General features: G+C 62.4%; 113 protein-coding genes, 1 tRNA gene and 1 pseudogene (2 of these 115 running past the window's edge). 58 read left to right on the top strand and 57 right to left on the bottom strand.

Going from position 1 to position 111,858, the window contains the following annotated elements; translation table 11 throughout:
* The 3 genes from NKH59_RS08655 to NKH59_RS08645 form a co-directional block, all read left to right on the top strand.
* A protein-coding gene (locus tag NKH59_RS08655) for a sensor histidine kinase (protein WP_352501788.1) crosses the window boundary here: on the top strand, positions 1-1,257 show its 3' portion. Its footprint begins 213 nt before the window's first position; the window shows 1,257 of its 1,470 coding nt (coding positions 214-1,470); its start codon lies off the left edge, out of view; the stop codon is at positions 1,255-1,257.
* Positions 1,257-4,223 (top strand): bifunctional [glutamine synthetase] adenylyltransferase/[glutamine synthetase]-adenylyl-L-tyrosine phosphorylase, encoded by a 2,967-nt coding sequence (locus tag NKH59_RS08650; RefSeq protein ID WP_352501789.1) that lies wholly within the window; start codon positions 1,257-1,259, stop codon positions 4,221-4,223. Before NKH59_RS08655 ends, NKH59_RS08650 begins: the two co-directional genes overlap by 1 nt.
* Before the next feature lie 145 nt (positions 4,224-4,368).
* Positions 4,369-4,848, top strand: coding sequence for an EF-hand domain-containing protein (locus tag NKH59_RS08645; protein ID WP_352501790.1), 480 nt, complete (start codon positions 4,369-4,371; stop codon positions 4,846-4,848).
* Between the two features lie 50 nt (positions 4,849-4,898).
* On the opposite strand, the gene NKH59_RS08640 is transcribed toward NKH59_RS08645, so the two are convergent.
* Together NKH59_RS08640 and pepN are read right to left on the bottom strand one after the other, a co-directional pair.
* Positions 4,899-7,226, bottom strand: coding sequence for a PAS domain-containing sensor histidine kinase (locus NKH59_RS08640; protein WP_352471019.1), 2,328 nt, complete (start codon positions 7,224-7,226; stop codon positions 4,899-4,901).
* Positions 7,227-7,414: 188 nt separating this feature from the next.
* Positions 7,415-10,060, bottom strand: a complete 2,646-nt coding sequence (gene pepN, locus NKH59_RS08635; protein ID WP_353021541.1) for an aminopeptidase N — start codon at positions 10,058-10,060, stop codon at positions 7,415-7,417.
* Between the two features lie 154 nt (positions 10,061-10,214).
* On the opposite strand from pepN, the gene NKH59_RS08630 reads away from it, so the two are divergent.
* Both NKH59_RS08630 and NKH59_RS08625 read left to right on the top strand, forming a co-directional pair.
* A complete protein-coding gene (locus NKH59_RS08630; protein WP_352616908.1) occupies positions 10,215-10,439 on the top strand; it encodes a hypothetical protein in 225 nt (74 codons plus the stop codon).
* A 20-nt stretch (positions 10,440-10,459) separates the two neighbouring features.
* Positions 10,460-11,413 (top strand): DMT family transporter, encoded by a 954-nt coding sequence (locus NKH59_RS08625; RefSeq protein ID WP_353021538.1) that lies wholly within the window; start codon positions 10,460-10,462, stop codon positions 11,411-11,413.
* On the opposite strand, the gene NKH59_RS08620 is transcribed toward NKH59_RS08625, so the two are convergent.
* From NKH59_RS08620 to NKH59_RS08610, 3 genes are all read right to left on the bottom strand, one after another.
* Positions 11,414-12,229 carry a helix-turn-helix domain-containing protein gene (locus NKH59_RS08620; RefSeq protein ID WP_352471021.1) on the bottom strand — a complete coding sequence of 272 codons (816 nt, stop codon included), beginning with the start codon at positions 12,227-12,229 and terminating at the stop codon, positions 11,414-11,416.
* 105 nt (positions 12,230-12,334) lie between these two features.
* Positions 12,335-13,216: a uracil-DNA glycosylase gene (locus tag NKH59_RS08615; RefSeq protein ID WP_352501793.1), complete on the bottom strand. Its 882-nt coding sequence runs from the start codon at positions 13,214-13,216 to the stop codon at positions 12,335-12,337.
* Positions 13,217-13,253: 37 nt separating this feature from the next.
* Entirely contained in the window at positions 13,254-13,898 is a 645-nt protein-coding gene (locus NKH59_RS08610; protein WP_023677808.1) for a hypothetical protein, read from the bottom strand.
* Between NKH59_RS08610 and NKH59_RS08605 the strand changes: the two genes are divergently transcribed.
* From NKH59_RS08605 to NKH59_RS08595, 3 genes are all read left to right on the top strand, one after another.
* Entirely contained in the window at positions 13,849-14,031 is a 183-nt protein-coding gene (locus tag NKH59_RS08605; protein WP_198023574.1) for a hypothetical protein, read from the top strand. The two genes, NKH59_RS08610 and NKH59_RS08605, sit on opposite strands and share 50 nt — an antisense overlap.
* 106 nt (positions 14,032-14,137) lie before the next feature.
* Positions 14,138-15,817 (top strand): electron transfer flavoprotein-ubiquinone oxidoreductase, encoded by a 1,680-nt coding sequence (locus NKH59_RS08600; protein ID WP_352471023.1) that lies wholly within the window; start codon positions 14,138-14,140, stop codon positions 15,815-15,817.
* A gap of 111 nt (positions 15,818-15,928) precedes the next feature.
* Positions 15,929-16,525, top strand: coding sequence for a DUF922 domain-containing protein (locus tag NKH59_RS08595; protein ID WP_352743249.1), 597 nt, complete (start codon positions 15,929-15,931; stop codon positions 16,523-16,525).
* Positions 16,526-16,555: 30 nt separating this feature from the next.
* Here the strand turns inward: NKH59_RS08595 and NKH59_RS08590 are convergent, their stop codons facing one another.
* The 5 genes from NKH59_RS08590 to NKH59_RS08570 form a co-directional block, all read right to left on the bottom strand.
* A complete protein-coding gene (locus NKH59_RS08590; RefSeq protein WP_353021534.1) occupies positions 16,556-17,593 on the bottom strand; it encodes an endonuclease/exonuclease/phosphatase family protein in 1,038 nt (345 codons plus the stop codon).
* A gap of 80 nt (positions 17,594-17,673) precedes the next feature.
* Positions 17,674-19,176 (bottom strand): AMP nucleosidase, encoded by a 1,503-nt coding sequence (locus tag NKH59_RS08585; protein ID WP_352540756.1) that lies wholly within the window; start codon positions 19,174-19,176, stop codon positions 17,674-17,676.
* 80 nt (positions 19,177-19,256) lie between these two features.
* Positions 19,257-19,451: a hypothetical protein gene (locus tag NKH59_RS08580; RefSeq protein WP_352454349.1), complete on the bottom strand. Its 195-nt coding sequence runs from the start codon at positions 19,449-19,451 to the stop codon at positions 19,257-19,259.
* Between the two features lie 41 nt (positions 19,452-19,492).
* The gene (locus NKH59_RS08575; RefSeq protein WP_023677802.1) at positions 19,493-19,645 is read right to left on the bottom strand and encodes a hypothetical protein; all 153 of its coding nucleotides are present in this window, start codon (positions 19,643-19,645) and stop codon (positions 19,493-19,495) included.
* A 210-nt stretch (positions 19,646-19,855) separates the two neighbouring features.
* A complete protein-coding gene (locus tag NKH59_RS08570; protein WP_023677801.1) occupies positions 19,856-20,200 on the bottom strand; it encodes a DUF2147 domain-containing protein in 345 nt (114 codons plus the stop codon).
* A 459-nt stretch (positions 20,201-20,659) separates the two neighbouring features.
* Between NKH59_RS08570 and NKH59_RS08565 the strand changes: the two genes are divergently transcribed.
* A complete protein-coding gene (locus tag NKH59_RS08565) occupies positions 20,660-20,926 on the top strand; it encodes an SEL1-like repeat protein (protein ID WP_353021531.1) in 267 nt (88 codons plus the stop codon).
* 391 nt (positions 20,927-21,317) lie between these two features.
* Positions 21,318-22,439, top strand: coding sequence for a branched-chain amino acid ABC transporter substrate-binding protein (locus tag NKH59_RS08560; RefSeq protein ID WP_352471026.1), 1,122 nt, complete (start codon positions 21,318-21,320; stop codon positions 22,437-22,439).
* A gap of 99 nt (positions 22,440-22,538) precedes the next feature.
* Here NKH59_RS08560 and NKH59_RS08555 read toward each other — a convergent pair whose 3' ends face one another.
* The 11 genes from NKH59_RS08555 to NKH59_RS08505 all read right to left on the bottom strand — a co-directional run bounded on the left by NKH59_RS08555 (position 22,539) and on the right by NKH59_RS08505 (position 32,450).
* On the bottom strand, positions 22,539-24,527 hold the full coding sequence (locus tag NKH59_RS08555) for an acetyl/propionyl/methylcrotonyl-CoA carboxylase subunit alpha (RefSeq protein WP_353021528.1): 1,989 nt from the start codon (positions 24,525-24,527) through the stop codon (positions 22,539-22,541).
* 528 nt (positions 24,528-25,055) lie between these two features.
* On the bottom strand, positions 25,056-25,436 hold the full coding sequence (locus NKH59_RS08550; protein WP_245274740.1) for a hypothetical protein: 381 nt from the start codon (positions 25,434-25,436) through the stop codon (positions 25,056-25,058).
* A gap of 29 nt (positions 25,437-25,465) precedes the next feature.
* A complete protein-coding gene (locus tag NKH59_RS08545) occupies positions 25,466-25,840 on the bottom strand; it encodes a hypothetical protein (protein ID WP_352685914.1) in 375 nt (124 codons plus the stop codon).
* 116 nt (positions 25,841-25,956) lie between these two features.
* Complete coding sequence (locus NKH59_RS08540) at positions 25,957-26,487, bottom strand: O-acetyl-ADP-ribose deacetylase (protein WP_352540759.1); 531 nt, start codon at positions 26,485-26,487, stop codon at positions 25,957-25,959.
* A 1-nt stretch (position 26,488) separates the two neighbouring features.
* A complete protein-coding gene (locus NKH59_RS08535) occupies positions 26,489-28,096 on the bottom strand; it encodes a carboxyl transferase domain-containing protein (protein WP_353021526.1) in 1,608 nt (535 codons plus the stop codon).
* A gap of 4 nt (positions 28,097-28,100) precedes the next feature.
* Positions 28,101-28,484: a type II toxin-antitoxin system VapC family toxin gene (locus tag NKH59_RS08530; protein WP_352827042.1), complete on the bottom strand. Its 384-nt coding sequence runs from the start codon at positions 28,482-28,484 to the stop codon at positions 28,101-28,103.
* Positions 28,481-28,873 (bottom strand): AbrB/MazE/SpoVT family DNA-binding domain-containing protein, encoded by a 393-nt coding sequence (locus NKH59_RS08525; protein ID WP_353021523.1) that lies wholly within the window; start codon positions 28,871-28,873, stop codon positions 28,481-28,483. Before NKH59_RS08525 ends, NKH59_RS08530 begins: the two co-directional genes overlap by 4 nt.
* An 82-nt stretch (positions 28,874-28,955) precedes the next feature.
* Positions 28,956-30,119: an isovaleryl-CoA dehydrogenase gene (locus NKH59_RS08520; RefSeq protein WP_353021520.1), complete on the bottom strand. Its 1,164-nt coding sequence runs from the start codon at positions 30,117-30,119 to the stop codon at positions 28,956-28,958.
* Between the two features lie 47 nt (positions 30,120-30,166).
* Positions 30,167-30,829 carry a TetR/AcrR family transcriptional regulator gene (locus NKH59_RS08515; RefSeq protein WP_352540763.1) on the bottom strand — a complete coding sequence of 221 codons (663 nt, stop codon included), beginning with the start codon at positions 30,827-30,829 and terminating at the stop codon, positions 30,167-30,169.
* A gap of 145 nt (positions 30,830-30,974) precedes the next feature.
* Complete coding sequence (locus NKH59_RS08510; RefSeq protein ID WP_352616858.1) at positions 30,975-31,253, bottom strand: acylphosphatase; 279 nt, start codon at positions 31,251-31,253, stop codon at positions 30,975-30,977.
* A gap of 90 nt (positions 31,254-31,343) precedes the next feature.
* A complete protein-coding gene (locus tag NKH59_RS08505; protein ID WP_353021517.1) occupies positions 31,344-32,450 on the bottom strand; it encodes a pyridoxal phosphate-dependent aminotransferase in 1,107 nt (368 codons plus the stop codon).
* A 121-nt stretch (positions 32,451-32,571) separates the two neighbouring features.
* On the opposite strand from NKH59_RS08505, the gene NKH59_RS08500 reads away from it, so the two are divergent.
* A complete protein-coding gene (locus NKH59_RS08500; RefSeq protein WP_353021515.1) occupies positions 32,572-34,224 on the top strand; it encodes a tetratricopeptide repeat-containing sulfotransferase family protein in 1,653 nt (550 codons plus the stop codon).
* 263 nt (positions 34,225-34,487) lie between these two features.
* Here the strand turns inward: NKH59_RS08500 and NKH59_RS08495 are convergent, their stop codons facing one another.
* From NKH59_RS08495 to NKH59_RS08485, 3 genes are all read right to left on the bottom strand, one after another.
* On the bottom strand, positions 34,488-35,639 hold the full coding sequence (locus NKH59_RS08495) for a porin (RefSeq protein WP_352471037.1): 1,152 nt from the start codon (positions 35,637-35,639) through the stop codon (positions 34,488-34,490).
* A 97-nt stretch (positions 35,640-35,736) separates the two neighbouring features.
* The gene (locus tag NKH59_RS08490; protein WP_352471038.1) at positions 35,737-35,988 is read right to left on the bottom strand and encodes a GIY-YIG nuclease family protein; all 252 of its coding nucleotides are present in this window, start codon (positions 35,986-35,988) and stop codon (positions 35,737-35,739) included.
* 61 nt (positions 35,989-36,049) lie between these two features.
* Positions 36,050-36,140: transfer RNA gene (locus NKH59_RS08485), tRNA-Ser, on the bottom strand.
* A 449-nt stretch (positions 36,141-36,589) separates the two neighbouring features.
* Between NKH59_RS08485 and NKH59_RS08480 the strand changes: the two genes are divergently transcribed.
* The gene (locus NKH59_RS08480) at positions 36,590-37,780 is read left to right on the top strand and encodes a porin (RefSeq protein WP_352471039.1); all 1,191 of its coding nucleotides are present in this window, start codon (positions 36,590-36,592) and stop codon (positions 37,778-37,780) included.
* A 238-nt stretch (positions 37,781-38,018) separates the two neighbouring features.
* Positions 38,019-39,077, top strand: a complete 1,059-nt coding sequence (locus NKH59_RS08475; protein ID WP_353021512.1) for a tyrosine-type recombinase/integrase — start codon at positions 38,019-38,021, stop codon at positions 39,075-39,077.
* A gap of 313 nt (positions 39,078-39,390) precedes the next feature.
* On the opposite strand, the gene NKH59_RS08470 is transcribed toward NKH59_RS08475, so the two are convergent.
* Positions 39,391-40,278, bottom strand: coding sequence for an alpha/beta fold hydrolase (locus NKH59_RS08470; protein ID WP_352979788.1), 888 nt, complete (start codon positions 40,276-40,278; stop codon positions 39,391-39,393).
* A gap of 664 nt (positions 40,279-40,942) precedes the next feature.
* Complete coding sequence (locus NKH59_RS08465; protein WP_352927483.1) at positions 40,943-42,982, bottom strand: lytic transglycosylase domain-containing protein; 2,040 nt, start codon at positions 42,980-42,982, stop codon at positions 40,943-40,945.
* A 327-nt stretch (positions 42,983-43,309) separates the two neighbouring features.
* On the opposite strand from NKH59_RS08465, the gene dapA reads away from it, so the two are divergent.
* From dapA to NKH59_RS08445, 4 genes are all read left to right on the top strand, one after another.
* A complete protein-coding gene (dapA, locus tag NKH59_RS08460; protein WP_352540767.1) occupies positions 43,310-44,191 on the top strand; it encodes a 4-hydroxy-tetrahydrodipicolinate synthase in 882 nt (293 codons plus the stop codon).
* Positions 44,192-44,216: 25 nt separating this feature from the next.
* Positions 44,217-44,696, top strand: a complete 480-nt coding sequence (gene smpB, locus NKH59_RS08455) for an SsrA-binding protein SmpB (protein ID WP_023768487.1) — start codon at positions 44,217-44,219, stop codon at positions 44,694-44,696.
* A gap of 106 nt (positions 44,697-44,802) precedes the next feature.
* A complete protein-coding gene (locus NKH59_RS08450; RefSeq protein WP_353021510.1) occupies positions 44,803-45,531 on the top strand; it encodes a GH25 family lysozyme in 729 nt (242 codons plus the stop codon).
* 107 nt (positions 45,532-45,638) lie between these two features.
* A complete protein-coding gene (locus NKH59_RS08445; RefSeq protein WP_352979791.1) occupies positions 45,639-46,160 on the top strand; it encodes a hypothetical protein in 522 nt (173 codons plus the stop codon).
* A gap of 30 nt (positions 46,161-46,190) precedes the next feature.
* Here NKH59_RS08445 and NKH59_RS08440 read toward each other — a convergent pair whose 3' ends face one another.
* Together NKH59_RS08440 and NKH59_RS08435 are read right to left on the bottom strand one after the other, a co-directional pair.
* Complete coding sequence (locus NKH59_RS08440; protein WP_352979792.1) at positions 46,191-46,868, bottom strand: uracil-DNA glycosylase; 678 nt, start codon at positions 46,866-46,868, stop codon at positions 46,191-46,193.
* Positions 46,865-47,446: a LabA-like NYN domain-containing protein gene (locus NKH59_RS08435; RefSeq protein ID WP_023677774.1), complete on the bottom strand. Its 582-nt coding sequence runs from the start codon at positions 47,444-47,446 to the stop codon at positions 46,865-46,867. The genes NKH59_RS08440 and NKH59_RS08435 overlap by 4 nt, the downstream gene beginning before the upstream one ends.
* Before the next feature lie 278 nt (positions 47,447-47,724).
* On the opposite strand from NKH59_RS08435, the gene rpoZ reads away from it, so the two are divergent.
* The 20 genes and pseudogenes from rpoZ (at position 47,725) to NKH59_RS08340 (ending at position 66,385) form a co-directional block, all read left to right on the top strand.
* On the top strand, positions 47,725-48,126 hold the full coding sequence (gene rpoZ / locus NKH59_RS08430) for a DNA-directed RNA polymerase subunit omega (RefSeq protein ID WP_023677773.1): 402 nt from the start codon (positions 47,725-47,727) through the stop codon (positions 48,124-48,126).
* A gap of 111 nt (positions 48,127-48,237) precedes the next feature.
* Complete coding sequence (locus NKH59_RS08425) at positions 48,238-50,466, top strand: RelA/SpoT family protein (protein ID WP_352979794.1); 2,229 nt, start codon at positions 48,238-48,240, stop codon at positions 50,464-50,466.
* A gap of 143 nt (positions 50,467-50,609) precedes the next feature.
* A complete protein-coding gene (gene pyrE / locus NKH59_RS08420; protein WP_352647483.1) occupies positions 50,610-51,188 on the top strand; it encodes an orotate phosphoribosyltransferase in 579 nt (192 codons plus the stop codon).
* A 43-nt stretch (positions 51,189-51,231) separates the two neighbouring features.
* Entirely contained in the window at positions 51,232-51,642 is a 411-nt protein-coding gene (locus NKH59_RS08415) for a VOC family protein (RefSeq protein WP_353021508.1), read from the top strand.
* Between the two features lie 230 nt (positions 51,643-51,872).
* Positions 51,873-52,454, top strand: coding sequence for a DUF2062 domain-containing protein (locus tag NKH59_RS08410; RefSeq protein ID WP_023677769.1), 582 nt, complete (start codon positions 51,873-51,875; stop codon positions 52,452-52,454).
* Positions 52,451-52,864 (top strand): holo-ACP synthase, encoded by a 414-nt coding sequence (gene acpS, locus NKH59_RS08405; RefSeq protein WP_352467214.1) that lies wholly within the window; start codon positions 52,451-52,453, stop codon positions 52,862-52,864. The genes NKH59_RS08410 and acpS overlap by 4 nt, the downstream gene beginning before the upstream one ends.
* A 77-nt stretch (positions 52,865-52,941) precedes the next feature.
* Positions 52,942-53,691 (top strand): signal peptidase I, encoded by a 750-nt coding sequence (lepB, locus tag NKH59_RS08400; protein ID WP_352471047.1) that lies wholly within the window; start codon positions 52,942-52,944, stop codon positions 53,689-53,691.
* Positions 53,692-53,695: 4 nt separating this feature from the next.
* Entirely contained in the window at positions 53,696-54,421 is a 726-nt protein-coding gene (gene rnc / locus NKH59_RS08395; protein WP_352501816.1) for a ribonuclease III, read from the top strand.
* Positions 54,418-55,344 (top strand): GTPase Era, encoded by a 927-nt coding sequence (era, locus tag NKH59_RS08390; protein ID WP_023677765.1) that lies wholly within the window; start codon positions 54,418-54,420, stop codon positions 55,342-55,344. Before rnc ends, era begins: the two co-directional genes overlap by 4 nt.
* Before the next feature lie 370 nt (positions 55,345-55,714).
* Positions 55,715-56,152, top strand: a pseudogene (locus tag NKH59_RS33485) (antitoxin Xre/MbcA/ParS-like domain-containing protein); the annotation flags it as partial.
* Between the two features lie 40 nt (positions 56,153-56,192).
* A complete protein-coding gene (locus NKH59_RS33480) occupies positions 56,193-56,420 on the top strand; it encodes an antitoxin Xre/MbcA/ParS-like domain-containing protein (RefSeq protein ID WP_502908683.1) in 228 nt (75 codons plus the stop codon).
* 362 nt (positions 56,421-56,782) lie between these two features.
* Positions 56,783-57,871: a porin gene (locus NKH59_RS08380; protein ID WP_352540773.1), complete on the top strand. Its 1,089-nt coding sequence runs from the start codon at positions 56,783-56,785 to the stop codon at positions 57,869-57,871.
* A 117-nt stretch (positions 57,872-57,988) separates the two neighbouring features.
* The gene (gene recO / locus NKH59_RS08375; protein ID WP_352871512.1) at positions 57,989-58,777 is read left to right on the top strand and encodes a DNA repair protein RecO; all 789 of its coding nucleotides are present in this window, start codon (positions 57,989-57,991) and stop codon (positions 58,775-58,777) included.
* Complete coding sequence (locus NKH59_RS08370; RefSeq protein ID WP_352871510.1) at positions 58,774-59,097, top strand: hotdog family protein; 324 nt, start codon at positions 58,774-58,776, stop codon at positions 59,095-59,097. Before recO ends, NKH59_RS08370 begins: the two co-directional genes overlap by 4 nt.
* 37 nt (positions 59,098-59,134) lie before the next feature.
* Positions 59,135-61,852, top strand: a complete 2,718-nt coding sequence (locus NKH59_RS08365; protein WP_353021502.1) for a DUF2339 domain-containing protein — start codon at positions 59,135-59,137, stop codon at positions 61,850-61,852.
* Between the two features lie 155 nt (positions 61,853-62,007).
* Positions 62,008-62,526, top strand: a complete 519-nt coding sequence (locus tag NKH59_RS08360; RefSeq protein WP_023719875.1) for a sigma-70 family RNA polymerase sigma factor — start codon at positions 62,008-62,010, stop codon at positions 62,524-62,526.
* Positions 62,523-63,314: an anti-sigma factor family protein gene (locus NKH59_RS08355; RefSeq protein ID WP_353021500.1), complete on the top strand. Its 792-nt coding sequence runs from the start codon at positions 62,523-62,525 to the stop codon at positions 63,312-63,314. Before NKH59_RS08360 ends, NKH59_RS08355 begins: the two co-directional genes overlap by 4 nt.
* A 209-nt stretch (positions 63,315-63,523) precedes the next feature.
* Positions 63,524-64,630 carry a peptidase C39 family protein gene (locus NKH59_RS08350; protein ID WP_352833224.1) on the top strand — a complete coding sequence of 369 codons (1,107 nt, stop codon included), beginning with the start codon at positions 63,524-63,526 and terminating at the stop codon, positions 64,628-64,630.
* On the top strand, positions 64,627-66,090 hold the full coding sequence (locus NKH59_RS08345) for a RimK family ATP-grasp domain-containing protein (protein ID WP_352490911.1): 1,464 nt from the start codon (positions 64,627-64,629) through the stop codon (positions 66,088-66,090). Before NKH59_RS08350 ends, NKH59_RS08345 begins: the two co-directional genes overlap by 4 nt.
* A gap of 22 nt (positions 66,091-66,112) precedes the next feature.
* Positions 66,113-66,385 (top strand): DUF3303 domain-containing protein, encoded by a 273-nt coding sequence (locus tag NKH59_RS08340; RefSeq protein ID WP_352833230.1) that lies wholly within the window; start codon positions 66,113-66,115, stop codon positions 66,383-66,385.
* Between the two features lie 129 nt (positions 66,386-66,514).
* Here the strand turns inward: NKH59_RS08340 and NKH59_RS08335 are convergent, their stop codons facing one another.
* From NKH59_RS08335 to ygfZ, 3 genes are all read right to left on the bottom strand, one after another.
* Positions 66,515-68,653 (bottom strand): putative bifunctional diguanylate cyclase/phosphodiesterase, encoded by a 2,139-nt coding sequence (locus NKH59_RS08335; protein ID WP_353021496.1) that lies wholly within the window; start codon positions 68,651-68,653, stop codon positions 66,515-66,517.
* Positions 68,654-68,717: 64 nt separating this feature from the next.
* Complete coding sequence (locus NKH59_RS08330) at positions 68,718-69,350, bottom strand: YfbR-like 5'-deoxynucleotidase (RefSeq protein WP_023719870.1); 633 nt, start codon at positions 69,348-69,350, stop codon at positions 68,718-68,720.
* Entirely contained in the window at positions 69,350-70,210 is an 861-nt protein-coding gene (gene ygfZ, locus NKH59_RS08325) for a CAF17-like 4Fe-4S cluster assembly/insertion protein YgfZ (RefSeq protein WP_353021494.1), read from the bottom strand. Before ygfZ ends, NKH59_RS08330 begins: the two co-directional genes overlap by 1 nt.
* A gap of 83 nt (positions 70,211-70,293) precedes the next feature.
* On the opposite strand from ygfZ, the gene NKH59_RS08320 reads away from it, so the two are divergent.
* The gene (locus tag NKH59_RS08320; protein ID WP_353021491.1) at positions 70,294-71,625 is read left to right on the top strand and encodes a dihydroorotase; all 1,332 of its coding nucleotides are present in this window, start codon (positions 70,294-70,296) and stop codon (positions 71,623-71,625) included.
* A 32-nt stretch (positions 71,626-71,657) separates the two neighbouring features.
* On the opposite strand, the gene NKH59_RS08315 is transcribed toward NKH59_RS08320, so the two are convergent.
* The 4 genes from NKH59_RS08315 to NKH59_RS08300 all read right to left on the bottom strand — a co-directional run bounded on the left by NKH59_RS08315 (position 71,658) and on the right by NKH59_RS08300 (position 74,023).
* A complete protein-coding gene (locus tag NKH59_RS08315) occupies positions 71,658-72,461 on the bottom strand; it encodes a hypothetical protein (RefSeq protein WP_352820920.1) in 804 nt (267 codons plus the stop codon).
* 80 nt (positions 72,462-72,541) lie between these two features.
* Positions 72,542-72,799 (bottom strand): hypothetical protein, encoded by a 258-nt coding sequence (locus NKH59_RS08310; protein ID WP_023677749.1) that lies wholly within the window; start codon positions 72,797-72,799, stop codon positions 72,542-72,544.
* 372 nt (positions 72,800-73,171) lie between these two features.
* On the bottom strand, positions 73,172-73,549 hold the full coding sequence (locus tag NKH59_RS08305) for a TIGR02301 family protein (protein ID WP_023677748.1): 378 nt from the start codon (positions 73,547-73,549) through the stop codon (positions 73,172-73,174).
* Between the two features lie 48 nt (positions 73,550-73,597).
* Complete coding sequence (locus NKH59_RS08300; protein WP_352540784.1) at positions 73,598-74,023, bottom strand: NUDIX hydrolase; 426 nt, start codon at positions 74,021-74,023, stop codon at positions 73,598-73,600.
* Between the two features lie 123 nt (positions 74,024-74,146).
* Here NKH59_RS08300 and NKH59_RS08295 point away from each other — a divergent pair, with 123 nt between their 5' ends.
* Positions 74,147-74,908, top strand: a complete 762-nt coding sequence (locus tag NKH59_RS08295) for an SOS response-associated peptidase (RefSeq protein WP_352927431.1) — start codon at positions 74,147-74,149, stop codon at positions 74,906-74,908.
* Between the two features lie 57 nt (positions 74,909-74,965).
* Here the strand turns inward: NKH59_RS08295 and NKH59_RS08290 are convergent, their stop codons facing one another.
* Positions 74,966-75,115: a hypothetical protein gene (locus NKH59_RS08290; RefSeq protein ID WP_023677745.1), complete on the bottom strand. Its 150-nt coding sequence runs from the start codon at positions 75,113-75,115 to the stop codon at positions 74,966-74,968.
* Between the two features lie 413 nt (positions 75,116-75,528).
* Between NKH59_RS08290 and cysS the strand changes: the two genes are divergently transcribed.
* Genes cysS through NKH59_RS08255 form a run of 7 tightly spaced genes read left to right on the top strand, consistent with a single transcriptional unit; the run spans position 75,529 to position 81,299 of the window.
* Positions 75,529-76,998 carry a cysteine--tRNA ligase gene (gene cysS / locus NKH59_RS08285; protein WP_352615885.1) on the top strand — a complete coding sequence of 490 codons (1,470 nt, stop codon included), beginning with the start codon at positions 75,529-75,531 and terminating at the stop codon, positions 76,996-76,998.
* The gene (locus NKH59_RS08280) at positions 76,995-77,381 is read left to right on the top strand and encodes a VOC family protein (protein ID WP_352835475.1); all 387 of its coding nucleotides are present in this window, start codon (positions 76,995-76,997) and stop codon (positions 77,379-77,381) included. Before cysS ends, NKH59_RS08280 begins: the two co-directional genes overlap by 4 nt.
* A 6-nt stretch (positions 77,382-77,387) precedes the next feature.
* A complete protein-coding gene (locus NKH59_RS08275) occupies positions 77,388-77,879 on the top strand; it encodes a GFA family protein (RefSeq protein ID WP_352471066.1) in 492 nt (163 codons plus the stop codon).
* Positions 77,876-78,352 carry a GFA family protein gene (locus NKH59_RS08270; protein ID WP_352835472.1) on the top strand — a complete coding sequence of 159 codons (477 nt, stop codon included), beginning with the start codon at positions 77,876-77,878 and terminating at the stop codon, positions 78,350-78,352. The genes NKH59_RS08275 and NKH59_RS08270 overlap by 4 nt, the downstream gene beginning before the upstream one ends.
* Complete coding sequence (pip, locus tag NKH59_RS08265) at positions 78,349-79,305, top strand: prolyl aminopeptidase (RefSeq protein ID WP_352818256.1); 957 nt, start codon at positions 78,349-78,351, stop codon at positions 79,303-79,305. The genes NKH59_RS08270 and pip overlap by 4 nt, the downstream gene beginning before the upstream one ends.
* Positions 79,302-80,924 carry a citramalate synthase gene (cimA, locus tag NKH59_RS08260; protein ID WP_353021488.1) on the top strand — a complete coding sequence of 541 codons (1,623 nt, stop codon included), beginning with the start codon at positions 79,302-79,304 and terminating at the stop codon, positions 80,922-80,924. The genes pip and cimA overlap by 4 nt, the downstream gene beginning before the upstream one ends.
* Before the next feature lie 3 nt (positions 80,925-80,927).
* Positions 80,928-81,299: a hypothetical protein gene (locus tag NKH59_RS08255; RefSeq protein ID WP_353021486.1), complete on the top strand. Its 372-nt coding sequence runs from the start codon at positions 80,928-80,930 to the stop codon at positions 81,297-81,299.
* Positions 81,300-81,313: 14 nt separating this feature from the next.
* Here NKH59_RS08255 and NKH59_RS08250 read toward each other — a convergent pair whose 3' ends face one another.
* Complete coding sequence (locus tag NKH59_RS08250; RefSeq protein WP_353021484.1) at positions 81,314-81,493, bottom strand: hypothetical protein; 180 nt, start codon at positions 81,491-81,493, stop codon at positions 81,314-81,316.
* 126 nt (positions 81,494-81,619) lie between these two features.
* On the opposite strand from NKH59_RS08250, the gene rarD reads away from it, so the two are divergent.
* The gene (gene rarD / locus NKH59_RS08245) at positions 81,620-82,552 is read left to right on the top strand and encodes an EamA family transporter RarD (RefSeq protein WP_352501832.1); all 933 of its coding nucleotides are present in this window, start codon (positions 81,620-81,622) and stop codon (positions 82,550-82,552) included.
* Between the two features lie 55 nt (positions 82,553-82,607).
* Here the strand turns inward: rarD and NKH59_RS08240 are convergent, their stop codons facing one another.
* Positions 82,608-82,898, bottom strand: a complete 291-nt coding sequence (locus tag NKH59_RS08240) for a muconolactone Delta-isomerase family protein (protein WP_352501833.1) — start codon at positions 82,896-82,898, stop codon at positions 82,608-82,610.
* Positions 82,899-82,998: 100 nt separating this feature from the next.
* Between NKH59_RS08240 and NKH59_RS08235 the strand changes: the two genes are divergently transcribed.
* Positions 82,999-83,880, top strand: a complete 882-nt coding sequence (locus tag NKH59_RS08235) for a LysR family transcriptional regulator (protein ID WP_353021481.1) — start codon at positions 82,999-83,001, stop codon at positions 83,878-83,880.
* 124 nt (positions 83,881-84,004) lie between these two features.
* Here the strand turns inward: NKH59_RS08235 and NKH59_RS08230 are convergent, their stop codons facing one another.
* Complete coding sequence (locus NKH59_RS08230; RefSeq protein WP_352501912.1) at positions 84,005-84,616, bottom strand: LOG family protein; 612 nt, start codon at positions 84,614-84,616, stop codon at positions 84,005-84,007.
* Between the two features lie 114 nt (positions 84,617-84,730).
* On the opposite strand from NKH59_RS08230, the gene NKH59_RS08225 reads away from it, so the two are divergent.
* From NKH59_RS08225 to NKH59_RS08210, 4 genes are all read left to right on the top strand, one after another.
* The gene (locus tag NKH59_RS08225) at positions 84,731-86,236 is read left to right on the top strand and encodes a LysM peptidoglycan-binding domain-containing protein (protein WP_353021479.1); all 1,506 of its coding nucleotides are present in this window, start codon (positions 84,731-84,733) and stop codon (positions 86,234-86,236) included.
* 60 nt (positions 86,237-86,296) lie between these two features.
* Positions 86,297-86,671, top strand: a complete 375-nt coding sequence (locus NKH59_RS08220; protein WP_353021477.1) for an ArsR/SmtB family transcription factor — start codon at positions 86,297-86,299, stop codon at positions 86,669-86,671.
* 19 nt (positions 86,672-86,690) lie between these two features.
* Positions 86,691-88,577, top strand: coding sequence for an ABCB family ABC transporter ATP-binding protein/permease (locus NKH59_RS08215; RefSeq protein WP_353021475.1), 1,887 nt, complete (start codon positions 86,691-86,693; stop codon positions 88,575-88,577).
* A gap of 89 nt (positions 88,578-88,666) precedes the next feature.
* A complete protein-coding gene (locus NKH59_RS08210; protein WP_352972858.1) occupies positions 88,667-89,014 on the top strand; it encodes an antibiotic biosynthesis monooxygenase in 348 nt (115 codons plus the stop codon).
* 6 nt (positions 89,015-89,020) lie between these two features.
* Here NKH59_RS08210 and NKH59_RS08205 read toward each other — a convergent pair whose 3' ends face one another.
* Positions 89,021-89,887: an SMP-30/gluconolactonase/LRE family protein gene (locus NKH59_RS08205; protein ID WP_352979832.1), complete on the bottom strand. Its 867-nt coding sequence runs from the start codon at positions 89,885-89,887 to the stop codon at positions 89,021-89,023.
* Between the two features lie 263 nt (positions 89,888-90,150).
* On the opposite strand from NKH59_RS08205, the gene NKH59_RS08200 reads away from it, so the two are divergent.
* The 3 genes from NKH59_RS08200 to NKH59_RS08190 all read left to right on the top strand — a co-directional run bounded on the left by NKH59_RS08200 (position 90,151) and on the right by NKH59_RS08190 (position 92,156).
* Positions 90,151-90,849, top strand: coding sequence for a phosphatidylserine decarboxylase (locus NKH59_RS08200; protein WP_352471078.1), 699 nt, complete (start codon positions 90,151-90,153; stop codon positions 90,847-90,849).
* A gap of 3 nt (positions 90,850-90,852) precedes the next feature.
* Positions 90,853-91,668 (top strand): CDP-alcohol phosphatidyltransferase family protein, encoded by an 816-nt coding sequence (locus tag NKH59_RS08195; protein ID WP_023677728.1) that lies wholly within the window; start codon positions 90,853-90,855, stop codon positions 91,666-91,668.
* 224 nt (positions 91,669-91,892) lie between these two features.
* Entirely contained in the window at positions 91,893-92,156 is a 264-nt protein-coding gene (locus NKH59_RS08190; protein WP_352471079.1) for a hypothetical protein, read from the top strand.
* Between the two features lie 121 nt (positions 92,157-92,277).
* Here NKH59_RS08190 and NKH59_RS08185 read toward each other — a convergent pair whose 3' ends face one another.
* Positions 92,278-94,500 carry an AMP-binding protein gene (locus NKH59_RS08185; protein ID WP_352743315.1) on the bottom strand — a complete coding sequence of 741 codons (2,223 nt, stop codon included), beginning with the start codon at positions 94,498-94,500 and terminating at the stop codon, positions 92,278-92,280.
* A gap of 155 nt (positions 94,501-94,655) precedes the next feature.
* Entirely contained in the window at positions 94,656-95,063 is a 408-nt protein-coding gene (locus NKH59_RS08180) for a tautomerase family protein (protein WP_353021472.1), read from the bottom strand.
* 114 nt (positions 95,064-95,177) lie between these two features.
* Here NKH59_RS08180 and NKH59_RS08175 point away from each other — a divergent pair, with 114 nt between their 5' ends.
* On the top strand, positions 95,178-96,032 hold the full coding sequence (locus NKH59_RS08175; RefSeq protein ID WP_352835450.1) for a LysR substrate-binding domain-containing protein: 855 nt from the start codon (positions 95,178-95,180) through the stop codon (positions 96,030-96,032).
* A gap of 196 nt (positions 96,033-96,228) precedes the next feature.
* Here NKH59_RS08175 and NKH59_RS08170 read toward each other — a convergent pair whose 3' ends face one another.
* On the bottom strand, positions 96,229-97,137 hold the full coding sequence (locus NKH59_RS08170) for a DMT family transporter (protein WP_502899634.1): 909 nt from the start codon (positions 97,135-97,137) through the stop codon (positions 96,229-96,231).
* 320 nt (positions 97,138-97,457) lie between these two features.
* Between NKH59_RS08170 and NKH59_RS08165 the strand changes: the two genes are divergently transcribed.
* A complete protein-coding gene (locus NKH59_RS08165; RefSeq protein ID WP_353021470.1) occupies positions 97,458-97,964 on the top strand; it encodes an OsmC family protein in 507 nt (168 codons plus the stop codon).
* Positions 97,965-97,998: 34 nt separating this feature from the next.
* Here NKH59_RS08165 and NKH59_RS08160 read toward each other — a convergent pair whose 3' ends face one another.
* The 14 genes from NKH59_RS08160 to rpsF form a co-directional block, all read right to left on the bottom strand.
* Positions 97,999-98,220 (bottom strand): hypothetical protein, encoded by a 222-nt coding sequence (locus NKH59_RS08160; RefSeq protein WP_254820234.1) that lies wholly within the window; start codon positions 98,218-98,220, stop codon positions 97,999-98,001.
* A 133-nt stretch (positions 98,221-98,353) separates the two neighbouring features.
* Positions 98,354-98,983: a hypothetical protein gene (locus NKH59_RS08155; protein WP_353021468.1), complete on the bottom strand. Its 630-nt coding sequence runs from the start codon at positions 98,981-98,983 to the stop codon at positions 98,354-98,356.
* A gap of 80 nt (positions 98,984-99,063) precedes the next feature.
* Positions 99,064-99,804: an SDR family NAD(P)-dependent oxidoreductase gene (locus tag NKH59_RS08150; protein ID WP_254820236.1), complete on the bottom strand. Its 741-nt coding sequence runs from the start codon at positions 99,802-99,804 to the stop codon at positions 99,064-99,066.
* A gap of 74 nt (positions 99,805-99,878) precedes the next feature.
* Positions 99,879-101,348 (bottom strand): amidophosphoribosyltransferase, encoded by a 1,470-nt coding sequence (gene purF, locus NKH59_RS08145; protein ID WP_023677717.1) that lies wholly within the window; start codon positions 101,346-101,348, stop codon positions 99,879-99,881.
* 125 nt (positions 101,349-101,473) lie between these two features.
* Positions 101,474-102,145, bottom strand: a complete 672-nt coding sequence (locus NKH59_RS08140; RefSeq protein WP_353021466.1) for a CvpA family protein — start codon at positions 102,143-102,145, stop codon at positions 101,474-101,476.
* Between the two features lie 47 nt (positions 102,146-102,192).
* Positions 102,193-103,611 (bottom strand): DNA repair protein RadA, encoded by a 1,419-nt coding sequence (gene radA / locus NKH59_RS08135; protein ID WP_352471084.1) that lies wholly within the window; start codon positions 103,609-103,611, stop codon positions 102,193-102,195.
* Entirely contained in the window at positions 103,611-104,216 is a 606-nt protein-coding gene (locus NKH59_RS08130; protein WP_353021464.1) for a hypothetical protein, read from the bottom strand. The genes radA and NKH59_RS08130 overlap by 1 nt, the downstream gene beginning before the upstream one ends.
* Positions 104,217-104,241: 25 nt before the next feature.
* Positions 104,242-105,732 (bottom strand): replicative DNA helicase, encoded by a 1,491-nt coding sequence (locus tag NKH59_RS08125; RefSeq protein ID WP_023677714.1) that lies wholly within the window; start codon positions 105,730-105,732, stop codon positions 104,242-104,244.
* A 206-nt stretch (positions 105,733-105,938) separates the two neighbouring features.
* Entirely contained in the window at positions 105,939-106,907 is a 969-nt protein-coding gene (locus NKH59_RS08120) for a small ribosomal subunit Rsm22 family protein (RefSeq protein ID WP_353021462.1), read from the bottom strand.
* Between the two features lie 3 nt (positions 106,908-106,910).
* On the bottom strand, positions 106,911-107,234 hold the full coding sequence (locus NKH59_RS08115; protein WP_352771077.1) for a YnfA family protein: 324 nt from the start codon (positions 107,232-107,234) through the stop codon (positions 106,911-106,913).
* A gap of 82 nt (positions 107,235-107,316) precedes the next feature.
* Positions 107,317-108,606 (bottom strand): cyclopropane fatty acid synthase, encoded by a 1,290-nt coding sequence (locus NKH59_RS08110; protein WP_352471088.1) that lies wholly within the window; start codon positions 108,604-108,606, stop codon positions 107,317-107,319.
* 153 nt (positions 108,607-108,759) lie between these two features.
* A complete protein-coding gene (gene rplI, locus NKH59_RS08105; RefSeq protein ID WP_254820243.1) occupies positions 108,760-109,344 on the bottom strand; it encodes a 50S ribosomal protein L9 in 585 nt (194 codons plus the stop codon).
* 272 nt (positions 109,345-109,616) lie between these two features.
* On the bottom strand, positions 109,617-109,865 hold the full coding sequence (gene rpsR / locus NKH59_RS08100; RefSeq protein ID WP_006203718.1) for a 30S ribosomal protein S18: 249 nt from the start codon (positions 109,863-109,865) through the stop codon (positions 109,617-109,619).
* The gene (rpsF, locus tag NKH59_RS08095) at positions 109,865-110,365 is read right to left on the bottom strand and encodes a 30S ribosomal protein S6 (RefSeq protein WP_292663863.1); all 501 of its coding nucleotides are present in this window, start codon (positions 110,363-110,365) and stop codon (positions 109,865-109,867) included. The genes rpsR and rpsF overlap by 1 nt, the downstream gene beginning before the upstream one ends.
* 454 nt (positions 110,366-110,819) lie before the next feature.
* Between rpsF and NKH59_RS08090 the strand changes: the two genes are divergently transcribed.
* Positions 110,820-111,858 carry the 5' portion of a pilus assembly protein TadG-related protein gene (locus NKH59_RS08090; RefSeq protein WP_353021460.1) on the top strand. The gene runs 506 nt beyond the window's last position, so only the first 1,039 of its 1,545 coding nucleotides appear in the window; the start codon lies at positions 110,820-110,822; its stop codon lies beyond the right edge, outside the window.

Below are 111,858 nucleotides of genomic sequence, written 5' to 3'. Positions count from 1 at the left end.
CGCGTCGTCGAGCAGCGCTCCCGCCAGCCCGGCGCCAATCTCTATCTGATCGCCGATGCCAACGGCCAGATCCTGACCGGCAACGTGCAGAGTCTGGAGCCGGGCGTGATCGAGGCCGAGGGCTGGACCACCGAGCCGTTCTCCTACCGCCGCTTCGGCGAGGGCGAGCTCGAGCGGCAGCGCAACCCGGTCTCCGACCCGAACGAGCCCGCCCAGAGCGAAGTACAGGCCGAAGGCGAGAAGGGCCATAACGCCATTGCCCTGGTGCTGCGCCTGCCCAACCAGATGATCATGCTGGTCGGCCGCGACCTCGGCGAGCCGGAGCGCTTCCGCGCCGTCATTCGCCGCGCTCTGATGCTGGCGCTCGGTATGATGGGCGTCGGCGGGCTGCTGATCTGGTTCTTCGTCGGGCGCGCGGCGCTGAAGCGCATCGACAGCGTGTCGGAGGCGAGCCGCCGCATCATGGGCGGCGATCTTTCCGGCCGGCTGCCGGTCACCGGCGCCGGCGACGAGTTCGACCGGCTGTCGGAAAACCTCAATTCCATGCTGGCCAGGATCGCCACGCTGAACGAGGGCCTGAAGCAGGTCTCCGACAACATCGCCCACGACCTGAAAACGCCGCTCACCAGGCTGCGCAATCGCGCCGAGGCGACGCTTTCCGGCAAGCACAACACCAGCGACTACCGGCAGGCGCTGGAAGGAACGATCGCCGAATCCGATCAGCTGATAAAGACCTTCAACGCCATCCTGATGATCTCGCGACTGGAAGCCGGCTATTCCTCGGAAAGCACCACCAGGGTTGATCTGGCCGCTGCCGTGCACGACGTCGTCGAACTCTACGAGCCGGTAGCGGAGGAGGCGGGCGTGACGCTCGAAACTTCGGTGCAAGGTTCCTTCGCCGTCAACGGCAATCGCGAGCTGATTGGCCAGGCGCTGTCCAACATCGTCGACAACGCGATCAAATATTCGACCGACTCGACCTCCAGGCCTACGGTTCGCGTGACGCTGGAGCGTGTCGGTAGCGAGATCAGACTCGCCGTCTCCGACAACGGCCAGGGCATTCCCGACGATGTCGACCGCGCCAGGGTGACCGAGCGTTTCGTGCGGCTGGAAAAGAGCCGCTCGCAGCCGGGTTCCGGCCTTGGCTTGAGCCTCGCCAAGGCGATCATGACATTCCACAATGGACGGCTTGAGCTTCTGCCCGGCAATCCCGGATTGTCGGTCGTCATGAGTTTTCCCGGGCGGGAGGATCGCTGATGGTTGCGAGGATGGCAGTGCGACGCCTCGAAACGGACTGGCTGTTGAAGCCAGCGGTAGAGCTCGTTCCGCTGGATGCAAGCCGCGCCAGGCAGGAATTGTCGGAGATCGCCGACGCCGCGCGGCAAAAGGAACTGCCGCGACTGGCGAAATTTCTCGCCGGCAAGGGGGTCGTCCAGGATTTCCTCGCCGCCGTGTTCGACCTGTCGCCGTTCCTGCGCGATACCGCGCGCCGCCGGCCACGGATACTCGATGCGCTTTTCGACGGGAGCGTCGAGGCGCGGCTGTCATCGATCGGCGCCGCGGTCGACAAGGCAGCACGCGTAGAGGCCGTCTCCGAAAGCAGCCTGATGATGGAGCTGCGCCAATGTAAGGCGGAGGCGCATTTCCTGATCGCCTTGGCCGATCTCGCCGGCGAGGCCGAGACCTCGCTGACGGTGCGGCGACTGAGCGACCTTGCCGACGCCTGCACGCGTGCGGCTGTCGATTTCCTGCTCCGCGACGCGCATGAGCAAGGCAAGCTCCGATTGCCGGATGCCAAAAATCCGGCGCGACACTCGGGCTGGATCCTGCTCGGCATGGGCAAGCTCGGCGCGCATGAGCTGAACTTCTCCTCCGACATCGACCTCGTCGTCTTCTTCGACCCCGATGCGCCTGCCGTCGTCGATCCGCTCGATGCCACAGAGCTGTTTTCGCGCCTGACCCGCCGGCTTGTCCGTATCCTCCAGGACCGCACCGAGCACGGTTACGTCTTCCGCACCGATCTCAGGCTTCGTCCCGACCCCGGCTCGACGCCGCTGGCGATCCCGGTCGAGGCGGCGCTGCGCTACTATGAGGCGCGCGGCCAGAACTGGGAGCGCGCCGCCATGATCAAGGCCCGCCCGCTGGCCGGCGATTTTGCCGCCGGCGCCGCGTTCCTGAAGGAACTGCAGCCCTATATCTGGCGCAAATACATGGACTATGCGGCGATTGCCGACGTCCATTCGATCAAGCGCCAGATCCACGCCCACAAAGGCCATGGCGAGGTCGCGGTCAAAGGCCACAATGTCAAGCTCGGTCGCGGCGGTATCCGCGAGATCGAGTTCTTCGTCCAGACCCAGCAGCTTATCGCCGGCGGCCGCTTTCCCGAACTGCGCGGCCGCGAGACCGTGCCGATGCTGGGCGAGCTCGCCGCGCGCGGCTGGATCACCGCCGACGCGCGCGATGCGCTCACCAGGCAATACTGGTTCCTGCGCCGCGTCGAACATGCCATCCAGATGGTTGCCGACCAGCAGACGCATATCCTGCCGGAGGACGAAGAGGGGCTGGAGCGCGTCGCCCGCATGCTGGGCTTTGCCGATGCGGCAGGCTTTGCCGAAACGTTCCGCGCGGCGCTGCACCAGGTCGAGCGCCACTATGCAGCGCTGTTCGAAACCGCGCCGGAGCTTTCGGCCGGTATCGGCAATCTGGTCTTTACCGGCGACGTCGACGATCCCGATACCTTGCAGACCTTGCAGCGGCTCGGCTTCCAGCGGCCGAGCGACATCTGCCGGGTTATCCGCGGCTGGCACTTCGGCCGCTACCGCGTCACCAGGTCGGCGGAAGCGCGCGAGCGGCTGACCGAACTGACGCCGGCGCTGCTGCAAGCCTTCGGCCAGACGCGGCGGGCGGACGAGGCAGTGATCCGCTTCGACGAATTCCTTGCCGGCCTGCCTGCCGGCATCCAGCTGTTTTCGCTGCTGCAGTCGAATCCGGCTTTGCTGAAGCTGATGGCGACTATCATGGGCGCGGCACCGCGGCTGGCCGCCATCATCACGCGCCGGCCGCATGTCTTCGATGGGCTGCTCGATCCGGCGCTGCTGAGCGAACTGCCAAACCGCGCCTATCTGTCGGCGCGCCTTGCCGCCTTCCTCGAAGGTGACAGAGCCTATGAAGACGTGCTCGACCGGCTGCGCATCTTTGCTTCGGAGCAAAAATTCCTGATCGGCGTCAGGCTGCTTGCCGGGTCGATCGACCCGTCGCGCGCCGGCCGCGCTTTTTCCGATCTCGCCGACCTGACCATCGAGGCGGCATTGCAGGCGGTGATGGCGGAATTCGCTTTGCGTCATGGCTATATTGCCGGCGGCCGGGTCGCGCTGCTCGGCATGGGCAAGCTCGGCAGCCGCGAACTGACGGCGGGCTCCGACGTCGACCTCATCCTGCTCTACGATCACGACGCCGATGCGGAGGAGTCCGACGGCGACAAGCCGCTTGCCCCGTCGCATTACTACAGCCGGCTGACACAGCGGCTGATCGCCGCCGTTTCCGCGCCGACCGCCGAGGGCGTGCTCTATGAGCTCGACCTTCGCCTGCGGCCGTCCGGCAACAAGGGGCCGGTGGCTACCCATGTCGACGCCTTCAAGAAATATCAGCGCCAGGACGCCTGGACATGGGAGCACATGGCGCTGGCGCGCGCCCGCACGATCGGCGGCGATGCCGAGCTCTGCCGCGAGATCGAAGGGGACGTTGCCGCAGTGCTCGCTCTGCCGCGCGATCCAGCCAAGGTGATGGCCGAGGCATCCGAGATGCGCGCCATGGTCGACAAGGAGAAGCCGCCGCGCGATCCCTGGGACATCAAGCTGATCCCGGGCGGCCTCATCGATCTCGAATTCATTGCCCAGGTTGCGCTGATCACCGGAAAGATCGAGGCAGGCCGCAGGGCCACCGGCACGGCTGAGGTCCTGTCGCGCCTGGCGCCGGATTTCGCCAAGGCCCAGGTCAGGCAGGAACTGGTGGATGCCTATTCGCTCTATCTGGCGCTGACCCAGATGATACGGCTTTGCCTCACCGGCGCGTTCGAACGCGACGACGTTCCGCCAGGGCTTTCCGATCTGCTTCTTGCGGTCACCGACCTGCCGGATTTCGGGGTGCTTGAAGCGCACCTCAAGGAGACGTCGCAGAAGGTCAGAAAGGATTTCGACCTTCTGCTTCGTGCGAAACAACCGTGACGGCAACCAGCCGTACGGGCGAGAGCATCGGGCCCAAAATTGCGACCTGCTTTGGGAGGTTCCGATGTTCAATCAAAGAGATAGAGCGGGGGATTGAAGGTCCGCCGCTCTAGCATCGGGGGTGACGATGCAACAGGAGAAGACCATGAGAAAGACAACCAGACTTGCACTCGTTTTCGCAGCCCTGGCCGGCGCCGTCGGCACCGCTGCCTATGCAGACGAGCACTCCGTGGCCGGGCCGCGCGACGGCATGATGATGCGCCTCGGCAAGGTCATGAAGGACAATGACGGCACCATCACCTTCGACCAGTTCTCCGACGCCATGAACGCGCGGCTGAAGAAGATGGTCGCCGACAATGGCGGCAAGCTGACCGTGGCACAGCTCGCCGACGCGCTCGAGAAGGCACGCTCCGAGCAGATGGCCAGGCGCATCATCGCCCGTTACGACACCAAGGGCAACGGCACGCTGACCGCCGATGACATCACCAGCCGCCAGAAGAAGGTCTTCGCCATGCTCGACCGTGACAATGACGGGAAAATCGAGAAGAACGAACTGCCGAAGGGTCCCGGCGGTCACCGCCAATGGGACGGCGAGGGCAATGATGGCACTGACGGCATGCAGTGAGAATTGATAACGCTCCGGCGGTGCGAGCCGCCGGAGACTTATTTTGTCATTCAGGCGGCGGCCTTGACCGCCTGCGCGGCTTTCTTGATCGGGATGCGTACCGAGACGATCGTGCCGGTGCCTTCGGTCGAGCGGATCTTCAAGGCGCCACCCTGAAGTTCGGCCAGCGAGCGCGAGATGGCGAGGCCGAGGCCGGAGCCGGCATGGCTCTTGGAGAACTGGTTTTGCACCTGTTCGAATGGCCGCCCGAGCTTGCTCAGCGCCGCCTTCGGGATGCCGCAGCCATTGTCCTCGATCGTCAGGATCAGCGCGCTGGAAATGCTGCGGGCTCTGACCGAGATGTGGCCGCCTTGCCCGGTGAACTTCACCGCATTGGACAGAAGGTTGATGAGGATCTGCTTGATCGCCCTGCGGTCGGCGAACAGCGTCAGCGAATCGGCGATGCGGGTTTCGACGGTGATCGACTTTTCCGCCGCCTGCAGAGAAACGACGCGAACCGTCTCCCTGATGAGCGGGCAGAGATCGATTTCTTCCTGATCCAAGGCGAACTGGCCGGCCTCGATCTTCGACATGTCGAGGATGTCATTGATCACACCGAGAAGATATTTGCCGCTGCCGTTGATGTCGGTGGCATACTCTTCGTAGCGCGGCGAGCCCAGCGGCCCGAACAGCCGCCGTTCCATCAGTTCCGAGAAGCCGATGATCGCGTTGAGCGGGGTGCGCAACTCGTGCGACATGTTGGCCAGGAATTCGGATTTGGCCCGGTTTGCCGCTTCGGCGCGCTCGGTTTCCTTCATGTATTTGCGATTGAGTTCGACGAGCTCACGCGCCCGTTCTTCTTCCGCGCGGCGGGCAAGGCTGAGGTCATGGATTGTCGCCATCAGCCGGCGCTCGCTGTCGACCAGCTTCTCCTGGTGCAGCTTGATCTGGGTGATGTCGGAGCCGACAGAGACGGTACCGCCGTCCCTTGTCCGCAACTCGTTCACCTGCAACCAGCGGCCGTCGGCAAGCTGGCGCTCGAAGGTCACGCCTCCCTGCGGTCCGTTGGTGTTGGCAAGCCGCCGCTCCGAGGCGAAGGCCAGCATGCGTTCCTCCAGAACGGCGCGCGGAGCGCCCGGCATCACGTCGCGATCCAACAGGCCGTTGTCCTGCTGGTATTTGGAATTGCACATGATCAGGCGCTCGGACGAATCCCACAGCACGAAAGATTCGTTGATGTTTTCGATGGCCGTCCTCAGGCGCAGGTCCGCCGCTTCGGAGCGCAGCGCCAGATGCCGCTGCTCGGTGACGTCGACGGCGATGCCGATCAGCTGGATCTCCGGCGCTTCCGGGTCGATAACGTGTGCTCTTGCGCGCATCCAAACCCATTGCCCGTCGGCATGGCGCATCCGGAACACCTGGTCGATATGGTCGATCTCGCGTGCGACGATCCTGTTGGCGAGTTCGAACAAATCGCCGTCCTCGGGATGAATGATTTCATCGACTTCGCCGAACGACAGCATCGTGTCACAAGGCTCGTAGCCCAGCATGTCGTACATCGAGCGCGACCAGTACATCTTGCCGCGCACCATGTCCCAATCCCAGAGGCCGCAGCGGCCGCGCACCAGCGCCATGTCGATGCGCTGGTGGGCTTCGAGATAGATGCGATCGGCGGCCTGGGCGCGCGCCGCCTGGCCGAAATAGGCGTAGAGGATGATGATCAGCACACCGGCCGTCAGCACGAACAGCGTGACGTTGAGTGAGACCGTCTTGCGCCAGGCGTCAAAAACTGCCTCCCGCGGCACGAACGCTGCCGCGGCACCCTTTCGGCCGTTCGCCAGGCTCACTGCCGCGTACCAGTCCTGTCCGCCGATGCTGACCTCCATCACCCCGGCGCGGTCGCCGAACATGAACAGCGGCTGCCCGCCCTGTACGACGCCATCGAGCGACCGGCCCTCCCAGTGCATCGACTGCGGGGATACGGCAATGATCTTGAAGGCGCTATCGGTGATCGCCAGTACGTGGCTTCGGCCCATCGCGCCCTGACGACCGGTGCTCTCCAGCAGGTCCTGGATCGCGCCGGGCGTGGAACCCATGGTCGCATCGGCAGCGATCGAACTGGCCAGTTGGCCGGCGGCCAGCGCAAGGATCGCCTTGGCGTCGCGCTCGATCTCGTCGCGCTCGTTCATCAGTGACAGAAAGCGCAGTACTGCGATGATCAACAGAAACATGATAATGAGGGCCGGTATCGATCGCCGCAACAGCGGCTCGGCTGCCAGCAGCCGTCGGTAGGCAGGTTCGGCGATGAGCCGCGTATTGCCCGCGAGACCGTCGCTTCGCGCCTCGCGCCGCCCAAAAGCCGTCCCACCGGGCGCGCCCCACGCGTCCGCCTTCGCCATAAATGGCACTCCCCGATTTTCTGTCCCGCTTGACGATCCGGCAACGCCGCACTTCCGAATCGTCACTAAAGAATCAAAGGTGATTCGCCTTGTCCAGAGGCGCGGCGAAAAAAGATTAAAAATCGACTAAAATGACGGGGTTTTCGGGGGGTCTTCCCTTTTTCCCACAAGGGGACAACGGAGGTCGCTTACGCCAGGGTGCGCTCGACGATGTCTCGCAAATCGGCCGACAGCTTCTCGGTATTGGCGATCGAAAGCAACGCCTCCCTTGCCTTGGCCTGCCGCACCGGTTCGAGCGAGCGCCACGACCTGAGCGCCGTCGCCAGCCTGGCGGCCACCTGCGGGTTGCGTTTTTCGACCTGCAGCACCGTTTCGACGAAAAGCCGGTAGCCTTGGCCGTCGGCGCGATGGAAGCCGGTCTGGTTGGCGCTGGAAAACGTGCCGATGAGTGCCCGTACCCGGTTCGGGTTGGCCATCGAGAACGCGGGGTGGCCGGTCAAGGCGCGCACCGCGTCGACGGTTTGCGGGCCGGGCACGCTGGCCTGGGTCTGGAACCATTTGTCCATGACCAGCGCATCGGTTGCATATTTCGCCTCGAAATCGGCCAGCGCCTTGGTCGCCTCCGGTGAGCCGTGGTGACGGTGCGCAAGCACGGTCAACGCCGCGGCCCGGTCGGTCATGTTGGTCGCCGACTGGAAGTGCCGGGCAGCGAGTTCCGCACCTCCCGGCAGCAAGCACAGATAATCCAGCAGGACATTGCGCAGCGCCCGCCGCCCGGCACTGGCCGCATCCGGGCTGAACGGACCATTGTCGGCGAGCCGATCGTAAAGTTTGGAGAATATCTCGCTATTGGTCTCGGCGATCGCAACCGCGAGCGCCTCGCGCGCCGCGAAAATGGCGTCGGGGTCGATGTTCTTGCCGATGTCGCGGGCGATATCGGCCTCGCCGGGCAGCGCCAGCGCCAGTGCCCGATAGGCGGGTTCGAGCGCTTCGTCGCTGGCTATTTTGCCGGCAAGCCCGGTCAGCCGGGCGCTGAACTCGGGTTGCCTGTGGTCCAGGATCTGGCGGAAGGCTGCAATCAGCGCATCGGTCAAAAGCGTGTTGAATGCCTGCCAGCGCGAGAAGGCGTCGCTGTCGTGGCCAGCCAGAAAAAACTGGTCGTCGGGCCGCTGCTCGACCGAAAGTGTCACCGGCGCCGAAAAGCCGCGGTTGAGCGACATGGCTGGACGCTCGGCAATCCCGGAAAACCTGACGACATGGCGGCGTTTGCGAATATGGATGACACCGTCCTCGACGTTCGCCCCTTCGGCGCCGCTGTGGGCTATCGCCTCGCCACCGGCGCCAACCAGGCCGAAGGCAAGCGGAATGTGCATCAGCCGCTTGCGGCTTTCCGACGGCGTTGGCGGCACCGACTGCTCGATTTCGAGCGTGAATTCCCGCGCTGCCGGATTATACGCCGAACTGACGGTCAGGTTCGGCGTACCGGCCTGATGATACCACAGCGAAAACTGCGACAGGTCGCGACCCGAGACGTCTTCGAACACTTTGATGAAGTCTTCGATCGTCGCCGCCTGGCCGTCGTGACGTTCGAAGTAGAGGTCCATGCCGGCGCGGAACGTCTCGGCGCCGAGGATGGTATGGATCATGCGCACGACTTCCGAGCCTTTTTCGTAGACCGTCGCCGTGTAGAAATTGTTGATCTCGCGGTAGCGGCGAGGCCGGACCGGATGCGCCAGCGGCCCTTGGTCCTCGGGAAACTGATGGGCGCGCAGCGTACGAACCTCGGCGATGCGCTTGACGGCGCGCGAGCGCTGATCGGCCGAGAATTCGTGGTCGCGGAAAACCGTCAGGCCTTCCTTCAGGCAAAGCTGGAACCAGTCGCGGCAAGTGATTCTGTTACCTGTCCAATTGTGGAAATACTCATGGGCAATGATGGCCTCGATATTGGCGAAATCGGCGTCGGTCGCGGTTTCCTGGTCGGCCAGCACATATTTGTCGTTGAAGATGTTGAGACCCTTGTTCTCCATTGCGCCCATATTGAAGTCGGACACGGCGACGATGTTGAAGACATCGAGGTCGTATTCGCGGCCGAATGCCTCCTCGTCCCATTTCATCGACCGTTTCAAAGCGTCCATGGCGTAGCCGGCGAGCCTCTCCTTGCCCGGTTCGACATAGATTCCGAGCTCGACCCTGCGGCCAGACAGGGTGACAAAACTGTCCGAGATCTTGCCGAGGTCGCCCGCCACCAGCGCAAACAAATAGGACGGCTTGGGGAAGGGGTCGTGCCAGACCGCATGGTGCCAGCCGCCGGCAAGCTCGCCGCTGCCGGCCGGGTTGCCGTTGGACAAAAGCAGCGGCGCCTCATTGCGCTCAGCTTCGATACGCACCGTATAGACCGACAGGATGTCGGGACGGTCGAGGAAATAAGTGATGCGGCGAAAGCCTTCGGCCTCGCATTGCGTGCAATAGACGTCGCTCGAGCGATAGAGGCCCATCAGCGCTTCGTTCTGCGCCGGCGCCAACACGGTTTCAATTCTCAGCTGGAAGCGCCTTGTCGCAGGGGGGCTGATGATTGTCAGTTGATCGGGCGTGACGAGAAAATCCGCAGGGCTCGGCTCCTGGCCGTCGATGGCGATGCCGCGGAGCGTCAGCCCGTCGCCATCCAGCACCAGTGGCACCGACGCCGCAATCCCGTCGCGGCGTTCGACCGTCAGCACGGCGGTCACATGCGTTGCTTCAGGCGAAAGGCGGAAAGTCAGGCTGGTTTCCGGAATGAGATAATCACTGGGGCGATAGTCTTCGAGCTTGAAGACCTGGCCGGTATCTGTGCGCATTCCTTGATTTTTCCTGTCGATCCGGGTGCGGCGGGCGGGTCCGCTGGTCCAAATAATTTGAAGTCTGCGCTCTTTACACGAAACGCTCCCTCGACAAAACTGCAGCGACGTCTATTTCAGGCGATCATTTCCCAAGCATCATCGCGAGGCTTCCATGACCGTCGTCACGCCGAAATTCGGAACGAGCGCCTCTGTGTTGCGTCGCGAGGATGTGGCCTTCATCAAGGGCGCGCGGGAGGCGGGTACGATCGGGTCGACGCCTGCCGCGCTCAATGCGGTGACCGACGCGCACTACCGCACCTACGGCATCAGGCATATCGACATGCCGGCAACGCCGGCGTGCATCTGGGCGGCGATCGAGGAAGCAAGAGGGGCGTGACAGCCAGACCGGATTTGCCAGTGCTTGCAGTTGGCGACCTGGCCGGCGAGCACAGCACGCTGACCGGAATCTTGCTCAAGATCGTATCGGTGGCGGTCTTCGTCGGCATGTCGTCCTGCATCAAGGCGGCAGGCACCGTCCCGGCGGGCCAGATCGTCTTCTTCCGCTCCTTCTTTGCCATTTTTCCGATCATCGCCTTCCTCGCCTTCCAGGGAAAACTCGGAACCGCCTTTTCGACAAAGCGCCCGCTCAACCACATTGCGCGCGGCGTCGTCGGTGTCTGTGCCATGGGGCTCGGCTTCTTCGCGCTGACGCGGCTGCCGCTGCCGGAGGCGATCACACTGAACTACGCGCAGCCGCTGCTGGTCGTGGTGTTCAGTTCGATCTTCCTCGGCGAAGCCATCCGCATCTATCGCTGGAGTGCGGTTGCCGTCGGCCTGGTCGGGGTGCTGATCATCTCGTGGCCGGAACTGACGCTGCTCAGTTCGGGCGCTGCCCTTGGCGATCAGGAGGTGCTTGGCGTCATCGCCGCCCTGATAGCCGCGGCGATCTCGGCCATCGCCATGCTCCTGGTTCGCAACCTCGTCCAGAGCGAGCGGACGGCGACCATCGTGCTGTGGTTTTCGGTAACCGCGAGCGTCATGGCGCTGCTTTCGCTGCCATTCGGCTGGCAGGCGCTGACGCCAGCACAGGCGGGGCTTCTGATTGCCGCGGGTTTTTGCGGCGGGCTTGGCCAGATTCTGATGACCTCGGCCTATCGCCATGCCGAGGCTTCCGTCGTAGCACCTTTCGAATACACTTCGATGATCCTCGGCGTCGTCGTCGGCTATCTGGTCTTTGGCGATATCGCCACGATCAACATGCTGGTCGGCGGCATGATCGTGGTTGCGGCGGGGATTTTCATCATCTGGCGCGAGCACCAGCTGGGTCTCGAACGCACCCGCACCCGCAAGGCCGTCGCGCCGGAAGGGTGATCAGCCCGCTGCGTCGGTCCGCTCTTTCGCCAGCCGCATCAGCACCGCCCGCGTCTGCTCGTCGGCGGGGAAAAAAGATTCGATCGCCAGCTCCGCCAGCGTCACGTCGAGCGGCGTGCCGAACACGGTGATGGTGCTGATGAACGACAGCACCGCGTCGCCATGGGCAAGCTTGAGCGGATGGACAATCGCGTTCGGTTCGACCGGCGCCGGCCGGCTGCTTTTAAGGCCGGACGGATAGGCCCGAAGCTCGCGCTCGAGCTCGACCAGAACCGGATCGGCGGCAGCGTCGTTCTGCCGCTTCAGCCGCTCCAGAAGATGCGTCCGCCATTCCGCAAGGTTGACGATGCGCGGCGCGATGCCGCCGGGATGCAGGCTGAGGCGCAAAACGTTGACCGGCGGCTTCAGCAGGGAGGCGTCGGCGACATTGGCGAGGAACGGGCCGATGGCGGCGTTCGCCGACACCAGGTTCCAATGCCGGTCGACGGCAAGCGCCGGGAACGGCTCGTGCGCCTTGAGCACGGTCTCGACCGCCGCCATCGCCGGTGCCATCGAGGCATCGTCAAGTGGTCGTTCGCTGAAGCTCGGGGCAAAGCCGGCGGCCAGCAGCAGCTGGTTGCGCTGCCTGAGCGGGATCGAAAGCTGCTCCGCCAGATGCAGCACCATGTCACGCGAGGGTGCGGCGCGGCCGCTTTCAACGAAACTCAGATGCCGCTGCGAGATCTCGGCCTCCATGGCGAGGTCGAGCTGGCTCATGCGCCGGCGTGTACGCCATTCGCGAATGAGACTGCCGGCGGAAATCTGGGCTGCTGTCATAACGAGATGACTAGGCCGGCAGTGGGCGCATTTCAATTACCTGCGAGATCATGATGCCGCCCTTCCTTCCTCGCAAGGGGAGGACGGAAGACGCGTTCTGCACCGTTACCCAAGTGCCCGCAACTTCGCCTTCACTTCGAGGAAATCCCGCCACGCCAGCTTCTTGTGCGCAGGCGTTCTCAACAAATAGGCCGGATGCAGGGTCGGCATGGCGGGAATGGCGACGCCAGACGGGGTCGTGTGGACGCGCCAGTTGCCGCGCAGCCGCAATATGCCTTCGGAGGTGTTGAGCAGGGTCTTTGCCGACGGGCCGCCGAGATTGACCAGCACCTTCGGATTGACCAGTTCGATCTGCCGCTCGATGAACGGCCGGCAGATCTCGGTCTCGTGCGGCGTCGGCGTGCGGTTGCCCGGCGGCCGCCAGGGAATCACGTTGGCGATGTAGGCAGATGTCCGGTCAAGACCGATCGCGGCCAGCATGCGGTCGAGCAGCCGGCCCGAGCGGCCGACGAACGGCAAGCCCTCTATGTCCTCGTCGCGGCCCGGCGCTTCGCCGACCAGCATCACCGCGGCAGTCGGATTGCCGTCGGCGAACACCAGGTTCTTGGCGGTGAATTTAAGATTGCAGCCGTCGAATGCCGCCATGTGCTGGCGAAGCTCGTCGAGGTTTGCCGCCGATCTCGCCAGTTGCCGCGCCAATGCCGCCTGCGCCTCGTCGGGCACCGTTGACATGGCCGGGGACGTTCGCACTGCCGGTGCCGTATTCGGTCTCTCGCCCATTTCGCCGCGCGACACGCTCGTCGACCGATGAGGCGATGCATTTTCACCGGCCGGCAGAGCGGCCGCCGCAGGCACCCGCTCCGGCGGCCTGGCTTCTGCAAACCTGTTTACCGGCTGTTCTTCAAGTGCCTCGTCGACGCCGGCGCTGGCGTAGAAGGCCAGCAGCTCGGCGAGATCGGCTCGGCTAGTGTGGGGGGCGGCAGTCATGGTTTCACATTCGGCCGCGGAGCTTGAATTTGCAAGTTCAGCTCGACGGTATGCGCGGATCCTGCACCAGATAGAACGTCCAGCGCGGCGTGTAGTCGGTGATCAGGAAATAGAAGCTGGCGGTCTTCAGCGGGTCGATCTTGCCGTTCTTGAACAGCAGGCGGTCATACGGTTCGAAATTGCGGTCGAAATCGGCGTAGCTGCTCGACCAGATATTTTCGGGCGTTTTGTTGCGCTGGTCGAACGACAGGCCGTCGCCGAACACGCTCGGCTGGTCGAGGATCTCCTGGAGTTCGAACTGGAACTCGACCCAGGCTTGGCCGCTATTGTTGAGCACGTCGATGCGCATATACATCAGACCATTGGCGAAGTCTCCCGCCTTGCCGAACGGCTGGATCGGCCTTGTCGTGCGAATGGCCAGCGTTACCGGCGTCGCTGAATTCAGCTCTTCGGTGATGACCAGCGGATCCTCTTTCGTGCCGATGCCGGAAGCCCCGGTGATGCGGAAACCGCCGCGCTCGTCGGAAAAGGAATAGGCGCCGGTCGCCCAGACCAGTTGCTGCTCGGCACGGGCATCGAGGGCCGTCAGTGGCAGAAGCGCCAAGAGCGCCGCACGGCAAAACCGGCCGGGCGTGAAAAAAAAGCGCGTCGATGAAAAGCCAGCCGGCCCGAATATGCGCATGGCGGGAAGTATGGCCGATAAGCAAGCCGTCGAACAATTAAAAACATCAGTGCGACATATCTGTGCAAACGGAATAGGATTGAAGATTGATGCTCGTCACCGCGAATCTGTGCGGCAGGACGCGACTTTTTGATGAAATCGGTATTGTCACGTCCGCGCCGGTTTCCCGTCGCTATTTGATGCGCTATGCAGCGCGTGAGCCAGCAAGATGCCGGGAATAGCGAGCCAGTGAGGGATCGATGAGCGATATCGAACGCGAAAGCATGGAATTCGACGTGGTCATCGTCGGCGCCGGCCCGGCCGGCCTCGCCGCCGCGATCCGTCTCAAGCAGGTCAATCCCGAGCTTTCCGTCGTCGTGCTGGAAAAGGGCGGCGAAGTCGGCGCGCACATCCTGTCCGGCGCCGTCGTCGATCCGATCGGCATCGACCGGCTGCTGCCCGGCTGGCGCGAAGAGGAGGGTCATCCCTTCAGGACACCGGTCACCGACGACCATTTCCTGGTTCTCGGCCCCGCCGGTTCGTTCCGTCTGCCCAATATCCTGATGCCGCCGCTGATGAACAATCACGGCAATTATATCGTCTCGCTCGGCAATGTCTGCCGCTGGCTGGCGACCAAGGCCGAGGCGCTGGGCGTCGAGATCTATCCGGGCTTTGCCGCGGTCGGCCTGCTCTACAACGAGGCCGGTGCGGTCACCGGCGTCGTCACCGGCGACATGGGCGTCGAGAAGGACGGCACGCACGGTCCGGGCTTTGCGCCGGGCATGGCGCTGATGGGCAAATATGTCTTGATCGGCGAGGGCGCGCGCGGCTCGCTGGCCAAGCAACTGATCGCCAAATACCACCTTTCCGACGGTCGTGAGCCCGGAAAATACGGCATCGGCCTCAAGGAACTCTGGCAGATCAAACCGGAAAACCACCGGCCGGGCCTTGTCCAGCATTCCTTCGGCTGGCCGCTCGATTTGAAGACCGGCGGCGGCTCCTTCCTCTACCATCTCGAGGACAACCAGGTGGCAGTCGGCTTCGTCGTTCACCTGAACTACAAGAATCCCTATCTGTCGCCCTTTGACGAGTTTCAGCGCTTCAAGACCCATCCGGCGATCCGCGGCACCTTCGAGGGTGCCAAGCGGCTGGGCTATGGTGCCCGCGCCATCACCGAAGGCGGCTGGCAATCGGTGCCGAAACTGTCCTTCCCTGGCGGTGCGCTGATCGGCTGCGCAGCCGGCTTCGTCAACGTGCCGCGCATCAAGGGCTCGCACAATGCCGTGCTCTCCGGAATGCTGGCGGCCGAGCATGTCTGTGATGCGATAGCCGCCGGCCGCACCAATGACGAGCTGGCCTCCTACGAGGCCGCCTGGCGCGCCACCGATATCGGCAAGGACCTGAAGAAAGTGCGCAACGTCAAGCCGCTATGGTCGCGCTTCGGCACCATTGTCGGCGTCGGCCTTGGCGGCCTCGACATGTGGCTGAACACGCTGTTCGGCTTCTCGCCCTTCGGCACGATGAAGCACGGCAGGGCCGACTATGCGACGCTGGAACCGGCCGCCGCGCACCAGAAGATCGCCTACCCGAAGCCGGACGGGGTGCTGACCTTCGACCGGCTGTCGTCGGTGTTCCTGTCCAACACCAACCACGAGGAGAACGAGCCGGTGCATCTGCTCGTCGCCGACATGGACCTGCAGAAGCGCTCTGAGCATGACGTCTATGCGGGACCCTCGACGCGTTACTGCCCGGCCAGCGTCTACGAATGGGTCGACAAGGATGGCAATGCCGCCGCCGATCCTGCGGCCAAGGATGTGCGCTTCGTCATCAACGCGCAGAACTGCGTGCACTGCAAGACTTGCGATATCAAGGACCCGAACCAGAACATAAATTGGGTGCCGCCACAGGGCGGCGAGGGCCCGGTCTACCAGAACATGTAAGTCACAAGGTTTGCTCCGGACTAAACAAGATGAGGAGCAGCGCAACCGTAGGATTGTTGAATAAACCGCCTGCCTGTGTTTCCTTTCTGCGGCGACAGGGAGGAAGGAAAAATGCGCCTGGCAGTTCTGACGAGCGTTGTGGCGATCGGGGCATTGTGCGCCCCTGCAGCCTTGGCCGGCACTAAGGTGCTGGTCAAGACACGAACTTACAACATTGCCGGAACCACCGGCGCGGCCCTGATCGAGGCCATGGATCGCAGTGGGCCGAAGCACGGCTTCATGACCCACGCCATCGCGCAGACCGGCTACAGCGTCGATGATTGGACCTTCGACGCCCAACGGGAAAACGGCGTCTGCCGCCTGCGCCAGGCCAACGGGACGCTCAATCTCTTCTATACCTATCCCAAACTAGTCTCAGCCACGTCGCCTGCGCTGCAGAAGCGCTGGAAGCGGTTCTTCGCTGGCGTTCGCGCCCATGAAGAGACCCATGGCCGCATCGCCAGACAGATGATGCGGGCCACCGAAAAGTCGCTTCGAGGGCTGACAGTCGGTGATGACCCGCACTGTTTCGAGGCACGTCGCGAGGCAAAGCGCCGGATCAATGCCATCTATGCCGAATACGAGGCAAAGCAGATCGCCTTCGATGCGCACGAGCATCGCGACGGCGGCCCTGTCGAGCACCTCATCCGCGCTTTTGTGGGCCAGTAATAAGCCAGGTCGAGATTGGACTGCGGATTTTCAGCTTCGCGTCCCGCCAGGCAGCGCCGCAAGCGCGGTCGCCGTCTGGTGCTCGTCGAGCGGCTTTTGTTCATCCGACCGAAGCGAAAACTCCACCAGCACCGGCAGATGGTCTGAGCCGGTGTCCTCAAGGGTCGACGCCGAATGGATAACAATGGCGCCCTTGCTGAAGACCTGGTCGATCGGCAGTCCGGCGAAGCGCAGGAAATCCGGCAGCCTTCTGTAGAGCCAGGTCGGCCCGACCGACGGCATTACAGTCAGCTTGCCAAGCGATGCGACGCGCCGGACGGCGGCGCTCCATGGCGCTGCGTTGCAGTCGCCTGCCAGGATCGACATCTCGCCAAGCGAGGCGATTTCGTCAGACAACCCTCCAATCTGCCGTGATTGGTTGTGCGGCCATGGCCAGGTGAGGTGGATGGCGGCGACATCGACGTCGGTTCCGCCGAAATCGACCGTGGCGATCGCCATCGCGCCGCGGCTGTCGCAGTGCGGCTCCGCGCCTATGGCAAACGGTCGTCTGGACAGCAGCGCAACGCCGAACACGCCATTGGGATATGGGCAGAGGATCCGGTAGGGATAGGTGCCGGATAGCAGCCCAAGCTTTGCCTTCCACATCTCGGACACCTCGTCGAGGGTGATAACATCAGGCTGGGTCCGGCCGATCAGCGACAGCACCTTCTCAGGCGTTGGATTGTTGAACCTGAGGTTCATCTGCAGCAGGCGGTAGACTGGCTCGTCACCGGCTTTGGCTTCGTAGGCGGCCTGCACCTGCCATAGCCGCGAAAGCGGCAAGGCATTCGACGTGGTGGCAAAGGAGGCTATCGCAAACAGCAATGCGGCCGCGGCCTGCAGGCGAAACGAGGTGGCGAGCAGCGGCAGCGCGCAAAGCGCCATCAGCACCGAAAAATGGACGCGGAAATGAGCAAAGGAATCGAGGGCCGGATGCAGCGATCCGAAGAACCCGGCCACCAGCGCGGCCGAGAGTGCAAGCATTGCGACGAATGCCAGCGCAACCGTCATGTCCCGAACACGTGCCATCGCTTTGTCTATCGGCAGAAGTGCGGCTCAATCAAGATGACGAAATGTCCTGACCTGGACCGACACATGCGATTCGGCATTTACTGGAAGGCAGTTTCCGAAAAGCTCCTGAGTTTGCGCGAATGCAGTCGGTCCATCGGCATTTCAGCCAGCTTCTCCATCGCCCTGATGCCGATGGTCAGGTGCTGCGCTACTTGCCGCTTGTAGAACTCGGTCGCCATGCCCGGCAACTTCAATTCGCCATGCAGCGGCTTGTCGGATACGCAAAGCAGCGTGCCATAGGGCACCCGGAAGCGGAAGCCGTTGGCGGCGATCGTCGCCGATTCCATGTCGAGCGCGATCGCCCGCGACTGCGACAGCCGCTGGACCGGCCCGCGCTGGTCGCGCAGCTCCCAATTGCGGTTGTCGATAGTGGCGACGGTGCCAGTGCGCATGATGCGCTTGAGATCATATCCGGAAAGCCCGGTGACCTCGGCGACCGCTTCCTGCAGAGCCACCTGGATTTCGGCTAGCGGCGGGATCGGCACCCAGACCGGAAGATCGTCGTCGAGGACATGGTCTTCTCGTACATAGGCATGGGCCAGCACATAATCCCCGAGCGCCTGCGTGTTGCGCAGGCCGGCGCAATGGCCGAGCATCACCCAGGCATGCGGCCGGAGCACCGCAATATGGTCGGTGATCGTCTTGGCGTTGGAAGGCCCAACGCCGATATTGACCATGGTGATGCCGCCATGATTCGGCTTCTTCAGATGATAGGCCGGCATCTGCGGCAGGCGAGGCGGCGCAGCACCCTCACCGGGCGCGCCGTCCCCTGCTTTGGTCACGATGTTGCCCGGCTCGACGAACTCGACATATCCATCACCGCCATTGGCCATCAATTCGCGTGCACGGGCGACGAATTCGTCGATGTAGAATTGGTAGTTGGTGAACAGCACGAAGTTCTGGAAATGCTGGGGACTGGTCGCCGTATAATGCGACATCCGGTGCAGCGAATAATCGATGCGTTGCGCGGTGAACGGCGCCAGCGGCCGTGCCTCGCCCAATGCCACTTCGAACGTGCCGTTGGCGATCTGGTCGTCGGTGCCGTCGAGATCCGGCACGTCGAACAGGTCACGGATCGGCCGTTTGATGCGCTCGGCAGCAGTCCCGTCGACATGCGTGCCTTCGAGGAAGGCGAAATGCAGCGGGATGGGAGTGGTCGATTCCGAAACCGTGACGGGAACGCCGTGGTTGCGCATGATCAGCCGAAGCTGTTCGGTGAGGTAGCTTTCGAAAAGAGCAGGCTGGGTGACGGTGGTTGAGAAATGCCCTGGCGTCGGCATGTGGCCATAGGCCTGCCGCGAGTCGATTTGCGTGAAGGAACTCGTGGTGACGCCGATCTCCGGATAGAAAGCCCGGTAGCGTTTGTTGTTGTCGCCGCCCGCGGCGAGCGCGGTAAATGAATCGCGCAGGAACTTGGTGTTGCGGTCGTAAAGCACCTGTAGGGCGGCGACCGCCTTCTTGGCGTCGTTGAAGCTCTGCCGGCCAAACGGCTCCGGCGTGACCACCGATTCAATGGCTTGGGGATAGATTCGCTTTTCCATGACCCAATATAGAGAGTTGGACGCGCGGTTGGGAGGGGGTAAGGCGGCCCCAATACGCGCTGTCGGCGTTTTTCGGTCTGCTAACCGCGCTGCAGGCTAACCAGCAGCACAAAGCCGAGGCCTGACTTCCTCAACGCAGGCGCCTCGATCGTCGAGCCGGCATTGGTGCGCATCGTCGGCACGGCCAGTACCGGTACCGAAAGAACAGTCAGGATGAGCGCCGCGCGCGGCAGCAGCCGAAGCGTCTTGAGGGTGTTGGCGGCGAGGCGGTTCATTGGCGTTTTGCTTTTCTCTAAAGGTTCAGCTCTTTGTCGTTTCAGTGGTGAAGATGGTTCAAGCAACCGAGTCGGCAGGAACTGGCGACGTCCCAGGAGCGGGACGGCCGGCCGGCTTCGGCGACAAGGACGGCGAACAACATGCCGAACAGACTCATCAGCAGGCAGACGATGGTGAAGCGGCGGGCAAGCATTGCGCGGTGTCTCCTTCAACACGCATGACAATGCCTTGCCCCGGCTGAACCGGCTCTGATCCCGGCGTTCATCTGCGGTTCAAAAATGGTTGATGATCTCTGGGAGGGTCCGCTGTGAGTGCAGCGACCCATGGCGACACCATGGCTGCGAGACCGATAACATGAAAACGGGGCCGACTGGCCCCGCTCACCCCGGCAGGAAGGGCACGATCAGAGCTTGTGCCAGGTCTGGCTCTTGCAGATCAGCCCGCCGAGCACGCAGCCGCTCATCTTGAGAGAACTGCCGGAAAGCGAAGCCTTGCCCGAATACGTCTTGTCGGTTTCCGGGTCGGTTATGGTGCCGGCATATTTGTTGTCGCCGGCAACCTTCAGTGAACCGATGTTCTTGCCGGCAAATTTGCCGGATTTGAGCGTAATCGAAAATGCCCCGCCGCCACCCGAAATGGCGGCAGTCGATCCGGCTTGCGTTTTCCAATTGCCTTCGATCGGATCGGCCCACGCCGCGCCGGTCATCATTATTGCGGCCGCGAGGGCCAGGCTCACTTGTCGAAACATGTCTTTCCTCCCTCAGGTAAGTCCAATCGGGCTCCGTCCCGGGTGTCTGCCCCTTACGCAAACGTAAGCTAGTCCAGCTCCCGGAAAAACAAAAGCGGTGCCGCGACGGAAGGGTTGCGGGTTTTTGCCCGCTCCCGAACGGCCGCGCCGGCGAAAAATGAAACGGGCCGCACACGTCTTTGTCTTCTGTGGTTAGCGGAGTCTTGATCCGCGCCTCGCAAGTTTTCTTCAAATCTTGTGCAAACCGGCGCGATTGCTGGCTTTGTATCCTTAACGAATTTTCGCGTTTACCTCTTGTTTTAGCTTTGTTTTCCTCAAATTAAGCACGCCATTTAACGACGGATTCAAGCCTCCGGGGCATTCTCGAAAGCATCGAAAGAGCGGCCGCCCCCGACGGTAATCAAGGACACCGAGGGACAGACGGAGACAGCTCTCGGGAGCCAGAACAGGGGATTTGAAATGGCACGTTTTGAAATGCTTGAAGCCGGCTTCGGCGCCATGGGGGCAACTGCCCAGGCCGATATTCTTTTCGAGTTGGGCATGATGTATGCGACTGGCCGCGATTGCGAGACCGATGTCGTCGCCGCCCACAAATGGTTCAACATCGCCGCGATCAAGGGTTCGGCCCGCGCCGCGGAACTGCGCGCCGAATTGTCCGCCGCCATGTCGAAGGTCGAGATCGCCAAGGCGCTGCGCGAAGCTCGCGAATGGATGACGATGCACTGAATTCGCCGGCATCGACTTCACAAGGATACTGACCTCACGACAGGGACGCTTCGGGTCAAGGCCGCGCAGAGGGCCGGGCCCGGAAAAATCAAGGCCGCGCAAGACGGCCGGGCCAACAAGATCAAGAACACGGCGGACGAGCCGCGCCATAAACCGTTCAAACAGGGAAGGCGAGCAGATCCCGGTGGTGATACCTCGGGAAGCTCGATGAGAAAAGCTGCGACCGGCCGGAACAAGGCTGGCGCGGCTTTGTCTTTGGGACAGCATATTACAGGCCCAATCGAGCGCCGACGATGCGTCTAGACAGCTCCGGTGAAGGATGAAATTCTCTCGCCATTCTGGAAGAGGCGCGGCCGGGATGGTCGCGCGAGAGTGGAGGAGTTGTGTCACCATGAAGAAATTCAGTATTTTCAGCGCAGCCATATTTGGCCTGATGATGACCGCGCCGGTCGCCTTCGCCGATGACATCACCTTTTCGGTGGTCGGACCGATGACCGGTCAGCTTGCCAACATCGGCGATCAGTTTAAGCAAGGCGCGCAAGCCGCCGCCGACGCGATCAACGCGGCGGGCGGCGTCGACGGCCGCCAGATCAAGCTCGACATCGAGGATGACCAGTGCGATCCGAAGCAGGCGGTTTCGGTCGCCAACCGCATCATCGCCAACGGCGTCAAGTTCATCGATGGCCACGCCTGCTCGGGCTCCAGCATTCCGGCCTCCGCTGTCTACGCCGAAGCCGGTGCGCTGATGATGAGTCCGGCTTCCTCGAACCCGGTGTTGACCGACGCAGCGGCGAAAGCCGGCTGGCCGACGATCATGCGCCTCTATACGCGCGACGATGCGCAGGGCGCTTTCATCGGTCCCTGGATCGCCAAGAAATATGCCGGCAAGAAAGTCGTCATCCTGCACGACAAGAGCGCCTATGGGCAGGGCGTGGCCGATGCCGTGAAGGCAACGATGAACCAGAACGGTCTCAATGAAATCCTCTACGAGGGCATCAACGCTGGCGAGAAGGACTATTCCGCTCTTGTTACCAAGCTCAAGGAGCTGAAAGCCGACGTCGTCTATTTCGGCGGCTATCACCCCGAAGCCGGCCTGATCCTGCGCCAGTCGGCGGAGCAGAACCTCAAGTTCCAGTTGATCATGCCGGACTCGATCGCTTCGCCGGAATTCTGGCAGGTTGCCGGTCCGGCCGGCGAAGGCACCATGTTCGTCTTCCCATCGAATCCGCAGGCGAAGCCCGAAGCCAAGGAGGCCATCGCCAAGATCAAGGCCGGCGGCTTCGTGCCTGAGGGCTTCACGCTGTTTTCCTATGCGGTGATCCAGGCCTTCGCCGAAGGCATCAAACGCGCCGGCAGCGACGATCCGGCAAAAGTCGCCGAAGCGTTAAAGAACGGCCAGCCGATCAGCACGGTTGTCGGCTCGGTCACCTTCGACGAGAAGGGCGACCTCAAGAACGCGAGCTACGACATCAACCAGTGGCATGACGGCAAATACGCGCCGATCCAACCGTGATGGCCGCGGCGCCGCAAGACGCGCTGCTGTAATCGAACATGGCCGGGGGTCAAACCCGGCCACATTTTTTTTGGCGACGCCTTTGTCACGCGTTCGAGATCACTTCGTGGATAGGGAAACAGCAGTCAACTGAGGTTCCTCGACAAAGCGAACCAGCACGGTGCCGTCGGTTACCTGCGCGCCTTCGGCAGCAATCTCGGCGATAACCCCGTCATGGGGCGCGGCAATGGTGTGCTCCATCTTCATCGCCTCCAGGATCAGCAGCGGCTGGCCCTTGATCACGGACTCGCCTTTGCCTGCACGCACCAATTTGACCAGGCCGGGCATTGGAGCGCGCAGGCTGACGGAAGCGGCGGCGGCTTCGTCGGCTCGGGCCAGCGGATCCGGCACGGCAAAACCGTAGCCGATGGCGCCATCGAAGACCGTGACGTGGCCCGGCCAGCGGGCGAGGCGAGGCGCCGCGCGGAGATCCCGCGAATTGACGCTGTCATAGGGCGCATCCAGCGCCACCTCGAACCGCCCGTCCGGCCGCACCGACACGCGCGCGCCGATCTCCTGCTCGCCAAACTTCAGCAGGGTGCTCCGCGCTACAGCGTGGAAATGCGCATAGCCGGCCAGTGACGACCAGGGATCGTCCGAGGACGGCAAGTCGCGCGCACCGGACGCGGCAAGTGCCGCGGCGGCAATCGTCTCACCGCTCGGCGGCGGAACCGCCGTCAACGCCTGCAGATGCCTGGCGATCAGGCCGGTATCTACATCGCCCGCCGCAAAATCCGCATCAGCGGCCAGCGCGGCAAGAAAGCCAGTGTTGACTGTTGAGCCGGCGATTTCTGTCTGCGACAGCGCCGCGCCAAGCGCTGTGAGCGCCGCCCGTCTGTCCCTGCCATGAATGATCAGCTTGGCGATCATCGGGTCGTAAAACGGCGAAATCGCATCGCCGGCGCGCACACCGGTTTCGATGCGCATGGTCGCACCCTCCGGTGCCGGCTGCGGAAATTTCAAATGGTGCAAGGTGCCGGTCGCCGGCAAAAACCCTCTTGCCGCGTCCTCGGCATAGATGCGCGCCTCGAAGGCGTGGCCGGAGAGCGCGATCTCGCTCTGCGTCTTCGGCAGTTTTTCGCCGGCGGCTACCCGCAACTGCCACTCGACCAGGTCGATGCCGGTAACCATTTCGGTGACGGGGTGCTCGACCTGCAGACGGGTGTTCATTTCCATGAACCAGAAACGGTCGGCCTTCAGACCTTGCGAGGCATCGACGATGAACTCGATGGTACCGGCGCCGGAATAGTGGATTGCCTTGGCGGCTTTCACCGCCGCCTCCGTCATCGCCTTGCGCAGTGCCGGCGTCATGCCGGGGGCAGGCGCCTCCTCGATCACCTTCTGGTGGCGGCGCTGCGCCGAGCAGTCGCGTTCGTGAAGATGCACGGCGTTGCCGAAATTGTCACCAAACACCTGCACTTCGATGTGGCGCGGCTTGTCGACATATTTTTCCACCAAGACGCGGTCGTCACCGAACGCGGCTTTCGCCTCGCGCCGCGCGCCCGACAGTGCTTCCGAAAAATCATCGGGATGCTCGACGCGCCGCATGCCTTTGCCGCCGCCGCCGGCGCGCGCCTTGATCAGTACGGGGTAGCCTATCTCGCGCGCCTTGGAGGCGAGCAACACGATCTCCTGCGCTTCGCCATGATAGCCCGGAACGACAGGCACGCCGGCCTTTTCCATCAGCCGCTTGGCCGCGTCCTTCAGTCCCATGGCACGGATCGAGGCCGCCGACGGCCCAATGAAGATCAGCCCCGCCGCGACCACCTGGTCGACGAAATCGGGGTTTTCCGACAGAAAGCCGTAGCCCGGATGGATGGCCTCGGCACCTGTGGCCAAGGCCGCCGCGATGATCTTGTCGCCGCGCAGATAGCTTTCGTTGGCGGGAGAGGCGCCGATATGCACCGCTTCGTCGGCCATTTCGACATGCAGGGCGTGAGCGTCGGCGTCGGAATAGACGGCGATGCTGCGCACACCCATCCTGCGTGCCGAGCGGATCACCCGGCAGGCGATCTCGCCACGGTTGGCGATCAGGATCTTGGCGAACATCGGGCCTCCACAGGCAGAGCTGCCGCCAACGGCGCGAATTCTCGTCACGCGAACTGCGGCAATGCCCTGCTTTGTAGTCTGGCGCTCAAAGGATAGGCAAGCGAGGCCTGCCTACTTTGAGGCCGCGATTTCGCAAGCTCCCCCGGTCGTGACCCTGTAACGGTCGCGGGTGACCTGGCAGGATTTCATCGCCATATCCTCGGCAGCCTTTTGCGAGGGCGCATTCAAGCGCGAGCCGCACAGGATGTACAACGAACGCACCCGGGAATACGGAGTGGTCGCATAAGCTGAATGGCCGCTGGCCGCCACATAGGCCTTATATGCCTTGGTGCATGGCCGATCCGCGGTCGCCGGAAAATACGGGTAGAAGCGGACGTCGCCCTTGCTTCCAGCCAGCGATTCCGCCGCGCCGACATTGGGGCTCGAAATTAGAAGCAACCCGGTTATTAGCGAGAAGACTGCTTGTTTAACGCTTATAGATTTCATTTTCCCACCCATTGAATACGTCGAAGGCCGACGAGTGTCGGTCTATTTGGAGGCAGCTATGGCGCAGGCCCCTGCAGTCGTGACCTTGTACTTGCTGCGCGCGGACTGGCAGGATTTCAACGCCAGCGCCTCCGCAGCCTTCTGGGATGTTGCATTCAGATAAGCACCGCAAATAGTGAATTCGGTTGCCCAGTTGAATGGCGTCATCGCATAGGCCGAGTGACCGCCAGCCGCCACATAGTCCTTGTAATTCTTGCCGCAGCCTCCGATTGTACCCGGTGCAAAATAGACCGGAAAACGGCTGTCGCCCTTGCTTCCCGCCAGCGATTCGGCGGCGCCGACATTCGGTGCAGAGGCCACAAGCAGTGCAAGTACCGACATGGTGGCTCGCTTGATTGATAAAGATTTCATTGCCAAACCCATTTGAACCCCAAACACTGAAATATATTCGCCTACTTGGAGGCAGCGATTTCGCAGCCGCCGCCTGTTGTAACTCTGTAACTGTTGCGGGCGGCCTGACAGGATTTCAACGCCAATTCTTCGGCAGCTTGCTGTGACGGTGCATTCAAGCGCGAGCCGCAGATGATGTACAGAAAACGCACCCGGGAATACGGAGTGGTTGCATAGGCTGAATGGCCGCCGGCCGCTACATAGGCCTTGTAGGCCCTGGTACACGGATCCTTCGGGCTCTGCGGCAAATAGGGATAGAAACGGGTCTCGCCCTTGCTTCCCGCCAGCGACTCCGCTGCGCCGATGCCAGGCGTCGCTAATATAAGCAACGCCGCAAGTATATGCGCAGTTGTTCTCTGAAAAACCTGCCGCCTCATCTTCGCCCAATCCCCATTGGTATTTGCGATGATCAATAGCCGTGATTCTTTCGTCTGGCCAGATCGAGAAGCAAAAAATAGTCTGGAGATGTGGTGGGGTTGTCTCCCGCGCAGGGTCACACCCTGCCGAGTGCAGCAACGACCCGCTGATACAATTCGGCCGTCGGCTCGTCGAAGCAGCAGAAAATGACGGTTTCCGGAACGATGTTCTGGCCGATGAAGGCGCTCACGGTCCCGACAGCAATTTGCGTCGCCTGATCCTTCGGATAGCGGTAGGCCCCGGTCGAGATCGCAGGAAACGCCACCGTCCGGCAGTCCTTTGCGGCGGCGATTTCGAGCGACCGGCGATAGCAGGAGGCGAGCAGTTCGGCTTCTCCTTTGCTGCCACCTTGCCAGACCGGCCCGACCGTATGAATGACGTAGCGCGCGGGCAGCCTGTAGCCCTTGGTGATTTTTGCGTCTCCGACCTTGCAGCCATGCAAGGTCCGGCATTCTGCCACAAGCTCGGGGCCGGCCGCGCGGTGGATAGCGCCGTCGACGCCGCCGCCTCCGAGAAGAGAGGTATTGGCGGCGTTGACGATGGCATCGACCGCCAGCTTCGTGATGTCGCCGGTTTGAATGCGAATCCTCTGGCCGATTTCGCTCATCTCACATCCTGAACACGCCGAATTTTGTCTCCTCGATCTCGGCGTTGAGCGCGGCCGAAAGGCTGAGCGCCAGCACCTCGCGGGTCTTGGCCGGGTCGATGATGCCGTCGTCCCAGAGCCTTGCCGACGAATAGAGCGGGTGTCCCTCGTGCTCGTACTTCATCAGGATCGGCTTCTTGAATTTCGCTTCCTCCTCAGCGCTCCATTCCCCGCCCTTGCGCTCGATGCCTTCGCGCTTGACCACGGCCAGCACCGTTGCCGCCTGCTCGCCGCCCATCACCGAAATGCGGGCATTCGGCCACATCCACAGGAAGCGTGGCGAATAGGCGCGTCCGCACATGCCGTAATTGCCGGCGCCGAACGAGCCGCCGATGATCACGGTCACCTTCGGCACCTTGGCCGTTGCGACCGCCATGACCAGCTTGGCGCCGTCCTTGGCGATGCCGCCGGCCTCGTATTTTCGCCCGACCATGAAGCCGGTGATGTTCTGCAGGAAAATCAGCGGGATCTTGCGCTGGCAGCACAGCTCGATGAAGTGCGCGCCCTTCAGCGCGCTTTCCGAAAACAGCACGCCATTGTTGGCGACGATGCCGACCGGCATGCCGCTGAGATGGGCGAAACCGGTGACCAGCGTGGTGCCATAATTCTGCTTGAACTCATCGAACTCGGAACCGTCGACGGTGCGGGCGATTACCTCGCGCACGTCGTAGGGCTGGCGCAGATCCGTCGGCACGATGCCGTAGAGTTCATGTGGATCGTGAAGCGGCGGAATCGATTTCTGTAAGGCAACGCTTACAGTCTTGTTCCGATTCAGGTTTTTGACGATACGCCGGCATATGGCCAGCGCATGCTCGTCGTCGAGCGCATAGTGGTCGGCAACGCCGGAAAGCCTTGTGTGCACGTCGGCGCCACCGAGGTCCTCGGCGGTGACGTCCTCGCCGGTGGCCGCCTTCACCAGCGGCGGCCCGCCGAGAAAGATGGTCGCCTGGTTGCGCACCATGATTGTCTCATCCGACATCGCAGGCACATAGGCGCCGCCCGCCGTGCACGAGCCCATGACGCAGGCGATCTGCGGAATGCCGGCGGCCGACATGTTGGCCTGGTTGTAGAAGATGCGGCCGAAATGATCGCGGTCGGGAAACACCTCGTCCTGGTTGGGCAGATTGGCGCCACCGCTGTCGACCAGATAGACGCAAGGCAGATTGTTCTGGAATGCGATCTCCTGTGCACGCAGATGCTTCTTCACCGTCAGCGGATAATAGGTGCCGCCCTTCACCGTGGCGTCGTTGACGACGACCATCACTTCGGTGCCTTCGACGCGGCCGATGCCGGCGATGAGGCCGGCCGAAGGGATGTCCTCGCCATACATCGACCATGCCGCGAACTGGCCGATTTCGAGGAAGGGCGAGCCTGTGTCGAGCAATTGGGCTAGGCGTTGCCGCGGCAGGAGCTTGCCGCGGGAGACGTGCCGCTCACGCGCCTCTTCCGAGCCACCGCGCTCGATGGCGGCGGCTTTTTCAGCAATATCGGCGACCAGCGCCCGCATGCGCTCGGCATTGCCGCGGAAAATATCGGAGGCGGGCGACATCTGCGAGGTGAGGGGGGCCATGGCGCTACCGGATCAGCTCGATCTTGCAGCCGACATCGAGGTCGCCCCAATCGCGATCAGCGGTGACGGCAATGGCATTCTCGCGAATTGCCAGCGCCAGGCAAGCCCGATCGCCCAGCGACAAGCCGCGATGCCGCGTCAATTGGCGAAGCTGCCCGGCGGCGATGCCCATCGCGTCGTCGAAAACGGCGATCGGCATGCCGAGACTGGCGAGGTCGTCCGCGGCCTGTTCCATGCTGCGTCCCTTGTCGATCAGCTTGGCGATGATTTCGGCCGCATTGACTGAACTGCATTGTGCGTCCGGCGCGAACCCCAAAGCATTGTCGGTGCCTTTCTCGTTGAGCAGGATTGCGAGCGCCGCCGAACTGTCCATGACGTAGGGCTTCATTTCGTCCGCTTTCCCGTCGTCCCTTCGGCGTGAAGCCGGTCGAGACGCTTGTCGCTTCGACGCTGCTCTTCCCGACGCTCCTTCAGAAATTCGTCGACGATGCTTTCACCGGGCTGTTTCAGCGCCGACAATTCGGCCTGGACGCGTCGCAGATTCTGCAGCCACGATCTTACCCGCAGCTCGCCGTTCTCGACATGCAGGATCATGTCCTCGCCAGGCTTCACGCCCATCTCCTCGCGCATCGCGGCAGGAATGACGAAGCGCCCGCCCTCGCCAAGCTTGACACGCTCGCGTTTCGCCGGAGCACGAAGCTGTGGTTGGCGAGCACCGGCATCGAACCGTGCTTGCGGATCTTCGTCAAATCCGGACCTTCCCGTTCTGCCCGCCATGGTCCGCCTCGCCTGGATTGTGGCACATTACCCGAAGTATGCCACATCGTGCGGCTTCTGGCAAAAGCTCAAAAGAATGCCATTAGGCGCTCTCGGACATGATTTCTCGTCCGATCAGCCAGCGACGGATTTCGCTGGTGCCGGCGCCGATCTCGTAGAGCTTGGCGTCGCGCAAAAGCCGGCCGGTCGGGTAGTCGTTGATGTAGCCGTTGCCGCCCAAAAGCTGGATGGCGTCGAGCGCCATCAGCGTTGCCTTTTCGGCGGCGAAGAGAATACAGCCGGCAGCATCCTTGCGGGCCGTCTCACCGCGATCGCAGGCGGCGGCTACGGCATAGACGTAGGCGCGCGCCGCGTTCATCGTCGCATACATGTCGGCGAGCTTGCCTTGCACCAGCTGGAATTCGCCGATCGGCTGGCCGAACTGCCTGCGTTCATGCACGTAAGGGATCGCCACGTCGAGGCACGCTGCCATCAGCCCGACCGGCCCGCCGGCCAGCACGGCGCGTTCGTAGTCGAGGCCCGACATCAGCACCTCGACGCCGCGCCCTTCCTCGTGCAGCACATTGTCGAACGGCACTTCGACATCCTCGAACACCAGCTCGCCGGTGTTCGAGCCGCGCATGCCGAGCTTGTCGAGCTTTTGCGCCACGGAAAAACCGGCAAAGGCTTTTTCGACGATGAAAGCGGTGATGCCGCGCGAATTGAGTTCCGGATCGGTCTTGGCGTAGACGACCAGCGTCTCGGCGTCCGGCCCGTTGGTGATCCACATTTTGGTGCCGTTGAGCACATACCGATCGTTGCGCTTTTCGGCGCGCAGGCGAAGCGACACCACATCAGAGCCGGCACCCGATTCCGACATCGCCAGTGCGCCGACCTTTTCGCCGCTGCAGAGCGATGGCAGATACTTTTCCTTCTGCGCCTGCGTTGCCCAGCGGTTGATCTGGTTGACGCAGAGGTTGGAATGGGCGCCGTAGGAGAGGCCGACCGAGGCCGAGGCGCGCGAAATCTCCTCCATCGCCACGACATGGGCGAGGTAGCCCATGCCGCTGCCGCCGAAATCGGGATCGGCGGTAATGCCGAGCAGGCCGAGCCCGCCGAGCTCCGCCCACAGATGTGCCGGGAATTCGTTCGAGCGGTCGATCTCGGCGGCGATCGGTGCGATCTTTTCCTGGGCGAAGCGCCGCACCAGGTCGCGCAGTGCCTCAATGTCTTCGTCAAGCCCGAAGTTGAGCGTATGCGTGTACATGCCGTTCCTCCCGGCGCACGATCCCGAAATCGGGATCATGCGCGAAATCAAGTTGCTAGAGCGTCCTTTGCGCGCCCAAATAGAGGCGCGGCGTCGTAGCTCGTTGACGCGCCATCGCTCTTTGCTCCAACAAGGCGCATTGTCATTGCTAGATATGTAGCGGTGACTTCGGCGATCGACAGCCGTTCGCCCGGCCGGAACCAGACGATGACGCCGGTCATCATCTGGATCAGCGCCATGGCGGTGAGCCCGGTGTCTTCGATGCTGAATAACCCCGCTTCGACGCCGTCGCGCAGGATGGCGCGCAGCTCCTTCTCGTAGGCCGTGCGCATGCGCAGGATCTGCGTGAGTTTTTCATGCGACAGGCTGCGCAGCTCCATGTTCGAGACATGGGTGGAGTGGCGGCGTTCGATATGGAAAGCGATGTGGTTTTCGACATAAGCGGCAAGCCGCGCTGCTGGATCGGCGCCGACAGGGCGTGTTGCGCGCCACGCCTCGATCAAGCCTTCCATATGCTCACGCATCAGCATGAACAGAAGGTCCTGCTTGGTCGGGAAGTAGCGGTACAGCGCCGCAGCCTGGACACCGACCTCGGCCGCCAGCTGGCGCATCGACATCGCCTCGTAGCCGAGACGCGCAATCAGGCTGACTGCCGCCTCGCGGACCGCAGCTTCGGTCTTCTCTCCGTCGGAACCGGTCGTACGCGCCATGACAAGCCGCCTTTTCGCGGAAAATAAAACAAACGTTCAATTAATTCAAGAGGCGCGTCCGGGCAGGGCAATGGCTTCAGATTTGCTCTATCTGCACCCTCGAGAACTTTGTGCGATGGAAGCGAATGAGCAGGACCATGCCTTGCTAGGCAACAATCCTGAAATCGGCCGACATGTCGCGAGCCTCGATCTCCTCGACATCGACCTTCGAAACCGCTGCCCCTGGGGGCCCTTGCCGAAGCCGTTCGATCATTGCCAAGACCGCCGCATCGGTCCCTGCAATCAAGGCTGTCACCGAGCCGTCAACTTCGTTGCGCACCCACCCGGCAAGGCCAAGCGCCGACGCCTCGCGCCGCGCCCAGACCCGGTAGCTGACGCCTTGCACCTTGCCGTAAATGCGTACCTGCACAGTCCGGTCGGTCATCACGCTCTCCATCCTCTGAGTCGAGTCTGGCGCATCGCCGTGCAAATTCAACCGCGTTGCCGCCGGTCAGCCACATAGGGCGAAGGCTCTTCAGTTCCCCCGCGCTGCCGCCAGCGCGCCAGGCAGTTCCTCGGCAAAGATGTCGAGCTCGTGGTCGAGGCCGACACTGACCCGGATGCAGCGGTCGAGAACCGGCACCATCGGCTTGCGGATGAAGACGTCGCGTGACAACAGCGCCTGCAGCACTTTCAGTGCGAAAGCGCCGTCGCGGCCGCAGTCTATGGTGACGAAATTGGTCGCCGAAGCCAGCGGCTTCAGCCCGCTCGCTTCGGCTATTGCGGCAATGCGTCGACGGCCGGCGGCGACCCGCGCCACCACGCTCTCCAGCCAGGCCTGATCGGCAAGCGCCTCGACACCGGCGATCTGCGCCATGCGGCTGACGCCATAGTGGTTGCGGATCTTCTCGAAGTCCCGAATCACCTGGGCCTCGGCCACCGCATAGCCGCAGCGTATGCCGGCCAGCCCATAGGCCTTGGAGAAGGTGCGCATGCGGATGACGTTCGGCCGCGCCATATCGATCGGTGGCGGCGCTGAGGCTGGCCCTAATTCGCCATAGGCTTCGTCGAGTACCAGCATCGTGGTCTCCGGCAAGGCTTCGATGAAGCGGCTGAGCTCGGCGGCTTCCCACCAACTGCCCATCGGATTGTCCGGATTGGACAGGTAGACCAGTGGCGCCTTTTCCCTGGCGACTGCCGCCAGCAGGCCGTCGAGGTTTTCCCGATCGTTCTCGTAGGGCACTGCGACCAGCCGGCCGCCGACGCCGGCAACATGAAAGTTGAAGGTCGGATAGGCGCCGCGCGAGGTCACCACCGCATCGCCCGGCGCCACATACATGCGCGCAACCAGGCTGAGCAGCCCGTCTATGCCTTCGCCGACGCCGACGTTTTCGGCGCCGACACCGAGATGCCGGGCCACGGCTACCTTCAAATCGTGATTGTCAGGGTCGCAGTACATCCACATGTCGCCGGCAATCTCGGCCATGCGGGCAACGACGCGCGGCGAAGGGCCAAAGCTGCTCTCATTGGCGCCGATGCGGGCGCGAAAGGCGCGGCCGCGATCACGCTCCTGCGCCTCAGGGCCGACAAACGGCACTGTAGAAGGAAGCGCGGCGATAAGTGGCGTAAGGGGAGGGCGCATGGCAAAGGCTCGTTCGAAAAGGGGCCTTCTTGCTAGCCTGCTGGCTGGGCCTGCGCAAGTTCCAGGGCCAGCGGCAACGGTCAGGCTGGATTCTACCGGATCATTTTGCTAGCGAGACATGATGAGCAACCGACTGCCGCCCGCTTGGTCCAAGCACATAAAGTCCCGCCCGGCACCGAAAGTGCAGCCGCCGAAGGCGAAACCGCCGTCGCGCGCGCAAGCCGACGATGCGCTGCTGCGACAGGCGCTCGAACTCCAGCAAGCCAAACGACTCCCGGAGGCGGAGGAATTATGCCATCGCGTTCTCGCCCGGACGCCCAACCACCCGCTTTCCCTATACATCCTGGGCACGTTGGGGTTGGGTGTCGACGATGAGTTGGCTCTCAAATATTTTGCGCGGGCAGCAAGCCAGGCGCCTCAAAATCCTTATTTCCACCTCAGCCTGGGAGAGATCGGTCTGAAGCTCGGCGACAGCTTGCTTGCGATCAAACACCTGCAGCGCGCCTGTGAATTGAAGCCCGATCTGGTGGAAGCGCTTTGCGGGCTGGCGCGTGCCTACGTCAACTTCGACAAGGCCGAGATGGCTTTGCCCCTTTACGAGAAGGCGCTAAAGATCAACAGCGATCATCCCATGGTCCGGATTGGTCTGGCTGGTGCGCTCACCAGCGTCGGTCGCATGGACGAAGCCGGAGCGTATCTGAAGCAGGCAATCGAACGTCGCGTCGATGTTGGAGAGGCCTACAATAGCCTGGTCGACACGCGCAAGTTCACCGAAAAACCTGCCGAGCTCGACTTTATCCTGAGCGAACTCTCCAATCCCAAGCTTGACCCGGATGTTGCATCGCAGCTCCATCACGCCGCAGGCAAAGTGCTGAACGATCTTCAGCGTTATGAAGAGGCGATGGATCACTTCCAGAAGGCAAAAAAGGCCGCTGGCCATGGTTTCGATCTGGAGTCCTTCCGGCGCAGCATCGATTCCATGATCGAGATATTCAGCCCGTCACTGTTGGAAGCCAAGGCTGGCCACGGCAGTCCGTCCGAAGTGCCTGTGTTTGTGCTGGGCATGCCCCGGTCGGGGACGACGCTGACGGAGCAAATCTGCGCGAGCCATCCGGATGTCCATGGCGCCGGGGAGCTTTCTAAACTACGGCGAATGGCGGGCTTGATGGGTTTCGGAACGCAGTCGGATGAGGCCTTGCGCAGTTCGATCATGTCAATGACGAGGGACCAGTCTAGGGCGCTGGCCGAAGAATACCTGTCCTATCTGCGTCAACACGCGCCTGGCGCGTTACGCATCGTCGACAAGATGCCTCATAATTTCGAGGTTATCGGCTTGATCGGAATTCTCTTTCCCAACGCACGCATCATTCATTGCCGGCGCGATGCCATCGACAATTGCGTCTCCTGCTTCGTCTTGAGGTTCAACAAGGAGCATGGCTACAACGCCGATCTTAAGACTCTCGGGCTGTACTACCGTGAATATGATCGCCTGATGCGACATTGGAATAAGATTTTTCCGCGACGTATCTTCGAAAGTCGCTACGAGACGCTGGTTGTCGATCAAGAAGCACAATCCCGCCGTCTCATCGATCATCTTGGATTGACCTGGGACGATGCCTGCTTGCGCTTTTTCGAGACGAGCGGGTCGGTCAATACCCCCAGCCGCTGGCAGGTGCGGCAGCCGATCTATGCATCATCGGTCAAGCGCTGGAAAAAGTATGAGAGCGCAATTCAGCCGCTGATTGACGCCTTGGGCGATCTGGCTGAAATTTGAACAAGTAGGATGCGCCCGATCGGCCGAGGTCGATCGTGACTTGCTGTCGAGATACATTGATCCGGTAGGCCAGCTCTTCAGATCGGCCCAAGTTTTTCTTTTGCACGAACAAGCGTGCGGAGCGAGCATTGCATTCGACCAGCCCTGCGATCGGCTGCTCAGCAGCAGCCTGCATTATGCATCGAGAGTTGACAGCTGCCTCGCGCCGATATGAAAAACCCGGCGGTTGCCCGCCGGGTTCAATCTCAAACTAGCTCGGACTGCTAGAATGAGCGCTGGAAGCGGAGCATCCCGCCGACGCTGTCCTTGTCGTCGGCATTGGTCCAGTTGCGATCGTAGGCTTTGTCAAACTGGCCGTCGCGGGCCCAATCGACTTCGGCAGTGATCGTGAGACCGGGAACGATATCGTAGGCAATGTTCGCGGCGACGCCGTAGTTTTTGTCATCGTCAGCCGAGGCCTGGAGATTGAACGAGGTCTTCTCGTTGATGGTGTAGGTGCCACCACCCCAGACTGCCCAGTTGCCGCCCCACTGCTTGTAGAAGTTGCGGTCGATGTTGTCGTCAGAGCCGTAGCCGGCCATGATGAACAGTGTCAGGTTCTGTATCGGCGTAACGTCGACGCGAACCTTGCCGGCCCACTCTTCCCAGGTGCTGTCATAGGCGGCGACACCGGTGATCGAGCCCCAGCCCTGCGTGTATTTGATGCCGCCGACGACATACGGGACATAGCTGTCGATGGAATCATTGCCGCTGTTGCTGTCTTGGAAAATGCCAGGATCCGCAGCGGCACTGCCCGAACCGGTTTCCAACGAAGCCACGGCCGAGAAGCCGTTTCCGGCATCGAAGTAATACTGGACGACGTTGGTGTCGAAGCCGCCGTAGGGGACCAGCGTATCCTGGATGACGTTGCCGGCGTAGCCGATGAAGGTGTCGAAGGCCGATTCGTCCTTACCGACGCGCAAACCACCGAGCTGGACCCAGGCAAAGTTCAGCGAAACGCTCGTACCGCCATTGAAGTTGTCATCAAGATAATCGTTGTGGTTACCCCAGTTGAAGCGGGTCTCGGTGTAGGTCTTCAAGGTACCGAGCTCGGTTTCCTGACCGGTCCAGGTCTTCAGCGTGAAGCGGGCGTGCTTGTAGTAGGTATCCTGAGAGTCGCCGTCCTGCTGATCGGTAGTCTTTGCACCGTCGAATGAGCCGACGTCACCGATGCCGATGTCATAGCGAACATAGCCGCCGATACGCAGACAGGTTTCGGTGCCGGGGATGTAGAAGTAACCAGCGCCGTAGACGTCACAGATCTTGACGTATTCAGCGGGTTCCGGCTCGGCGACGACGACGGCATCGGCGGCGCGCGCACCGGAAACTGCGATCAGTGCCGCAGCGGAGCCGAGAAGAAGGCTCTTGATGTTCATTTTCTGACCTCCAGTCAGAATCGGGACGGAGGTCGGCGAAAAGCAGCTCGTTGGGTTTGTTTTTATTTATATTTCAAATAGATAGGTCCTAAGGCCGTCAATGAGGCCGTGTCGGCCAAAAACGTTTACTCGCAAAGGCCTTGCCAGAACCGGTCTTGAAATATCGCTCGAGTTGCCGTGCGTTGGCCTCGGTTTCAACCCCGACGTAGGACTTCAAAGTTACAGGCAGATAGGCCTTGGTCGAAGTCACATAGCCTGATCGGTGCGAATCAAAACGGCGTCGAAGATCGTTGGTCGATCCGACATAGACATCGCCGTTACCGAGTTGCAGAAAATAGACGTACCACATGGTCCCCCTGCGCTACTTCGTAGCTTCGGGCGACACCCTACGCCCAAAATGCGGCTTCGGGTGGCGGAGAGGATGGGATTCGAACCCACGAGAAGCTTTTGACCTCTACTCCCTTAGCAGGGGAGCGCCTTCGACCACTCGGCCACCTCTCCGTTGCGCCGGTGGATAAAGAAAAGCGCCGGCACAATCAACAAGCTGACGCTATTATCCTTGAAAAATCGACCCTTCGCCAAAGCGCCGCGCGGCGATGTGGCGATTCTACGGCAATTCCCTGGTTCGCGACTCGGGCCATGGTCACATTTCGGGCCGACCATCGCCGGAATCCGCGGTTTGCAACGGCTTGCGAAGGGCCGTTGGTTAACGGGAGCTTTCGGAGTGAGGCCAAATCGTGTCATTTGTGCAACAACGCCGGGGTATAGCGCCAACACAAACCTTTTGCCGGTACGATCGTGGTTGAACGCCGCCGTCTCATGGGTAATGTCGGGTTTGAAGGAGCGGCGCGGTGCGCATCTTTTTCGGTAGTGGGGATGGGGCAGGGAACGCTGTCCTTCAGCAAAGAATACCCAGACCCGTTTTTTAACTTTTGACTGGAGGTCAGAAAATGAACATCAAGAGCCTTCTTCTCGGCTCCGCTGCGGCACTGATCGCAGTTTCCGGTGCGCGCGCCGCCGACGCCGTCGTCGTCGCCGAGCCGGAACCCGCTGAATACGTCAAGATCTGCGACGTCTACGGCGCTGGCTACTACTACATCCCCGGCACCGAAATCTGCCTGCGCATCGGCGGCTATGTCCGCTATGACATCTCCGTGGGCCAGGCTGGCTCGTTCGACGGCGCCAGGTACCAGGACCTGTCGGATGCCTTGGATGGTGAAGACAACGTCAACGACGGCTATTACAAGCAGGCTCGCTTCACGTTGAGGACCTACACCGGCCAGGAAACCGAGATGGGCACCTTGAAGACCTACACCGAGACCCGCTTCAACTGGGGAACGGGTCACTATGACGACACCGCCTTTTCCAACTTTGGCAGCAGAGGCGTTTCGCTGAACTTCGCCTGGATCCAGCTTGGTGGTCTCCGCGTTGGTAAGGACGAAACAGCCTTCAATACGTTCACCGGCTACGCCGGCAACGTCATCCAGGATACGATCGTTCCCTACGGCGGCTTCGACACCAACGTCGTCCAGTATTACTTCGATGCCGGAAACGGCTTCTCGGCGGTGGTTTCGTTGGAAACCGGTGAAGGCTTTGTCGTTGCTGACGTTGGGCCTCCACTTGTCCTCAATCTCGGTCACGACTCGATCGACAGCTACGTCCCGTATGTCGTCGGCGGCGTGAAGTACACGCAGGGCTGGGGATCCATCAGCGGTGTTGTTGCCTATGACAGCAGCCTGGAAGAATGGGCCGGCAAGGTTCGCCTCGACGTGACGCCGATGCAGAACCTGTCGCTGTTCTTGATGGCCGGCTACGGCTCTGACGACAATCTCCCGCGCAACTTCTACAAGCAGTGGGGCGGTAACTGGGCAGTCTGGGGTGGTGGCACCTACACCATCAACGAGAAGACCTCGTTCAATCTCCAGGCGTCGTATGACGAAGCCAAGGAAGCTGGCGTCGCGGCCAATATCGCCTACGACATCGTTCCCGGCATGACGATCACGGCCGAAGTGGACTGGGCTCATAACAGCCACCACATCGATAGCGACTCGCTGCCCGGTTATGAATACAACTGGACCGGCATCCCGGGCGACAAGAAAAACGCCGTTGGCGGCTTCCTCCGCTTCCAGCGCTCGTTCTAAGGGCTGGACTTAAGGCAAGTGAAATCCAGCCCGGGCGCCTTAACGCCCGGGCTGTTTTTGTTTTCGCGACTGGTCGCAAACAGAAGGAAAAGGGGGTTCGGTAGCTGAACAGGGTTGTGGAACGATGTCGTTGGGATCCGCCGCTGGTGGATGAAATCGGCCGCAACGCTTAAAACTCTTGAAAGGGCACCGCCAAGCAGGTAGGTCTAGGCCTATCCACTCGGGGGTGTGGCGAATAATGACGAACGATGCGATTCAAGAGGGAGGAACCTCTGATCATTTTTCGATGTTTTCTTCTCAAACTGCAAAGATAAAATACAGTTACAACAAGATACGAGAAGTAAAGTCGCATAGGATCGGAGAACTTTTTTCAGCATACCGGGATATACTTTGGGATGACGGGCGGCATAAATACAATGTCAGCTCCTTCATCGGCGAAATAGACGAGATCCTCCTTGGGGAGCGTTTCAGCGCCTTTGACCAAAGCACCCTCGACAATCTTATCGGCACCTTGCGCCAGCGCGGCAACAGCAACGCAACCATCAACCGGAAGATGGCTGCCCTCAGCAAACTGCTGCGCAAGGCTCACAAGATGGGAGATATCCACAGCCTGCCCGAGTTCCGCCGCCAGAAGGAGCGGGCGGGACGGATTCGTTTCCTCGAAAGGGACGAGGAGGCCCGGCTGTTCGCTGCCATCAAGAGCCGCAGCGAGGACGCTTATCGGCTTTCCGTCTTTCTCGTCGACACCGGTTGCCGCCTCGGCGAAGCGCTGGGTTTGATCTGGAACGATATCCAGGAGCACCGCGTCAGTTTCTGGATCACCAAATCCGGCCGCAGCCGCACCATTCCGATGACCGAGCGGGTAAAAGAGGTGATCAAGCTGCCGGCCACCGAGGGCCGCCGGCCCAAAGGCCCGTTCACCAAGCTCAGCCAGGCGCAGTTTCGCGCCATCTGGAACGATGCCAAGGCCGAAGTCGGGCTTGGCGCCGACGATCAGGTCGTGCCGCATATATTGCGCCATACTTGCGCCTCGCGTCTCGTCCAGGGCGGCATCGACATCAGGCGCGTGCAGATGTGGCTCGGTCACCAGACGCTGTCGATGACCATGCGCTACGCCCATCTGGCCACCAACGACCTCGATGGCTGCGTCACTGTGCTGGAGACGCCGCGGTGCAGTGGCGCGGACAGTGGCGGCGCAAGCGCTTTGTCTGCTCCACCTCCGGCAAGGCGAGGGCCAAAAGGCGAGCCGGCCGCAAGCAAGGCCCCAAAGCCAGCAAAGAGAAGCGCCAAATCCTGACGGATCTGACGTGAGACATCAGCCCGCTCAGGGTTGCGCTGCCCCTCATTGCCCTGCGGGGCATTTCTCCCCGTATGGCGACGGGGAGAAAGGCGCTCTTGCGAAAGATTTCGCTAATCCCCAGCGTTGCAGATACCTCCCTTCTCCCCGTCGCCATACGGGGAGAAGGTGCCGGCAGGCGGATGAGGGGCAGCGCCGACATCGATAAAATTATTTCACCGCTAATTCCAACGGAACTGTCAATGGCCGCCGGAAATGCTTTGACCGACGCAAAACTTGCGCGTGAATTACTTCGCTCGGTCGAGCTTTACTTCTAACCACCCCGCTGCTCCGCCCGGTCAAGAAAACCAGCGATCCTGCTCGGCAGGATCCCGGAGTCCAAAAACGGTGCATGCCCCTGGCCGTCGGCGGTGATCGTCTCGATATCGGTATGGCGCGTCCGCATCTGCTCGAGCGTTTCAGCGGACAGCAACTTCGAATTGGCGCCGCGTATGACGAGCATCGGGATGGCCGCCAGTGCGTCGAACTGTGGCCACAGATCTGGCAGCGGCCGGCTGGGATCGAGCCCCGCCAGTGTCTCGACCAGTTTCGGATCGAAATCGGGCAGAAATCCCTCCTCGGTCTCGCGGTAGAGGGCTGATACCATCCGCTCCCAATCCGCATCGGTCAGCGCCGCAAAATCCGCGCCATGGGTGCTGCGCAGGCCGCAGACCACCTCCGCGTACGTCTTCGGCCTTGGCGCGGGGTCGAGGTAGGAGCGGATATGGGCGAGACCTTGCGAGTCGATCACCGGGCCGATGTCGTTGAGGACGATGGCCTTCAGCACGGCCGGCCGCATCGCCCCGAGCACATGGATGATCAGTCCACCGCGCGAGGTGCCGATGAAGGCAGCCTCGTCGACGCCAAGTGCAGCCAGCCCGGCGAGAATATCCCCCGCTTCGATGCCGATATTGTAATGGCCGATATCGGCATCGTAGGCGGACTGCCCGCGCCCGCGATAATCGAAGGCGACAACCCTACGCTTCGCCTGCGTCGACAGATAAAGCGCCAGCTCGTGAAAATCACGGCAATTGCGGGTCAGGCCAGGCAGACAAACGACTGGCCAACCGCCGGAATTCGCTTCGCCGTAGATGCGGGCGTGCAGGCACAGCCCGTCCGGCGCGGCGTAGAAGAAATCGGAAAAACCCTGCTCGATTGGCATGTAGACTCCGTTCCTCTCACCGCCGGATCGCATCGACTGCTACAGGCGAGGGGCAGGTAAGGTCAAAATAGGGAAGGCGCCGGCGTTGGAGGTCCCTCAACGGGAAGATTGGCTGCCATCGTCGCTTTCGCCAGGTTTCGTAGGATGCAGAAAGGCACTGTCCCCGAAGCTGCCGATCTCCCACTTGAGGGCAGGGCTATTGCAGATGGAAAGTCGAGGCTTTCGCTCTACGACGGACCCCCACCCCTAACCCCTCCCCACAAGGGGGAGGGAGACTTCCGTTGGCACTGACCTCGGCAAATTGCCTGCCTTTCGGCGCCAAAAAGGGAAGTAAGGGCATGCGGCAGCGTTCCCTCCCCCTTGTGGGGAGGGTTAGGGTGGGGGTCCATCTTCGTAAGAATCCAAATGCGATTGCCCTGCGCTTGGGGGGATGTCTGGTGATTGGCAAGGAGGGCAGGACAGAGCGGGCCGCTGTCCCGCCAACTCCACGTCCGGAACCTTCATAGCCAGAAACAAAAAAACCGCCTCGGTGGGCGGGTCGTTGGAGCCAATTAGCACCATACCGAAATTAGTAGCATAGCTGCCGGCACAAAGCAAGAACAAAATACGCCGTGACCGACAAATTCGCGAAGGATCGCAGCTGACTTGGTTTGAAGCCCGGTCGTCACCCCCGGCCGTTCACCAAGTCCCCGACAATGTCATATTTGCCGGAGATACGCATCTTGTAGACCTCGTAATTCTCCATCACGCGCTGAACGTAACTTCTTGTTTCCGTATAGGGAATCCGCTCGATCCAGTCGACGACTGCATCGACGTCCTCGCCGCGCGGGTCGCCGTATTTCGCCACCCACTGGGCGGCGCGGGCGGGGCCGGCATTGTAGCCGGCGAAGGTCAGCACGTAGGAGCCGTCGAAACGGCCGAGCTGCTCGCCCAGAAAGGCGGCGCCCAGCGTTGCATTGTAGCCGGCATCGGTGGTCAGCCGCGCCTGCGAGAAAGTCATGCCGGCCTTCTTCGCCAATTGCTTGGCCGTGCCTGGCATCAGCTGCAGCAGTCCGCGCGCGCCGGCGCTGGAGACGGCGCCGATGTTGAACTCGCTTTCCTGCCGGGCAATCGCATAGGCCAGCGCCTTGCCCGAGCCGGAGACGTTGGCGGTGTCGGGAATGACGCCGAGCGGATGCGACAGCGCGCCTACGTCGATGCCGCGGGCGCCGGCGATCTTGCCGACCTTCAGCGCCATGAAATGGTTGCCTTGTCTTTCCGCCAACACCGCAAGCAGCGCCAGTTCGCCGGGGCTGTTCAGCTGCCCGGCAAGGTCGCGGTAGAGGGTTTCGGCATAGCGGTCATAGCCTGCCTGCTGCAGCCGCTCGATGGCGCTGACCGCCTCGCGGGTGGTAAAATTCCGGCGGTCGGCGGCACTTGGCTGGGGGTAGACGATATTGAGGGTCTGCCGGCCGACACGCTCGCCGGCGAGCTGGCCGTAAAAGGTCGTGCCGTAGCTAGCGGCACGGCTGAAAAAATCCTTGGCATTGCCGGGCCCGCCGACTTCGGCGGCACGGCCGAGCCAGTAATAGGCGCGCGACAGCGACATCGGCCCTTGGGCGAGCTCCGCGATTTGCGCAAAATGCTTGGCGGCGGTGCTCGGGTCGTTGAGGCCGCGCAGCGCGTACCAGCCTGCATGGAATTCCGCCTCGGCAGCATTGGCGGGACTTTCGGCGGCATGCGCGGCGACTATTCTGTAGGCGGTCTTCATGTCGCCCTGGTCGACCAGCTCGCGCGACAGCACCCGGCGTTCGACCCACCAGGCGTCCGCATCGACCAGAGCGTCACGATCGCCCGGCGCCTTCATCACCAGCGCGGCTGCGTCGGAAAATTTCTGTTGCTTGCGCAGATATTCGGCTTCGGCAAAGAGATAGCCGACCGCCCGCTGCGCTGCCGGCACCGCCTTCAGCAGCTTGGCCGCGTTCTTGTCGCCCTTGCTGACCGCCGCCCAGGCGTCGGCCAATTGCTGGGCGCCGGCGAGACCGGCGACGCGTAGCGCCGAAGCGACCCGGTCGGCATAAAACATGCGCTCCATGCGGAAGCGATGGTCGGCGGCCGGGATCAGCGCGCCGAACTCGCGGATGACCGCCGCCTCGTCCCCGGCTTCGAGCTTTTCGGTGCGCCAGAATGGCGACAGCACCGAGCGCGCCGCCTTGGTATTGCCTAGCGCTACATAGGAGCGCGCAAGGATCACCACGCCCTCGAAGGTCAGCGGCTGGCTGCCGTCGAACGCCCGCACCACGACCTGTGGCGCGGGGTTCTCGCGATAGAGCGCGCGCTCGCTGTTCTTGCGCAAGGCGATCGTGCCCGGCCAGTTCGGCAGCATCTTCGCGGCATCGGCGATGTCGCCGCTCGGCACCTGGTCGCCGCCATAGAGCGCAATCGCCCAGGCAAGGATGTGCCGATCGAGCGATTTGGCCGGCAGCGCTTCGCGCACCTGGCGCGCGCGCTGAATGTCGTTTGCCGCAAGCGCATCGAGACCGCTCTTCAGCGCCGCGACGCTGGCGGATGGCGAAGGGGACTGCTGCAGTGCATCGTTCTGCGGCTCCGTCATCGGGATCGCCGACGTGACCTGCCCATCGACGCTGCCGCCGATCGCCGCGCCGGGGACCAGCACAACGATCGCGCCGAGAAGCGCGAAAAGATGAGGCCGCCTGGTCGGCATGGATTTGGTCATTTCCTATTCTTCGATGCTACCACTGGCACAGATGAACTGCAGCCTATTCGTCTGTGATGAAGGGCCCGTAAAGAAAACCTTATCGAGGTCGTTCGAATTGCAATTGCTGGCGCAATGCTTGCCGCGCAACAATGTCGAGACTATGGTGCGCCGCTTCGCTTTCGGCTAGAAGGCGCGCACGACAAACACCTACAGCGCCGCGGGTCTTCTCAGACGCGCAAAGGACGTTGTAGCAATTTAAATTTGGCGCATAACCCTTTCCGAAATCGACTGCGATTTTCGGGGTCATGCGCTAGTCCCAAGGAGTTGGACGACATGCTAAGAGGCTCGCTGACCGCGCTCGTCACACCGTTCGAAAAGAGCGGCCGTTTCGACGAGAAAGCCTTTCGCGCGTTCATCACCTGGCAGATCGCCGAAGGCACGACGGGCGTGGTCCCGGTCGGCACCACCGGCGAGTCGCCGACGCTGTCGCATGACGAGCACCGCCAAGTCGTCAAGGTTTGCATCGAGGTCGCCAAGGGCCGGGTTCCGGTCGTCGCCGGCGCCGGCTCCAACAACACCGAAGAGGCGGTCGGCCTGGTCCAGTATGCCGAGAAGGCGGGTGCCGACGCGGCCCTTGTCGTCACGCCCTATTACAACAGACCGACACAGCGCGGCCTCTATGCGCATTTCGCCGCCGTCGCCAAGGCAACCAGTCTGCCGATCATCATCTACAACATTCCGCCGCGCTCGGTGGTCGACATGAGCCCCGAGACGATGGGCCAGTTGGTGCATGACTTCAAGAACATCGTCGGCGTCAAGGATGCCACCGGCAAGGTCGAGCGGGTTTCGGAGCAGCGCGCCACCTGTGGCAAGGATTTCATCCAGCTCTCCGGCGAAGACGCCTCGGCGCTCGGCTTCAACGCGCATGGCGGCGTCGGCTGTATTTCTGTGACGGCAAATGTCGCACCCAGGCTTTGCGCTGAATTCCAGGAGGCAACGCTTTCCGGCGACAGCGCCAAGGCGCTCGACCTGCAGGACCGTCTGTTGCCGCTGCACAAGGCGATTTTCATGGAGCCCGGCGTTTCCGGCGCGAAATATGCGCTGTCGAAGCTGGGCAAGGTCGAGAACGTGCTGCGCTCGCCGCTAATGACGGTCGAGCCGTCGACCGCCGAGAAGATCGACGCGGCGATGAAGCACGCCGGCTTGATAAACTAGGGATGAGGCGCCACCTGTCCGCATCATGAATCAAGTCAGAAAAGCCGATCCCAACAACAAGACCGTTGCGGAAAACCGCAAGGCGCGGTTTTCCTATGAGGTGCTCGACACGATCGAGGCCGGCCTGGTGCTGACCGGTACGGAAGTGAAATCGCTGCGCCAGGGCCAGGCCAATATCCAGGACAGCTACGCCTCGGTCGAGGGCGGCGAGATCTGGCTGATCAACTCCTATTTGCCGGAGTATCTGCAGGCCAACCGCTTCAACCATGAGCCGCGCCGCCGCCGCAAACTGCTGCTCAACAAGCGTGAGATGGCCAAGCTGGCGCAAAGCGTCGACCGCGAAGGCATGACGCTGGTGCCGCTGAAGATCTACTTCAACGACCAAGGCCGTGCCAAGCTGCTGCTCGCCGTTGGCCGCGGCAAGAAGCTGCACGACAAGCGCGAGACCGAAAAGCAGCGCGACTGGTCGCGCGAGAAGGGCCGGCTGCTGAAGGAGCGAGGGTGAGGTGCGGTCCGCGAAGCGGAGGAAAAGCCAGCGATTTGGCTTTTCGAGCGACGAACGCCCGGAGCCATAGCGGCGGGCAGGGCGGACCAAAAGGGATAGGTCTCGTTTGAAAAACCGGATCGTCTTATGGGGCGCGGCCGGTCTGCTCGTGGCGGGCCTCGTTCTGGCCGGCGGCTATACCTACTTCCAGACATTTTCTCCGGACCGCGGCAAATATCCGGTCAGGGGCATCGACGTCTCCTATCATCAGCGGCAGATCGACTGGCGGCGTGTTGCCGCCGACGATGTCGCCTTCGCCGTGATCAAGGCGACGGAAGGCGGCGATCATGTCGACGATGCCTTCGCCGCCAATTTGCGCGCGGCCCGCGCCGCCGGTCTTGCCGTCGGTGCCTATCATTTCTTCACCTTCTGCAGACCGGGTGCGGATCAGGCACGCAACTTCATCTCGGTGGTGCCGCACGATCAGCCTTTGCTGCCGCCGGTGGTAGACATCGAGTTCGGCGGCAATTGCCCGCAGCGGCCAACTCCCGAACAGCTGAGCGCCGAACTCTCCGCCTTCCTCGGCCCGGTCGAGGCGGCGTTCGGCAAGACGGCGATCCTCTATGTGACCGACGAGGTGGCGCAAGCCTATGCCGGGCAGCTAGCCAGCCGCCCGCGCTGGCTGCGTTCGCTGGCGCTGCGGCCGGGCCATGACAACTGGATCTACTGGCAGTATCACAACCGGGGCCGCGTCGACGGCATCAGCGGCGACGTCGACCTGAATGTTCTCCAGGGCGGACCTGCGACGCTGGCCGCATTGGTTGCCGCAGCGCCTGAAACGACAGCGTCGGATTGATGCTATTCCCGTCCACCAAAACACCCTCGATGGCACGAAGACAGAGCGACGAAGCGTTCCCCATGTGGCTATTCATGTCGCAGGCGGCGCCGTGCTAAGTACATTTGATGCCGGAGCGCCCTTCATCAACCAATGACAGCAACGCCCCGCCTGCTGCGACGGACGGCGGCGACGCCCGCCTGGCATTTGTTTATGCGGAGGCGGTGCGTGGCCTCCAGCACCAGCAGGGCGTGGTTGAAAGTCTCAATACGCGCGCCGGCAATCTGATCTTCGCAACCGCGTTCGCGAGTTCTCTCCTCGGAGGAAGGGCGCTCCTGGATGGCGTGGGGCCTTGGGACTGGCTGGCGCTGACATTGCTTTTTCTTATCGGGCTGCTGGTCGCGATTATGGTGTGGCCGTATTATAACTATACGTTCCGTTTCGATCCAGAGAAGCTGCTCCAGGACTTCGTCGATCAGCACCCTCCCGCAACCCTGGACGGGATGCACCGAGCGCTTGCGCTGCGCATCAAATCCGACATGGCCAGCAATTGGCGGATCATCCAACGCCTGCGCGTCGCGCTGCAGCTTGCACTGTTTCTGTGGTTGCTGGATCTCCTGGCCTGGTTGTTCGCGATCGCCCGAATCTAGGGCTCGTGCCCTGGCGGGCGTCGTCCGACTCTATGTCTTCAGAAAAGCTTCTATCTGACTGAAGACGTTGACGAACATCGCTTCCGTCAACACGCCGGTATTGGTGTTGTAGCGCGAGCAATGATAGCTGGAAAACAGCGTGATGCCATTGGCCTGCTGCTGCCCACCATGCCGGAACGGATAGGCGGCAACGCGTTGGCCGAGCGCCCGCACGGTCGACTGGTGCGCGATCGAGCCAAGCGCCAGCACAGCGCGCAGATTTGGAAATCGCGCGATCGTCGGCACCAGGAACGTCCGGCAGGTCGCTATCTCGGCGCCAACCGGCTTGTTGTCCGGCGGCACGCAGCGCACCGCATTGGTAATCGCCGTACCGACAAGCTCCAGCCCGTCATCCGGTCGCGCTTTGAATTCGCCGCGCGCAAAGCCGTGCGCGATCAGCGTGTTGTAGAGCAGGTCGCCGGCAAAATCGCCGGTGAAGGGGCGCCCCGTCCGGTTCGCCCCGCGCAGTCCAGGCGCCAGCCCGACGATCAGCAGACGCACTGCTTCCTCGCCTTCCGGCGGCAAAAAGGTCGGCACCGGCGCGTTGAACCAGGACGGCTCGCGCCGCCGCCACTCGGCGATGAAGTCGTGCAACCGCGGGCAGAGCGGGCAATCGCGATCGGGTTCGGGGGAGACGACCAGGGGAGCGGTCAAGGCAACGACCGTCAATAGTCTTCCTCGTCGACTTCGGCCGGTTCGGGCCGGCGCACCGGCCGCTCCGACGGGTCGCGGCCGACTTCATTCTTGAGCGTCATCAAGTCGATGAAATGGTCGGCCTGGCGGCGCAGATCGTCGGAGATCATCGGCGGCTGCGAAGCCATGGTCGAGACGATCGACACCTTGCGCCCGCGCCGCTGCAGCGCCTCGACCAGCGTGCGGAAATCGCCGTCGCCCGAAAAGATGACATAATGGTCGACGACATCGGCAAGCTCGAGCGCATCGACGGTCAGCTCGATATCCATATTGCCCTTAATCTTGCGCCGGCCGGTCGAGTCGGTGAATTCCTTGGCCGGTTTGGTCACCACCTTGAAGCCGTTATAGTCGAGCCAGTCGATCAGCGGCCGGATCGAGGAGTATTCCTGATCCTCGACCAGCGCGGTGTAGTAATAAGCGCGCAGCAGATAGCCGCGTTTCTGGAAGCTCGCCAGAAGTTTGCGGTAATCGATGTCAAAGCCCAGCGCGCGCGAGGTGGCGTAGAGATTGGCACCGTCGATAAAGAGAGCGATTTTTTCACGAGGATCGAACATGGAAAATGTCCTTTTTCGAAATAAGCGATCGTCTAAATGCGTGGCGACTATCGGCCGGTCTGATAATAGACCTGTTGGCCTTCATCGTTCGAGATAACGCCAGTTTTACGGCAATCCAAGGCACCATAGCGCACCGCAAGCAATTGTGATCGGCGCTGTGTCGCCGCAGGCGGCCCGCGTCAGAGCTGCGCACCGCCATAAAAGCTTGTATTTTGGCGGCGTTCGGGTTATGGACCGCGCCTGTTTTCCATCAAATCCAGGCATGAAAGGGGCAACTCATGGCCCGCGTAACCGTTGAAGATTGCATCGACAAGGTCGACAACCGCTTCGAGCTGGTGCTCTTGGCCGGCCACCGCGCCCGTCAGATCAGCCAGGGCGCGCAGATCACCGTACCGCGCGACAACGACAAGAACCCGGTCGTTGCGCTCCGCGAAATCGCCGAAGAGACGCTGTCGCCGGATGACCTCAAGGAAGATCTCATTCATTCGCTGCAGAAGCATGTCGAGGTCGATGAGCCGGAAGCCGATGGCGAGGCGATTGCCGACCAGACCGGCAGCGCCGTTGCAGCCACCGATGCCGACGACGCCGAGGACAACGTCACCTTCGATCGCATGACCGAAGAAGACCTGTTGGCCGGCATCGAAGGCCTGGTGCCGCCGGAAAAAAGCGACGATTATTGATCTTAGCGACAACTGCCGACACTTTCGCGTCGGCAGTTTCGTGGCTATCTATGACATGCGCCGTACGCCAGTGCGGCGCATGATTCATTTCAGCATTGCGAGATCCCGCCCATGATGCGTCAGTATGAGCTTGTCGAGCGCGTCCAGCGCTACAAGCCTGACGTCAACGAGGCGCTGCTCAACAAGGCCTATGTCTACGCCATGCAGAAGCATGGCCACCAGAAACGCGCCTCCGGCGACCCGTATTTCTCGCATCCGCTCGAAGTCGCCGCCATCCTCACCGAAATGCACATGGACGAGGCGACGATCGCCGTTGCCTTGCTGCACGACACGATCGAGGACACCACGGCGACCAGGGCCGAGATCGACGAATTGTTCGGCCCGGAAATGGGCAAGCTGGTCGAGGGCCTGACCAAGCTGAAGAAGCTCGACCTCGTCTCGAAGAAGGCCGAGCAGGCGGAGAACCTGCGCAAGCTGTTGCTGGCGATCTCGGAAGACGTGCGCGTGCTTCTGGTCAAGCTCGCCGACCGCCTGCACAATATGCGCACGCTCGACCACGTGCCGGAAGCCAAGCGCCTGCGCATCGCCGAAGAGACGATGGACATCTACGCGCCGCTGGCCGGCCGCATGGGCATGCAAGGCATGCGCGAGGAGCTGGAGGAGATTGCCTTCCGCTTCATCAATCCGGAAGCCTACCGCGCCGTCACCGCACGGCTGGCCGAAATCTTCGAGCGCAACAAGGGCGTGCTGTCGGAGATCGAGAAGGCGCTCTCCACGCTGTTCGACAAATATTCGATCAAGGCCGAGGTCAAGAGCCGGCAGAAGAAGCCGTGGTCGGTATTCCGCAAGATGGAGGCCAAGGCGCTGTCGTTCGAGCAGCTGTCCGACATTTTTGGCTTCCGCGTCGTTGTCGAGACGGTCGAGGACTGCTACCGCGCGCTCGGCGCCATCCACACCACCTGGTCGATGGTGCCCGGCCGCTTCAAGGATTACATCTCGACGCCGAAGCAGAACGACTACCGCTCGATCCACACCACCATCGTCGGCCCCTCGCGCCAGCGCGTCGAATTGCAGATCCGCACCTACCAGATGAACAAGATCGCCGAATACGGCGTCGCCGCTCATTCGATCTATAAGGATACCGGCGGCAAGATGAATGGTGCCGCCCATGCGATCTCGAAGGAAACCAATGCCTATGCGTGGCTGCGGCGCACCATCGAGCAGCTTGCCGAAGGCGACAATCCCGAGGACTTCCTCGAAAACACCAAGCTGGAGCTGTTCCAGGACCAGGTATTCTGCTTTACGCCGAAGGGCATGCTGATCGCGCTGCCGCGCGGCGCCACGCCGATCGACTTTGCCTATGCCGTCCACACCGATGTCGGCGACACTTGCGTCGGCGCCAAGGTCAATGGCCGCATCATGCCGCTGATGACGGAGCTGAAGAACGGCGACGAGGTCGAGATCATCCGCTCGAAGGCGCAGGTCCCGCCGGCGGCGTGGGAATCGGTGGTCGTTACCGGCAAAGCACGCTCGGCCATCCGCCGCGCCACCAAGAACGCTATTCGCAAGCAATATTCGGGTCTCGGTATCCGCATTCTGGAGCGCGCCTTCGAACGGTCCGGGAAGACCTTCACCAAGGAAAACCTGAAGCCGGTGCTGCACCGGCTGGCGCGCAAGGACATCGAGGATGTGCTGGCCGCGGTCGGCCGTGGCGAACTAGCCTCCACCGATGTCATGAAGGCGGTGTTTCCCGACTACAAGGACGAGCGCGTCACGCTGGTCGCGCCCAAGCAGCGCGAGGAGGGCTGGTCGAAGATCCGCAACGCCGCCGGCATGCTGTTCCAGATTCCGGGCCGCGCCGCGCGCAAGGACAAGAACCAGCCGCGCGACGACGCGGTGCCGATCCGCGGCGTGCGCGGCGATCTGCCGGTGCGCTTCGCGCCGGAGGGGGCAGTGCCAGGCGATCGCATCGTCGGCATCGTGCAGCCGGGAACCGGTATCACCATCTATCCGATCCAGTCGCCGGCGCTGCAGGCCTTTGACGACCAGCCCGAGCGCTGGATCGACGTGCGCTGGGACATTGACGAGCGCACCAAGGAGCGGTTCCCGGCGCGCGTCTCGGTCACCGCCATCAACGCGCCGGGTTCGCTGGCTGATATTGCACAGGTCGTCGCATCCAACGACGCCAACATCCACACTTTGTCGATGGTGCGCACCGCGCCCGATTTCACCGAAATGCTGATCGATCTCGAAGTGTGGGACCTCAAGCACTTGAACCGGCTGCTGTCGCAGCTAAAGGACAATTCGAGCGTCAGTGACGCAAGGCGCGTGAATGGGTGAATAGTGAATAGTGAATAGTGAATAGTGAATAGTGAATAGTGAATAGTGAATAGTGAATAGTGAATAGTGAATAGTGAATAGTGAAAGAGGGTGCTCACTACCCTACTACCCTACTACCATTCACCATGGACATGGAGTGAACGATGAACACCGATGAAGTGCTGGGCATTTTCCGCGAGGCCGGCGCCGTTCTCGAAGGGCATTTCATCCTGACGTCGGGCCTGCGCAGCCCGGTCTTCCTGCAGAAGGCGCGCGTTTTCATGCATGCCGACAAGACTGAGCGCTTGTGCAAGGCGCTCGCCGAAAAGATCCGCACTGACGTGCCCGGCAGGATCGACTACGTCGTCGGCCCGGCGATCGGCGGGCTGATCCCGGCCTATGAGACCTCGCGCCATCTTGGTGCGCCGGCGATCTGGGTCGAGCGGGAAGGGGGCGAATTCAGACTGCGCCGTTTCGAGATCGCCAAGGGATCGCGCGTTGTCATTGTCGAGGACATCGTCACCACCGGCCTGTCGATCCGCGAGACCATCGACTGCCTGCGCGGCCTTGGCGCCGAAGTCGTTGCCGCCGCATGCATCATCGACCGCTCGGCCGGCAAGACCGATGTCGGCGTGCCGCTGATCGCGCTCGCCGAATATGAAGTTCCGGCCTATCCGGCCGACAGGCTGCCGCCCGAGCTCGCCGCCATACCGGCGATCAAGCCGGGCAGCCGCAACATCTAATGCATGTCGCCCAAAAGTGTGCGGCGGTTTTGGGACAACGAACATGCATAAAAACAAGCCAAGAGGCGCTGCCGTGATTGCCGGCATCGATCATTTCGTGCTGACGGTTCGTTCGGTGGACGATACCTGCGCCTTCTATCAGCGCGTGCTTGGCTTCAAGCGCCTCGACGAGCCGGACCGACCAACGGCGCTGCTGTTTGGAACGCAGAAGATCAATGTGCATCAGGTCGGGCGTACCTTCGAGCCGAAGGCCAAGGCGCCGACGCCGGGCTCCGGAGATTTCTGCCTGATTGCTGCCCGGCCGCTCGCCGAGATATGTGCCAACCTCGCCGCCAATGGTGTGGTGATAGAGGTCGGCCCGGTCGAGCGTGTCGGCGCTCGGGGCGCGATGATGTCGGTCTATTTCCGCGATCCGGACGGCAACCTCGTCGAGGTCAGCGAATATCGATCCTGAGTGACGCTCCTTAAATTCGCCGCGATCATGCCCTGTTCAGAACGGCGACACCCAGGGCCGGCGCGAGCGGCCACCGAGCGGATGCCGTCGGCCTCGTTGTTCTTCGGCCAGCGCATCGCTATATCAAAGTCGTAGTTGCTTTTCGGCGACCGCAGAGCGCAGCATAGGCTGTCGCGCCTGGCTGGAAAGGCCGGCGTGAAGCCATCGACGGAACTAGGAACAGGAACAGAGTGCTTTTTCGACGGCGCAAGCCTGATGGTTTTTTCGAGCGGGTGCGTACTTATTTGTGGCCGCGCCGCTCGTTCTCGCGCTCGCTGCGGTATTTCTCCAAACGCATCCTGCGGCTTAGGGCCACGCCGCATGCCGTGGCCGCCGGTGTTGCGGCGGGCGTATTCGCGTCGTTTTTCCCGCTTGGCTTTCACTTCATCATTGCTGCCATCCTGTGCTGGCTGATCGCCGGCAATCTGGTCGCGGCAGCACTCGGCACGGTCTTCGGCAACCCCCTGACCTTTCCGCTGCTATGGGCCGCCTCCTGGGAGGTCGGCAAGCTGATCCTGCATGAACACCTGCCGGCGCATGGCCCGCCCGCGCATCTCGGCGACATGCTGCATAATCTTTCCTTTGCGCAATTGTGGGGACCGGTGCTGAAGCCGATGACGATCGGCGCAATACCGCTCGGCCTGGTTTTCGGCCTGCTGTTTTACGGCATCACCCGCTGGGGCATGGTCACTTTCCACGAGCAGCGCCGCAAGCGGCTGGCCGAAAGAGCGGCAAAGGCTGGAAAAACCGGGCCGGAAGTTCCTGCCGAATGATTATCGGTATTGGCAGCGACCTCATCGACATCAGACGCATCGAGAAGTCGCTGGAACGCCATGGCCAACGCTTCATCCAGCGCATCTACACCGAGATCGAACAGGCGCGCTCCGAAAACCGCGCGGCGCGTGCGGCCTCCTACGCCAAGCGTTTCGCTGCCAAGGAAGCCTGCGCCAAGGCATTGGGTACCGGTATGGCGCAGGGTGTGTTCTGGCGCGACATGGGGGTCGTCAACCTGGCCAGCGGCAAGCCGACCATGGCGCTGACCAATGGGGCGGCAGCGCGGCTGGACGAAATTCTGCCTGAAGGGCACCGCGCGGTGATCCACCTCACCATCACCGATGATTTTCCGCTCGCTCAAGCCTTTGTGATCATTGAAGCGTTGCCGGTCGAAGAAGCGCCACATTGATTGCATCTGACCACCGGCATGACGTTGCCCAGCGCGCGCCGAGACTCTATACCATCCAACGCACAATCGAGGACGACATGAGCGTGGCTGAAAAAACCCAGAAGAAATCCGGCGGACTTGGCGAAACCGTCAGCGTCATAGTCCAGGCCCTGCTGCTTGCGCTGGTCATCCGCACGCTCCTGTTCCAGCCGTTCTCGATCCCGTCCGGGTCGATGCGGCCGACTTTGCTCGAAGGCGACTATCTCTTCGTCACCAAGTGGTCCTACGGCTTCTCGCGCTATTCACTGCCGTTCGGGCCGAACATCTTTTCGGGCCGCATCTGGGGCTCAGAGCCGAAGCGCGGCGACGTGGTGGTGTTCAAGTTTCCGCCGGATCCTTCTGTCGATTATATTAAGCGCGTCGTCGGCCTGCCGGGCGACAAGATCCAGGTCAAGGATGGCCAGCTCTTCATCAATGACGTGGGCGTGCCGCGCGTCAAGGTCGGGCAGATCGACAACCGCGACATCACCGAGGAGAACGGGCCGGTCGATGTCTATCGCGAGACGCTGCCGAACGGCGTCAGCTACGACACGCTCGACCTGACGCAGGCTTCGATCGGCGACAATACCAAAGAGTTCAAGGTGCCGCCCGGTCACTATTTCATGATGGGCGACAATCGCGACAACTCGTCGGACAGCCGCTTCACCGTCGGCTTCGTGCCGGACGAGAATTTGGTCGGCCGCGCCAACCTCATTTTCTTCTCGATCGGCGGCAGCGCCAGCCCGCTCGAAATCTGGAAATGGCCGTCACTGATGCGCGCCTCGCGCCTGTTCCATTTCGTCAATTAGGGCCATGGCGGCGACGAAACGGCTGACCGCCGATGCGCTCGCCGAGGCGCTCAGGGAGCGCACCGGCCACAGTTTTGGCGACCATCAGCGCCTGCAGCGGGCGCTGACCCATGCCAGCGCTCGCGGCAGTCACGCCGGCATCGACTACGAACGTTTCGAATTCCTGGGCGACCGCGTTCTCGGCCTTGTCGTTGCCGATATGCTGCTGGCGGCATTTCCCGACGCCGCCGAGGGTGAGCTGTCGCTGAGATTGAACGCTCTGGTCAACGCTGAAGCCCTGGCGGAAATTGCCGAGGAGATCGGCCTGCCGGAACTTATTCGCGCCGGTTCGGACGTACGCGGCCTCGACGGGCGCAAGCGCGTCAATCTGCGCGCCGATGCATTGGAATCGCTGATCGCCGTGCTCTATCTCGACGGAGGGTTGGAAGCGGCCCGTGCCTTCATCCACAAATACTGGCAGCCGCGCTCGCAAGCCATTGACGCCGCCCGTCGCGATGCGAAAACCGAACTCCAGGAATGGGCGCATCAGGCGGCAGGCGCAGTGCCGGTTTACATAATCGACAGCCGCGAGGGACCGGACCACGATCCGCTGTTCACCGTCAGTGTCAAGGTTGGCGCCTATCCGCCGGCGACCGGCAGCGGGCGCTCCAAGCGCGAGGCGGAGCAGGCTGCAGCCGCGGCACTTCTGCAGCGGGAAGGCGTCTGGCTCGATCAAGGGAGTGCCGCATGACCGCCACCGAAGCTCCGGCAACAGAAGCTCCCGCTACCCGCTCCGGCTTCGTCGCGCTGATCGGCGCGCCCAATGCGGGGAAATCGACGCTGGTCAACCAATTGGTCGGCGCCAAGGTGTCAATTGTGACGCACAAGGTGCAGACCACCCGTGCGATCGTGCGCGGCATTGCCACCCACAACAACGCGCAGATCGTCTTCGTCGACACGCCGGGCATATTCAAGCCGAAGCGCCGGCTGGACACCGCGATGGTGACGACCGCGTGGGGCGGCGCCAAGGACGCCGATATCGTGCTGCTCTTGATCGACGCCGAGCGCGGCATCCGGGGCGATGCCGACGCCATCCTCGAGCGGCTGAAGGATGTTCGGCAGCCGATGGTGTTGATCCTCAACAAAGTCGATCGGGTCAAGCACGAGACGCTGCTGGCATTGTCGGCTGCAGCCAACGAAAGGGTGCCGTTCAAGCGCACCTTCATGGTTTCGGCGCTGACCGGGTCCGGCTGCAAGGACCTGCTCGACTATCTCGCCGAGACCTTGCCGGCCGGCCCCTGGTACTATCCGGAGGACCAGATCTCCGACCTGCCGATGCGCCAGCTCGCGGCCGAGATCACCCGCGAAAAGCTCTATCTCAGGCTGCATCAGGAACTGCCTTATTCCTCCCACATCGAGACCGAGAAATGGGAAGAGAAGAAGGACGGCTCGGTGCGCATCGACCAGACAATCTATGTCGAGCGTGACAGCCAGAAGAAGATCGTGCTCGGCCATAAGGGCGAGACGATCCGCGCCATCGGCCAGGCCGCGCGCATGGAAATCGCAGGCATACTCGAGCAGAAGGTGCACCTCTTCCTGTTCGTCAAGGTGCGCGAGAACTGGGGCGACGATCCCGAGCGCTACCGTGAAATGGGGCTCGAATTTCCGCACTGAGCCTGTTTGGGCGATCCGCTGAGCGGCCTGTTGGCCGCCTCAGGATTCTGAGCGGTCGCCGGGCTGCCCGATCGGTCGACTTGCATATTGAACAGCCGGCCGAATCATTCCGGGAGGCCATGCGCCGGCCATGTCGGGCCGACTCGTTCCTTGGGGGTACCGGCGCGACGGGAAATCCTGAGCGGTTTCTGAGAAATTTCCGATACTTCATGCAAAACAGGCCAGTTAGACCGGCTGGAACTCCTGCCGATACTGCGATCGTGCGTGGTTCCCGTTTGTCGTCTCTCCGTCATACACCGTGCCTATAGGCTGTGCGAAAGACCCGCCTCCGAGCAAACCGGAACCGGCAGGCAAACAGCCAGATCAGGACATGACCGGGACTTGGAATCGCATCGACCCCATCCGTCAGATCGAGTTTGCAAACGCCGTCGCTGTTGAGATCGAGCGCGTGCTGGCGCGGCAAGGCAAGGTGACGAACAGCGATGCGGTCGTTGCAGCGGGCAGGGTCGCCGGCGCCGTTGCCGCCGCCGTCGCTTTGCTTGCGCCGACCGACATCAGTGCGATCGACACCATGCAGGAAAGATTACCCGGCATGGCGTCGCGTTTCGTGCGGATATTGGCAGCCGAAGCTGCGGAACGCCGTGCCCGGACGCATCTGTCGACGGCGCACGAAGGTCAAGGGGCAGACATCCAACGCCTGGCCGGAACGGGCGACCTCGACGCGATGCGGGTCGAGGACTGGGCCGGTCGGGTCGCCGGGTCGACGTTCCTGCAGCAAAATCTCGGCATATCGCGCTCGACCCTGCATCGCTGGCAGCGGAGCGGCACGGTCGTTGCGTTGCGCACCGGTGGCCGCAAAACATGTATTTCCCCTGGCCCAGTTCATCGACGGCAGGCCGGCGCCGGGTGTCAAGGAAGTGTTATCCGCGATGCCCGATCCACGGCATGCCTGGTCGTGGCTGATCGGCCCCGCGCCCGGCCTCGCCGGACGTATTCCCATTGAAATGCTCAAACGGGATCTGGTGGCGGAAGTCGTTCTTGCCGCACAGAACGCAGCGATGGCGAAGTCGACTTGATCTCACTGCCAACGCTAGAAGTTTATTCTAAAAAAAGAACACGCACAAGGAATGTATGTCGGATTCCGATCGGTTTGCCGGCTAATGGCATAAGTATATTTTTGTACAATTGTGACAGTGTCTCGTTTGTGCTGGGAGCAAATGTGAAGAAAATGTGAAGTGATATTTGTGCAACATGGATTTATTCTGTTATGCAAACATTGATTATTTTTGGAATCGTCATTGAGACTGGAATGCGGATGAGTATGTTCGCCGCCTGAAGAGGGGGTGCGGTGCGCGCCTTTTTCGACGTGGGTGAGGCGTTCAGCCGTTCAACCCATGAATCCAAAGCCATTTTTAACTTTGACTGGAGAGGTCAGAAAATGAATATCAAGAGCCTTCTTCTCGGCTCAGCCGCGGCATTCGTCGCGGTCTCCGGTGCGCGCGCCGCCGACGCTGTTGTGGTCGCCGAGCCGGAACCCGCCGAATACGTCAAGATTTGCGACGTCTACGGCGCCGGCTACTTCTACATTCCCGGCACCGAGACCTGCCTGCGCATCGGCGGCTATGTCCGCTATGACGCAAGCTTCGGCGACGCCGGCCGCGTTTTCGATGGCGCGACGACACACGACCTTTTGGACGGTGACGAGCAGCAGACCTGGAACAAGAATGCCCGCTTCAATTTGAAGACGTGGACCGGCCAGGAAACCGAGCTCGGCACGTTGAAGACCTATACCGAGACCCGTTTCAACTTCGGCAATACCAAACGCACCGTGAGCGGTGTTGATTTCAGCGTGCAGGACAACAAGGCGGTTACCCTGAACTTCGCCTGGATCCAGCTTGGAGGTTTCCGCGTCGGTAAGGATGAAACTGTCTATGATTCGTTCATCGGTTACGCCGGCAACGTCGTCCAGGACACTATCATTCCTTACGGCACCAAGGACACCAACCTGATCAGTTACTATTTCGACGGCGGTAATGGCTTTACGGCAGTCGCCTCGGTCGAAACGGGCTCCGGCGCTGACCAGTCGATCGACAGCTACGTTCCGTTTGTCGTCGGCGGCGTGAAATACAAGGGCGACTGGGGTGCGATCACCGCGGTCGGCGCCTATAACAGCACGTCGGAAGAATGGGCCGGCAAAGCTCGCCTCGACGTCAAGCCGATTACTGACCTGACCCTGTTCGTGATGGCGGGCTACGGCAGCGACGACAACGTCGCGAAGAACTTCTACAAGCCGTGGACTGGCAACTTTGCCGTCTGGGGCGGCGGCAGCTATGCCGTCAACAAGAAGACCTCTTTGAACGCCCAGGTCTCCTATACCGACGACCAAGACTTCGCCGTTGCGGCCAACGTCGCCTACACGATCGTTCCTGGTTACACGATCACCGCCGAAGTCGATTATTACGACAATTTCGATGCCGACGATGCCGACGCAATCGGCGGCATCTTCCGCTTCCAGCGCTCGTTCTGATCAAACGACGATCTCGTAAAAAACGGCCCGTAGCGATACGCTACGGGCCGTTTTGGTTTGGCGGCGGATTCGTCGCTCATCTTGATTTCGCCATCCAACCGGTGACAAGCTCTCGTCATGGAATGGCGCGACGAGGGAATCATTCTCGGCACCCGCAAGCATGGCGAAACCAGCGCCATTCTTGAGGTGATGACACGCGCGCATGGCCGCCATCTCGGTCTCGTGCGCGGCGGCCGTTCGCGCAAACAGCAGCCTGTCTTGCAGCCCGGCAATCGCGTCGACCTGTTGTGGCGGGCGCGGCTCGACGAGCATCTCGGCACCTTCCAGATCGAGGCTATCGAGATGAACGCCGCCCGGCTGATGGACAGCGCCGTTGCCGTCTACGGCCTGCAGACGATGGCCGCGCATTTGCGTCTTCTGCCTGAGCGTGACGCCCATGGCGGCCTTTACGAGACGCTTGCGGTGATGATCGCTCATCTCGACGATGCCGATGCCGCCGGCGAGCTGGTGGCCCGCTTCGAGCTGCTGGTACTCGACGAACTCGGTTTCGGCCTCGATCTCAGCCAGTGTGCGGCGACCGGCACCAGGCAGGACCTTGCCTATGTCTCGCCGAAATCCGGCCGCGCCGTGTCGCTGGCGGCGGGCGCGCCGTGGCGCGACAAGATGCTGGCGCTGCCTGCCTTCCTGCAGCGCGGCTCCGGGCTGCGCGCCGATCCGGCGGCGATCGAGGACGCCTTCCGGCTGACCGGCTTCTTTTTGACCCGCCGTGTCTACGAACCGCGCGGCATCGAGCCTCCCGGCGCCCGCGCCGGGTTTCTCGCCGCCTTGCGCAGGCATCATTCACCCGGCCGTGAATCCGGCAAGGCAAGCGCCGGGGAAGCCGCCACCGGGGAAACCACCAGATGAGCGAAGTTGAACCTGATCCCGAAAACGTTTCGCCGCTCGGCCTTGGCACCATTTCGCAGGTGGGCGAGGCCCATGCGACGGCCGAGTTCAAAGTGAATTTGACGCGGCCGATCACGCCAAGGACGGGCGAGGTGGTGTGCGAGGGCAAAGTGGTGCACAAGGGCCGCACGCTGACGGTTTCGGAAGCGGCGCTGAAGGACGCCAACGGCAAAGCTGCTGGCTTTCGGCACCGAAACATGCTCGATCTTTCCGGCCAATCTGGCGGCACGTTGAATGGACCGGCCGTTTGGCCGCCGCATTTGAATGTCACTGAACATTGAATGTCAGTGACAACTGGCCTGGTTTGGGGGAACCGCCATGTTTGAAGGCCTGATTGGCCTCGTCGCCATCATCGTGCTGTTCGTCATCATTTCACGCCAGCAGAGCCGCATCGGCCTGATCGAGCGCGAGCTTGGCGCCTTGCGCAGCCTTGTGCTTTCGGGCACGCCTGCGCTGCCGCCGCAAGCCAAGGAACCGGCTGCAAACGACAGCAAACCGGCGGATGCCGCAATCCCGCTTGCGGTCACAGCCGACATGGCCGTATCGCCACGGCCCGCAGCGGTCGTGTCAGCTACAGAGGCCGATGCCGATACAACGGCGCCGTCCGCGCCGGAGTCGGCGCAACCGGCGGCAGCGGCGAAGGCAGCTCGCCAGTCCGACGTCGAAACGGCGCTCGGTACCCGCTGGGCGGTCTGGGTCGGCGGCATCGCGCTGGCGCTGGGTGGCTTGTTTCTGATCCGCTACACCATCGAGGCCGGCATTTTCGGGCCACGCGTGCGGCTTGTCATGGCGGCGGCACTCGGGCTGGTGCTGGTCGCCGGCGGCGAGTTCATCCGGCGCACCGGCTTCAGGGTGCCGGTGCAAGGTGCTGCCGGTGCCTATATCCCGGCGATCCTGACGGCGGCCGGCGCTTTCATCCTGTTCGGTACCGTCTACGCCGCATACAGCATTTACGGCTTCATCGGCCCGACGCTCGCTTTCACGCTGCTCGGCGCCATCGGGGTGGCGACGATCGCGGCAAGCCTGGTCCACGGTCAGGCGCTGGCCGGCGTCGGCCTGCTCGGTGCCATGGTGACGCCGCTGCTGGTCGCCTCGCAGGCGCCCAATCCGTGGGCGCTGTTCGGCTATCTGGCGATCGTGCTCGCCGCCACCTGCGTCATTGCTCGCATCCGCGACTGGAGGCTTTTGATGGCCGCAGCCTTCGTCGCCACGGGCGTCTGGACCATCTTCTATATGACCGACGCGCCGGGGGCGAACCTTGCCGTCATCCTCTTTATCGACGGGGTGACACTGGCCGTGCTCGCCTTCGTCTGGCTTGGCCGCCGCGACGAAGCGGGCGCTGGCAGCGGCTTCGACTGGCCGTCAATCGCGCCGGGCTTCTTCGTCGGCCTTTCGGCGCTGGCCCTGTTTGTCGATCCGGCCTTCGTCGCCATCCGCGGTGCATTGCCGGGGGCCGCCCTTGTCGCAGCCCTGGTGGCGGTGGCTCTCTACCGGCCGCGGGCGCTTGCACTGCTGCACGCCGCCGGGCTGGCGACGGTACTGGTCTATCTCGGCATCATTCCGCCGACCACGATCGCTTCAGATTTTTCGGGTGGCGCTCTCGGCGTCGACGGCATGCCGGTCGTGGCGTCCGATGCCTTGATGCTCAGGGTCGGCATCGCTCTCGGACTAGTCTTCATCGGCGCCGGCTTTTGGGCGGCGCGCCGTTTTGCGGCCTCTGGCTGGCTGCGCGCCGCCGCATGGGCGGCCTGGAGCGCTGTCGCGCCACTGGTCATCCTGCTGGCGCTCTGGGCTACCTTCGGCAATCTCGACCGAGACCTTGCTTATGCGGCGGTCGCAGCCGTTTTGGTCGGAGTCTTCGTCGCCGGCGGCGAGTGGATAGCGCGCGGCGAAGCGCCGCCGCTAACCGGCGACGCTGCTGTCTCCTTTGCGCTCGGCGGGGCGGCGATTGCCGGCCTGCTGATGCTGCACATGGCCTTTGGTTCCGGCTGGACAACCATCCTGCTCGGAGCAGCCGCCGCCGTGCCGGCGCTGGCGACGCGCTGGCGTAGCTATCCGGTGCTTGGCTGGATTTCCGTTGGTGCGGTGATTGCAGTGCTTGGTCGCGCTGCCTTCGACCCGACCATCGTCGGTGCCGAGTTCCTGTCGAAGACGCCGGTGTTCAACTGGCTGCTGCTTGGATATGGCGTGCCGGCGCTCGCTTTCGGTTTTGCCGCCTGGCAGCTTGCCCGAACCACCAACGGCCGACCGCGCCTCGCAATGGAGGCCGGCGCCGCGCTGTTTGCCCTGCTCACCGTCGCCATGCTGGTGCGCCATGCCATGCATGGCGGCGTCATCGATACGGCTGCTGCGACGCTTGCCGAACAGGCGATCTACACGCTGATCGCCATCGGTGCCGGTGCCATCCTGGTCGCCATCGACATGCGCTCGCCAAGTTCGGTGCTGCGCTACGGCTCGATTGCAGCGGGCGTGGTCTCGGTCGTGTTCATCGTCCTCCAGCATTTTCTGGCGCTGAACCCGCTGCTGACGGATGAATCGACCGGCAGCATTCCGGTGTTCAACCTTCTGTTCCTCGCCTACCTCTTGCCGGCGGTTGCGGCCGGCGCACTGGCGCTCTATGCCCGCGACAAACGACCGAAATGGTATGCAGCGATGCTGGCGATGGTGGCGGCGGTGCTCGGCTTCGCCTATGCCACGCTGTCGGTCAGGCGCCTGTTCAAGGGCGAGTTCATCGGGCTGTGGAGCGGTCTCGGCCAGCTCGAGACCTATACTTATTCGGCACTGTGGCTGGTCATCGGCGTGGTGCTGCTCACCGCAGGTGTATGGCTGAAGTCGCAGGTGCTGCGCATAGCGTCGGCGGCGCTGATCTCGATCGCCGTGCTCAAAGTCTTCATCTTCGACATGTCGGAACTGGAAGGCGTGTTGCGGGCGCTGTCCTTCATCGGCCTCGGCGCGGTGCTCATCGGCATCGGCCTGTTCTATCAGCGGCTGCTGACAAGGGCGGCGAAAGCAAAGCTCGAGACGAGCAATAGCTGACGATTTCAATTTGGCCGGGAATAAACCTGCCACTGGCAGCGTTATTCATTTGCTTGGGTGACCGGGGCGGCGGACCGCTTCGCGCTGGCCGCTTGCGCCGCGCTGCAAAGGCGCGTTCAATCATCACGGACAGGGGCCCTCCAGAACCAGCGGTCATGGACGAAAAGAAGGCAGCAATCCTTGGTGAAATACCGCGTCTGCGCCGCTATGCACGCTCGCTGTTGCGCGACCGCGATTCCGCTGACGATCTCGTCCAGGATTGTCTCGAGCGGGCACTTGTGCGGCTCGACAATTGGCAGACAGGAGAAAGCCCCAGGAGGTGGCTGTTTACGATCATGCATCATTTGTTCATCGACCAGATGCGCAAGGTGAACCGGCGCGGCGAGGCAGCGATGCTGCCGCTCGAGGCGAGCGAGGCGCAGGCAGCACCCGCCGAGCAGGTCGAGAGCATCGCCTCGCGCGAGATCGTCGACGCGCTGCAGGCGATCAGCCCTGACCGGCGCGCGGCACTTGTGATGGTCGCCATCGAAGGGTTTTCCTACGCCGAAGCCGCCAACATCCTTGGGGTTCCCGCCGGCACCTTGATGTCGCGCATCGCGCGCGGGCGCGAGGAACTGCGCGCGCTGCTTGATGATACCGCGCGCCGCCGGTCGATAAGGATCGTCGAGAAATGAGCCGACGCGATTTCTCCGAACGCGACATCCACATGGCTCTCGATGGCGAGTTGCCGGGCGATGAGCGGACGGCCTATGAGGCATGGCTCGAGGCCAATGCCGAGATGAAGGCCAGGAGCGCACGCTACGCCGCCGACCGGGCAGCGTTGCGCGCAGCCTTTAACGGCGTGCTGGACGAGCCCGTCCCGGTGCGGCTGACCAAGGTGGTGGTTGGCGAGGCGCCGGTGGTCAGAGTGTCGCCATCGCGCTCGCGTTGGTGGCTTGCGGCCGCCGCTGCCGCCATCCTGGTGATTGGCGGCGCTGGCGGCTACCTTGCCGGCATCGGCCGCCTCGGCCTGGAAAACACGGCCGAAGACCAGCTTGCCGAAGAGGCGATCGCCGCCCATGTCATCTATGCCGCCGAAAAGCGGCATGCGGTGGAAGTGCCGGCAAGCGACAAGGATCATTTGCAGAGCTGGTTGTCGAACCAGGTGGGTTTGAAGCTCGTCGCACCGGATCTGGCGGCGCAAGGTTTCCAACTGGTCGGTGGCCGGCTGCTGCCTGCCGGCCAGGGCAAGGCCGCGATGCTGCTTTACGAGGACGACAAGGGCGAGCGCATTTCGCTCTTCGTCATCGCCGAATCGGCAGCCAAGGCCAAGGGCACTTATGGGGAAGAAGATGGTCCTGAGGCCGTCTACTGGCTGGACAAGGGTTATGGCTGCGCCGTCGTCGGATCGCTGCCGCGCGAGCAGCTGGCCGCAGTGGCCAAGAGCGCCTATGGCCAGCTTCTGGCGGGCTTGAAAAGCTGAGCAGGATCTCGTTTTTCCGGAGCCGCGCCGATGCCGAAACACGAAGGTCGTTTCAAAGCCTTTGCGCGACCTGCCTGCCTTGAAAACTGTCACAATTCGGCCCTAATCGAGGTGCGATAGCGCTTGCTGAATGCTGGCACTTCGGCTGGTGTGACCGATGTTTAGACTAGGGCAGTTTCCACAACCCAATCGAGGTTTTCTGAGCCCGCATGCCTGCCGAGATTCGCAAGGCCCGCGCGTCCGACGTCGATGACCTCGCCGCCATCGAAAAAGCTGTTTTCTCGAGCGACCGCATTTCTCGCCGCTCTTTTCGCCAACTGATCGAACGCGACACCGCCGAACTGCTGGTTGGCGAGAACGATGGCCACGTCGCCGGCTATGCGGTCGTGCTGTTTCGCAAGGGCAGCGGCGTCGCGCGGCTTTATTCGATCGCCGTCGGTCCATTTTTCGGCGGCCGCGGCGTTGGCCGCCTGCTGCTGGAACAGGCTGAAGCCGCCGCTTTCGAGCATGGCCGCATGATGCTTCGTTTGGAAGTCCGCGAGGACAACCCGCGCGCCATCCAGATCTACGAGCAGAGCGGCTACCGCAAGATCGGTCGCGAACCGGGCTACTACGAGGATGGCGCCACTGCGCTGCGCTATGAAAAGACCTTGCGCGGCGACATTCCGGTCGCCACCGAAGTGCCGTTTTATCAGCAGACTTGCGAATTCACCTGCGGACCATGCTGCCTGATGATGGCGATGGCTAACTTCGACCCCGGATTCGTGCCGGATCCGGTTATGGAAATCAGGCTGTGGCGTGAGGCGACGACCGTTTTCATGATGTCGGGGCCGGGCGGCTGCGAACCGTTCGGGCTGGCCGTCGCCGGCTATGAGAGCGGGCTTGCTGCTGAGATCTATGTCTCCTTCTACGGCGCGCTGTTCCTGCAGTCGGTGCGCAGCGAGGACAAGCGCCGGGTGATGGAGCTGGCGCAGGTCGACTTTCGCCGCCGCGCGGAACTTTACGGCATCCCGGTGAATTACCGTTCATTCGGGCTTGACGACATTCGCACCGCGATCGCAGAGGGAAAACTGGTACTGGTCCTGATCAGCGGCTTCCTGATGTTCGGCAAGAAGGTTCCGCACTGGGTATTGGCCATCGGTGACGACGGCGATCATATCCTGATCCACGACCCTTGGGTCGAGGACGAGCGGCAGGAGACGATCCTCGATGCTGCCAACATTCCCGTGCCTTACGGCATCTTCATGAACATGGCGCAATTCGGCCGCGACGGATTGCGCGCCGCCATCACTCTCGGAAAGCGCGACAGCCAATGACCTGGGTCATCCTTACCGGCCGGCAGAACGATCTCGACCAAGTGGCGACGCCGCACAAGATCATCACCAATCGCGACTACCTTGCCCATCCGGCACTCTTTCGCGGTCAGCGGCCGAAGGTAATCAACCTGTCGAACAATTACGGCTACCAGAGCCGCGGCTACTACGCCTCGCTGCTCGCGGGTTCGCGTGGCCATAAGGTCATCCCGACGGTCGAAACAATGATCGATCTGTCGGAGCGCAAGCTCTATGAGCACGCGTTGCCGGAACTCGAACTCGCACTCAACAAGTGCCGCAAGGATCTGGGCGGCGCTTTCCCGCAGAAGGCCTGCATCTTCTTCGGCATCGGACCGTCCAGGATCTGGGACCGCTTCGCAAAACTTCTGTTCGACTGGTTCCGTGCCCCGGCACTCGAGGTCCACATCAGGGACAGCGCCGAATGGGCCTCGATTCGCAAGATCGGGTTCCATCCCCTGGCCAGGATGACCGAGGACGAGGAAACGCACTTTCTCCAGTGCCTGGAGACCTACACCAACCGCGAGTGGCGCGACACCAAGGGCCGCACGCCGGCGCGCTACACTTTCGCAACGCTGGTCGATCCGCATGAGGAACTGCCGCCGTCGGAGATTTCGTCGCTGCGCCACTGGGCCAAGATCGCTGAAAAGATGGGCGTCGAAATCGAGCCGATCACCAAGCGGGATCTGGCCAAGCTCGCCAACTACGACGCGCTGTTCATCCGCGAGACCACTTCGATCTCCAACCACACCTACCGCTTTGCCCGCCGCGCCCAGCAGGAAGGCATGCCGGTCATCGACGATCCGCTGTCGATGATCCGCTGCACCAACAAGGTCTATCTCAACGAGCTGATGACCTACAACAAGGTACCGGTGCCGCCGACGGTGATGATTGCTGGCACTTCGGACCTGGAAGTTGCGGCGCAGACGCTGGGCTTCCCGCTGGTGCTGAAGATCCCGGACTCCTCGTTTTCGCGCGGCGTCAAGAAATGCGGCACCTTTGAAGAGTTGAAGACGCTCGCAACCGAATGGCTGGAGGATTCCGACCTCCTGATCGCGCAAAAATTCATTCCGACGGAATATGACTGGCGCGTCGGTGTCCTCGGCGGCCAGCCCTTGTTCGCCGTCCATTATCTGATGGCCAAGAAACATTGGCAGATCGTCAATCATAAGGCCAACGGCAAGCCCGACCAGGGCGGCATCAAGACCTTCACCCTGAAGGAAGCACCGGCCCATGTCGTCGAGACGGCGGTGAGCGCGGCGCGCTGCATTGGCGACGGCCTCTACGGCGTCGACCTCAAGGAAACCAGGGACGGCGTCTTCGTCATCGAGGTCAACGACAACCCCAACCTCGACCACGGCTGGGAAGACTCCGGCGAAAAAGACGAGGTCTGGGTGCGGCTGACGCAGTGGTTCCTGGAGCGGCTGGACCGGCCGGGGCGATAATATCCGAACTGAGGGGAAAAAGATGCTGTTCTTCGTAACCGAGGATTTTCGCGGCTGCGACCGCAAGGAGATCTACCGCCGTTTCCGCGACCAGGGCCGCCTGAAGCCGGACGCGCTTCTCGTGCACCACAGCTGGATCGCAGCGGATATGAGCCGCTGCTTCCTGGTGGTGGAGGCCGATGACGTCACACTCCTGCAGCGGTGGGTCATCGAATGGGCGGATCTGGTCGAATTCGAGATCGTTCCCGTGGCGACGAACAAGGATATGGTGGAGGCATTGAGCGGACATCTCTGACCCGTTGGGAACCTCCTGGTTCGCCACAGCTGAATGCCGCCTTCTTCTATCAAGGAATTAACACGCGGATCGAGTGTCATCCCAAGGAGATCTAACCCGGTTGCCCGCGCTTCCGCGAGACTGTCGCACTTAGCCGGACTGCCGGATCGTCGCGCTCGACTTCAGCAGCCGATTAATGTCCGACGCCTTTGACGGCACCCCGATCAAATAGCCTTGGGCCTCGACACAACCCTCCTTTTGCAGGAATTCAAGCTGCGCTTCGGTCTCGACACCTTCGGCGGTGACGGTGATGCCCAGCTGTGCGCCAAGCCCGATGATGGTGCGCACGATCGCCGCGGTATCGCGACTGTCGATGTCACGGGTGAAAGAGCGATCGATCTTGATCTTGTCGACGGGAAAGCGCCTGAGGTAGCCCAGCGACGAATAGCCGGTGCCGAAATCATCCAGCGCGATGCGGACGCCCAGATCGCGTAGCTGCCTGAGTGTCTTGAGCACCAGATCGCTCTCGTCCATCAGCACCGTTTCGGTGATTTCCAGTTCAAGCCGGTTGGCCGGCACGCCCGAGAACGCCAGGGCCGAGATAACGCTGCGGGCAAAGGTACCGCTTTTGATCTGTACGGCGGAGACATTGACGGCGATGCGCCAAGCCGCCCAGCCTGCCGCGGTCGTGCAGGCTTTTCGCAGCGCCCATTCTCCAAGCGGCACGATCAGCCCGGTCTCCTCGGCGGCCGGAATGAAGTCGTCCGGCCGTACCAGGCCGCGCACCGGCGAACGCCAGCGCATCAAGGCTTCGGCACCGACGATTTCGCCGGAGGCGATGTTCATGATCGGCTGGAAATCCAGCTCGAATTCCCGGCGCGACAGCGCTGCCCTGAGATCGATTTCGAGCGCCCGGCGTGCCCGCACCATCGCGTCCATGGCTGGTTCGAAGAAGCGGTACAGGTTGCGCCCTTCGCTCTTTGCCCGATAGAGCGCCATATCGGCATTTTTCAGCAAAGTGTCGGCGTCCTTGCCGTCATTCGGAAACAGCGCGATGCCGAGACTGATGCCGACACGCATGTCGTGTCTTTTGTCGCGAAACGGCTTTCCGATGATCTCGACGATGCGTTTGGCCAGCTTTTCCGCGTCGCCCGGGCTTTTGAGATTGAACTGGATGATGACGAATTCGTCGCCGCCGAAGCGGGAGACAACGTCCGTTTCATTGCGCAGGCACCGTTGCAGCCGTTCGGCCACGCATTTCAGCAGCCAGTCGCCGGAAGGATGGCCCCAAGTGTCGTTGACTGCCTTGAAGTGATCGAGGTCGAGCGAGAATATCGCCAGCGATCCGTCTCTCGTCTCACTCAGGGCTTGGTCGAGCCGTTCGCGAAGCATCGAGCGATTGGGCAGGTTGGTCAGTGTGTCGTGGTGCGCAAGATGGGTCATGCGCTCTTCCACGCGCCTGCGCTCGGTCACGTCGTCGAACGTCGCGACCCAGCCGCCGCCGCTCATCGGCCGGCGCGCAACCAGCAGCGTTCTGCCATCAGCGAGATGGCGATGCGTTACGTGTGTTTTCCCCGCCCGCAGGCAGGCTTCGATTTGCGAGATTTCGCTGTCGGGGTCGAGCTTTGTATAAATGCCCAGTTCCAGCAGCCGCTTGAACGCATCACGGTGGCTCATACCAAGCGGGAAGTCGGCCGGGCTGACATGATAAAGTTCCAGGAAACGTTCGTTGCGCACGATCAGCTTGCCATCCGCATCGTACATCAAAAGGCCTTGCGACATGTTGGCAAGTGCCGCGTCGAAACGGCGGTGCTGCTCCTTCAACTCCTGCTCGGCGCGCCGTTGCTCGGTGATGTCCTCGTAGATCGATACCCAACCGCCTGACGCCAGCGGCCGGTGCGAAATGTTGACGATACGCCCGTCTGCAAGCGTTTCCTCATAGGTGGAAGGTTTTGCCTGGTCGATATATGGCTTGCGGATGGCATAGAGTTGCTCAGCGCTTTGCGAGGCGATGCCGATATCCACGCTGTGCTGGAGGATGTCGAAAAACCGGATGCCGGGCCGCACCACTTCGGCGTCGAGGCGAAAGATACTGATGTAGTTCCTGTTGCAGATGATCATCCGTTCATCGGCATCGAACATGCACAGGCCATGCGACATGTTCTCGACCGCTGCCGAAAAACGCTCGTTCTGTTCGCGCAGCTCGTCTTCAATAGGTTGCGGCTGACCAACGCCTTTGGCCCTCTGTCGGCGGACGGACGAACCAGCCTTGATACCGGCAACGGGCATGAGGCAAGCCTATGGACCATGGTTAACCATGGCACTGTTGTCCCTGCCGGTTAATTTACCGTTTTCAGCCGGCTGGAACGGCAGTCTGGCGTCGCGACTTTTCGATCGCCGCAAAGCGTTTGAGAAAGGCATTCTGCGCCCAAGTCACCGAGCGCGGCGTGACGTCGAAGCGCTCGGCGTTGAAGCCGCGCGGCCTGCCGAAGAACTCCGTCGCCTCTGCCGTCGAAAAACCCGCAAGCAGCGTTGCTTCGAAATAAGCGGCGATCTGATCCGCTCGCTTGATCTCCTTGCGCAGTCCCGCGTCGAGTTCGGCCGGCAGTGAAAAGCGCAGATGGATGGCGCGCTGCAGCCTGATCTCGCAATCCCTGTAGCTGCCGCCCATCACGGATTTGAACGGCGAGATCATGTCGCCGATGACATATTCCGGCGCGTCGTGCAGCAGCGCCGCCAACCGCGCGTCGGCGTCGGCATCCGGCATCAGCTCGCCGACAAGCGTTTCGACCAGCAGCGAATGCTGGGCGACAGAAAAGGCGTGCTCGCCTCTGGTCTGGCCGTTCCAGCGTGCGACGCGGGCAAGGCCATGGGCAATATCGGAGATCTCGATGTCGAGCGGCGAGGGATCGAGCAGATCGAGCCGTCGGCCGGACAGCATGCGCTGCCAGGCGCGCGGCGGCGCCCCGGCGCGATCGGCAGCCATCAGGCATCCTCCGCGCCGATGGCTTCCTGCGGAAAGCTGAATTTCGCCCAGGACGGGATAGCGAGCGACACGGCGACATCCTCCGCCAGGATCGGCAGGCCGGCGTCGAGCGCTGCCTTGACCCGGTCGATGCGGGCAATGGCAAGGCCTGTCCTGGCCGCGGTCGAGCCAAGCGTGCCGACCGGTCGCCCCTCCACGGTCAACTCTGCGCGCGAAGTGGGCAGGGTGCGTTCGGCCGAGACAATCAACACCCGACGCCTGGCAGTGCCTCGATGCTGCATGCGCGAGACGACCTCCTGGCCGACGTAGCAGCCTTTCTTGAAGCCGACACCGCCGATCTCGTCGAGCAGCACGTCATGCGGAAAAGCGTCGCCGAATTGGTAGTCCGCACCGCTTTCGGCAATGCCATGGGCGATGCGAAAGGCTTGCCATGCGGCAAGGTCGCCGCCATCTGCGGTGTCATCGTAGAAGCGCTTGACGGCAGTATCGACAAACCGCGCATCAGCAAACGGTGCTGATTCAAATTGCGAAGTGGTTGAATCGCTTCCCCATGCGACGGCCACAACCGGCTGATCCAGCTTGGCAATTTCGACTTTGGCGCGCAATTTGTAGAGCGTCAGCCGGCGCATGAAATCATCGGCGGTCTCGGTACGGCATTCAAGTCGGAAAGCATTTTCGCCGGCGCGCGAGATCAGGAAGTCGAAAAGGATCTTGCCTTGCGGCGTTAGCAGCGCGCCGGGCTTTGCTTCGCTGCTGCCGAGCACGTCGAGGTCGGTGGTCAGGATGTTCTGTAAAAAGTGCTCGGCATCCGGCCCGGACACGGAAACGAGTGCGCGATCTCTGAGCGGGGCAAAGGGCATGGTGGGAAAACGAGCCTGATCTTGCAAAACTATCGGCCATTACGTAAGCCGCTGGCACTTCCCCCGCAAGAGACCGGATCCGTATGGCCCCCATCTACGATCTCATCCTGACAGGCGGCACCGTGGTCAATCACGACGGCCAGGGTTTTCGCGACGTCGGCATCAATGGTGGGCGCATCGCTGCCATCGGCGACCTCCGCCAGGCGTCGGCCGGTGAGACGATCGACTGCCGTGGGCTGCACATCCTGCCGGGCGTCGTCGACAGCCAGGTGCATTTCCGCGAGCCGGGCCTGGAGCACAAGGAAGATCTGGAGACGGGCTCGCGGGCAGCGGTGCTCGGCGGCGTCACCGCCGTCTTCGAGATGCCGAACACCAATCCGCTGACCACCAGTGAGGCAACCCTTGCCGACAAGGTGCGGCGTGCCACCGGCCGCATGCATTGCGACTTTGCCTTCTGGGTCGGCGGGACCCGCGACAATGCAAAAGACGCTGGCGATCTCGAGCGGCTGCCTGGTGCGGCCGGCATAAAAGTTTTCATGGGCTCGTCCACCGGCGACCTGCTGGTCGAGGACGACGAAGGCGTTGCCTCGATCCTGAGGAACACACGCCGCCGCGCCGCCTTTCACTCCGAGGACGAGTTCCGGCTGCGCGAGCGGCTTGGCGAGCGCATCGCGGGCGATCCGTCCTCACATCCGGTGTGGCGCGACGAGATCGCTGCGTTGCGCTGCACGGAGCGCCTTGTGCGAATCGCGCGCCAGGTCCGCGCCCGGATCCATGTGCTGCACATCTCGACCGCCGAGGAGGTAGGCTTCCTCGAACAGCACAAGGATGTCGCGACCTGCGAGGCGACGCCGCATCATCTGACGCTGAGCGCCGATGATTATGCGCAGTTGGGCACCCTGATCCAGATGAACCCGCCGGTGCGCGCCACGCGCCATCGCGACGGGGTCTGGTACGGCGTTGCGCAAGGCATCGTTGATGTGCTCGGCTCCGACCATGCGCCGCACACGCTGGCCGAGAAGGCAAAGCCTTATCCGGCGTCGCCGTCCGGCATGACCGGGGTGCAGACGTTGGTGCCGATCATGTTGGATCATGTCAACGCCGGCCGGCTGACGTTGCAGCGCTTTGTCGACCTGACCAGCCACGGCCCGCAACGCATATTCGGCATCGCCAGGAAAGGCCGCATTGCCGCCGGCTACGATGCCGATCTGACCATCGTCGATCTGAAGCGCCGCGAGACCATCGCCAACGCCCAGCAAGGCTCCAAGGCCGGCTGGACGCCTTATGACGGCAGGCAGGTGACCGGCTGGCCGGTCGGCACCATCGTGCGCGGCCGGCGCGTGATGTGGGAAGGCGAGATCGTCACGCCGGGCCAGGGTAGGGCGGTGGAGTTTTCCGAGGCGTTGGCGGGCTAAGCTCCTGTCTCCAAGAGACCATGCTTAGCCACTCAATCGCCGGCGACGAAGAACGTCCATTGTCCGGTCGGCGTGATGCCGACGCGGTAGAAAATGTAGGCACCGAACTGCTTCATGTCGTCATAGTCGCTGGCGGTGACGATCTTGAACAGCTCGACCCGTTGTCTGGCGTCGAGCTTGTCCAGCGGCAGGGCGAAGAAATAGGGCCAGACATAGAGATCCTGCGGCGTGCCGGCATCGACATGGACAAAACCGGCACTGAGCACTTCTTCCAGGATGGCGAGGATCTCCTGGCCTTCCGTATCGCCCGAAAGGCCCTTCAGGAAGGCGATCGGGTCGCCCTCGATGTCGCCCAGCGACAATTGGGTCATCATGTCTCCCGTGCCGATCAGCGGCCGAAGTTTTTCGATGTCGCCGCTTTTGCACGCCTCGACTATCAGATCGTGCATGCGCCTGACCGGTTCCGGCAACTTTGCCAGGTCGTAGACGACTTCGGGCACGGGCGCGTCCGGATCGACATGCGGATTGGCCATGCCGCCATCGTTGGCCGGCCCTTTCGGTTCGGTTTGTTCCGGCTCGTCGGATGGCGTCGGCTGGCTGGCCGGTGGTGGCGTCGTGCCGAGCGGGCCGGGCATCGGCACGGTACTTCCGGGCGGCGACATGTCAGCGTCGGGCGGCGGCGTGACCGGTGAGGGAAGATCTTCGCGCTTGATCTCGCTGAGAGCTTGAGAGGGACTGCTCGCAAGAAACAGTGCAGAAGGAATCATCGCGCAGGAAGCGGTGAACCAAATGCTGAGGACCAGGCCGCGCGGCTTGCCTGATATCGAAAAATTCACCGCCTGCTACTCCCTGGTTCCAGCCCATCCATGTGCCCGGACATGATGTCCGGCGGCGCGCCGTCGTCAAAGAACCGGGGTCAGTGACGCAGTCTTTCGGGCTCGAAGGCCCCGGCAATCACCTTTTCACGCATGCGATCGAGCAGGGCAAGCGCCGAGGTCTCGCCATTGGTGCGCAGCATTTCGCCGAATGCCGTTTCGAGGGCCGCCTCGGCGATGATTTCCGGCTCGATCCCGGCCGACAATCCTTCTGCCCAGGCTTCGCTGTGGCTTTCCACGGCGGTCAGGCGCTTTTCTTCCCTGACCAGCGCGTCGATGTCGTTGACGCCATGTTCCATTGCGATGTCCACCCTTTCAAGCGGTGATCCGTTGGACAGGGATCAAGCTTGAGTTGTCCCTTTTATACGCAGGCGCAGTAAGTATTTGTAAATGCGACATTTTTTTGGTCGTCGTCTACAATTTCCGTCGCGTCCAGCAAACCTGCGTCCGATCCGTTTCAAACTTAGCCGATTAGGCAGGCCAAGGGGACGGAAACCTTCAGTTTGAGTTAATTTCACATCTGCGCGCTAACGTTTCGTTAACATAGTTGCAAAAGTGCAACATCAGGTTTGCACCAAGACCTCACTCGAGGCAAGCGGAGAAGCGTCGAACGCGTCCGCCGCAACGGCGCCGACCCTTGATGCGGCTTTTCCGCAAAGCGGCTGCCGCCGTCAGTTTCCGTAGCGCGAGGCGATGTCGCGAGACAGCGTCTCGCCTTCCTTCATGTAGCGGCTGATGGCTTCCGTCGCCGAGGCGGTGCATTGCGTATAAGTGCCGCCGAACGACCGGTAACCGCGGTTGAAGCTGGCGATGAAGCGGGCGCGCCGCTCCGGGTTCGGATTTTCCGATGCGATCAGTTTTTCCATCTCGGCTCGCCACCGATCGCCCTTCTCGCCACACAGATTACGCAGGAAATGCAGCGAGCCGAGCACTTCCGCCAGCCGCATCAGCCCGGGCTCGAACGGTGCTTCGGCGGCAATCGCCGGGCGCGCACCGACAACCACACTGACGGCGAGGCATGCGGCGAGAAACGAAGACGTGCGGCTCATGGGTCCTTGTGCTGAAACAATTTGTCGCCTGCAAGGCGATTCTCTGGCTCAGATCTCGCCGTCTTTGTCGGGACCGAGTAGATCGTCGGCAATTTCAAACACTGCATCGGCGAGCGGCATCGCTGTCATTTCGGCCAGCGTATAGAAAGCCGCGGTCTCGGCATCGTCGCTGGCCACCGCCTCGCCGCCAGCATACTCGGCCCCAAACACCGTCAGCCAGTAGTCGACCGGATGCCCGTCGCCGCTGCCGTCGATGTGGATTTCCCGCAGCGGCCGGTAGCTGCGCGCCTGCAATCCGGTCTCTTCCAGCAATTCGCGCCGTGCTGCCTGTTCCAGCGTCTCGCCGGCTTCGACCTTGCCGCCGGGAAAGGCATGGAGACCTTGCGAGGGCGGCCTGGCCCGCTTGACCAGCAGCACCGTGTTCTCGCGCACGACGCAGACCGAGACTGCCGGAATGATCTTGCGTGCTTCCATGGGCTTCGGATCGCTCGATTGGCATAGCCCGTTGTGGACCGGCCGCCGGCGAACAGCTTTAGCGGTTGCGAAAGGCGGATTCCATGGCCACTTTCACATGCCACCAATTCGAGAGCTGAATTCATGTGCGGACGCTTTGCTTTGACGGCCACTCCGGACCAGACCGCCGCCTTTCTCAGCCTAGCGGAACTTGAGGAGTTTCCGGCCCGCTACAACATCGCGCCGACGCAGCCGGTGCTGATGGCGTTCGCCGGATTGCCACAGGCGCCGGGCTCGAACCTGCCCGACCGCCGCTCGATGCTGGTGCGCTGGGGCCTGATCCCGGCCTGGGTCAAGGATACGCGTAACTTCCCGCTGCTGTTCAACGCGCGTTCTGAGGGGGCTTCGGAAAAGGCGTCGTTTCGCGCTGCCATGCGCCATCGCCGCGCCCTGGTACCGGCTTCGGGATTCTACGAATGGCACCAAACCGGTGGCAGAAGAGGGCAGCCCTATTGGGTGCGGCCAAGGCATGGCGGGCTTGTCGCCTTCGCCGGGCTGATTGAGACCTATGCTGAGCCGGGCGGCTCGGAAATGGACACCGGCGCTATTCTGACCGCCCACGCCAATGCCGATACTGCCCATATCCACGACCGCATGCCGGTAGTGATCCACCCCGAGGATTTCGCGCGCTGGTTGGATTGCCGCACGCTCGAGCCGCGCGACGTGGCCGATCTGCTGAGACCCGCCCAGCTCGATTTCTTCGAAGCGATCCCGATTTCCGACCTCGTCAACAAGGTCGCCAATACCGGGCCGGAGATTCAGGAGAAGGGCGTCGTCGAGCTTGAGCCCGACAAGGTCAAGCGCCAGAAGTCCGGCGCGAACGACAGTCAGATGAGTTTATTTTAGCAAAAGCTACTATTACTGGTTCGCCGTGAGCGCCTCAAATCTTTCCCGACGCCATTCTCAGGCAGCGCGCGGCGAAACGATTTTTTGCGCCGGCTTCTTCTTCTTCGCGGTGTGCAGAAGAGCTGCGACGATTGCTGCCGGGCCGATCGCCCGGTAATGGCTGGCGAGCGCCGGTTGCTTGGCGCGGTTGGATTCTTGCTTAGGCATTGTTCTCTTCCCTGGTAACGTCTTCGTGTCTGCGTTTGCTGGCCGAATCCGACCAAATCGTGACGCTTGCTGATCTAGCCGGCGAATGTTTCATCACAGTGCCGACCTGTTTAATAAAATGTTTCAGTGGCTCAATTCCTGTGAGCCAACGATATTTTTGGCGAAGGTAGCGACTTGACGGCAACACCGGGCAAGGCGATAAAGCCGGCCATGAGAACGTCTTTCGCCATTTGTGGCATTTGCATTATTGGCTAGCCTCGCGCTGGTCCTGGACGTTTTCGCCTCATCTCCTCCCAGATTGGACAAACGCCCCGGCCAGCAGGCTGGAGCCGATTTGCGCCTCGGCGTAACCGACTCCATCCAGAGCACGATCCCAGAAGGTCATGCCAAAGTAACGCACCGGGAACGCACGTATGTCTGACGCATCGAAGAGCCTGCGCCTCTACAACACGCTAACGCGGAGCAAGGAGGATTTCTTCCCGATCGATCCGCGCAACGTGCGCATGTATGTCTGCGGCCCGACGGTCTATGACTTCGCCCATATCGGCAATGCGCGGCCGGTGATCGTCTTCGACGTGCTGTTCCGCTTGCTGCGCCATCTCTACGGGCAAGCGCACGTCACTTACGTCCGCAACATTACGGACGTCGACGACAAGATCAACGCTCGCGCGCTGCGCGATTTCGGCGGCGAAATTGCATCGGGCAAGCTGTCGCTGAACGAAGCGATCAGGCGGGTCACCGAAAAGACCGCCGGTCAGTTCCACAAGGACGTCGCGGCGCTCGGTTGCCTGGAACCGACGGTCGAGCCGCGCGCCACCGAGTTCGTCGAGCCCAGGCCCGACGGCAAGGTCGACATGATCTTCTTGATTCAACGCTTGATCGAACGCGGCCATGCCTATGTCGCGGCTGGAGAAGTCTTGTTCGACACCGCTTCCATGCCGGATTATGGGCAGTTGTCGAAGCGCAATCTCGATGAGCAGCAGGCCGGCGCCCGCGTCGCCGTCGATGAGCACAAGAAGAACCCGCAGGATTTCGTGCTGTGGAAATTGTCTTCGCCCGAGGAGCCGGGCTGGGACAGCCCGTGGGGCAGGGGTCGGCCGGGCTGGCACATCGAGTGCTCGGCGATGTCGGCCGCCTATCTCGGCGAGGTGTTCGATATCCATGGCGGTGGTCTCGACCTGATCTTTCCGCACCACGAGAACGAGATCGCGCAATCGCGTTGCGCCCACGGCACCGAAACGATGGCCAAGATTTGGATGCACAACGGTTTCCTGCAGGTCGAGGGCCAGAAGATGTCCAAGAGCCTGGGCAATTTCTATTCGATCACCGAATTGCTGGAGACGGATACCTTTGGCGGCCGCAAATGGCCGGGCGAGGTGCTCAGGCTGGCGATGCTGATGACGCACTATCGCGAGCCGATCGACTTTTCCGTGCGCAAGCTGGAAGAGGCGGAGAATACGCTGCGCAAATGGAAGCGGGCGGCCGATCTGGCGCCGCCGACGGCAAAGCCGGTGCCGGCGGATGTGATCGAAGCGCTGTCGGATGACCTTGCCACCTACGCCGCATTCCAGTTGCTGACGCAGTTGGCTGGTGATGCTGTTGATTTCAACGCAGGTAGCGGCAACGCAGCCGCCGAAGACAACGATGCTGCCGCTTCACTGAAGGCATCGCTTCTGTTCCTCGGCTTCGACATCGCAACAGCCAAGGTGGATGAAGACGCCATTGCCAAGGCGATCGCCAAACGCCTCGCGCTGATCGCCGCCAAGAACTGGGCCGAGGCCGACCGCATCCGCGACGAGTTGCTGACGCAAGGCATCCAGTTGAAGGACGGCAAGGACCCCGTCACCGGCGAACGCATCACCACCTGGGAGGTAAAAAGATGATCGATCATCTCGGCATCACCGTTTCGGATTTCGACGCGTCGAAGGCTTTTTACGACAAGGCGATGGCGCCGCTCGGCGCCTCGCTGCTCTACATGGTGCCGCAGGAATATACCGGCGGCGCCAAGGTCGGCGGCTACGGCCGCGACCGGCCGGTGTTTTGGCTGCATGCCGGCAAGGACAAGCCGAAGGATCATCAGCATGTCGCCTTCACGGCTCGCAGCCGCGCCGAGGTCGTTGCCTTTCACGCCGCGGCGATTGCCGCCGGCGGCAAGGACAATGGCCGGCCGGGCCTGCGCCCGCACTACCATCCGAACTATTATGGCGCTTTTGTTTTCGATCCCGACGGCAACAATATCGAGGCGGTTTGCCATGCCGCGGAGTAGTGCGCGATGAGCCTCGACAACAGACCAGTCTATACAGGCGGCTGCCAGTGCGGCGCGGTGCGCTTCCGCGTCGAAGGAGCTCTCGGCGATGCTTCCGTATGCCATTGCCGCATGTGCCAGAAGGCGAGCGGCAATTTCTACCTGCCGCTGGTCTCGGTGCGCGGCGCAAGGCTGGACTGGACGCGCGGTGAGCCCAAACGCTTCCGCTCGTCCAACGCGGCTTTGCGCGGTTTCTGTGCCGAATGCGGCACGCCGCTGACCTTCGAAGCGCCCGACGGGGTGGCCCTCGCCATCGCCACATTCGACCACCCCGAGGAGATTGCGCCGACCATCCAATGGGGTGTCGAAGCCAAGCTCCCGTACGTGGATCACGTCCACGAATTGCCAGGTGAGGAAACGATGGCCGACGTCTCGCCGGCCTCCTATCTCGCCGATCTCGTCTCCTACCAACATCCCGACCACGACACCGAACAATGGCCGCCGGAGGAAAAATCATGACCGAAACCGTTCGTACCGGCGGCTGCCAGTGCGGCGCCGTGCGCTTCCGCATCCACGGCGCGCTCGGCCGCCCGTCCATTTGTCATTGCCGCATGTGCCAGAAACAGTTCGGGTCGTTTTTCGGCGCGCTGGTGACAGTGCCGAGCGACGGCGTCGAATGGGTGCGCGAGGAGCCGAGTTACTTTCAGTCGTCGGTCAACATCGATCGCGGCTTCTGCACCCGCTGCGGCACACCGCTGACCTACCGCCAGCCCGGCGCGCTGGAGATCGCCATCGGCGCCTTCGACGACCGTTCCGATCTGGCGCCGCAGATCCAGGTTAACTACGCCGCCAGGCTGCCTTGGGTCGAGACGATCTTCGACGCGCCGATCCATGACGACCCGGATTTCTACGCGCGACAGGAATCCATCATCTCCTTCCAGCATCCCGATCACGAGACGGCCAACTGGCCGCAGCAGGGCCTGAAATTATGAGCAGCGAATTCCGTACCCTCTATCCCGAGATCGAGGCTTTAGAGTCCGGCATGCTCGACGTTGGCGATGGCCATCAGGTCTATTGGGAGCGCTCCGGCACCAGAGGGGCCAAGCCGGCTGTCTTCCTGCATGGCGGGCCGGGCGGCACCATTTCGCCAAAGCACCGGCGGCTGTTCGATCCGAAGCTGTACGATGTCATCCTGTTCGACCAGCGCGGCTGCGGAAAATCGACGCCTAATGCCTCGCTTGAAGCCAACACCACCTGGCACCTGGTCGCCGACATCGAGCGCCTGCGAAAAATGTGCGGCTTCGACAAATGGCTGGTGTTCGGCGGTTCGTGGGGTTCGACGCTGGCGCTGGCCTTTGCCGAGACCCACCCCGAGCGGGTCAGCGAACTGGTCGTGCGCGGCATCTACACGCTGACCCGCGCCGAACTCGAATGGTACTACCAGTTCGGCGTGTCGGAGATGTTCCCCGACAAGTGGGAGCGGTTTCTGGCGCCGATCCCGGAGGCCGAGCGCGGCGACATGATGGCCGCCTACCGCAAACGGCTGGTCGGCAGCGATCCTGTGGCGCAGGTCGAGGCCGCCCGCGCCTGGAGCCTGTGGGAGGGCGAGACGATCACGCTGCTGCCGGAACCGGAAACCAGCGGTCCCTTCGGCCAGGATGATTATGCCCTGGCTTTCGCCCGCATCGAGAACCACTATTTCGTCCATGCCGGCTGGCTGGAAGAGGGACAGCTGCTGCGCGATGCATGGAAGCTTAAGGATATCCCGGGTACCATCGTTCACGGCCGCTACGACATGCCGTGCCCGGCGTGCTACGCCTGGGCGCTGCACAAGGCGTGGCCGAAAGCGGATTTCCATCTGATCGAAGGCGCCGGCCACGCTTATTCGGAGCCGGGTATCCTCGACAGGCTGATCCGCGCAACGGACATGTTTGCCGGGAAATGACCATGGCTCGCGAGCGCCTTTATCTGTTCGACACCACGCTGCGCGATGGTCAGCAGACGCCGGGTATCGACTTCTCCGTCGAGGACAAGATCGCGATCGCCAAGCTGCTCGACGAGTTCGGCATCGACTACGTCGAGGGTGGCTACCCCGGCGCCAATCCAACCGACACCGCCTTCTTTGCCGAGCGTCGCACGGCCGATGCCAAGTTCGTTGCCTTTGGCATGACCAAACGGGCAGGAGTGTCGATCTCGAACGATCCTGGGCTTGCCGCGCTGGTCCAGTCGAAGTCGGACGCCATCTGTTTCGTCGCCAAGAGTTGGGACTACCATGTCCGCGTCGCGCTCGGCTGCACCAATGAGGAGAACCTCGAGGCGATCAAGGCCTCGGTCGAGGCGGCGCTCACTGCTGGCAAGGAGGCGATGGTCGACTGCGAGCATTTCTTCGACGGCTTCAAGGCCAACCCCGATTATGCGCTGGCCTGCGCCAGGACGGCCTACGATGCCGGCGCGCGCTGGGTGGTGCTGTGCGACACCAATGGCGGCACGCAGCCCTCCGAGGTGCGCGCCATCGTCGAAAAGGTGATCGCCGCTGGCATACCGGGCGACCATCTCGGCATCCACGCCCATGATGACACCGGCCAGGCGGTGGCGAATTCGCTTGCCGCCGTGGAGGCCGGCGTCCGCCAGATCCAGGGCACGCTGAATGGCATCGGCGAGCGCTGCGGCAACGCCAACCTGATCTCGATCGTGCCGACATTGGCGTTAAAGGCGGCCTTTTCGGGCCGCTTTGCTACAGGCATTTCGGCAGAGGCGTTGACCGGTATATCGCGCCTGTCCCGCGCCTTCGACGAGTTGCTGAACCGTGCGCCCGAAGCGCAGGCGCCCTATGTCGGCGCCTCCGCTTTTGCTACCAAGGCCGGCATCCATGCCTCGGCGCTGGCAAAGGAGCCGGCGACCTACGAGCATGTGCCGCCAGAGACCGTCGGCAACCGCCGCCGCGTCATGGTTTCGGACCAGGGCGGCAAGGCCAATTTCCTGGCTGAGCTGAAACGGCGTGGCATCGACATGCCCCGGGACGACCATCGCCTCGACGCGCTGATCGCCGTGGTCAAGGAGCGCGAGGCCGAGGGCTATGCCTACGAAGGTGCCGACGCCAGCTTTGAGCTTTTGGCGCGCAAGATGCTGCACGGCCTGCCGGAATTCTTCCGCGTCACTTCTTTCCGCTGCATGGTCGAGCGCCGGTTCGACGCCAACGGCCAGCTGAAGACGGTCTCGGAGGCGATCGTGAAAGTGCTGGTGGAGGGCGAGGAGAAGATGTCGGTGGCCGAAGGCCACGGCCCGGTCAACGCGCTCGACATTGCGCTGCGCAAGGATCTCGGCAAATTCCAGAGCGAGATCGCCGATCTCGAACTGGCCGACTTCAAGGTGCGTATCCTCAACGGCGGCACCGAGGCGATCACCCGCGTGCTGATTGAATCGCATGACGGCACCGGTGCGCGCTGGTGGACGGTCGGCGTCTCCGAAAACATCATCGATGCTTCCTTCCAGGCGCTGATGGATTCGATCGTCTATAAGCTGATGAAGAACCGCGACATGGCGGGCTTGGCGGCGGCGGAGTAAGAAATGGGCTTTTCGATAAGTTGGCTGGGCTTTCGCGGTTACGGGATAAAAGAAGCTGCGGCGTTGTTCGGGCGCGAGATTGGCGATCCATCGGAGATTTTCGAAGCGCCTGTGAACGCCTATGCCAGCGAAAAGAACTGGGCGATCATCATCCTCGATCCCTGCAGCTTTCCGAACCCGCCTCAGCAATATCTGGCCGCGATTTCGCAAGAGCGGGAAATCGTGATCGCGCACGTAGAAGAGCATGTAATGTTCGCGCGCGCCGAGCTCTGGCGCGACGGAAGGAACATCTGGAAAGTCTGGCACAGCGGCGACAAGACCGTGCGGGACTTGCATGTCACGGGTGATCTCCCCGCGTCTTTCGAAGCGCGCTGAAGCAACAGTGTTTTTCAAAGCAGGATGAAGAAGATAGCAAAGGTACAGAGGTCGATCTTGTTTTTGACCTTCCCCTCGATCTTGCGGCGGAACTGACGGGCTTTAGGCACGATGAAGGTTCGCCCGACAACGTCTTTTTCGAACTCAAGGAGAAGCCTGCTCCGCCTTGAGACCGTGTCGTGCCGGGCCTGCAATCACTCTCGCAGACAGCGGCAATTGTTCGACGTTTAGCGGTCGTGTTGAACCATCAGCAAGACTCCATTGATCCATCAGCAATTTGCGATGGTTTTGGGCAAGCCGCTGGCGCATAGCCTTGGGCCATGGCTACCCAAGCACTTCAAATCGATGCCGATACCAAAGCTCGTCGCGGCTTCCTGCTGGCGCTCGGCGCCTACCTGCTTTGGGGGCTGCTGCCCTTCTACATGAAGGCTGTCGCGCATCTGCCGCTGGCCGAAGTTATCGCCCACCGCATCGTCTGGTCGGTGCCGATCGCGGCCGCTGTCCTGGTCTGGGCCGGTCGCACTGCCGATTTCAAAGCGGCAGTTCGTTCGCCGCGCATCATTTCGATGGCGGTGCTGACGGCGGCGCTGATCTCGGTCAACTGGGGCATCTATGTCTGGGCGATCGCGGTCGACCGCACCATCGAGACCGCGCTCGGCTACTACATCAACCCGCTGGTCAGCGTCGTTGTCGGCGCGCTGCTCCTCGGCGAGCGGCTCGACCGCCTGCAGATCGCGGCGGTGGTGCTGGCGGCAATCGCGGTCGCGGTGCTGACCATCGACGCCGGCAAACTGCCCTGGGTGTCGCTGGTGCTAGCCTTTTCCTTTGCCGCCTATGGCTTCTTCCGCAAGACGCTGCCAATCGGCCCGAGCCAGGGCTTCCTGCTTGAAGTGCTGCTGCTGTCGGTGCCGGCACTCGGCTACATCATCTTCCTGATCGCCACAGGACAGGATCATTTCGTCTCGAGCTCGCTGAACGACACCGCCTTGCTGATCGGCTGCGGTCCGGTCACCGCCGTGCCGCTGCTGTTGTTTGCGTTCGGCGCCAGGCTGCTGCGCCTCTCCACCATCGGCATCATGCAATATATCGCGCCGACGATCGTCTTTTTGATCGCGGTGCTGATTTTCGGCGAACCTTTCGGCAGTGTTCAGGCCATAGCCTTCGGGCTGATCTGGGCGGCACTGGCGATGTACTCCTGGTCGATGGTTTCTTCGGCGCGCAAGACCGTTTCCGCATCAGCTCGAGCCGCGTAACGAAGAAAGGCGGCTGGCCGGTCTTAATGCCGGCAGCCGCGTCTTTCACGAGCGCTCAGCGCTTCGGCCCGAAGCCGGGATATGGCTGCAGCGGCACGACGGCGGCAATATCCATCATGCCGGCCTTGACCAGCGGCAAAGTTGCAAGATCGTGGCGCACGTCGGCATCGCTGCCGGCTTCGAACATCATGCCGCTGCCGGGAATGTCGCCCCGATTCCACACCTGACGCACGGCGCCTTCGGCATAGAGCGTGCGGCGCTGCTCGGCCTCGCCAGGCAGCAGCGGCGCGAAATCGGCGTCGGTGAACTTTTCGGTGTTGCGCGCTAGAAGGGCAAAGAACTGCATCGGAATCTCCTGATGTTGGCCGTTGGAATGGCGGAAATATTCGCTTCTGCTGGCCAGACAGTCCAAGACTGATTAGGCTAAATTTGAGACCTCACGGGACTTGAGCATCGAAGCAACAATGTTCGACCTGCGCCAGCTTCGCTATTTCATCACGGTGGCCGAAACCGGCAACGTCGGGCGTGCCGCCGAATTGCTGCACATCTCGCAGTCGCCGCTCAGCCGTCAGATCATTCAGCTGGAGGAGCAGCTGGGCGTCGCACTGTTCGAGAGGGCGAGGCAGCGTGTTCATCTCAATGCCGAGGGCCGCGCTTTTCTTGCCGAGGCGCGTGCGCTGCTGGCTCATGCAAGACGGCTGGAGGAGCTCGCCCGCAATCTCGCCAGCGGTACGGTCGGCCGTCTCGCCATCGGTTATGTGGAAGGTGCGGTCCATGCCGGGCTTGTCGCTCGGATGCTGCGCCAGTTTCGCCGCGACCGGCCCGAATTTCATCTTCAACTTAAGGGTCAGCGTTCCGCCGCCCAGATCGAAGCGCTGCGCGAACGATCGCTCGATCTGGGCCTCGTCTACACGCCTCCTCCTGCCGACGATCCCGACATCGCCGCCATGCTCATTATGCGCGAGCCGCTGGTTCTGGCGATGCCGGAAGGCGATCCATTGGCAGAAATCGCGGAGATACTGCCGCAGCAACTGGACGGACGCACCTGGATCACGGTGGTGCGCCAGCCTGACGACACCAACCGCAGCCAATTTCTCGCCGCCTGCGCGAAGGCGGGCTTCCTGCCCGACATTGCCTATGAGACGACCGATCCGTTGACGTCGTTGGGCCTGTCAGCGCCGGGCTTGGGCTGGCGACGGTGCAGGCCAGCCTGCGGAGTACCGCGCCGCCTCAGACCGTGTTTCGCGATCTGCCGTGGTTTGAACGCACCGTCTCGATCCATCTCGCCTGGCGGCGTCAGGACAAGCGTGCGGTCATCGGAGACTTGAGGAAGGCAGTAGGCAAGGAGTGAATAGTGAATAGTGAATGGACAGGCGCCGGTTTGGAAAGTCTTCTACTTCACCATTCACCATTCACCATTCACCATTCACCATTCACCATTCACCATTCACTCTACATCTTATCAATCACCGACTGCACACCCTCCGTCGGTGCATCGACGGAGGATCCCGCCACCATGATAGCGGCGACGATTGCTTCCGGATCCTCGACCACCAGCGGCTTGACCCGTTGCGCCGTGTGGATGAAGCCCTCCGTTGCCATGTGGTCGAGCAACGCCAGCATCGGATCCCAGAACCCTCCGACGTTGCCGAAGACGATCGGCTTGCGGTGATGGCCGAGCTGCGCCCAAGTCATGATCTCGACGATCTCCTCGACCGTGCCGATGCCGCCGGGCAACGCCACAAAGGCGTCGGATTTCTCAAACATCCTGTGCTTGCGCTCGTGCATGTTGTCGGTGATGACGAGCTCGTCGAGCCGGTTAAGCGCGGTTTCGGTCGCCTCCCGGTTGATCAGAAAGCGTGGAATTATGCCGGTTACCTTGCCACCGGCCTTCAATGCCCCTTCAGCGACGGCACCCATGATCCCTTTAGTGCCGCCGCCATAAATCAGACGCAGGCCGGACTTGGCGATCGAGCGGCCAAGCAGGTGTCCGGCCTTGATATAGGTCTCATCTCGGCCCGAGGACGAGCCGCAATAGACGCAGACAGATCGAATCGTGTTCATGTTATGATTGGTGATAGGGACTATAGGCATGGTCAAGCCCCGGGGCGGGCTTTTTCTTGTCGGCTTTGGCAAAACAGGCTAGACCGAAATTAGGTGGCTAAGGGGCAGGGAAACATGGCAATTAATCCATTGAAGGCGTTTTTGTTCGCCGCTGGCGGCTCTGTCGCAGCAGCGGGAACCGCCTATGTATCGGGCGCACTCGACCCGTATCTCAATTCTACCCGGCCTGCGGAGGTCGCGGCGCTGACGCCGCCGGCTTCGAAACCGGCCGCTCCGGCGACCGAGGACCGGCTGCCGCCTGCGTCTGCCGCGTCCACCGATGCGGCAGCGCCCGCCGCGCCGGCCACAGCAGGTGCAATCGTGCCGACCTTCGACATCGTGCGCGTCGAAAGCAACGGCTCGATCGTCGTCGCCGGCAATGCGGCGCCCAACGCTAAGGTCGAGATTCTCAACGGTTCGGCTGTGCTCGGCTCGACGGTCGCCGGTCCCGACGGCGCCTTTGCCATTATTCTCGACGATCCGCTGAAGCCCGGCGACTACACGATCACACTGCGCTCGACGGCTGGCAATGTCGTGACCGCCTCGGCGCAGACCGCCGTCGTTTCGATCCCCCAGAATTCCACCGGCCAGGTGCTGGCAATGGTCGAGGAGCCGGGCAAGCCGTCCGAACTGCTCACTGTTCCGGCCCCTCAGGCGAAATCTGACGCCTCGCCGCCTGTCGGCGAACAGGTGGCCGTTCAGCCACCCGCCACCGGCACCGAATTGCCGGCTGCCGCAGCGCCGGCGCCAGCCGCCCCGGCGGCTGACGTTCCAGCAGCGTCTGCTCCTGCCGCGCCGGCCGCTGTTGAAGCCGCGCCGGCTCCGGCAGCGCCCGCCACACCGGCAGCGCCCGCTACTTCCGCGGCGGAGCGGAAGATCGTCGTCGAAGCTGTCGAAATCGACGGCAACAAGATTTTCGTTGCCGGCGTCGCCGATCCCGGCCGCAAGGTGCGTGCGTATGCCAACGATATCCTGCTCGGTGACGCGAAGACGTCGCCCGACCGCCACTTCCTGGTCGAAGCGACACGCGACATCCCGGTCGGCACCTACACCATCCACGTCGATGCGCTCGACGCCAACGGCGTGACGGTGGTGGCCCGTGCGGCTGTGCCGTTCGAGCGCGAGCCTGGTGAGGCGGTTGCGGCCGTGGCGCCGGCCGAGCAGAAGCCTGCCGGGATAAAACCAGCCGAGCCGAATGCTCCGGCGACCGAAGCCGCACCGGCAACGGCCGCCGAAACGCCCGCAACTGCCCCCGCTCCTGCAACCGAGGCCCCGGCCGAAATGGCTGTCGCAACGCCTCCGGGCGAAACTCCCGAGACCGTGGCGCCAAAGCTCGAACATGCCGATGGTGCAGTCATCATCCGCCGCCATGACACGCTGTGGCGGATTTCGCGGCGGGTCTATGGCCAGGGCATGCGCTACTCGACCATCTATCTCGCCAACCAGGACCAGATCAGCAATCCGAACCGCATCTGGCCGGGGCAGGTGTTCAAGGTGCCGGAGAAATCGAAGGAAGGCGAGCCCGCCGATCTCAAGGCAATGGGCGACCAGATGACGACGGCGCCAGTCAAGGCCGAATAGCCGTTCTGCCCATCAGGATAGCTTGCGGCAGGGCCAGTCATCGTTTATCGCCGATGGACGATGACCGAATCCCCCCTCGTAACGGACCGAAGCCGCGCGGCAGATGAACGCCCGCCGGCCAACTGCACGCCGGCCAACTGCATGCCGGATAGCCGCGCTGTCGCTGTCCGGCTCGCGGCCCTTTCGCATCCAGCGCGGATCGAAATTCTCAAACACCTTTCCGCAAGCCGTTCCTGCTGCTGTCGCGAGGTCGTCGAGCATCTCGATCTGGCGCAGTCCACCGTTTCCCAGCATTTGAAGGTCCTGGTCGAGGCCGGGCTGATCCGCTTCGAGCCTGACCGCCAGCGCTCCCGCTATGAGCTCGACCGCGCCGCGCTCGCCGATGTTTCGGCATCGCTAGCCGCGCTGGTCGATTCCTGCTGCTCCGGCCGCTAAAATCATAAGGTAAACAAAAATGGCCGAGAAAACCGTTTCCGCAGATTCCGGCTCGACCTTCAGAACGTTGCGCAATCTCTGGCCCTATATGTGGCCGGCCGACCGCGCGGACCTGAGGGCCCGGGTGGTATGGGCCACCGTACTGCTGGTTGTCGCCAAGCTGACCCTGGTGGCCGGACCCTATTTCTTCAAATGGGCGACCGACGCACTGGCCGGCGATAGCAAATCGCCGCCGCCGCTGCCGGCCCTGCTGCTGGCGCCGGTCATGCTGGTCGTCGCCTACAATGCCGTACGGCTGGTGCAGCTCGGCTTCAACCAGTTACGCGACGCCCTGTTTGCACGGGTCGGCCAGCATGCGGTGCGCCGGCTCGCCTTCCGCACCTTCGTGCACATGCACGAACTGTCGCTGCGCTTCCACCTCGAACGGCGCACCGGCGGACTGTCGCGCGTCATCGAGCGCGGCACCAAGGGCATCGAGACGATCGTCCGCTTCACCATGCTGGCGACGGCGCCGACAATCGTCGAATTCGCGCTCACCGCCGGCATCTTCGCCGTCACCTATGGCTGGCTATACGTCTTGGTGATCGCGGTCACGGTCTGGCTCTATGTCTGGTTCACCGTCAGGGCGAGCGATTGGCGTATTTCGATCCGCCGTGAGATGAACGAAAGCGACAATGAAGCCAGCACGAAGGCGATCGACTCGCTGCTCAACTACGAAACAGTCAAATATTTCAATAACGAAACCATGGAGGCCGAGCGGTTCGACCGGTCCACGGCGCGCTACGAGGTGGCGGCGACCAGGACCTGGACCTCGCTTGGCTGGCTGAACTTCGGCCAAGGTGTGATCTTCGGTATCGGCATGACCGTCGTCATGGTGATGTCGGCGCTCGAGGTGAAGGCGGGCACACAGAGCGTCGGCGATTTCGTCTTCGTCAACGCCATGCTCATGCAGCTTTCGGTGCCGCTGAATTTCATCGGCATGATCTACCGCGAAATTCGCCAGGGCCTGACCGACATCGAAAACATGTTCGATCTGCTCGACGTCAAGCGTGAGATCGTCGATCGGCCGGGCGCCAAGCCGCTGGTCGTCGATGCCGGCAGGGTCGAGTTCCGCGACGTACATTTTTCCTACGACCCCAAGCGCAAGATCCTGAAGGGCATCAGCTTCGAGGTGCCAGCCGGCAAGACGGTGGCCATCGTCGGCCCCTCCGGAGCCGGCAAGTCGACCATTTCGCGGCTTTTGTTTCGCTTCTACGACATCCAGCGCGGCAAGATTCTGATCGACGGCCAGGACATTCGCGACGTGACGCAGGAGAGCTTGCGCGCTGCCATCGGCATGGTGCCGCAGGACACGGTGCTGTTTAACGACACCATCGCCTACAACATCCGCTACGGCCGCGTCGGCGCCAGCGAGGAGGATGTGCGCAAGGCGGCAGAACTGGCCCAGATCGGACCGTTCATCGAGCGGCTGCCCGACGGCTATCGCTCAATGGTCGGCGAGCGCGGATTAAAACTGTCCGGCGGCGAGAAGCAGCGGGTGGCGATTGCCCGCACCATTTTGAAGGCACCGCCCATCCTGATGCTCGACGAGGCGACCTCGGCGCTGGACAGCCACACCGAGCAGGAGATCCAGGCGGCACTCGACCTGGTCAGCCAGGGCCGCACCACCCTCGTCATCGCCCATCGGCTGTCCACAGTGATTTCGGCCGACGAGATCATCGTCCTGCAGGATGGCCAGATCGCCGAGCGCGGCACCCATGTCGCCTTGATAGCCAAGCGCGGCCTTTATGCATCGATGTGGGACCGCCAGCGCGAGGCAAGCGAGGCCGAGGAGCGGCTGCGCATTGCCCGCGAAAGCGACGAGTTCGGCGTCATCGTCCGCCGCCGCACCTCGGAGGTGAGCTGAAAATTCGTGCTTGACCTCAACTTAAGTTGAGATCGTAGGCCGTTTTGGATCGCAGCAAGATGCGTCGTTCAAAAACGGAGACAATCGATATGAATGGGATAAATCAGGCAGTTAGTGGCGGCAGTGTATTCCGGGTGGACAAGTTTGTCGTTCCGGCCAACGCCCGCGAGGAGATTCTTGCCAAGGTCCAGATGACGCATGATTTGCTGCGCCAGCAGCAAGGGTTCGTCCAGGATTTCCTGCTCGAGCAATTCTCGGGGCCGGGGGAGTTCAACCTCGTAACCATTGTCGAATGGGAAGGGCAGGCCGCTGTCGACAAGGTCGTGCCGATCATCAAGGCTGCGCATGAGCGCAGCGGCTTCAATCCTCAGGAGACCATTGCGCGACTTGGCGTCAAGGCCGATATCGCCAACTATCAGCGGATTCCCGGGGTGTAAGCTCTTCTACGGCCAGCCCGCGCCCGGCGCGGCAGCCTCGATGCTGAGCACCTGGCCGGTACGGGCATCGCTAATCATATGTTCGAAGCCGCGCCATTCGGCGGCGACGATGAACAGCGTTTTTCCCTCGCTGCCGCCGAGCATGCAGGCAAAACAGCCGCGATCGACGTCGACGCTTTCGAGCATCGCGCCGCCCTCGCGCACCCGCACGCAATGCCGGTTCGGAACGTCGGCGTACCACGCCGCACCTTCGGCATCGAGGCAGATGCCGTCGGGAAAACCGTTGCCGAGATTGGCCCAGATCCTGCGTTTGGAAAGGCCACCATCGGCAGCGATGTCGAAGGCGGTCAGCCGGTTGGCGTGGGACTCGGCAACGATAAGCGTCTTGTTGTCGGGCGTCACCGCCATGCCATTGGCGAAGGCGAGGTTCTCAGCCACCTGCTGAACCGAGCCGTCAGGCGCGACCAGCACGATGGCGCCGGGGCCGAAATGCTGGCCGGGACCCGGAGCAGGCCCACCACCATTGACATAGATGTTGCCGCGTCCATCGATGACGATCTCGTTCCACGGGCTCTTTGATAGTTGTCTCAGATCGGCATGGGTGACCAATGTCCCGTCTGCCTCCTGCCTGAGGATCAGCCCTTCGCGGCCGGACACGACAAGCAGGCGCCCGTCCGGCAGCCAGTCAATGGAATAGGGCAGGGTGGCCGGCACGGTGAGCGCGATCTCGCTGTTGCCTAGGGCGTCAACTGCGATGATCTGGCCTGTGCCCCAGTTGCAGAACCACAGCCGGCCATCGTGCCAGCGCGGTGACTCGCCGAAGGCCAAGCCGTTCATCACCACTTGCACTTGCCTAAGTCCTGATTTCTGCATGGGCCGAGAACCTCCAGATTTGCGCAAAATCGTCATGGCCGAAAGGCCATGAGAGGCGCTGTCTTGCCAAGGACGGGCGGGAGTGCTGCGTTCCGACAATCGCAATGAACATTTCCGGTTGATCACTTCGGCAGTCCGGATGCTGCTAACGGCATCCTGAAACGGCGGTGACCGCCACCCCCGAGCGCTCTCATTGTCGCGTTGCGACCGCGGGGTGTTTCCGCTATTGAGGCCGGACCTGGAACCAAGGTTGCCCTCATCCCATGAGCCTCGTTGACACGATCAAGAATGCGTTCGTTCCGATCCACCGCGAGGGTTATCCCTTTATCGCTGCGTTCGGCACGGCGACGCTCTTTCTTGGCTATTTCTCCTCGACCCTGTTCTGGATCGGTCTCATCCTGACGGCCTGGTGCGCCTATTTCTTCCGCGATCCCGAGCGCGTCACGCCGATCGACGACCGGCTGGTTGTCAGCCCGGCCGACGGCATCGTCTCGGCGGTTGGCCCGGCCGTGCCGCCGCGCGAGCTTGGCCTCGGCGGCGGCGAAATGACCCGCATCTCGGTATTCATGAACGTCTTTTCCTGCCACGTTAACCGCTCGCCGGTGCGTGGCCGCATTTCCAGGATCGAGCATCGACCAGGAAAATTCCTCAACGCCGAGCTCGACAAGGCAAGCACCGAGAACGAGCGCAACGGGCTGGTCATCGAAAGCCCCAATGGAACGGTCGCCGCGGTGCAGATTGCCGGCCTGGTGGCGCGGCGCATCGTCTGCTGGGCCGAGCCCGGCGGCGCCATCGGCACCGGCCAGCGCTTCGGGCTGATCCGCTTTGGCTCGCGCGTCGATGTATTCCTGCCCTCGACCGCGACGCCGCGTGTCGCCGTCGGCCAGACCGCGGTTGGCGGTGAGACGGTGCTGGCGGAATTCGGCGGCGTTGCCGCAACGCCGCTCGTGCGGGTCTCCTGACCGGTGGCGCCGCCGTTCAAGAAATTCGAGGCGCATGGCGGCGGTGGCCCGCGCATTCGCGAAATCCCGATGCGCATGGTGCTGCCCAATCTGGTCACGGTGCTTGCCATCTGCGCCGGCCTGTCCGGTATTCGCTTCGGCTTCGAGGGCCGCTTCGAGCCAGCGGTGGTGATGGTGCTGCTCGCCGCCTTCCTCGATGGTATCGACGGCCGTCTAGCGCGAATGCTGAAGGCGACTTCCAAATTCGGCGCCCAGATGGATTCGCTGGCCGATATCGTCAATTTCGGCGTGGCACCGGCGCTGGTGCTCTATGCCTTTCTGCTCGACAGGGCAGGTTCGCCGGGCTGGATCGCCGCGCTGCTGTTCACCATCGCCTGTGGGATGAGGCTTGCCCGTTTCAACGTGCTCGACGAAGAGCTCGACCGTCCGCAGTGGCAAACCGAATATTTCGTCGGCGTGCCGGCGCCGGCGGGTGCGGTGCTTGTAATGCTGCCGCTCTATCTGTTCTTCCTCAGGCTTGGGCTTGAACCCAGCCGCCTGGCAGCCTTCATTGCCACCGGCTTTACAATATTGGTGGCGTTCCTGCTGGTCAGCAGACTGCCCGTCTATTCCGGCAAGAGCGTCAGGATACCGGGCGACAGGGTGCTGCCGATCATCCTCGCAGTCGTCCTCTACGTCCTGCTTTTGATGACCTATCCCTGGTATACGCTGACGGCCTCGGTTGCCGGCTATCTGGTCTTCTTGCCGTTCAGCGTGCGGGCCTATTCGAGACGCGCCAAGCGCGAAGGCGAGAAGGTGCCGTCCTCGGATATTGGCTGACGGATTTGGTGCCAGTTCGCGTTGCGCCTGGCAGTGCATGATTCCAAAAAGGCTCGCAGAGCACGCGGCGCTGTGGAACGCACCTCAAAAACCCCGTTTTCGGAACTTGCTGGGCGGCTAGACCGTTTGTGTTGGTAGGTCCGCCTGAGCGGCTGCTCGTGATACGTCGTCAACGTAGCGCAAGCTGCCGCATCGGGCGCAGAACCATCGGAAAACGAGGAGAAATGGCTGTCATCCTCATCGGCGCGTTACTGACTGTCGCCGGCCTCGTGTATATGGCGATTGCGGCCATCATGCGCGGGCGGCTTAGTGAGCCGGCCGCTGTCTCCACCGCGCCGGACAGTCCGACGCCCAATCTCGCAACACCAGGTCCGACTCTGGAGCCGCGACGACGCGGGCTCCGTTTTCTCGGCCTGTCGCAGAACTGGCCGGGCCTGCTGATGATGGCCGTCGGCGTCATTCTGCTGTTGTCGGTGGTAGTCCTCTAATGCATTCGCGCAAAAGTGTGCAGCGGTTTTGCGATAACGACATGCATAAAAACAAGAATCTAAAGCGCGTCGCACAAGGCCGGTCGAACGCGACGCGCTTTAGAATTTTCGACAGCAAGCCTCAGGCGGCTGCGCTCAGTCCCAGCCTCTCGAGCGCCAGCTTTCTAGTCGAGACATAGTCGGTCTTGCCGGAGCCCAGTACCGGGATCTCCTCGACCTTGACGATGTCGTTCGGCACCATCAGTTCGGCCGCCCCGGCTTTTTTGCCGAATTCGCGCAATTCGTCGGGATCGGCATTGTCGGCCGTGGTGACCAGAACGAGGCGCTCGCCGCGCCGCTTGTCCGGCACTGCCACCACGGCGTGATGCTCTTCCGGCCACAGCGACTGCACCAGCATCTCGACCGCGCCAAGCGATACCATCTCGCCGGCTATCTTGGCGAAGCGCTTGGCGCGGCCGCGAATGGTGATGAAGCCTTCGCGATCGACCGAAACGATATCGCCGGTATCGTGCCAGCCTTCGAGCGGCTGCAACTCGCCCGGCCGGTCGCCGGTCATGTAGCCCATCATCAGGTTCGGCCCGTCGAGCCACAGCCGGCCGGCGTCGCTGATGCCTTCGACCGGTTCGAGTTTCATGCGCATGGCCGGCAGCAGCCGCCCGACCGTTCCGTCGCGGCCGTGGATGGCGGTGTTGACGGCAACCACTGGTGCGGCCTCGGTCAAGCCAAAACCTTCGATGATCTCGGCCTGGAAGCGCTCGCGGTAAACCCGGCGCGTCTCCGGCTTCACCGCCTCGGCACCGGCCACGACGAAGCGCAGGCTGGAAAAATCGCCGTCCTTGGCGGTGCGGGCATAGTTGGCGAGGAACGTGTCGGTGCCGAACATCACCGTCGGCCGGACCTTGCGCGCCACCTCCGGAATAAGTTTGTAGTGGAGCGGTGACGGGTAGAGGAACAGCTTTACTCCGGTGACCAGCGGCAGGATGGTGCCGCCGGTCAGCCCGAACGAGTGGAACACCGGCAGCACGTTGAGCAGGATATCGGCCGGCGAGATGGTGATGCGGGCTTCCGCCTGCATCGCATTGGCAAGAAGATTCCGGTGCGACAGCACCACGGCCTTGGGCGTGCCTTCCGAGCCGGAGGTGAACAGGATCACCGCCGGCTTGGCCGCATCCTGGCGCTGCAACGGCCGGCGCCACAGCAAGGCGGCTGCGGCCTTGTCCAGCACGGTCACGCTTGCGCGGACATCCTCCAGCCACAGCAGTTTCGCCCCGCCCTTTTCCACCGCCTCGACGATGTCGGCGAGGTTGGCCTTTTCGACAAAGGCGCGTGAGGAGACCACGGTGCGGATCATTGCCGTGCGGACGGCGGCGGTGACGCTGGCCGGGCCGGCGGTATAGTTGATCATTGCTGCCACCCGCGCAGCCGACAGAAGTCCGACGAACGACAGCACGACGCCATTGGCGTTGGGCAGGAGCAGCCCAACCGCTTCGCCCGGCGCTGTTATTGCCTCGAACCGTCGGCCCAAAACCCTGGCGCCGATGAACACTTTCCGGTAGCTCAGGGCACCGCCAATGACGTCCTCGATTATTGGGTGCGAAGCGCCAACACGATCGGCCGCATCGCGCATGGCGAGGAACAGCCCTCGGTCGAGATCACTGCCGAAAAGCCTGGCCTCGGCGAAGCGATCAAACAGCGCATTGGTGTTGGAGGCCTGATCTGGGTTCCGCGCCACCAGCTCGGCGATGGTCATCGGCTCCAGCGCGCTGATCGACAGCTGCGGAAACCAATGGCGCGGCGCCTTGTCCGCCGGCGTCAGCGAGGCCGGCAGGCTGCGTGCGCCGGCAACGAAGACCGGCACGATACGGGCGTCGGCCTGCATGGCGATACGGGTGATGGCGCGAAACAACCGAAACGACTTGACGTCTGGCTCGACCGCATCCGGCAGGTAAACGGCGAGCCGGCCCTTGCCCTTCAGCACCCGCACCAATCTGCGGCTGACGAAGACATGCTCGGCGTTGAAGGCGATGGTGCGGCCGAGCTCGCGCCACGGCTCCAGCCACGGCGATCTGGCCGAAGCCTGGTCGAGGATGTGCAGCGTATCCTCCGGCAGCAGCGACAGCATCAGCGCCGGCTCGATGCGTGACTGATGCCAGATGACATAGATGACCGGGGCCACCGACCTGCGCGCAATCTTGATGCGGTCGTCGCTGATCCGGTAGGCGAGCTTGAACGGCACGTAGAGCAGCGCCTGGCTCAAACGCAGGCCGAGGCGGAACTTCTCCACCACGCCGATCAGCAGCCAGGCCGCGACAAGACCCGCAAGCAGCGCCAGTGTCAGGATCATCGCCGCATCTCCCAACGATCTCACGTCGCGGCTCTTCACCGGCCGCTTCGGGTGAGAACCTAGCCGAAGTTGGATCAACGTCAATGCGGCTCCATTTTTCCCTCTCTCCTATGTTTGATTCGCCTATGTTGATTCGGCTCGGCTGCTTATCGCAGCTACGCCGCTTTCATCCTTCCGCTGATGAAGCGGAATTCCTGCGTCTTGCCGCCAAAGCCATAGGCGGCCGCAGGCACTTCATGCACGAGGGCGTAGCTTTCCTCATGCACCTTACCCAGCAGCCGGCCGAATGCCGCGAAAATTGCCTGCAGATACGCCTCCAGTTCGAGTTTGGTGTTGGTACCGTCGACAACCTTGATGTCGAGCCAGGCCGTGTTGGTGCCATGCTCGGCCAGCGACTTGCCGCCGGCGAACCAGTGCTCGGGGTCGTGATAGGAAATGGCAACAGCTGTGATCGTCGCTTCCTTGCGCAGATGCGTGGCTGTCAGTTCGGTCACTTCCCTGGCAATGGCGGCGGACAAAGCGGCATCGGGCTTGCCGGTAACGCTGACATTGATGATCGGCATGTTTCTTCTCCTCGGTTTCAAGCGGCGCCTCTTCGCCGTCGAGAAAATCATGCCATCGTCCTTTGATCAAAAAAATAGAATTGTTTTTGATAAACACTTTGATAGCATCGAATTATGCAGTTGTTCGATCCCGACCTCCTCAAGACTTTCCTCGCTTTCGTCGATGGCGGTTCCCTGGCGCGGGCCGCGTCGATCGTCGGTCGCTCGCCGTCCGCAGTGACCGCGCAGATGCAGCGGCTGGAGGATGTTGTCGGCGAACCGCTGCTGGTGCCGCAGGGGCGAGGGCGCGGCCTGACGCCGACAGGCGAGGATCTGATCGTTCACGCGCGTCGCATCCTTGCCGCGCACCGCGAGGCGTGGCTGGCCCTCAAAGGCGCGCACGCCGACGGGCGCGTCGCCATCGGCACCACGCAGGATTTCGCCGACAGCGGCTTGCCGCAGCTTCTCAGGGCTTTTGCTGTCAGCCATCCGCGCGTCAGGATCGAACTGCGCGTCGGCCGTTCCGCCGAACTGGCGCAGGCTTTGCAGGCCGGCACCCTTGATCTGGCCATTGCCATGCGGCAGGTGCCGACACGGGACGAAGTCGGTGTGCTCAAGGAACCAATGATCTGGCTTTGCTCACAGAACGGGCTGGCCACCCGCCACGACGAACTGCCCCTGGCGCTGCTCGATCCCCATTGCGGGTTTCGCGAAGCGGCGACCAGTGCACTCGATGCGGCCGGCCGTCGCTACCGCATTGCTGCTGGCAGTGCCAGCCTTGCCGGCCTGCGTACGGCGGTGCACGCCGGCATCGCCTTGACGTTGAGGACGGCGCGCTTCGCTCATTCCGGCATCGTCGAGGCGCCGAGCGATCTTGATCTGCCGCCGGTGCCGGTCGCCGAATTCGCCGTCCGCTTGCGTGAGGATGCCGACCGGCCGGCGCAGGATCTGGCAGCGTTGTTCAGCGGCAACCTGGCCTTGGCCAATTGAGCCAGCAAAGAAAAAGCCGACCTTGCGGTCGGCTTCTGAGTAGGACGGGCCGAGGGGTTTGGGGGGACTTGGGGTGGCCCGTCGCAGCCATAATGCCTGAGCCCTATGATGGTTCCATGACTTTTCAAATTAATTTTCAGGACCGGATTTCTCGTGATCGGACCACCAACTCGCGCTCGGACGCGGCGAGGATTGGTCATGCATCCGCTGCGCGCTGCCTGGCCATCAGCCAGTCGCGGCCGGCGTGAGCGAACACCGCGCAAAGCACGATGGCGCCACCGACCATGCTGGCTGCCGGCGGGATCTCCGCCAGGAACAGGAAGGCAAACAGGATCGCGAATGGCACTTCAGCTGACCCCAGCAATCCGGACTCGGCCGCCGGAATAAGCCGGGTGCCCTCCGTCCACAGGATCGAAGCCAGCGCGAACGAGGCGCCGAAGGTGGCTAGAAGCACAGCGTCCCTGGCCGAGACAGCCAGCGGATCGGCGACGAACCAGCCGAGCACGAACAAAAGGAATGCCGACACCGCACCCGCCCACACCACCGGCGTGTCGCGGAAGGCGCGCACCATGATCATGTAGAGCGCGCTGCCGATCGTCATCAGCAGCGCCAGCCCGTCGCCGAACAAATGGCCGGTGCCGAAGCCGGACCAGACCATGATTGCCACACCGCATAATGACACAGCGGCGGCGGCAAGCGTCTGCAGCCGGAACGGCTCGCGGACCAACAGGAGGGCCAGCAGCGCGGTGACGAACGGGGCCGTGGCATAGATGATCGCGACATTGGCGACAAAGGTGAACTTGAACGCCGAGATAAAGGCGATGCTCGCGAGCGCGCCCTCGATCGCCAGCAGCCAGCCTCGCCAGCCGAGCCGCAAGCTGTCGCGACCGCCGGAGCGCTGGCGGCGCCATAGGACATAGAGGCTGATCAGGATCGAGCCGACGAAGCCGCGCCAGCAGGTAATGGTCAGGGGGTCGGCATGGATCGATTTGGTCAGCACGCCGGTGAGGCCGAAGACGGCCGCCGATGCCGAGACCAGGATGATGCCGAGGGTACGCTCGCGGGCGCTTTCCACTGTGCATGGCATGTCCAGCGATCCCGTCATCTCACCAGCCTACGCTGCCCCTTCCTGACACCATAGTGTCAGCTTGAGGCGTCCTGCATTGAAAACAGCAGGTAGGCAGCCCCGGTGAACAGGATTCCGACAAGAACCCGTTCGCGGGTTTTCACGATGGCGATATCGGCCATATGTCCGGCGGCCTTACGAATGTGTTGCGAGAGACGGTGTGATGGCGTTGGATGCTCCCCGTATCGTCAGGCTATACCGGCGAAACCCTGCCAAGCGCTACGCCAGCGGGGACTGGCGTTTGGGCAGGCGGCATCGCCGTTAGGCAGCGAAGCCAGGCAACTGTGGGAGAGAAACGAATGGACGCGATCGCATTGAAGGCCATGCAGGCGCCGCTGAAGGTGGCCTATCGCGACGACGCCTCGCGCGCGCTGATTACTCTCCGCGCCAAAGGCTCGATCGATGACCAATCGATCGCCTGCAAGGTCGAGACAGGCAGGGCGATCGCCATTGCCGGGCTGCATCCGGCGACCGGCGGCACCGGGCTCGAACTCTGCTCCGGCGACATGCTGCTGGAGGCACTGGTGGCTTGCGCCGGCGTCACGCTGAAGGCGGTGGCCACGGCGCTGGAATTCAAGCTTGGGGCCGCCACGGTGGAAGCCGAAGGCGACCTAGACTTTCGCGGCACGCTTGGCGTGGCAAAGGATGCGCCGGTTGGCTTCCGCGCCATCCGGCTGACATTTGGCCTCGACACCGACGAGCCGCAGGAGCGCATCGATGCGCTGCTCAATCTGACCGAGCGCTACTGCGTCGTGTTCCAGACCATCAGTCAGAAGCCGGAGCTGACGGTAAGCGCGCGACGCTGACGATCTCCCCCTCAAGGGGGGAGATCACGCTGTCCTACTGCGCCGACGGCTCCTCGGCGTCGCCCTCGTCGGCGAAGGGCGAGGCGCTCGGCACGCACTGCACCGACCAGCCGGCCGGCGTCGGTTGCTTCTGGTATTCGGTTATGGCGAAGGCGCACTGTTCGCGGGTGTCGAATGTGCTGGGCAGCACGACCATGCCGCCTTGCGGGCCGGCGATCACCAGATACCAGACTAACGCTACGCTCGGTGCCGCCATGAGTATTTCCTCGCTCTGCTTGTTTTGGGACTCGCACGATCCTAGCAACTCCGGCCCAGGGGCGAAAGCTGGGCCAAAGCGCGGCGTTAAGCCACGGTATCACAGCCACGTGATGTCGGGTCGTTTTTTTGGTTCAGTTCGCCGCAAAACAATAGAACAGGCCGTCGCCGCCGGTGCCCTTCAGCGCTTCCTGGCTGCAGCCACCGCGTGACGCATGCGAGGAATTCCACGATTTGGCGGCTGCCGAATCATCGAGGCCGGTACGATCGTGATGACCCATCATCGCCACACCTTCTGCTCCGCTCAGCGTCCAGTCGCCGCAGGTCTGGTCGGCTATTTTCGTGCCATCCGGGTTGGAGCCGGTCAACACGTCGTGCCGGTTGGGCGCGTCGCCGCGGCCGTTGACCATTTGGCCCTTTTCGTCGAGTGCCGTCTGTTTGGTGATGGCGTTGGCATCGCTATGCAGGGAAGCGACATCATCGGCGATCTTGACGCCCTTGGCGTTGAACCACGGGCCTTTGCCGATACGGTCGCGTGCATCGGTATCGCTGGTCGAGAGATAGGCGCGCCATGTCTTGCCGGTAACGCCCGCGGCTTCGGCCAGTGAACTACAATGGGCGTCGGCGCCGGCGAGACCGCCGAGATCGGCGCCTTTGCCAGAGCCGACGCTGGTGACGAAAAAGCTCATCGTTGCCTCCTGCGACGACGCGGCGCCGATCACTGCAAGCAGCGCGGTGGCAGTCAAGAGAAGCAGTCTCCGCATATGGTCCTCCGTTTCTCGAATTGTGGCACCCGAACAACGTTGGTGCCGGCGCAATTCTTCCGGCAAAATGCGATGTGTGGCTACTCCGGCTGCCGGTAGGCGACAAAGCGATTGTGCTTGGCCTGGAAGATCAGCCCGGTCTCCTTGAGCGTGGGGCTGGCCAGCGGCACGATTCGCTTGGCGATCTCCGAAGGGTGCGGCAGTGTTTCAGGATCCTCGCCGGGTACGGCCTGCGCCCGCATCGCGGTGCGCGTTGCCCCGGGATCGGCGGCATTGACCCTGAGCGGCAGGTTTTCGGTCTCATGCGCCCATGAACGCGTCATGGCCTCGACCGCCGCCTTCGACGCCGCATAAGGCGCCCAGAAGGCGCGTGCGGAGTGGGCAAGGCTGGAGCTCAGCACGATAGCACGGCCGGCATCGGAAAGCCTGAGCAGCGGGTCGACCGAGCGGATCAGCCGCCACGTTGCGGTGACGTTGATGGTCATCACTTTCTCGAAGGTCTTGGCCTCGACATGGCCGATCGGGGCGATGACGCCGAGCACGGCGGCGTTGGCGACCAGTATGTCGAGCTTGCCCCAGCGCTCGTGGATGGCGCCGCCCAGCCGGTCGATCCCCGCCATGTCGGCAAGATCGAGCGGTACCAGCGTCGCCTGTCCGCCACCTGCCTTGATCTGGTCGTCGAGTTCTTCCAACCCGCCGACGGTGCGGGCAACCGCAATCACATGCGCACCGGCGGCGGCAAGCTCCCTGGCGATGAAATAGCCGATGCCGCGCGAGGCGCCGGTGACGACCGCAACGCGGCCGGAGAGGTCAAGGCTCATACGATGGATTCCGACAGGCAAGGTGAAACCGCCGTGAGGGGCTAAGGGGAGGGAGACAAACGGACCGGCAAGGCCTACGACCCGCCGGCCGCTAACAGCGACAGTGTGCGCACATTGTCGGAGCCTTCGAAGTCGGCAAGCCGGGTCGGATACTGGCCGGTGAAGCAGGCGTCGCAGAATTGCGGCTGCTCGTTGTCGCGGCCGGCCTCGCCGACGGCGCGGTAGAGCCCGTCGATCGACAGGAAGCCGAGCGAATCGACGCGGATGAACTCGGCCATCTCCTCCACCGACATGCGCGACGCCAGCAGCTTCGACTTTTCCGGTGTGTCGACGCCGTAAAAGCAGGAGGCGCGCGTCGGTGGCGAAGCGATGCGCATATGCACTTCCTTGGCGCCGGCATCGCGCACCATCTGGACGATCTTCTGGCTGGTGGTGCCGCGCACGATCGAATCATCCACCAGCACCACGCGCTTGCCTTCGATCATGCGGCGGTTGGCGTTGTGCTTGAGCTTGACACCCATGTGGCGGATCGAATCGCCGGGCTGGATGAAGGTGCGGCCAACATAGTGATTGCGGATGATGCCGAGCTCGAACGGAATGCCCGCGGCCTGCGAAAATCCGATCGCCGCCGGCGTACCCGAATCCGGCACCGGCACGACGATGTCGGCCTCGACCGGACTTTCCTGCGCCAGCTCGGCGCCGATGCGCTTGCGCACTTCATAGACGTTGCGGCCTTCGACCGACGAATCCGGCCGCGCGAAATAGACATATTCGAAGATGCAGAAGCGGGTCTTCTGCGGCTCGAACGGGAACAGGCTTTCGATGCCCTTGCTGGTGACGACGACCATTTCGCCGGGCTTCAGGTCGCGCACGAAACGCGCACCGATAATATCGAGCGCGCAGGTCTCGGAGGCGAGAATCCAGGCGCCGTCGAGATCGCCGAGCACCAGCGGGCGGATGCCGAGCGGGTCGCGGCACCCGATCATCTTCTTGGACGTCATCGCCACCAGCGAGAAGGCGCCTTCGACTTGGCGCACCGCATCGATGAAGCGCGAATTCAGGTCGCGCTCCTTGCTGGTGGCAACCAGGTGCAGGAGCGTTTCGGTGTCGGAGGTGGAAGAGAAGATGGCGCCTTGCTTCTGCAGGGCGCGCTGAACGGTCATGGCGTTGGTGAGATTGCCGTTATGGGCGACGGCAAAGCCGCCATCGGCAAGTTCGGCGAAGAAAGGCTGGATATTGCGCAGACCGGCGCCGCCGGTGGTGGCATAGCGTGTGTGGCCGATAGCACGGTTGCCTTGCAGGCTGTCGATGACACGCTGCTTAGTAAAGGTGTCGCCGATCAGGCCGACATGGCGTTCGACATGGAATTGGGTGCCGTCATAGGAAACGATGCCGGCCGCTTCCTGGCCTCGATGCTGCAACGCATGCAGACCGAGCGTTACGATGGCTGCGGCGTCCTGCCGGCCGAAAATGCCGAACACGCCGCATTCGTCGTGGAAATGGTCATCGGCTTCGGCGGAAAGCACGTCGTCTGCGTCTGCCACTGAGGCTGCCATTGGGGCTCAAGCTCCGCTAAAGTCGCCATATAAGGTCATAGCGCATCGAAAGCAACGCACGTCGTGCGGCGTTCACATGATCGACAGTCTTGAGCCTGGCAAGTCCGTCGAAATCAGTTTGCCGGCGCCGGGTTTGCAGGTGCCGGCGTCGCGGGCGCATTGTCGGCCGGCGGCGCATCGCTGTCGTCGGGTGCCGGAGCAGTGGCGTCGTCGCCGGCGGCAGGGGCTTCCGCTGCAGGCGCGTCGGGGGCCAGAGGCGTCTCGGTGGCCGGCTGATTCGGATTGAGCTTGTTGAGGATGGTGTTTTCCGGATCCTCGGGCAGCAGGCTTTCGAGCTTGGCGCCGATCGATTCGAGCAATGGCTTTGACTTGGCGTTGGCAATCCAGCCTGGAGCCTTGGCGCCGGCCAGCCAATTGAAGAAAAGCAGCGCGACAGCGACGACCAGGATGCCGCGCGCCGCGCCATAGAGGAAGCCAAGTGTACGATCGAGCGCGCCGATCCTGGAATCGATGATCCAGTCGGCGAGCTTCATGGTGATGACCGAAACGACGATCAGCGCGACAATGAAGACGATACCGGCGGCCGCCGCCATGGCGGCCTTTTCGTTGTCAACATAGGGCTGAATGTAAGGCAGCACCGGCTTGTAGAAGAAGAAGGCGGCGGCCGCGGCGGCTGCCCAGGAGATGATCGACAGGATCTCGCGAGAAAAGCCGCGAACCATAGCGAGCATCGCCGAGACCAGGGTGAAGCCGACGAGAATTCCGTCAAGCAGCGTAATCGGCATGTTTTTCGCCCCACTCCGATCTCTTTTTCACGGCCCGACGAGCCGCATCACTCTTGCTCGTCGGCGCGGCTGCGCCTAGAGCCGGCTATGCGCGCCACGAGATCGGCAAGCTCGGTGGGCTGGAAAGCGCTGGCTCCGATCCCCCCGACCGCATTACCACCAACAAGTTCCTCGCTGCCCAAGGGCAGAACCGCGCGTCCGAAACCCAGCTTTTCGGCTTCCTTGAGGCGCTGCTGCGCATGCGCAACCGGCCTCACCGCACCCGACAGGCTGATTTCGCCGAAATAGACGCAATCGGCGGGAAGGGCAAGACCGGTGAGCGAGGAAACCAGTGCCGCCGCCACTGCCAGGTCGGCCGCCGGCTCCGAAATGCGGTAGCCGCCGGCAACGTTGAGATAGACGTCGTGCGTGCCGAAGCGGACGCCGCAATGGGCTTCCAGAACCGCCAGGATCATCGACAGCCGGGCACCGTCCCAGCCGACGACGGCGCGGCGCGGTGTGCCCAGCGTCGATGGCGCCACCAGCGCCTGGATCTCGACCAGCACCGGCCGTGTGCCTTCCATGCCGGCGAAAACCGCGGCACCGGGCGACTTCGCATGGCGCTCACCGAGGAAAAGCTCGGACGGATTGGCGACTTCCCGCAAGCCCTTATCCGACATTTCGAAGACACCGATCTCATCGGTTGGCCCGAAGCGATTCTTGACCGTGCGCAGGATGCGGTAGTGGTGGCCGCCTTCGCCCTCGAAATAGAGCACCGCGTCGACCATGTGCTCGACGACGCGCGGTCCGGCGATCTGGCCCTCCTTGGTGACGTGGCCGACCAGAACGATCGCCGCCCCTGTGGATTTTGCGTAGCGGATCATCGCCTGGGCGGCGGCACGCACCTGGGTCACCGTGCCGGGCGCCGAATCGGCCATATCGGTCCACAGCGTCTGGATCGAATCGAGAATGACCAGATCCGGCCGCTTGCCATCGGCGATGGTGGCGAGGATGTCCTCGACATTGGTTTCGGCGGCGAGCTCGACCGGGGTGTCGGCGACGCCGAGCCGCTGGGCGCGCAGCCTGATCTGCGCGACCGCCTCTTCGCCCGAGACATAGACGATGCGGTGGCCCTTTGCCGCCAGCGCGGCCGCGGCCTGGGTGAGCAGCGTCGACTTGCCGATGCCGGGATCGCCGCCGACCAGCAGCGCCGAGCCGCGCACGAAGCCGCCGCCGGTGGCGCGGTCGAGTTCGCCGATGCCGGAGACGATGCGCGGCGCGTCCTCGATGTCGCCGGAGAGGCTGGTCAGCACCACCGCGCGGCCTTTGCGTGCATTGCGCGTATTGGCCGGGCCGGAACCTATGCCGCCTGACGTGCCTTCCTCGACCAGCGTGTTCCACTCGCCGCAGGCATCGCATTTGCCGGCCCAGCGCTGATGCACCGAACCGCAATTCTGGCAGATGAACTGGATACGGGATTTGGCCATCAGTTTATTGGTTCCAAGAGGTATTTGGAACGATCCCAGTAAATCGGCAAAGCATTTTCGACTGTATCGAAATGAGTGCGGCGCTGGCCGTTGCTCTGAGCCCAATTGTCGTATGCCGACCAACATGCATAGATGAACAAATTTACCGCCAAATCATTGTCTCGCCTGACTGCTTCATGCAGCGTTTCGAACAATCGCCTGAGCGCTAACGAGAGGCGGCGGTCCTGAAGCCGATGCATGAGAAGGAATGCACACCCGATCGCAGCGACAGACGTACTCTGCCGAGAGTCCCCTGACCAAAGTGCCAAAAGGCCCAGAAGATTATCGATGTCGCGAGTCGTTCCCAGCTTCCAAATCCGATAGAGGCCGGTCACTGCCGCGCTTCGCGAATAGTCTTCGACATGCTTGGCAAGGAATTTCCTCACCAATTCAACGTTCTCGGGCGTCGGTTCGCTTGAGTAGCAGAACACCAGCAAACCGGCGTGCGATTCCGTGCGAGAAATTGACTCGGCAGATATCAAATATTCAGTGAGTTGCGCGCGTTCATCCTCGGAGATGTCATACTCTTCGAATTTTATCCTTTGGTAGATATCGCTAAAGTCCAATCGGCTGCTCCGCGACAATGCATGCCTACTCGAACCGATCCGGCAAATGATGCTCTTCCGCAAGGTCCGAGAAGCGGGTGAATTCGCCCTGGAAGGCGAGGCTGACCGATCCCGTTGGGCCGTGGCGCTGTTTGGCGACGATGACCTCGGCCTTGCCGCGCATCTCGTTCATCTCGTGTTCCCATTTGATGTATTCGTCGGTGCCCGGCTTCGGCTCGCGGTTCTTCAGATAATATTCCTCGCGGTAGACGAACAGCACCACGTCGGCGTCCTGCTCGATGGAGCCCGATTCGCGCAGATCCGAAAGCTGCGGGCGCTTGTCGTCGCGGCTCTCGACCTGGCGCGACAGCTGCGACAGCGCGATGATCGGCACGGCCAGCTCCTTGGCTAGTGCCTTGAGGCCGGTGGTGATCTCGGTGATTTCCTGGACGCGGTTTTGCGAGGATTTCGCGCTCGATCCCTGCATCAGCTGGATATAGTCGATAACGATGACGTCGAGGCCGCGCTGGCGCTTCAGGCGACGCGCGCGGGCCGACAGCTGAGCGATGGAAATGCCGCCGGTCTGGTCGATGAACAGCGGGATTTTCTGCATTGTCTGCGAGCAGGCGACCAGCTTTTCGAAATCCATCTCGCTGATCTCGCCGCGCCGGATTTTCGACGACGGGATTTCCGTCTGTTCGGAAATAATGCGGGTGGCCAGCTGTTCGGATGACATTTCGAGCGAAAAGAAGCCGACGACGCCGCCATTGGCCGCCTTGAACGAGCCGTCCGCCTGCTGCGCCGGGACATAGGCCTCGGCGATGTTGAAGGCGATATTGGTGGCGAGCGAGGTCTTGCCCATGCCGGGGCGGCCGGCAATGATGATCAGGTCGGACGACTGAAGGCCGCCCATGCGGCGGTCGAGATCGCGCAAGCCGGTAGCAACGCCCGACAAATGCCCGTCGCGCATATAAGCCGCATTGGCCATGTCGACGGCGGTCTTGACGGCATCGGTGAAGCTCTCGAAGCCGCCATCGTAGCGGCCGGTTTCGGCCAATTCGAACAGGCGCCGCTCGGCATCCTCGATCTGGTCGGAGGGCGACATGTCGACCGGCGCGTCATAGGCGATGTTGACCATGTCCTCGCCGACAGTGATTAGCGCGCGCCGCGTCGCCAGATCGTAGATGGCGCGGCCATAGTCGGTGGCGTTGACGACGGTGACGGCCTCGACCGCCAACCGCACGACATATTGCGCCACCGTCATGTCGCCGACCTTCTCGTCGGCCGGCAGGAAGGTCTTCAGCGTGATCGGCGTCGCGATCTTGCCCATGCGGATGAGCTCGGCCGCGACCTCGAAGATCTTTCTATGCAGCGGCTCGTAGAAATGGCCGGGCTTCAGGAAGTCGGAGACGCGGTAGAAGGCATCGTTGTTGACCAGTATGGCGCCGAGCAGCGCCTGCTCGGCCTCGATATTGTTCGGCGCCTCGCGATAGAGCGGTGTTTCCGCCACGCCGAATTTTCGTGCTGCCTCTGCCATGATGTCCCCGGTCCTGATCCCCGTCTTTCGATATCAGAACGAGACAAGGCGGTGATGACTTATCTGCATCAGTCCCCAACCAACCAACTTTGATGCCCGCGATTCACAGCCAGGATCTTTCGGTGGAAAGAATCTCGATTGACTCGAATCAAGATGGCGAGCCTAGCCGTTCTCAGGCGAGAACAAAACAGGAAAATAGCTGCCGGTCATTCCGGCAAGGCATCACCCCAATCCAGTCGCCGCGCGGCCTTGAACGTCTCGCCGTCGCGCTTGGTGAACAGTCGCTCGGCAGCACCCCCTTCCTGTTCGCAAAGCTTCAGCAAGACCTTGCCGGACCCCGACTTCGGCGGTGCGATCACTCGCGCTCGAGGCGGAGCGGCCGGATGGCGGGAGGCCGCGACAAAGATGAATTTCTCGTCCTCCCACGGCACCTCGGCATCCTTGGCCAGACGGTGCAGGCGCGAGCGGGCGACGCGGCGGGCGAAATGGCACCAGTCGGGGGCAACGAGCGGGCAGGGCGCCTCATGCGGGCAGGGCGCAAGCACGTGCGCGCCCGCCTCGATCAACTGCCGCCGCACGGCAAGAATACGCTGCCAGCCGGCCGGCGTGCCCGGCTCGACCACCAGCAGCGTGTCTGCGGTCAGCTGCCAGAGCCGGTCGACGAGTTTTGCCAGCGATGCCGGCGCGATCTCATCCAGCACATAGGCTGAAGTCACCAGCTCGGCCGGCTCCAGATCGACCAGGTCGATGGTGATGTCGCCGGTCCGCCAGGCGGTCCTGGCCGTGATCGCATCCGCAGCAAGTGCTTCGCCGACCCTTCGTACCGCGGCGCCGGCCTCGAGTAGCACCGCCTGTTCGAGATCCGGCCAGAGATTGATTGTGGCCCAAAGCACCGTGCCAGGGCCGGCGCCGACATCGAGCAAGGTCTTCGGAGCATAGTCGGGCCGAGACTCGCCCACCGCATCGAGGCTGGCGCGAACGGCCGCATAGGTCGCCGGTAGCCGCGTTGCCAGATAGGCCTTCACCGCCATGTCTTCGGCCATGTGCAGGCGACCGTCGCGCAACTCGGCGCGGTAGCGGTCCGACAGCGTCTTTGCCGCTTGCTTAAGCATCGGCAACGGCACTTTTTCGAGGAGGCGGTCGACGCCTTGTCTAAGCGGGACGGGCAGTTCCATCGCTTAGGCAGTCCGAGGTGCGAGCAGAATGACCGAGGCGCCAACGATGCAGATCGCGGCACCGGCAAGATCCCAGCGGTCGGGGTGCACGCCTTCCGCCAGCCACAGCCAGGCCAGCGAGGCGGCAATGCAGATGCCGCCATAGGCGGCGTAGGCCCGGCCCGCCGCGCTGGTGTCGACCAGCGCCAGCAGCCACGCGAATAGCACGAGCGAGACGAGACCGGGCGCCAACCACAGCGGCGACTTGTCCAGCCGCCACCATGCCCAGAACGAAAAGCAGCCCGCGATCTCGGCAAGTGCGGCGGCGACGTAGAGGAGGTAGGTCATGAAAAAAGATCCCGCGTTTGACGGGACCCTTTTCAGCGTGCCGGCCGGCAATGGCAAGTGGCGATGGCGTGATGCCGGCAGTCTACTCCGGATCCGCCACCTTGCGGCGGCGAGTGGGCTTGGCCACCGGAGCCTTTTCGCGACGTCCAAGATCGCGCATCTCCAGCGCCTTCTCGCAACTGGCCATGTAGTCGCGCGTCATCGGCAGCGTGTCGTTCTTCTTGGCAATCTGGATCTGGAAGATCACCAGATCCTGCCAGCGGAAGGCAGCTTCCGAGGCGGCAAGATAGAACTCCCACATGCGGCAGAAGCGCTCGTCATAAATCGCCCTGGCCTTGTCGCGGTTGGCCGCGAAGCGCTCGCCCCAATGCTTCAGCGTCTCGGCATAATGCAGCCGCAGAACCTCGATGTCGGTGACGACGAGCCCCGATTTTTCGATGGCCGGCATCACTTCGGATAGCGACGGGATGTAGCCGCCCGGGAAGATGTACTTGCGGATGAAGGCGCTGGTTGCCCACGGCACGCCGGAGCGGCCGATCGTGTGCAGCAGCATGACGCCGTCCGGCTTCAGCAGCGTCGCCGACTTGTCGAAGAAGGTGCGGAAATGATTGACCCCGACATGCTCGAACATGCCGACGGAGACGATGCGGTCGAAACGTTCATTGAGTTCGCGATAGTCCTTGATGTCGAAATGCACCCGGTTTTGCAGGCCTTGCGCATGGGCGCGGTCGGTGGCGACGCCGTGCTGCTCGGTCGACAGCGTCACCCCCTGTACGTCGACGTCGAACGCCTTGGCTAGATAGAGCCCAAGCCCACCCCAGCCGGAGCCGATATCAAGAACCGTCTGGCCGGCCTTCAGCCTGAGCTTGGCGGCGATATGGCGCTTCTTGGCCGCTTGTGCCTCATCGAGCGTCATGTCCGGCTGCTCGAAATAGGCGCAGGAATATTGCATGTCCTCATCGAGGAAGAGGCGGTAGAGGTCGCCCGACAGATCGTAATGGCGCTGCACGTTGCGGCGCGCCCGCGACGCCGTGTTGATCTGCTGCAGGCGCCGGAAGGCGTGGCGCAGACCTTCGATCGCCTTCGACCAGGTGGCATCGATACCGCCGCTGCCCATGTTCTGGAAGGCAATCCGCATCACTCCCAGCACGCCGCCCTCAAGAATGTCGAGTTCACCGTCCATGTAGGCTTCCGGCACCGCCAGCATCGGATCGAAGGTTATTGCGCGCTCGGCATGCCTTGTCTTGATGTGCATGTGCACCGGCTCGCCGCTGCCGTCACCGAAAGTCACCATCGAGCCTTGCGGCCCTGTCACCTTGAGATTGCCTGTGCGGACCAGGCGGTCGAGAACGCGTTTCAGCAGAATATTCATGACCAATTGTCCCCTCTCGGCCAGACATGCTGTCCTATTCTGCATCAAGATATAGGGGTTCGAAAAGTTCCATTTGGCATAAAAATGCCCGGGTACGAGGCCCGGGCATTGGTCCAGAATAGCGATTAGCCGGCGAATGCCGACGAATGACGATCAGCCGTTGTCTTCGCCGCCTTCGAACTCCGCATTCGGATCGAAGAAGTTTTCCGGCCGCGCATTATCGTTGATGTCCTCGCCGTAGATGGCTTCGGCGGTGGTCAGTGTTTCGCCCTTGGCCTGGCGCTCGGCTTCGTCGGCCGTGCGGGCAATGTTGAGCGTGATGGTAACCTCGACTTCCGGGTGCAGCGCGATCGCCACATTGGTGACGCCGATGGTCTTGATTGGCTGGTTGAGCAGGATCTGGTTGCGGTTGACCGAAAAACCTTCCGCCGTCACCAGCTCGGCGATGTCGCGCGTCGAGACCGAACCATAAAGCTGACCGGTTTCGCCGGCCGAGCGCACGGCGATGAAGCTCTTGCCGTCGAGCTTTTCTGCAATCTGCGCGGCTTCGGACTTGCGCTCCAGGTTGCGGGCTTCGAGCTGGGCCCGCTGCCCCTCGAACTTCTTCTTGTTAGCTTCGTTGGCGCGCAGCGCCTTGCCTTGCGGCAGCAGGAAATTGCGGGCGAACCCGTCCTTGACCTTGACGGTATCGCCCATCTGGCCGAGGCGGGAAACGCGTTCGAGAAGAATGACTTCCATGGTTTTGTTCCTTCGCTTGGGCGCTATCCTCAGGATCGGCGCCGAGTTGTCTGGAACAGGTCAGGAAGCTGGGGCGTCGCCGCCTGTGTCGCTGTCCTGCCTGTCGCGGCAGTTAGGATCTCTTGTCGAAATCCAACCCGGGATTTGGTGTTCGATCCGGCTACGCCCGTCGTGGCCGGTGAAAAGCGGGCGGCGAACCGCCCGCTGGCTAGACCATGATCCCGAAAAGTGGAAACCGATTTTCGGATAAGATCATGGTCAACTAATCAGTGTTAGCGGACTACGTAGGGCAGCAGGCCGAGGAAGCGGGCGCGCTTGATCGCCTTGGCGAGCTCGCGCTGCTTCTTCTGGCTGACGGCGGTGATACGCGATGGAACGATCTTGCCGCGCTCGGAGATGTAGCGCTGCAGAAGCCGCACGTCCTTGTAGTCGATCTTCGGCGCATTGGCGCCGGAGAACGGGCAGGTCTTGCGGCGACGGTGGAAGGGGCGCCGGGTTGGGATCTGGTTGATGTCGACCATTATTCTGCGGCTCCTTCAAAGCCTTCGCGCGGACGGCGCGGGCCACGATCGGCACCGCCATCCCCGAAGCTGCGCGGCGGACGATCACCACGGTCACCGCGATCGCGGTCGCCGAATGAGCGCGGGCCACGATCGCCACGGTCGCGGTCGCCGAAGCCGCCGCGTTCCGAGCGCTCTTCGCGCTTCTGCATCATTGCCGACGGACCTTCCTCATGCGCATCGACCTTGATGGTCAGGAAACGCAGCACGTCCTCGGACAGGCCCATCTGGCGCTCCATCTCGTTGAGCGCGGCCGGCGGGCAGGTGATGTCCATGAGTGTATAATATGCCTTCCGGTTCTTGTTGACCCGGTAGGTGAGGGACTTCAGTCCCCAGTTCTCGACCCGGCCGACGGACCCGCCATTCGCGGTGATGACGCCCTTGTACTGTTCGACAAGCGCATCGACCTGCTGCTGCGAGAGGTCCTGCCGAGCAAGAAACACATGTTCGTATAGAGCCATAGTGTTCGTGCCTTTCTTCGTTTCTCTCCCGGTTCCCGGCGGCAAAAGCCTCTGCAACTTCTCTGACCCGCAATCCTTGCGAAGGCGGGGAAGAAAGGAGCATGACGAGACGGTCGAGAGCGGAGACACGGGAGGCGGAAGCGCTTCTGGCTTCACGCGAAGGTTTCGAAAAACCTCCGGCCCTCCGTTCAGCCCCCAGCAAGGACCGGCAGATTGCGGGCGTCTATACAGGAATTTGACCGCAAAGCAAGGCCAAACGACGGAGCAAACGGCCCTACCGTCCCAGAGCGCCACGGGTCTCGACGGCAAGGCTTACGGATCTCCTGAAACCGGACCTTAACCACCATGCGAAGTTCCAGCACCGGCGGGCGTGGCGGCAACCCGTCGTTCATCATGCAGATGCAAAAGCAAACAGTCTGCGCGAGTTCGGCACCAAGGCGGTTTGGGGACAAAAATGCTTTTCGACAAATTCTGCCGTTCGAAGAGCGGCAACTTTGCCCTGATGCTGGCGTTCGGGCTGCCTGCGGTTCTGACCGCCGTCGCCTTTGCCGTGGACGTGTCCACCTTGATGAGGGCCAAGGTCAGCTTGCAGAATGCACTCGATGCCGCGAACCTTGCATCTTCGCATCTCGGCGACATCGAGGCTTCGCGCAAGGACGTCTTCGACCGCTACTTCCAGACCAATGTCGCCGGCCACAGCGAGTTGAGGAACGCCGAAGCGACGCTTACCGTGGAAAGGGGCCTCAATTACATCCAGACCAAGGCTGTCGCCACGGCGGACGTCAATTTGAACTTCGCCTTCCTGTTCGGCAACGACAAGCGCATCACCGTCGATGCCGGCGCCGTCGAATCGACCAATCAGCTCGAAGTCGTGCTGGTGCTCGACAATACCGGGTCGATGGCCAGCAACGATCGCATCGGCGCATTGCGGGCGGCGGCGACGGCCCTGATCGATATGCTCGAAGCGGCGAAGTCGCCGACGCGCAGCGTACGTGTCGCGGTGGTGCCGTTCGTCACCGCCGTCAACGTCAAGGGCGAGGACTACGATCCGGCCTGGATCGACATGGCCGGCAAATCGCCGAACAACGGCGCCAATTTCCCCTCGGTCGGCGGCAAGCGCGTCAACCATATGGATCTGTTCAAGCAATTGGGCGTCGAATGGAGAGGCTGCGTCGAAGCGCGGCCAGGAACCAACAATGTTTCCGACATTTCGCCCGACCAAAACAAACCGGACACCCTGTTCGTACCTTATTTCGCGCCGGACGATCCAGGTAACGCTAGAAATCCAAACAGCTCCTACGGCAATTCAGCGACCGGCTACAACAATTCCTATCTCGACGATACCGTCGTCACCCTGCTTCCCGGCCTCACCAGCGACATGGCGAAGTACAGTGTTTCGACGATGAAGCTGATCAACGACAAGAGAGGCCCACTGACTATCGGCCCAAACCGGGCCTGTCCGACGCCGATAGTGCCGCTGACCGATGATTTCG

The sequence above is a fragment of the Mesorhizobium sp. M0998 genome (assembly GCF_040318885.1).
Classification (GTDB): Bacteria; Pseudomonadota; Alphaproteobacteria; order Rhizobiales; family Rhizobiaceae; genus Mesorhizobium.
The sequence above is the reverse complement of the archived record's forward strand: the minus strand, read 5'-3'. Positions and strand labels throughout refer to the sequence as shown.

Excerpts from the sequence above, each read along its gene's own strand:
- NKH59_RS08615 (WP_352501793.1), bottom strand. The coding sequence starts at position 13,216 with ATGACTGCCGCCCCCCACACTAGCCGAGCCGATCTCGCCGAGCTGCTG.
- NKH59_RS08190 (WP_352471079.1), top strand. The coding sequence starts at position 91,893 with ATGGCTGTCATCCTCATCGGCGCGTTACTGACTGTCGCCGGCCTCGTG.
- rpsF (WP_292663863.1), bottom strand. The coding sequence starts at position 110,365 with ATGGCTCTATACGAACATGTGTTTCTTGCTCGGCAGGACCTCTCGCAG.
- NKH59_RS08360 (WP_023719875.1), top strand. The coding sequence starts at position 62,008 with ATGGACGAAAAGAAGGCAGCAATCCTTGGTGAAATACCGCGTCTGCGC.
- NKH59_RS08165 (WP_353021470.1), top strand. The coding sequence starts at position 97,458 with ATGGACGCGATCGCATTGAAGGCCATGCAGGCGCCGCTGAAGGTGGCC.
- NKH59_RS08210 (WP_352972858.1), top strand. The coding sequence starts at position 88,667 with ATGAATGGGATAAATCAGGCAGTTAGTGGCGGCAGTGTATTCCGGGTG.
- NKH59_RS08270 (WP_352835472.1), top strand. The coding sequence starts at position 77,876 with ATGACCGAAACCGTTCGTACCGGCGGCTGCCAGTGCGGCGCCGTGCGC.
- NKH59_RS08115 (WP_352771077.1), bottom strand. The coding sequence starts at position 107,234 with ATGACCTACCTCCTCTACGTCGCCGCCGCACTTGCCGAGATCGCGGGC.
- NKH59_RS08225 (WP_353021479.1), top strand. The coding sequence starts at position 84,731 with ATGGCAATTAATCCATTGAAGGCGTTTTTGTTCGCCGCTGGCGGCTCT.
- NKH59_RS08590 (WP_353021534.1), bottom strand. The coding sequence starts at position 17,593 with ATGGCACGTGTTCGGGACATGACGGTTGCGCTGGCATTCGTCGCAATG.
- NKH59_RS08510 (WP_352616858.1), bottom strand. The coding sequence starts at position 31,253 with ATGACCGACCGGACTGTGCAGGTACGCATTTACGGCAAGGTGCAAGGC.
- NKH59_RS08495 (WP_352471037.1), bottom strand. The coding sequence starts at position 35,639 with ATGAACATCAAGAGCCTTCTTCTCGGCTCCGCTGCGGCACTGATCGCA.
- NKH59_RS08275 (WP_352471066.1), top strand. The coding sequence starts at position 77,388 with ATGAGCCTCGACAACAGACCAGTCTATACAGGCGGCTGCCAGTGCGGC.
- NKH59_RS08525 (WP_353021523.1), bottom strand. The coding sequence starts at position 28,873 with ATGGCGGGCAGAACGGGAAGGTCCGGATTTGACGAAGATCCGCAAGCA.
- NKH59_RS08185 (WP_352743315.1), bottom strand. The coding sequence starts at position 94,500 with ATGATCCTGACACTGGCGCTGCTTGCGGGTCTTGTCGCGGCCTGGCTG.
- NKH59_RS08175 (WP_352835450.1), top strand. The coding sequence starts at position 95,178 with ATGCAGTTGTTCGATCCCGACCTCCTCAAGACTTTCCTCGCTTTCGTC.
- ygfZ (WP_353021494.1), bottom strand. The coding sequence starts at position 70,210 with ATGCCCTTTGCCCCGCTCAGAGATCGCGCACTCGTTTCCGTGTCCGGG.
- NKH59_RS08515 (WP_352540763.1), bottom strand. The coding sequence starts at position 30,829 with ATGGCGCGTACGACCGGTTCCGACGGAGAGAAGACCGAAGCTGCGGTC.
- NKH59_RS08520 (WP_353021520.1), bottom strand. The coding sequence starts at position 30,119 with ATGTACACGCATACGCTCAACTTCGGGCTTGACGAAGACATTGAGGCA.
- NKH59_RS08630 (WP_352616908.1), top strand. The coding sequence starts at position 10,215 with ATGACCGTCGTCACGCCGAAATTCGGAACGAGCGCCTCTGTGTTGCGT.
- NKH59_RS08595 (WP_352743249.1), top strand. The coding sequence starts at position 15,929 with ATGCGCCTGGCAGTTCTGACGAGCGTTGTGGCGATCGGGGCATTGTGC.
- NKH59_RS08120 (WP_353021462.1), bottom strand. The coding sequence starts at position 106,907 with ATGGAACTGCCCGTCCCGCTTAGACAAGGCGTCGACCGCCTCCTCGAA.
- NKH59_RS08330 (WP_023719870.1), bottom strand. The coding sequence starts at position 69,350 with ATGGCTGCCGATCGCGCCGGGGCGCCGCCGCGCGCCTGGCAGCGCATG.
- NKH59_RS08530 (WP_352827042.1), bottom strand. The coding sequence starts at position 28,484 with ATGAAGCCCTACGTCATGGACAGTTCGGCGGCGCTCGCAATCCTGCTC.
- NKH59_RS08200 (WP_352471078.1), top strand. The coding sequence starts at position 90,151 with ATGAGCCTCGTTGACACGATCAAGAATGCGTTCGTTCCGATCCACCGC.
- NKH59_RS08355 (WP_353021500.1), top strand. The coding sequence starts at position 62,523 with ATGAGCCGACGCGATTTCTCCGAACGCGACATCCACATGGCTCTCGAT.
- NKH59_RS08125 (WP_023677714.1), bottom strand. The coding sequence starts at position 105,732 with ATGGCAGAGGCAGCACGAAAATTCGGCGTGGCGGAAACACCGCTCTAT.
- NKH59_RS08540 (WP_352540759.1), bottom strand. The coding sequence starts at position 26,487 with ATGAGCGAAATCGGCCAGAGGATTCGCATTCAAACCGGCGACATCACG.
- NKH59_RS08345 (WP_352490911.1), top strand. The coding sequence starts at position 64,627 with ATGACCTGGGTCATCCTTACCGGCCGGCAGAACGATCTCGACCAAGTG.
- NKH59_RS08380 (WP_352540773.1), top strand. The coding sequence starts at position 56,783 with ATGAATATCAAGAGCCTTCTTCTCGGCTCAGCCGCGGCATTCGTCGCG.
- NKH59_RS08445 (WP_352979791.1), top strand. The coding sequence starts at position 45,639 with ATGCCGGAGCGCCCTTCATCAACCAATGACAGCAACGCCCCGCCTGCT.
- recO (WP_352871512.1), top strand. The coding sequence starts at position 57,989 with ATGGAATGGCGCGACGAGGGAATCATTCTCGGCACCCGCAAGCATGGC.
- smpB (WP_023768487.1), top strand. The coding sequence starts at position 44,217 with ATGAATCAAGTCAGAAAAGCCGATCCCAACAACAAGACCGTTGCGGAA.
- NKH59_RS08180 (WP_353021472.1), bottom strand. The coding sequence starts at position 95,063 with ATGCCGATCATCAATGTCAGCGTTACCGGCAAGCCCGATGCCGCTTTG.
- NKH59_RS08570 (WP_023677801.1), bottom strand. The coding sequence starts at position 20,200 with ATGTTTCGACAAGTGAGCCTGGCCCTCGCGGCCGCAATAATGATGACC.
- NKH59_RS08170 (WP_502899634.1), bottom strand. The coding sequence starts at position 97,137 with ATGACGGGATCGCTGGACATGCCATGCACAGTGGAAAGCGCCCGCGAG.
- rnc (WP_352501816.1), top strand. The coding sequence starts at position 53,696 with ATGGCGGCGACGAAACGGCTGACCGCCGATGCGCTCGCCGAGGCGCTC.
- NKH59_RS08370 (WP_352871510.1), top strand. The coding sequence starts at position 58,774 with ATGAGCGAAGTTGAACCTGATCCCGAAAACGTTTCGCCGCTCGGCCTT.
- NKH59_RS08640 (WP_352471019.1), bottom strand. The coding sequence starts at position 7,226 with ATGGCGAAGGCGGACGCGTGGGGCGCGCCCGGTGGGACGGCTTTTGGG.
- NKH59_RS08545 (WP_352685914.1), bottom strand. The coding sequence starts at position 25,840 with ATGAGGCGGCAGGTTTTTCAGAGAACAACTGCGCATATACTTGCGGCG.
- radA (WP_352471084.1), bottom strand. The coding sequence starts at position 103,611 with ATGGCCAAATCCCGTATCCAGTTCATCTGCCAGAATTGCGGTTCGGTG.
- NKH59_RS08140 (WP_353021466.1), bottom strand. The coding sequence starts at position 102,145 with ATGCCGATTACGCTGCTTGACGGAATTCTCGTCGGCTTCACCCTGGTC.
- NKH59_RS08230 (WP_352501912.1), bottom strand. The coding sequence starts at position 84,616 with ATGAACACGATTCGATCTGTCTGCGTCTATTGCGGCTCGTCCTCGGGC.
- NKH59_RS08600 (WP_352471023.1), top strand. The coding sequence starts at position 14,138 with ATGAGCGATATCGAACGCGAAAGCATGGAATTCGACGTGGTCATCGTC.
- dapA (WP_352540767.1), top strand. The coding sequence starts at position 43,310 with ATGCTAAGAGGCTCGCTGACCGCGCTCGTCACACCGTTCGAAAAGAGC.
- acpS (WP_352467214.1), top strand. The coding sequence starts at position 52,451 with ATGATTATCGGTATTGGCAGCGACCTCATCGACATCAGACGCATCGAG.
- NKH59_RS08350 (WP_352833224.1), top strand. The coding sequence starts at position 63,524 with ATGCCTGCCGAGATTCGCAAGGCCCGCGCGTCCGACGTCGATGACCTC.
- NKH59_RS08555 (WP_353021528.1), bottom strand. The coding sequence starts at position 24,527 with ATGTTCGCCAAGATCCTGATCGCCAACCGTGGCGAGATCGCCTGCCGG.
- NKH59_RS08335 (WP_353021496.1), bottom strand. The coding sequence starts at position 68,653 with ATGCCCGTTGCCGGTATCAAGGCTGGTTCGTCCGTCCGCCGACAGAGG.
- cimA (WP_353021488.1), top strand. The coding sequence starts at position 79,302 with ATGACCATGGCTCGCGAGCGCCTTTATCTGTTCGACACCACGCTGCGC.
- lepB (WP_352471047.1), top strand. The coding sequence starts at position 52,942 with ATGAGCGTGGCTGAAAAAACCCAGAAGAAATCCGGCGGACTTGGCGAA.
- NKH59_RS08645 (WP_352501790.1), top strand. The coding sequence starts at position 4,369 with ATGAGAAAGACAACCAGACTTGCACTCGTTTTCGCAGCCCTGGCCGGC.
- NKH59_RS08160 (WP_254820234.1), bottom strand. The coding sequence starts at position 98,220 with ATGGCGGCACCGAGCGTAGCGTTAGTCTGGTATCTGGTGATCGCCGGC.
- NKH59_RS08110 (WP_352471088.1), bottom strand. The coding sequence starts at position 108,606 with ATGAATATTCTGCTGAAACGCGTTCTCGACCGCCTGGTCCGCACAGGC.
- NKH59_RS08300 (WP_352540784.1), bottom strand. The coding sequence starts at position 74,023 with ATGGAAGCACGCAAGATCATTCCGGCAGTCTCGGTCTGCGTCGTGCGC.
- era (WP_023677765.1), top strand. The coding sequence starts at position 54,418 with ATGACCGCCACCGAAGCTCCGGCAACAGAAGCTCCCGCTACCCGCTCC.
- NKH59_RS08435 (WP_023677774.1), bottom strand. The coding sequence starts at position 47,446 with ATGTTCGATCCTCGTGAAAAAATCGCTCTCTTTATCGACGGTGCCAAT.
- rarD (WP_352501832.1), top strand. The coding sequence starts at position 81,620 with ATGGCTACCCAAGCACTTCAAATCGATGCCGATACCAAAGCTCGTCGC.
- NKH59_RS08255 (WP_353021486.1), top strand. The coding sequence starts at position 80,928 with ATGGGCTTTTCGATAAGTTGGCTGGGCTTTCGCGGTTACGGGATAAAA.
- NKH59_RS08220 (WP_353021477.1), top strand. The coding sequence starts at position 86,297 with ATGACCGAATCCCCCCTCGTAACGGACCGAAGCCGCGCGGCAGATGAA.
- NKH59_RS08550 (WP_245274740.1), bottom strand. The coding sequence starts at position 25,436 with ATGGGTTTGGCAATGAAATCTTTATCAATCAAGCGAGCCACCATGTCG.
- NKH59_RS08425 (WP_352979794.1), top strand. The coding sequence starts at position 48,238 with ATGATGCGTCAGTATGAGCTTGTCGAGCGCGTCCAGCGCTACAAGCCT.
- NKH59_RS08650 (WP_352501789.1), top strand. The coding sequence starts at position 1,257 with ATGGTTGCGAGGATGGCAGTGCGACGCCTCGAAACGGACTGGCTGTTG.
- NKH59_RS08290 (WP_023677745.1), bottom strand. The coding sequence starts at position 75,115 with ATGCCTAAGCAAGAATCCAACCGCGCCAAGCAACCGGCGCTCGCCAGC.
- pyrE (WP_352647483.1), top strand. The coding sequence starts at position 50,610 with ATGAACACCGATGAAGTGCTGGGCATTTTCCGCGAGGCCGGCGCCGTT.
- cysS (WP_352615885.1), top strand. The coding sequence starts at position 75,529 with ATGTCTGACGCATCGAAGAGCCTGCGCCTCTACAACACGCTAACGCGG.
- NKH59_RS08215 (WP_353021475.1), top strand. The coding sequence starts at position 86,691 with ATGGCCGAGAAAACCGTTTCCGCAGATTCCGGCTCGACCTTCAGAACG.
- NKH59_RS08155 (WP_353021468.1), bottom strand. The coding sequence starts at position 98,983 with ATGCGGAGACTGCTTCTCTTGACTGCCACCGCGCTGCTTGCAGTGATC.
- NKH59_RS08620 (WP_352471021.1), bottom strand. The coding sequence starts at position 12,229 with ATGACAGCAGCCCAGATTTCCGCCGGCAGTCTCATTCGCGAATGGCGT.
- NKH59_RS08565 (WP_353021531.1), top strand. The coding sequence starts at position 20,660 with ATGGCACGTTTTGAAATGCTTGAAGCCGGCTTCGGCGCCATGGGGGCA.
- NKH59_RS08305 (WP_023677748.1), bottom strand. The coding sequence starts at position 73,549 with ATGAGCCGCACGTCTTCGTTTCTCGCCGCATGCCTCGCCGTCAGTGTG.
- NKH59_RS08295 (WP_352927431.1), top strand. The coding sequence starts at position 74,147 with ATGTGCGGACGCTTTGCTTTGACGGCCACTCCGGACCAGACCGCCGCC.
- rpoZ (WP_023677773.1), top strand. The coding sequence starts at position 47,725 with ATGGCCCGCGTAACCGTTGAAGATTGCATCGACAAGGTCGACAACCGC.
- pip (WP_352818256.1), top strand. The coding sequence starts at position 78,349 with ATGAGCAGCGAATTCCGTACCCTCTATCCCGAGATCGAGGCTTTAGAG.
- NKH59_RS08475 (WP_353021512.1), top strand. The coding sequence starts at position 38,019 with ATGACGAACGATGCGATTCAAGAGGGAGGAACCTCTGATCATTTTTCG.
- NKH59_RS08610 (WP_023677808.1), bottom strand. The coding sequence starts at position 13,898 with ATGCGCATATTCGGGCCGGCTGGCTTTTCATCGACGCGCTTTTTTTTC.
- NKH59_RS08535 (WP_353021526.1), bottom strand. The coding sequence starts at position 28,096 with ATGGCCCCCCTCACCTCGCAGATGTCGCCCGCCTCCGATATTTTCCGC.
- NKH59_RS08205 (WP_352979832.1), bottom strand. The coding sequence starts at position 89,887 with ATGCAGAAATCAGGACTTAGGCAAGTGCAAGTGGTGATGAACGGCTTG.
- NKH59_RS08490 (WP_352471038.1), bottom strand. The coding sequence starts at position 35,988 with ATGTGGTACGTCTATTTTCTGCAACTCGGTAACGGCGATGTCTATGTC.
- rpsR (WP_006203718.1), bottom strand. The coding sequence starts at position 109,865 with ATGGTCGACATCAACCAGATCCCAACCCGGCGCCCCTTCCACCGTCGC.
- NKH59_RS08240 (WP_352501833.1), bottom strand. The coding sequence starts at position 82,898 with ATGCAGTTCTTTGCCCTTCTAGCGCGCAACACCGAAAAGTTCACCGAC.
- NKH59_RS08465 (WP_352927483.1), bottom strand. The coding sequence starts at position 42,982 with ATGCCGACCAGGCGGCCTCATCTTTTCGCGCTTCTCGGCGCGATCGTT.
- NKH59_RS08150 (WP_254820236.1), bottom strand. The coding sequence starts at position 99,804 with ATGAGCCTTGACCTCTCCGGCCGCGTTGCGGTCGTCACCGGCGCCTCG.
- NKH59_RS08340 (WP_352833230.1), top strand. The coding sequence starts at position 66,113 with ATGCTGTTCTTCGTAACCGAGGATTTTCGCGGCTGCGACCGCAAGGAG.
- NKH59_RS08500 (WP_353021515.1), top strand. The coding sequence starts at position 32,572 with ATGAGCAACCGACTGCCGCCCGCTTGGTCCAAGCACATAAAGTCCCGC.
- NKH59_RS08585 (WP_352540756.1), bottom strand. The coding sequence starts at position 19,176 with ATGGAAAAGCGAATCTATCCCCAAGCCATTGAATCGGTGGTCACGCCG.
- NKH59_RS08280 (WP_352835475.1), top strand. The coding sequence starts at position 76,995 with ATGATCGATCATCTCGGCATCACCGTTTCGGATTTCGACGCGTCGAAG.
- NKH59_RS08575 (WP_023677802.1), bottom strand. The coding sequence starts at position 19,645 with ATGCTTGCCCGCCGCTTCACCATCGTCTGCCTGCTGATGAGTCTGTTC.
- NKH59_RS08365 (WP_353021502.1), top strand. The coding sequence starts at position 59,135 with ATGTTTGAAGGCCTGATTGGCCTCGTCGCCATCATCGTGCTGTTCGTC.
- pepN (WP_353021541.1), bottom strand. The coding sequence starts at position 10,060 with ATGCGCACAGATACCGGCCAGGTCTTCAAGCTCGAAGACTATCGCCCC.
- NKH59_RS08480 (WP_352471039.1), top strand. The coding sequence starts at position 36,590 with ATGAACATCAAGAGCCTTCTTCTCGGCTCCGCTGCGGCACTGATCGCA.
- NKH59_RS08580 (WP_352454349.1), bottom strand. The coding sequence starts at position 19,451 with ATGAACCGCCTCGCCGCCAACACCCTCAAGACGCTTCGGCTGCTGCCG.
- NKH59_RS08320 (WP_353021491.1), top strand. The coding sequence starts at position 70,294 with ATGGCCCCCATCTACGATCTCATCCTGACAGGCGGCACCGTGGTCAAT.
- NKH59_RS08415 (WP_353021508.1), top strand. The coding sequence starts at position 51,232 with ATGCATAAAAACAAGCCAAGAGGCGCTGCCGTGATTGCCGGCATCGAT.
- NKH59_RS08560 (WP_352471026.1), top strand. The coding sequence starts at position 21,318 with ATGAAGAAATTCAGTATTTTCAGCGCAGCCATATTTGGCCTGATGATG.
- NKH59_RS08310 (WP_023677749.1), bottom strand. The coding sequence starts at position 72,799 with ATGGAACATGGCGTCAACGACATCGACGCGCTGGTCAGGGAAGAAAAG.
- NKH59_RS08470 (WP_352979788.1), bottom strand. The coding sequence starts at position 40,278 with ATGCCAATCGAGCAGGGTTTTTCCGATTTCTTCTACGCCGCGCCGGAC.
- rplI (WP_254820243.1), bottom strand. The coding sequence starts at position 109,344 with ATGGAAGTCATTCTTCTCGAACGCGTTTCCCGCCTCGGCCAGATGGGC.
- NKH59_RS08505 (WP_353021517.1), bottom strand. The coding sequence starts at position 32,450 with ATGCGCCCTCCCCTTACGCCACTTATCGCCGCGCTTCCTTCTACAGTG.